The organism is Pseudovibrio sp. Ad13, from assembly GCF_001623225.1.
In the GTDB taxonomy this organism is placed as follows: Bacteria; Pseudomonadota; Alphaproteobacteria; order Rhizobiales; family Stappiaceae; genus Pseudovibrio.
The window spans coordinates 115,344-230,686 of the sequence record NZ_LMCC01000006.1 but is presented as its reverse complement, the minus strand read 5'-3'; the positions used below and the strand labels follow the sequence as shown (position 1 = coordinate 230,686).

Annotated in this window: 95 protein-coding genes, 1 pseudogene and 1 riboswitch (2 of these 97 cut by a window edge); of the genes and pseudogenes, 49 read left to right on the top strand and 47 right to left on the bottom strand. The window is 52.2% G+C overall.

The window, feature by feature from the left end; genetic code table 11:
* Positions 1–320 carry the 5' portion of a GtrA family protein gene (locus tag PsAD13_RS10330; RefSeq protein ID WP_063310210.1) on the bottom strand. It extends 130 nt beyond the left edge of the window, so the window shows 320 of its 450 coding nt (coding positions 1–320); its start codon is at positions 318–320; its stop codon lies off the left edge, out of view.
* Complete coding sequence (locus PsAD13_RS10325) at positions 320–1,798, bottom strand: UbiA family prenyltransferase (RefSeq protein WP_084404693.1); 1,479 nt, start codon at positions 1,796–1,798, stop codon at positions 320–322. The genes PsAD13_RS10330 and PsAD13_RS10325 overlap by 1 nt, the downstream gene beginning before the upstream one ends.
* A 498-nt stretch (positions 1,799–2,296) precedes the next feature.
* Between PsAD13_RS10325 and PsAD13_RS10320 the strand changes: the two genes are divergently transcribed.
* The 6 genes from PsAD13_RS10320 (at position 2,297) to PsAD13_RS10295 (ending at position 8,152) form a co-directional block, all read left to right on the top strand.
* The gene (locus PsAD13_RS10320; RefSeq protein WP_063287808.1) at positions 2,297–3,925 is read left to right on the top strand and encodes a peptide ABC transporter substrate-binding protein; all 1,629 of its coding nucleotides are present in this window, start codon (positions 2,297–2,299) and stop codon (positions 3,923–3,925) included.
* Positions 3,926–4,019: 94 nt separating this feature from the next.
* Entirely contained in the window at positions 4,020–4,943 is a 924-nt protein-coding gene (gene oppB, locus PsAD13_RS10315) for an oligopeptide ABC transporter permease OppB (RefSeq protein WP_057463860.1), read from the top strand.
* Between the two features lie 11 nt (positions 4,944–4,954).
* Positions 4,955–5,884 carry an ABC transporter permease subunit gene (locus tag PsAD13_RS10310; protein ID WP_193757828.1) on the top strand — a complete coding sequence of 310 codons (930 nt, stop codon included), beginning with the start codon at positions 4,955–4,957 and terminating at the stop codon, positions 5,882–5,884.
* An 11-nt stretch (positions 5,885–5,895) separates the two neighbouring features.
* A complete protein-coding gene (locus tag PsAD13_RS10305; protein ID WP_063293031.1) occupies positions 5,896–6,750 on the top strand; it encodes an ATP-binding cassette domain-containing protein in 855 nt (284 codons plus the stop codon).
* A 38-nt stretch (positions 6,751–6,788) separates the two neighbouring features.
* Complete coding sequence (locus PsAD13_RS10300; RefSeq protein WP_208980942.1) at positions 6,789–7,613, top strand: ATP-binding cassette domain-containing protein; 825 nt, start codon at positions 6,789–6,791, stop codon at positions 7,611–7,613.
* 131 nt (positions 7,614–7,744) lie between these two features.
* Positions 7,745–8,152, top strand: coding sequence for a GFA family protein (locus tag PsAD13_RS10295; protein ID WP_063318085.1), 408 nt, complete (start codon positions 7,745–7,747; stop codon positions 8,150–8,152).
* A 2-nt stretch (positions 8,153–8,154) separates the two neighbouring features.
* Here PsAD13_RS10295 and PsAD13_RS10290 read toward each other — a convergent pair whose 3' ends face one another.
* Complete coding sequence (locus tag PsAD13_RS10290; RefSeq protein WP_063318084.1) at positions 8,155–9,351, bottom strand: benzoate/H(+) symporter BenE family transporter; 1,197 nt, start codon at positions 9,349–9,351, stop codon at positions 8,155–8,157.
* Positions 9,352–9,641: 290 nt separating this feature from the next.
* On the opposite strand from PsAD13_RS10290, the gene PsAD13_RS10285 reads away from it, so the two are divergent.
* Positions 9,642–10,637, top strand: a complete 996-nt coding sequence (locus PsAD13_RS10285; RefSeq protein ID WP_063318083.1) for a UDP-glucuronic acid decarboxylase family protein — start codon at positions 9,642–9,644, stop codon at positions 10,635–10,637.
* 127 nt (positions 10,638–10,764) lie between these two features.
* On the opposite strand, the gene PsAD13_RS10280 is transcribed toward PsAD13_RS10285, so the two are convergent.
* From PsAD13_RS10280 to PsAD13_RS10270, 3 genes are all read right to left on the bottom strand, one after another.
* On the bottom strand, positions 10,765–11,424 hold the full coding sequence (locus PsAD13_RS10280) for an SDR family NAD(P)-dependent oxidoreductase (protein WP_057462417.1): 660 nt from the start codon (positions 11,422–11,424) through the stop codon (positions 10,765–10,767).
* A 70-nt stretch (positions 11,425–11,494) separates the two neighbouring features.
* The gene (locus PsAD13_RS10275; protein WP_063318082.1) at positions 11,495–12,424 is read right to left on the bottom strand and encodes a nuclear transport factor 2 family protein; all 930 of its coding nucleotides are present in this window, start codon (positions 12,422–12,424) and stop codon (positions 11,495–11,497) included.
* 12 nt (positions 12,425–12,436) lie between these two features.
* The gene (locus PsAD13_RS10270; RefSeq protein ID WP_063318081.1) at positions 12,437–13,360 is read right to left on the bottom strand and encodes an alpha/beta hydrolase; all 924 of its coding nucleotides are present in this window, start codon (positions 13,358–13,360) and stop codon (positions 12,437–12,439) included.
* 269 nt (positions 13,361–13,629) lie between these two features.
* Between PsAD13_RS10270 and PsAD13_RS10265 the strand changes: the two genes are divergently transcribed.
* The 7 genes and pseudogenes from PsAD13_RS10265 (at position 13,630) to PsAD13_RS10240 (ending at position 18,126) form a co-directional block, all read left to right on the top strand.
* Complete coding sequence (locus PsAD13_RS10265; RefSeq protein ID WP_063304593.1) at positions 13,630–14,256, top strand: class I SAM-dependent methyltransferase; 627 nt, start codon at positions 13,630–13,632, stop codon at positions 14,254–14,256.
* Between the two features lie 197 nt (positions 14,257–14,453).
* Positions 14,454–15,062: a TetR/AcrR family transcriptional regulator gene (locus PsAD13_RS10260; protein WP_063318080.1), complete on the top strand. Its 609-nt coding sequence runs from the start codon at positions 14,454–14,456 to the stop codon at positions 15,060–15,062.
* A 148-nt stretch (positions 15,063–15,210) separates the two neighbouring features.
* Positions 15,211–15,360, top strand: a pseudogene (locus PsAD13_RS28495) (TetR/AcrR family transcriptional regulator); the annotation flags it as partial.
* A 51-nt stretch (positions 15,361–15,411) separates the two neighbouring features.
* Complete coding sequence (locus PsAD13_RS10255) at positions 15,412–15,804, top strand: TetR family transcriptional regulator C-terminal domain-containing protein (RefSeq protein WP_244275146.1); 393 nt, start codon at positions 15,412–15,414, stop codon at positions 15,802–15,804.
* A gap of 61 nt (positions 15,805–15,865) precedes the next feature.
* Positions 15,866–16,279 (top strand): Ohr family peroxiredoxin, encoded by a 414-nt coding sequence (locus tag PsAD13_RS10250; RefSeq protein ID WP_084404692.1) that lies wholly within the window; start codon positions 15,866–15,868, stop codon positions 16,277–16,279.
* Positions 16,280–16,326: 47 nt separating this feature from the next.
* Positions 16,327–17,358, top strand: a complete 1,032-nt coding sequence (locus tag PsAD13_RS10245) for an NADP-dependent oxidoreductase (RefSeq protein WP_063318079.1) — start codon at positions 16,327–16,329, stop codon at positions 17,356–17,358.
* A gap of 90 nt (positions 17,359–17,448) precedes the next feature.
* Positions 17,449–18,126, top strand: a complete 678-nt coding sequence (locus tag PsAD13_RS10240) for a type 1 glutamine amidotransferase domain-containing protein (protein ID WP_063318078.1) — start codon at positions 17,449–17,451, stop codon at positions 18,124–18,126.
* 170 nt (positions 18,127–18,296) lie between these two features.
* On the opposite strand, the gene PsAD13_RS10235 is transcribed toward PsAD13_RS10240, so the two are convergent.
* The gene (locus PsAD13_RS10235) at positions 18,297–18,845 is read right to left on the bottom strand and encodes a TetR/AcrR family transcriptional regulator (RefSeq protein WP_208986524.1); all 549 of its coding nucleotides are present in this window, start codon (positions 18,843–18,845) and stop codon (positions 18,297–18,299) included.
* A 94-nt stretch (positions 18,846–18,939) separates the two neighbouring features.
* Here PsAD13_RS10235 and PsAD13_RS28080 point away from each other — a divergent pair, with 94 nt between their 5' ends.
* Both PsAD13_RS28080 and PsAD13_RS10230 read left to right on the top strand, forming a co-directional pair.
* Complete coding sequence (locus PsAD13_RS28080; RefSeq protein WP_208986523.1) at positions 18,940–19,197, top strand: hypothetical protein; 258 nt, start codon at positions 18,940–18,942, stop codon at positions 19,195–19,197.
* The gene (locus tag PsAD13_RS10230; RefSeq protein ID WP_208986522.1) at positions 19,134–20,258 is read left to right on the top strand and encodes a DJ-1/PfpI family protein; all 1,125 of its coding nucleotides are present in this window, start codon (positions 19,134–19,136) and stop codon (positions 20,256–20,258) included. The genes PsAD13_RS28080 and PsAD13_RS10230 overlap by 64 nt, the downstream gene beginning before the upstream one ends.
* Positions 20,259–20,398: 140 nt before the next feature.
* Here PsAD13_RS10230 and PsAD13_RS10225 read toward each other — a convergent pair whose 3' ends face one another.
* Positions 20,399–24,259 (bottom strand): autotransporter domain-containing protein, encoded by a 3,861-nt coding sequence (locus PsAD13_RS10225; RefSeq protein WP_208986521.1) that lies wholly within the window; start codon positions 24,257–24,259, stop codon positions 20,399–20,401.
* Positions 24,260–24,596: 337 nt separating this feature from the next.
* On the opposite strand from PsAD13_RS10225, the gene PsAD13_RS10220 reads away from it, so the two are divergent.
* The 3 genes from PsAD13_RS10220 to PsAD13_RS10210 all read left to right on the top strand — a co-directional run bounded on the left by PsAD13_RS10220 (position 24,597) and on the right by PsAD13_RS10210 (position 26,567).
* Positions 24,597–24,935: an MbcA/ParS/Xre antitoxin family protein gene (locus tag PsAD13_RS10220; RefSeq protein ID WP_082831182.1), complete on the top strand. Its 339-nt coding sequence runs from the start codon at positions 24,597–24,599 to the stop codon at positions 24,933–24,935.
* A complete protein-coding gene (locus tag PsAD13_RS10215) occupies positions 24,932–25,660 on the top strand; it encodes an RES family NAD+ phosphorylase (protein WP_244275142.1) in 729 nt (242 codons plus the stop codon). The genes PsAD13_RS10220 and PsAD13_RS10215 overlap by 4 nt, the downstream gene beginning before the upstream one ends.
* A 151-nt stretch (positions 25,661–25,811) precedes the next feature.
* Positions 25,812–26,567: a hypothetical protein gene (locus PsAD13_RS10210; protein ID WP_208986520.1), complete on the top strand. Its 756-nt coding sequence runs from the start codon at positions 25,812–25,814 to the stop codon at positions 26,565–26,567.
* A 139-nt stretch (positions 26,568–26,706) separates the two neighbouring features.
* Here PsAD13_RS10210 and PsAD13_RS10205 read toward each other — a convergent pair whose 3' ends face one another.
* The 3 genes from PsAD13_RS10205 to PsAD13_RS10195 form a co-directional block, all read right to left on the bottom strand.
* Positions 26,707–27,804 carry an SEL1-like repeat protein gene (locus PsAD13_RS10205; protein WP_063318075.1) on the bottom strand — a complete coding sequence of 366 codons (1,098 nt, stop codon included), beginning with the start codon at positions 27,802–27,804 and terminating at the stop codon, positions 26,707–26,709.
* 362 nt (positions 27,805–28,166) lie between these two features.
* Positions 28,167–29,540, bottom strand: coding sequence for a sodium:alanine symporter family protein (locus PsAD13_RS10200; RefSeq protein WP_063318074.1), 1,374 nt, complete (start codon positions 29,538–29,540; stop codon positions 28,167–28,169).
* Positions 29,541–29,853: 313 nt separating this feature from the next.
* The gene (locus tag PsAD13_RS10195; RefSeq protein WP_063318073.1) at positions 29,854–30,768 is read right to left on the bottom strand and encodes a LysR family transcriptional regulator; all 915 of its coding nucleotides are present in this window, start codon (positions 30,766–30,768) and stop codon (positions 29,854–29,856) included.
* 105 nt (positions 30,769–30,873) lie between these two features.
* On the opposite strand from PsAD13_RS10195, the gene PsAD13_RS10190 reads away from it, so the two are divergent.
* Positions 30,874–31,770 (top strand): AEC family transporter, encoded by an 897-nt coding sequence (locus tag PsAD13_RS10190; protein WP_063318072.1) that lies wholly within the window; start codon positions 30,874–30,876, stop codon positions 31,768–31,770.
* A gap of 84 nt (positions 31,771–31,854) precedes the next feature.
* Here PsAD13_RS10190 and PsAD13_RS10185 read toward each other — a convergent pair whose 3' ends face one another.
* Positions 31,855–34,158, bottom strand: a complete 2,304-nt coding sequence (locus PsAD13_RS10185) for a hypothetical protein (protein ID WP_063318071.1) — start codon at positions 34,156–34,158, stop codon at positions 31,855–31,857.
* Between the two features lie 369 nt (positions 34,159–34,527).
* Between PsAD13_RS10185 and mbfA the strand changes: the two genes are divergently transcribed.
* On the top strand, positions 34,528–35,478 hold the full coding sequence (gene mbfA, locus PsAD13_RS10180; RefSeq protein ID WP_244275139.1) for an iron exporter MbfA: 951 nt from the start codon (positions 34,528–34,530) through the stop codon (positions 35,476–35,478).
* Positions 35,479–35,484: 6 nt separating this feature from the next.
* On the opposite strand, the gene ugpC is transcribed toward mbfA, so the two are convergent.
* From ugpC to PsAD13_RS10160, 4 genes are all read right to left on the bottom strand, one after another.
* Positions 35,485–36,540 (bottom strand): sn-glycerol-3-phosphate ABC transporter ATP-binding protein UgpC, encoded by a 1,056-nt coding sequence (gene ugpC / locus PsAD13_RS10175; protein ID WP_063318069.1) that lies wholly within the window; start codon positions 36,538–36,540, stop codon positions 35,485–35,487.
* Positions 36,541–36,551: 11 nt separating this feature from the next.
* Positions 36,552–37,430: a carbohydrate ABC transporter permease gene (locus PsAD13_RS10170; protein WP_063293052.1), complete on the bottom strand. Its 879-nt coding sequence runs from the start codon at positions 37,428–37,430 to the stop codon at positions 36,552–36,554.
* Complete coding sequence (locus tag PsAD13_RS10165; protein ID WP_057462435.1) at positions 37,423–38,304, bottom strand: sugar ABC transporter permease; 882 nt, start codon at positions 38,302–38,304, stop codon at positions 37,423–37,425. The genes PsAD13_RS10170 and PsAD13_RS10165 overlap by 8 nt, the downstream gene beginning before the upstream one ends.
* 141 nt (positions 38,305–38,445) lie before the next feature.
* Positions 38,446–39,717, bottom strand: coding sequence for an extracellular solute-binding protein (locus PsAD13_RS10160; RefSeq protein ID WP_063318068.1), 1,272 nt, complete (start codon positions 39,715–39,717; stop codon positions 38,446–38,448).
* 280 nt (positions 39,718–39,997) lie between these two features.
* On the opposite strand from PsAD13_RS10160, the gene PsAD13_RS10155 reads away from it, so the two are divergent.
* From PsAD13_RS10155 to PsAD13_RS10135, 5 genes are read left to right on the top strand one after another with little or no spacing between them, the layout of a single operon-like run.
* Positions 39,998–40,723, top strand: coding sequence for an IclR family transcriptional regulator (locus tag PsAD13_RS10155; protein ID WP_063318067.1), 726 nt, complete (start codon positions 39,998–40,000; stop codon positions 40,721–40,723).
* Positions 40,724–40,726: 3 nt separating this feature from the next.
* Complete coding sequence (locus PsAD13_RS10150; RefSeq protein ID WP_063318066.1) at positions 40,727–41,794, top strand: Gfo/Idh/MocA family oxidoreductase; 1,068 nt, start codon at positions 40,727–40,729, stop codon at positions 41,792–41,794.
* Between the two features lie 16 nt (positions 41,795–41,810).
* Positions 41,811–43,685: a thiamine pyrophosphate-dependent enzyme gene (locus PsAD13_RS10145; protein WP_063318065.1), complete on the top strand. Its 1,875-nt coding sequence runs from the start codon at positions 41,811–41,813 to the stop codon at positions 43,683–43,685.
* Between the two features lie 2 nt (positions 43,686–43,687).
* Positions 43,688–45,136, top strand: a complete 1,449-nt coding sequence (locus PsAD13_RS10140) for an NAD-dependent succinate-semialdehyde dehydrogenase (RefSeq protein WP_063318064.1) — start codon at positions 43,688–43,690, stop codon at positions 45,134–45,136.
* Complete coding sequence (locus PsAD13_RS10135; RefSeq protein ID WP_063318063.1) at positions 45,136–46,842, top strand: dihydroxy-acid dehydratase; 1,707 nt, start codon at positions 45,136–45,138, stop codon at positions 46,840–46,842. The genes PsAD13_RS10140 and PsAD13_RS10135 overlap by 1 nt, the downstream gene beginning before the upstream one ends.
* Before the next feature lie 55 nt (positions 46,843–46,897).
* Here the strand turns inward: PsAD13_RS10135 and PsAD13_RS10130 are convergent, their stop codons facing one another.
* Positions 46,898–47,998: a TIGR03032 family protein gene (locus tag PsAD13_RS10130; RefSeq protein ID WP_063318062.1), complete on the bottom strand. Its 1,101-nt coding sequence runs from the start codon at positions 47,996–47,998 to the stop codon at positions 46,898–46,900.
* A 99-nt stretch (positions 47,999–48,097) separates the two neighbouring features.
* Positions 48,098–50,824 (bottom strand): autotransporter domain-containing protein, encoded by a 2,727-nt coding sequence (locus PsAD13_RS10125; RefSeq protein WP_208986519.1) that lies wholly within the window; start codon positions 50,822–50,824, stop codon positions 48,098–48,100.
* Between the two features lie 548 nt (positions 50,825–51,372).
* Here PsAD13_RS10125 and PsAD13_RS10120 point away from each other — a divergent pair.
* From PsAD13_RS10120 to PsAD13_RS10085, 9 genes are all read left to right on the top strand, one after another.
* On the top strand, positions 51,373–52,389 hold the full coding sequence (locus PsAD13_RS10120) for a cytochrome c peroxidase (RefSeq protein WP_063318061.1): 1,017 nt from the start codon (positions 51,373–51,375) through the stop codon (positions 52,387–52,389).
* Positions 52,390–52,400: 11 nt separating this feature from the next.
* Positions 52,401–54,080, top strand: coding sequence for a methyl-accepting chemotaxis protein (locus PsAD13_RS10115; protein WP_063318060.1), 1,680 nt, complete (start codon positions 52,401–52,403; stop codon positions 54,078–54,080).
* A 287-nt stretch (positions 54,081–54,367) separates the two neighbouring features.
* Positions 54,368–55,150, top strand: coding sequence for a hypothetical protein (locus PsAD13_RS10110; RefSeq protein ID WP_063318059.1), 783 nt, complete (start codon positions 54,368–54,370; stop codon positions 55,148–55,150).
* Positions 55,151–55,167: 17 nt separating this feature from the next.
* The gene (locus PsAD13_RS27570) at positions 55,168–55,434 is read left to right on the top strand and encodes a hypothetical protein (protein ID WP_153040870.1); all 267 of its coding nucleotides are present in this window, start codon (positions 55,168–55,170) and stop codon (positions 55,432–55,434) included.
* 172 nt (positions 55,435–55,606) lie between these two features.
* Positions 55,607–56,836: an HlyD family efflux transporter periplasmic adaptor subunit gene (locus tag PsAD13_RS10105; RefSeq protein WP_063318058.1), complete on the top strand. Its 1,230-nt coding sequence runs from the start codon at positions 55,607–55,609 to the stop codon at positions 56,834–56,836.
* Positions 56,833–58,008, top strand: a complete 1,176-nt coding sequence (locus PsAD13_RS10100) for an FtsX-like permease family protein (RefSeq protein ID WP_063318057.1) — start codon at positions 56,833–56,835, stop codon at positions 58,006–58,008. The genes PsAD13_RS10105 and PsAD13_RS10100 overlap by 4 nt, the downstream gene beginning before the upstream one ends.
* Before the next feature lie 9 nt (positions 58,009–58,017).
* Positions 58,018–58,737 (top strand): ATP-binding cassette domain-containing protein, encoded by a 720-nt coding sequence (locus PsAD13_RS10095; protein ID WP_244275137.1) that lies wholly within the window; start codon positions 58,018–58,020, stop codon positions 58,735–58,737.
* A 252-nt stretch (positions 58,738–58,989) separates the two neighbouring features.
* On the top strand, positions 58,990–59,451 hold the full coding sequence (locus PsAD13_RS10090) for a cytochrome c (RefSeq protein ID WP_063318056.1): 462 nt from the start codon (positions 58,990–58,992) through the stop codon (positions 59,449–59,451).
* 3 nt (positions 59,452–59,454) lie between these two features.
* Complete coding sequence (locus PsAD13_RS10085) at positions 59,455–60,060, top strand: cytochrome b/b6 domain-containing protein (RefSeq protein WP_063318055.1); 606 nt, start codon at positions 59,455–59,457, stop codon at positions 60,058–60,060.
* 53 nt (positions 60,061–60,113) lie between these two features.
* Here PsAD13_RS10085 and PsAD13_RS10080 read toward each other — a convergent pair whose 3' ends face one another.
* The 4 genes from PsAD13_RS10080 to PsAD13_RS10065 all read right to left on the bottom strand — a co-directional run bounded on the left by PsAD13_RS10080 (position 60,114) and on the right by PsAD13_RS10065 (position 65,828).
* The gene (locus PsAD13_RS10080; RefSeq protein ID WP_063318054.1) at positions 60,114–61,205 is read right to left on the bottom strand and encodes a DUF2235 domain-containing protein; all 1,092 of its coding nucleotides are present in this window, start codon (positions 61,203–61,205) and stop codon (positions 60,114–60,116) included.
* A gap of 192 nt (positions 61,206–61,397) precedes the next feature.
* Positions 61,398–62,468: an ABC transporter ATP-binding protein gene (locus PsAD13_RS10075; RefSeq protein ID WP_063318053.1), complete on the bottom strand. Its 1,071-nt coding sequence runs from the start codon at positions 62,466–62,468 to the stop codon at positions 61,398–61,400.
* Between the two features lie 23 nt (positions 62,469–62,491).
* The gene (locus tag PsAD13_RS10070; protein WP_063318177.1) at positions 62,492–64,699 is read right to left on the bottom strand and encodes an iron ABC transporter permease; all 2,208 of its coding nucleotides are present in this window, start codon (positions 64,697–64,699) and stop codon (positions 62,492–62,494) included.
* A gap of 106 nt (positions 64,700–64,805) precedes the next feature.
* The gene (locus PsAD13_RS10065) at positions 64,806–65,828 is read right to left on the bottom strand and encodes an ABC transporter substrate-binding protein (RefSeq protein WP_057462451.1); all 1,023 of its coding nucleotides are present in this window, start codon (positions 65,826–65,828) and stop codon (positions 64,806–64,808) included.
* Positions 65,829–66,141: 313 nt separating this feature from the next.
* Between PsAD13_RS10065 and PsAD13_RS10060 the strand changes: the two genes are divergently transcribed.
* Together PsAD13_RS10060 and PsAD13_RS10055 are read left to right on the top strand one after the other, a co-directional pair.
* Entirely contained in the window at positions 66,142–66,915 is a 774-nt protein-coding gene (locus tag PsAD13_RS10060; protein ID WP_063293068.1) for a response regulator, read from the top strand.
* Positions 66,912–69,509 carry an ATP-binding protein gene (locus PsAD13_RS10055; protein ID WP_063318052.1) on the top strand — a complete coding sequence of 866 codons (2,598 nt, stop codon included), beginning with the start codon at positions 66,912–66,914 and terminating at the stop codon, positions 69,507–69,509. Before PsAD13_RS10060 ends, PsAD13_RS10055 begins: the two co-directional genes overlap by 4 nt.
* 260 nt (positions 69,510–69,769) lie before the next feature.
* On the opposite strand, the gene PsAD13_RS10050 is transcribed toward PsAD13_RS10055, so the two are convergent.
* From PsAD13_RS10050 to PsAD13_RS10030, 5 genes are all read right to left on the bottom strand, one after another.
* On the bottom strand, positions 69,770–70,954 hold the full coding sequence (locus tag PsAD13_RS10050; RefSeq protein ID WP_063318051.1) for an NnrS family protein: 1,185 nt from the start codon (positions 70,952–70,954) through the stop codon (positions 69,770–69,772).
* Positions 70,951–71,763, bottom strand: coding sequence for an ATP-binding cassette domain-containing protein (locus tag PsAD13_RS10045; protein ID WP_063318050.1), 813 nt, complete (start codon positions 71,761–71,763; stop codon positions 70,951–70,953). Before PsAD13_RS10045 ends, PsAD13_RS10050 begins: the two co-directional genes overlap by 4 nt.
* Positions 71,753–72,523, bottom strand: a complete 771-nt coding sequence (locus PsAD13_RS10040) for an ABC transporter permease subunit (RefSeq protein ID WP_084404699.1) — start codon at positions 72,521–72,523, stop codon at positions 71,753–71,755. The genes PsAD13_RS10045 and PsAD13_RS10040 overlap by 11 nt, the downstream gene beginning before the upstream one ends.
* 90 nt (positions 72,524–72,613) lie before the next feature.
* On the bottom strand, positions 72,614–73,603 hold the full coding sequence (locus PsAD13_RS10035; protein WP_063318049.1) for an ABC transporter substrate-binding protein: 990 nt from the start codon (positions 73,601–73,603) through the stop codon (positions 72,614–72,616).
* Positions 73,604–73,873: 270 nt separating this feature from the next.
* Positions 73,874–74,779 carry a ThiF family adenylyltransferase gene (locus PsAD13_RS10030; RefSeq protein WP_063318048.1) on the bottom strand — a complete coding sequence of 302 codons (906 nt, stop codon included), beginning with the start codon at positions 74,777–74,779 and terminating at the stop codon, positions 73,874–73,876.
* 266 nt (positions 74,780–75,045) lie between these two features.
* Between PsAD13_RS10030 and PsAD13_RS10025 the strand changes: the two genes are divergently transcribed.
* Positions 75,046–76,314: a hypothetical protein gene (locus PsAD13_RS10025; RefSeq protein ID WP_063318047.1), complete on the top strand. Its 1,269-nt coding sequence runs from the start codon at positions 75,046–75,048 to the stop codon at positions 76,312–76,314.
* Between the two features lie 191 nt (positions 76,315–76,505).
* Complete coding sequence (locus PsAD13_RS10020; protein ID WP_063318046.1) at positions 76,506–76,991, top strand: DUF2478 domain-containing protein; 486 nt, start codon at positions 76,506–76,508, stop codon at positions 76,989–76,991.
* 74 nt (positions 76,992–77,065) lie between these two features.
* Here the strand turns inward: PsAD13_RS10020 and PsAD13_RS10015 are convergent, their stop codons facing one another.
* Complete coding sequence (locus PsAD13_RS10015; protein WP_057462458.1) at positions 77,066–77,851, bottom strand: FadR/GntR family transcriptional regulator; 786 nt, start codon at positions 77,849–77,851, stop codon at positions 77,066–77,068.
* 339 nt (positions 77,852–78,190) lie between these two features.
* Here PsAD13_RS10015 and PsAD13_RS10010 point away from each other — a divergent pair, with 339 nt between their 5' ends.
* From PsAD13_RS10010 to dld, 3 genes are all read left to right on the top strand, one after another.
* On the top strand, positions 78,191–79,255 hold the full coding sequence (locus PsAD13_RS10010; protein ID WP_057462476.1) for a TRAP transporter substrate-binding protein: 1,065 nt from the start codon (positions 78,191–78,193) through the stop codon (positions 79,253–79,255).
* Between the two features lie 102 nt (positions 79,256–79,357).
* Positions 79,358–81,424, top strand: a complete 2,067-nt coding sequence (locus tag PsAD13_RS10005; protein WP_063318045.1) for a TRAP transporter large permease subunit — start codon at positions 79,358–79,360, stop codon at positions 81,422–81,424.
* 9 nt (positions 81,425–81,433) lie between these two features.
* On the top strand, positions 81,434–83,119 hold the full coding sequence (dld, locus tag PsAD13_RS10000; protein WP_063318044.1) for a D-lactate dehydrogenase: 1,686 nt from the start codon (positions 81,434–81,436) through the stop codon (positions 83,117–83,119).
* Between the two features lie 27 nt (positions 83,120–83,146).
* Here dld and PsAD13_RS09995 read toward each other — a convergent pair whose 3' ends face one another.
* A complete protein-coding gene (locus tag PsAD13_RS09995) occupies positions 83,147–84,145 on the bottom strand; it encodes a LacI family DNA-binding transcriptional regulator (RefSeq protein WP_063318043.1) in 999 nt (332 codons plus the stop codon).
* Positions 84,146–84,255: 110 nt separating this feature from the next.
* On the opposite strand from PsAD13_RS09995, the gene PsAD13_RS09990 reads away from it, so the two are divergent.
* From PsAD13_RS09990 to PsAD13_RS09975, 4 genes are all read left to right on the top strand, one after another.
* Complete coding sequence (locus PsAD13_RS09990; protein ID WP_063318042.1) at positions 84,256–84,786, top strand: gluconokinase; 531 nt, start codon at positions 84,256–84,258, stop codon at positions 84,784–84,786.
* A gap of 41 nt (positions 84,787–84,827) precedes the next feature.
* Positions 84,828–85,847, top strand: a complete 1,020-nt coding sequence (locus PsAD13_RS09985) for a TRAP transporter substrate-binding protein (protein ID WP_063287756.1) — start codon at positions 84,828–84,830, stop codon at positions 85,845–85,847.
* Between the two features lie 77 nt (positions 85,848–85,924).
* The gene (locus PsAD13_RS09980; protein ID WP_063287755.1) at positions 85,925–86,464 is read left to right on the top strand and encodes a TRAP transporter small permease; all 540 of its coding nucleotides are present in this window, start codon (positions 85,925–85,927) and stop codon (positions 86,462–86,464) included.
* A complete protein-coding gene (locus PsAD13_RS09975) occupies positions 86,461–87,789 on the top strand; it encodes a TRAP transporter large permease subunit (RefSeq protein WP_057462465.1) in 1,329 nt (442 codons plus the stop codon). The genes PsAD13_RS09980 and PsAD13_RS09975 overlap by 4 nt, the downstream gene beginning before the upstream one ends.
* A 119-nt stretch (positions 87,790–87,908) precedes the next feature.
* On the opposite strand, the gene PsAD13_RS09970 is transcribed toward PsAD13_RS09975, so the two are convergent.
* The 14 genes from PsAD13_RS09970 to PsAD13_RS09905 all read right to left on the bottom strand — a co-directional run bounded on the left by PsAD13_RS09970 (position 87,909) and on the right by PsAD13_RS09905 (position 107,388).
* Positions 87,909–90,026: a hypothetical protein gene (locus tag PsAD13_RS09970; RefSeq protein ID WP_063318041.1), complete on the bottom strand. Its 2,118-nt coding sequence runs from the start codon at positions 90,024–90,026 to the stop codon at positions 87,909–87,911.
* 177 nt (positions 90,027–90,203) lie between these two features.
* The gene (locus PsAD13_RS09965) at positions 90,204–90,752 is read right to left on the bottom strand and encodes a thioredoxin family protein (RefSeq protein WP_063318040.1); all 549 of its coding nucleotides are present in this window, start codon (positions 90,750–90,752) and stop codon (positions 90,204–90,206) included.
* A gap of 108 nt (positions 90,753–90,860) precedes the next feature.
* Positions 90,861–91,262, bottom strand: coding sequence for a Cu(I)-responsive transcriptional regulator (gene cueR / locus PsAD13_RS09960; protein WP_063292212.1), 402 nt, complete (start codon positions 91,260–91,262; stop codon positions 90,861–90,863).
* A 16-nt stretch (positions 91,263–91,278) separates the two neighbouring features.
* The gene (locus PsAD13_RS09955; RefSeq protein WP_208986518.1) at positions 91,279–93,738 is read right to left on the bottom strand and encodes a heavy metal translocating P-type ATPase; all 2,460 of its coding nucleotides are present in this window, start codon (positions 93,736–93,738) and stop codon (positions 91,279–91,281) included.
* A 120-nt stretch (positions 93,739–93,858) separates the two neighbouring features.
* Positions 93,859–97,038, bottom strand: coding sequence for an efflux RND transporter permease subunit (locus PsAD13_RS09950; RefSeq protein WP_063318039.1), 3,180 nt, complete (start codon positions 97,036–97,038; stop codon positions 93,859–93,861).
* Positions 97,035–98,543 (bottom strand): efflux RND transporter periplasmic adaptor subunit, encoded by a 1,509-nt coding sequence (locus PsAD13_RS09945; RefSeq protein ID WP_063318038.1) that lies wholly within the window; start codon positions 98,541–98,543, stop codon positions 97,035–97,037. The genes PsAD13_RS09950 and PsAD13_RS09945 overlap by 4 nt, the downstream gene beginning before the upstream one ends.
* A 277-nt stretch (positions 98,544–98,820) precedes the next feature.
* Positions 98,821–99,198 (bottom strand): carboxymuconolactone decarboxylase family protein, encoded by a 378-nt coding sequence (locus tag PsAD13_RS09940; protein WP_057464612.1) that lies wholly within the window; start codon positions 99,196–99,198, stop codon positions 98,821–98,823.
* A gap of 14 nt (positions 99,199–99,212) precedes the next feature.
* The gene (locus tag PsAD13_RS09935) at positions 99,213–100,664 is read right to left on the bottom strand and encodes an NAD-dependent succinate-semialdehyde dehydrogenase (protein ID WP_063318037.1); all 1,452 of its coding nucleotides are present in this window, start codon (positions 100,662–100,664) and stop codon (positions 99,213–99,215) included.
* 108 nt (positions 100,665–100,772) lie between these two features.
* Positions 100,773–102,446 (bottom strand): BCCT family transporter, encoded by a 1,674-nt coding sequence (locus PsAD13_RS09930; RefSeq protein WP_063287751.1) that lies wholly within the window; start codon positions 102,444–102,446, stop codon positions 100,773–100,775.
* A gap of 110 nt (positions 102,447–102,556) precedes the next feature.
* On the bottom strand, positions 102,557–104,023 hold the full coding sequence (locus PsAD13_RS09925) for an aldehyde dehydrogenase (RefSeq protein WP_063318174.1): 1,467 nt from the start codon (positions 104,021–104,023) through the stop codon (positions 102,557–102,559).
* Positions 104,023–105,069: an LLM class flavin-dependent oxidoreductase gene (locus PsAD13_RS09920; RefSeq protein WP_063318036.1), complete on the bottom strand. Its 1,047-nt coding sequence runs from the start codon at positions 105,067–105,069 to the stop codon at positions 104,023–104,025. The genes PsAD13_RS09925 and PsAD13_RS09920 overlap by 1 nt, the downstream gene beginning before the upstream one ends.
* A gap of 3 nt (positions 105,070–105,072) precedes the next feature.
* The gene (locus PsAD13_RS09915; protein WP_063318035.1) at positions 105,073–105,990 is read right to left on the bottom strand and encodes a flavin reductase family protein; all 918 of its coding nucleotides are present in this window, start codon (positions 105,988–105,990) and stop codon (positions 105,073–105,075) included.
* Between the two features lie 17 nt (positions 105,991–106,007).
* Positions 106,008–106,814, bottom strand: coding sequence for an alpha/beta hydrolase (locus tag PsAD13_RS09910; protein ID WP_063318034.1), 807 nt, complete (start codon positions 106,812–106,814; stop codon positions 106,008–106,010).
* The gene (locus PsAD13_RS09905; protein WP_057464621.1) at positions 106,780–107,388 is read right to left on the bottom strand and encodes an amino acid synthesis family protein; all 609 of its coding nucleotides are present in this window, start codon (positions 107,386–107,388) and stop codon (positions 106,780–106,782) included. The genes PsAD13_RS09910 and PsAD13_RS09905 overlap by 35 nt, the downstream gene beginning before the upstream one ends.
* A gap of 156 nt (positions 107,389–107,544) precedes the next feature.
* Here PsAD13_RS09905 and PsAD13_RS09900 point away from each other — a divergent pair, with 156 nt between their 5' ends.
* On the top strand, positions 107,545–108,198 hold the full coding sequence (locus tag PsAD13_RS09900) for a GntR family transcriptional regulator (RefSeq protein ID WP_244275135.1): 654 nt from the start codon (positions 107,545–107,547) through the stop codon (positions 108,196–108,198).
* Entirely contained in the window at positions 108,198–108,488 is a 291-nt protein-coding gene (locus tag PsAD13_RS09895) for a DUF1330 domain-containing protein (RefSeq protein ID WP_063318033.1), read from the top strand. The genes PsAD13_RS09900 and PsAD13_RS09895 overlap by 1 nt, the downstream gene beginning before the upstream one ends.
* Before the next feature lie 6 nt (positions 108,489–108,494).
* Here the strand turns inward: PsAD13_RS09895 and PsAD13_RS09890 are convergent, their stop codons facing one another.
* From PsAD13_RS09890 to katG, 4 genes are all read right to left on the bottom strand, one after another.
* Complete coding sequence (locus PsAD13_RS09890; RefSeq protein WP_063318173.1) at positions 108,495–109,187, bottom strand: ATP-binding cassette domain-containing protein; 693 nt, start codon at positions 109,185–109,187, stop codon at positions 108,495–108,497.
* A complete protein-coding gene (locus tag PsAD13_RS09885; protein WP_193777038.1) occupies positions 109,174–110,721 on the bottom strand; it encodes a thiamine/thiamine pyrophosphate ABC transporter permease ThiP in 1,548 nt (515 codons plus the stop codon). The genes PsAD13_RS09890 and PsAD13_RS09885 overlap by 14 nt, the downstream gene beginning before the upstream one ends.
* A complete protein-coding gene (thiB, locus tag PsAD13_RS09880) occupies positions 110,697–111,677 on the bottom strand; it encodes a thiamine ABC transporter substrate binding subunit (protein WP_063318172.1) in 981 nt (326 codons plus the stop codon). Before thiB ends, PsAD13_RS09885 begins: the two co-directional genes overlap by 25 nt.
* A gap of 33 nt (positions 111,678–111,710) precedes the next feature.
* A riboswitch (TPP riboswitch) is annotated at positions 111,711–111,817 on the bottom strand.
* Between the two features lie 116 nt (positions 111,818–111,933).
* Entirely contained in the window at positions 111,934–114,111 is a 2,178-nt protein-coding gene (katG, locus tag PsAD13_RS09875; RefSeq protein WP_063318031.1) for a catalase/peroxidase HPI, read from the bottom strand.
* 326 nt (positions 114,112–114,437) lie between these two features.
* On the opposite strand from katG, the gene PsAD13_RS09870 reads away from it, so the two are divergent.
* Positions 114,438–115,343: the 5' portion of an L-serine ammonia-lyase, iron-sulfur-dependent, subunit alpha gene (locus PsAD13_RS09870; RefSeq protein WP_063318030.1), read on the top strand. 654 nt of this gene lie beyond the right edge of the window; the window shows 906 of its 1,560 coding nt (coding positions 1–906); the start codon lies at positions 114,438–114,440; the stop codon falls past the right edge of the window.

Below are 115,343 nucleotides of genomic sequence, written 5' to 3'. Positions count from 1 at the left end.
AAGCCAACAGACAGCCCAAGCACGATAAGAGCTGAGCAGAGATTCACTCCAAGAAAGATGAGTACCTGTCGTTTGATGCTTTCGGGTTTCTGCGCCCCTACAAACACAAAATGCTTATAGAGCGTGTATCCAACACTCATTCCAATGAAATAGGCCAGCAACACCGCCAGCCAAAACGGCATGAATACAGACAGAGCAATCCGCAGAAGCCAGTTTACAAAGGCAGCAAAGCCACCAGCAAACAGAAATCTGACAATCTGCCTGAATTCAGGACTGGTGTCATAAGAAGACTTGAGCGCGGCAAGGCGAGCAGCAACCATCAGATCAAATAGCCTCCGAACCATGCGAACACAAACAGGATGGCCAGCATACCGCCAAGCACGAGGCTCTGCTTATCCTTCAATGCGAAGACCACGGGGTCATCGTTCAGTTCCAGTCTCTGGCATTTCAGCCAGACGCGACCAAGCCAAAGAAACAGAATGGGTGGCATGCCCCACAAAAGCACAGATGCGGAATAAAAGTTGGCGTTGAACGCTTCATTGGTCAGGTAAAGCACCATAACCAGCGTTGCTGCCAATCCACTTGCCGAGCCGAGGGCAAGGAGCACCGGCAAATCTCTGTTTCGATACCCGCGCCCAGACATCTCCCCATTTGTGCCAGCCTCCACATGGCGACCAAGCTCCGTATGGCGCTTCGCCAAAGACAGCGAGAGGAACAAATACATAGAGAAGACAAAGAGCCAGGGGGAGGGCGGCACATCAACCAGCGTTACACCCACCCCAAGACGCATTGTGAACAGCACGGCCAAAACAGCGGTGTCAAGCAATGGCACGCGCTTCAGATAAAAGGAATAAGCAACCGTTGTTACCAAGTATGCGAAGAGCCCCAATACGACGAAGGGTCCTAACGTCGCCGCGATGGCAAAACTCAGAGCAAACCCCAAAGGGATAGCCAACATAGCATGGGCGATCTTCAGCTTGCCCGATGCCAACGGCCTTGCCTTCTTGCTCCAATGCTGGCGATCTGCTTCAAGATCCCAAAGGTCGTTCAACAAATAAGTGGAGCTTGCAAGAATGCCGAGAGCCACAAAGCCCAGCACCGCACTCGCCCATGCTGCAGGGTTCAAAGCCTGACCACCCAGAATAAGAGGCACAAAGAGCAGCGTGTTCTTTGCCCACTGGTGGAGGCGCAAACTCTTCAGGAGCGGACGAAAAAAACCATCAGGTCTTGCAAAGGTCTTTTCTACCTCCCCACATCGCATCGCTTTTTGAGATAAACTATCGGAAGGGTGGACGATTAAGGAGCGGACAGCGCTTTTAAAGACAGGCAGATCGGAAATACTATCACCAGCATACGCAAAACCATCCGGAAACCTTTGTTCCAGGTAGCTAGCTTTGTTGCCTGATTTCAGATTGATCTTGCCGTTGCTGGCGTGAACTTCATTAACAAAACCGAGCCGATTAGCAACTGCGATAGCCAGAACTTCATCAGCGGCAGTCGCCATATGAACGTCACGTCCTTTACCAGCTTCTGCACGAGCATAGGCAACAACATCTTCGTTCAACGGCAGATCATCGATTTTTAAATCTACGCGAATGGCCAGTTGCTGTTTTACATAAGCACGTCCGCGAAAGAGCCAATAAAAAACAACGAATAAGTTCAAAGGGTTTGATTTGAGGAACAGAATGAGTGCTTCAAAAAAGCAATCCGTTCGTATCAGCGTGTGATCAAGATCTAATATAAGCGGCAGTTGTAATTCAGGTTCCGCCGACCTCTGAAGTCTCTGAATATCTTCCATGTGCCCCACCCGAAGACTCTGCCCTGCAAAGAGTATGGGTTATGAATACCTAACTAATTACTCTCAATTTTGGTTAATAGTGTCTGCGAATGATTCAGATGTTTTTTCTTGGAAATTTTATTGAAGGCAAAACTACTTAAAAAGCTTACAAAGCCTAGGATTGTGCAAGGTTCCTAGCCAAACGATCTAGCTACATTTCCCCCAGGATATGATGCAGCGGGCATTTCTTGCGAAGAATACAATTGAATAAGAGAAAAACTACGTTAGAGTGCGTACCGGGATATGCGTATCTGCCAGCAGCGAGGGGAACTGAGCATAAAGCCACTCGTGGGGAGCTGCTAACAGGCGAAATAATTTCTATTTTGCGTTGCTCTCAGGAAAATATGCAATTTTTTGAGTTTGCCCTTCAATTGAGGTGAACTCTAGATCCTATTGAGAAATGTATCCAAGTCGGCGCTGTTGGGGAACAGGCGACCGATGTAGTGAGGAGATTCCTAGATGAAATTCAGCAAAAGCTCTCTTTTGGCGAGCGTAGTCGGCACCGCATTGCTATCTACCTCTGCATTTGCTGCGGGTGTTCATCCAGAAACAGGCGAGAAACTCGCTGACGACCAGACTTTCACATATCGTATTCTCGACGAGCACTCTTCTTTTGACCCGCAGGTCAACGAAGACGTATCCGGCTCCGAGATCTCACGTAACTTGTTTGAAGGTCTTTACAGCCAGGACAACCTTGGCAACCTGGTACCAGGTGTTGCTCTGAGCCACACTGTTTCTGACGACAACCTGACTTACACGTTCAAACTTCGCGACAATGCTAAGTGGTCCGATGGCAAGCCTGTAACTGCAGGTGATTTCGTATATGCATGGCGCCGTTTGGCGAGCCCGGAACTCGCATCTCCATACCAGTGGTATGCTGAGTTGATGTCCGTTGAGAATGCAGACGCCATCGTTAAAGGCGACATGAAGCCTGAAGAACTCGGCATCAAAGCTATTGACGATCACACTCTTGAAGTAAAGCTGACAAAGCCACTGCCTTACTTCACTGCAATGACCACACACTCCAGTACCTTCCCATCTCCTAAATGGGCGATTGAAGCACATGGCGCTGCCTGGACTAAGCCGGAAAATATCGTTTCTAACGGTGCTTATAAGCTGGTAAAGCACGTTCCGCAGGAAACTGCTATTATGGAGCGTAACACCAACTACTGGGACAACGAGAGCACAATCATCGACAAGGTTGAAACCCTTGTAATCAACGATGAAAACATCGCTCTGACCCGCTACCTTGCTGGCGAAACCGACCGCACCGAAGTTCCTGCAGGTCAGTTCCCACGTTTGAAGAAAGAGTATCCAGATCAGGCTGTGGTTTTCCCACGTCTCTGCTCTTACTACTACACCTTCAACCTGTCTGATTCCGGTCCGGAAGAGTTTAAAGATGTTCGTGTTCGCAAGGCACTGGCATACGCTCTTGACCGCCGCGTCATCACCGACGCTGTTCTTCAGGGCGGCCAGTTCCCAGCTTACACCTTCACTCCTGCTGTAACAGCTGGCTTTGAAGTTCCAAAAGTGGACTTCGCTGGCTGGTCACAACAAGAGCGTGATGCAAAAGCGAAAGAACTGCTTGAAGCTGCTGGTTTCACCAAAGACAACCCGCTTGAGTTTGACCTCGTTTACAACACTTCTGAAGGCCACAAGAAAATCGCTATTGCGATGACCCAGATGTGGAAGCAGAAGCTTGGCGTTAAAGTCAACATGAACAACATGGAATGGAAGACATTCCTGAACGAGCGTGGTAACCAGAACTTTGAGCTTGCTCGTGGTGCATGGTGTGGCGATTACAACGAAGCATCTACCTTCCTTGATCTGATGGATTCAGAATCCGGTTACAATGACGGTAAGTTTGTGAACGCTGAAGTTGATGAGCTGCTGTCAGGCGCAAAATCAACTGCAAACCCACAGCCAAACTACACTCGTATTGAAGAGATCATGTCTGCAGAAATGCCAGTCATTCCGATCTACCACTACACCAACGTTTACATGATGAACGCACAGTTGAAAAACTGGCCGATCAAAAACGCTGAGCAGAACTGGTACGCTAAAAACCTCTACAAGGTTGCGAAGTAATCCAGCAATCAAGAGCACCGGTGTCCCAGACGCCGGTGTTTTTGCATCTTTTTGTTGCTGAATCACCCGTTCTTCATACGAGACACTAATAACAATGCTCAGCTACATCCTACGAAGAGTGGCTATCGCAATTCCTACATTGCTGCTGCTCATAATAATCTCATTCTTGCTCATGCATGCGGCACCCGGTGGCCCATTCACATCCGAGCGTCCGCTCCCTCCTGCGGTTCTTGCCAACATTGAGGCCAAGTATGGCCTGAATAATCCAATATATGTTCAAATCGTCAACTATATTGGTGGAATCATTACAGAATTCGACTTCGGGCCATCCTTTAAGTACAAGGACCGAAGCGTAAATGACATCATCGCACACGGTTTTCCAGTCACACTGACCTACGGCTTCCTGTCGTTTGCAGTCGCAGTCATTGTTGGAGGCGCGCTAGGTATCGCAGCAGCGCTCAAACAGAACAGCTGGCTTGATTACTTTGCTGTTGGTGTTTCTATCGGTGCGCAGGTGCTGCCTAACTTTGTTATGGCACCAATCCTTGTTCTGGTGTTCACTTTGTGGCTGGGCTGGTTGCCTGGTGGCGGCTGGAACGACGGGCAATGGAACCACCTGATCTTGCCGGTGATCGCACTTTCTACCAGTTACATGGCATCCGTTGCGCGTTTGACGCGGTCCTCCATGCTGGAAGTGTTGCATACCAACTTTATCCGCACAGCCATGGCTAAAGGCCTGCCGTATAGAGTTATCATCTTCAAGCACGCGCTTAAGCCTGCTTTGCTGCCAGTCATGTCTTATCTCGGCCCTGCATTCGTCTCCATGATCACAGGTTCCGTTATCATTGACATGTACTTCTCGACCGGTGGTATCGGCCAGTTCTATGTGAACTCAGCACTCAACCGAGATTACGCTGTGATGATGGGTATCACGATCCTCATCGGTGGTCTCACCATTCTCTTCAATCTCATTGTCGACATCCTGTACGCATGGGTCGACCCGAAGATTAGATACTGAGGGCTGAGCACATGATGGTAGATGTTCAAAAAATGGAGCAGTTGGCAGACAATCTGGCTGCTCAAGAAGAAGTCGTAGGGCGTTCTCTGTTCGCAGATGCCCGTCGCCGCTTTTTCAAAAACAAGGCTGCAGTGGTCAGCCTGATCCTTTTGTGCGGTGTATTCCTGTTCTCAACCCTCGGTCACATGATCGCAGTTTGGTCCAACGAAGAGATCGATTGGGGTATTCTGGGTCAGATCGCAGAGCTCGGCGCACCAAACCTCGAGAACGGTCACTATTTTGGGGCCGATGAACTTGGTCGGGATCTGTTCGCTCGTGTCATTCAGGGAACTCAGATCTCGCTAATGGTCGGCATCGTCGGCGCCTTGATCGCTGTTATCGTTGGCACATTGTACGGCGCGATCGCTGGTTACTCTGGCGGTAAAGTCGACAACGTGATGATGCGTATCGTCGATATTCTGCAGTCCATTCCTTACATGTTTGTTCTGATCCTGCTGCTGGTGGTGTTCGGGCGTTCAATCTTCATGCTCTTCGTGGGTATCGGTTTGATCTCCTGGCTCGATATGTCTCGTATTGCACGTGGACAGACGCTGACGCTGAAGAACAAAGAGTTTGTTGAAGCTGCAATCGCGACTGGCGTAAAGCCGATCACGATCATCCTTCGCCACATCGTGCCGAACCTTCTGGGCGTTGTGGTCGTGTACTCAACCCTTCTGGTCCCGCAGATGATCCTGACCGAGAGCTTTATTTCGTTCCTTGGTCTGGGTGTTCAGGAGCCTAACACCAGCTGGGGTGCGTTGATTGCTGAAGGCGCTGGAACAATGCAGTATGGCACGTTGTGGCAGCTGGCATTCCCAATGTTCTTCTTCATCATCACTCTGTTCAGCTTTTTCTTTATCGGCGATGGTCTGCGCGATGCGCTTGACCCTAAAGACCGGTAGGAGGTGAAATCGTGGCACTCTTGGATATCCAAAATCTACGGATCACCTACAACACTCCGGACGGAGTGGTAGAAGCCGTAAGAAACGTAAACCTGCAAATCGACAAGGGCGAGACCCTTGCGATCGTAGGTGAATCCGGCTCTGGTAAAAGCCAGACGGCCTTCGCGACCATGGGGCTTCTGCCTCATAATGCGCAGGTTTCCGGATCGATTAAGTATCAGGGTCAGGAGATCATCGGGCTTTCTCATGAGGGAATGAACAAGCTTCGCTCCAATGAGATCGCGATGATCTTTCAGGACCCAATGACCTCCCTGAACCCGTATTTGCGCATCTCGGACCAAATGGCTGAGACGCTCATTTACAACTCGCCAGACGGCAAGCGCATGAAGAAGAAAGATGCAATTGCTGAATGTGTGCGGATGCTCGAAGCGGTGAAGATCCCGAATGCAAAAAACCGCATTCATCTTTACCCGCATGAGTTCTCCGGCGGCATGCGTCAGCGTGTGATGATTGCAATGTCTTTGCTGTGTCGTCCAAAACTGCTGATCGCAGATGAGCCGACAACCGCACTGGATGTGACCGTTCAGGCACGCATCATGGATCTGCTGGTGGAACTTCAGGAAGAGTTCCACATGGCGATTGTTCTCATCACCCATAACCTCGGCATCGTGGCAGGCTCCTGTGAGCGCACTATGGTGATGTACAAGGGTGAAGTGATGGAGCAGGGCTCTACTGTCGATATCTTCGGCAAGCCAAGTCATCCATACACGCAAGGTCTGCTGAGCGCCGTTCCACGTCTGGATCAGGACGAAGAACGTCTGGTTACGCTGGATCGCAGCTTTGAAACCCAAATGGCGGAGGGCTGATTTTGAGCACGAAAGAGCCAATCTTATCCGTTCGCGACATGCGGGTGGAATTCAAAATCAAAAAGCAAAATGCTTTGCCTTGGCATCAGCCAGACATTCTGCGGGCGGTTAAAGGTGTTTCCTTTGATCTGGCAGAAGGCGAAACCCTTGGCATCGTGGGTGAATCCGGCTGTGGTAAGTCCACTCTTGCCCGTGCGATCATTCGTATGATCCCATCTCAGGGCGGCGAAGTGTTCTGGCAGGGCCGCGACCTGATGAAGATGAACGAGAAAGACCTTCTGGCGACCCGCAAGGAAATCCAGATGATCTTTCAGGATCCTCTCGCATCACTTAACCCGCGCCTGACGGCTGGCCAGATCATCGCGGAACCGCTGAAAACGCACTATCCGAACACATCCAAGGATGAAGTGAAGAAGCAAGTGCGTGAGCTCATGGAGAAAGTTGGTCTGTCCGCACGGATGATCAACCGCTATCCGCACGAGTTCTCTGGCGGGCAGTGTCAACGTATCGGTATCGCGCGTGCGCTGATCACCAATCCTAAGCTGATCATCTGCGACGAGCCTGTTTCCGCGCTTGACGTATCTGTTCAGGCACAGGTGGTGAACTTGCTGATGGACCTGCAGAAAGAGCTCGGCCTGTCTCTGCTGTTCATTGCACACGATCTGAGCGTGGTGAAGCACATCAGTAACCGCATCATGGTTCTTGAGTTTGGTGACATCGCTGAGATTGGCGAAGCACACGACGTGATCCACAATCCGCAGAGCCCTTACACCAAAGAGCTGATCAATGCGGTGCCGATCCCTGACCCTATTGCGGAACGCAAGCGCATCGCGGAACGGCGTGCGTTGGAAGCAAAAGCCTAAAAGAATTTGTATCCTGGATACAACAGACGGCGGGGCAAATGCTCCGCCGTTTTTTTATGTTTTGCATTTAAAGACCGACGCTGCCACATTGCCGCTCCAACCAATTATATCTGCCCTTCAAGGCCATCATTATGCGCGAAACTCATAAAGGCTCCTGCCTGTGCGGGACCGTTCAATTTCAGATTCAAGCCACCTTTAAGAAGTTCTATTTCTGCCACTGCAACTATTGCCGCAAGGGAACCGGGTCCGTACACGGCTCCAATCTCTTTTCCTTTGATGCAGACTTCGCCTGTACCAGTGGAGAGGAGTCCATAAAGTCCTATAATGTGCCGTCCACCCAGCACCGCAGAAGCTTTTGCGAAGAATGCGGCTCTCCAGTGCCGACACATGACCGAGAAAACAACTTCCTCGTTGTGCCTGCCGGGTCGCTGGACACACCTGTCGATACCCAGCCGACCGCGCACATTTTCATGGCCAGCAAGGCAAATTGGGATGATCATCTGGAAGACGTCACGAAGTTTGATAAGTTCCCTAAGTAGTCCTAGGCTTTGTCTGTAACCTGTTCACTCGGCGAGCCCTTCTGCTTCCACTCCATCCAGAACTTAAGCCCCATACCGACCAGAAGCCCCCAGAATGCTGCCCCAATGCCAAAGAAGGACAGACCGGACGCAGTGATCAGGAAGGTCAAAATGGCGGGCTCACGACTTGGTGCGTCTTTCAGCATGCCCTGAACTGAGACGGTGAGTGTTCCAATCAACGCCAGTCCAGCAACGCCGCCAATCAAAATGCGCGGTGCCAGTTCAACCACACCGACAAACCCGGCAGAAAAGATGCCGAAGATGATATAAACAACTCCCGCAATCACCGCGGCCCAATACCGCTTTGCAGGGTCTTTGTGAGCATCTTCATTGGCACATATGGCAGCAGTGATGGCCGCAAGGCTGATCCCGTGCCCGCCAAACGGTGCGCTGAGCACGGAACCAGCGCCTGTCCAGCTGAAAAGCGGCCCGGGAACGGGCTGATACCCAAAGGAACGCAGGATCGAGACACCCGGAATATTCTGGGACGCCATTGTGACGATATAGATCGGTATGCCAATCCCAATCAAAGCAGAGAGTGAGAACTCTGGTATGACAAACACGGGAGCTTGCACCAGTTTCAGCGAGGTAAGGCTTGAGGTATCTGCATGGAAATAAAGCACGACAAGAAAGGCCAACAAAGCAGCAGGAACGGCCAATAACTTGTTGACCTGCCCAGCAACAAACCATGCCAGCACTACTGGCAAAGCGAGGGCAGGGATCTCGGCCACCGCTTCAAAGGGTACAAGACATAGCGGCAGGATGACGCCTGCCAGCATGGCCTGGGCCAGAGTAACCGGGATCAGGCCAACAATGCGGCCCAGGGGCTTCCAAAGCCCTGTAATGACCACAAGCACCCCAGCAAACACAAAGGCACCGACAGCGGCTGCAAATCCGCCCTCTGGAAGACCGGAGGTCGCCAACAGCGCGGCACTGGGTGTGGACCAGGCGACGGAAATGGGAACACGCTTCCATAAGCTGAAGCCAATACCGCAAATCCCCATGGCGATAGCGAGTGCCATGAGGCCAGAGGTTGCTTGTTCTGCGCTTGCACCAACCCCGCTCAATCCATGCAACACGATGGCAAATGAACTGGCGAACCCAACAAAAGCAGAAAGAATACCAGCGCTGGTAGCACTAGCTGAAAGGGAGGAAGACATTAGGGCCCTGCAACAAGCTGTTGGCGTGAACCTCTCAAATTTGGGGAACAGAGAAGCCGCGCGAGGCGTGAGGAGATCTACTGGTAATGCTAACAGCCATGGTGCTGTGAGCAAGCCTTCAACCAGTACATTTATTTGAATTTTGCTCAACAAACACGTGTAGGGCTTCATCTCATTGAAAACACTATAATTTATCAGGACCCAATTATCGGGAGAGGTTTTTCAATATTTACGTTCCAAAGCAGCCTGATAGGCTTTTCCAATCTTTGGCGGTATTGCGGATTGGCCTCATGTTCTCACTTGATGATCGGCGCAGAATTCTTGTGACAGGAGGTTCAGGCTTTCTGGGCTCCTATCTCAGTAAGACCCTTCTGGAGGCAGGGCATGAAGTGCTGTGCCTCGATAACTTCTTCACTGGCACCCGCATGAATGTGGAACATTTGCTGGATCACAAACGGTTTGAGCTGTTGCGGCACGATGTGTGTCAGCCGCTGTTTGTTGAGGTGGATGAAATCTACAATCTCGCCTGTCCGGCTTCTCCCGTTCACTATCAGTTTGACCCTGTGCAGACCACCAAGACCAGCGTGCTTGGTGCCATCAATATGCTGGGGCTGGCAAAGCGGGTTAAGGCGAAGATCCTGCAGGCCTCCACCTCTGAGATCTACGGTGATCCGAAGGTTCACCCGCAGCCGGAAGAGTATTGGGGCAACGTCAACCCTATTGGCGTACGCTCTTGTTATGATGAGGGAAAACGCTGCGCAGAGACACTGTTTTACGACTACTACCGCCAGAACAACATCAACATCAGAGTCATGCGGATTTTCAACACCTATGGCCCGCGCATGCACCCCAATGATGGGCGTGTGGTTTCCAACTTCATCATGCAAGCGCTGACGAACAAGCCGATTACTCTGTATGGCGATGGCATGCAAACGCGGTCTTTCTGTTACCGGGATGATCTGGTGGACGGGATGATCAAACTGATGAATGCACCGGATCACATTTCCATGCCGGTCAACATCGGCAACCCCAAGGAATTCACCATCAAACAACTCGCAGAGCTTGTGCTGGAGCTAACCGGGTCCAAGTCCCGGATCATCAGGGAGCCTCTACCTCAGGATGATCCGCTCCAGCGCAAACCTGACATCACCCGCGCCCGGGATTATCTGGGCTGGCGCCCAACCACAGAGCTGCGCGAGGGTCTGGTCAAAACAATCCAATACTTTGAACAGCTTATGTCCAAGCAAGGAGAGACAGAGGCAAAGAAACTTATGCCTGCGGAGTAGGGTAGCTCTTTAAAGCAGTTCGCATTTAAGTTGAAACACCTGAACTGCTTTAGTCTTTGTTTTTGCGTATCTTTATCCGAAAACCGGTTTCCACTTTTCGGAGATACGCTGTAGCAAATGCAGTTTTCTACCACCCCATCGGGTGATGGTCGCTGAAGAATCCGCCATTTGGTCCGGCTTCTGGCAGTGTGGCGAGCCATATTCCGGTTTCGGCACCTTGCTCTGGTGTCCGTGGCGCAGTTTCACCGCCCATTCGGGTTGCGACCCATCCAGGGCACATGGAGTTGATCTTCACACAAGACGGCAGTTCGCGGGAAAGCGCAAGGGTTAGGGCATTGAGCGCTGCCTTCGCCACGCCATAAGCGCCGGGGCCAGCCAACCCTTCAGTGAAAGACCCCCAGTTGGAGCTCATGTTCACAATGCGCCCGTATTGCCTATCGATCATAGCAGGAGCCGCACGTCGGATCAGGTGATACGGACCATGCACCATCACTTGCATGCTCTGCTCAAACTGTGCAGGGTTTTCCAACATCGGCTCTTCATAGAGAACGCCTGCGTTGTTCACCAGAACATCAATAATCCCAATGTCATCAAAGGCCTGTTCGATGGAGCGCAAGTCCGCGACATCCAGATGCACATGCCCGCAGTCAAGCTGCTTGGCAGCTTCCGCGCCTGCTTCCGCATTGCGCGAGCCTATAATGACGTCAAGGCCTTCTTTTTTCAGTCCTTTTGCGATGGCATACCCAATGCCCCTGTTACCACCGGTAATCAACGCACGTCTGGCCATCTGGCACCTCTGTTCAGTTCACACCAACATTCACTTACAATTAAATAAGTAATTCATTTTTATATTATCATCAAGGCTCGCCAATGAGAAAGTGATCAGGGTCTCTTCCCTCATCCAAGTCGTAGGCAAAGCGGAAGGGTTCTGGGTTAAAGTACTCGCGATAATACTGAATTTTACCATGAGGCACGTGGAACAAGCCGCCATAAATCTGGTTGTATTCCCGTCCTGTGGTCAGTATCTCGACCTCCCCCGTAAACTCCGCAAAAACCCATTCAGGCGATATCATCGGGTAGAATTTCAGGTTAGAGGTGAAATCCGCTTCTCCGGCATTTTCCGGCCACGCGCTGTAGTGCTTGATCAAGTTCGCCTTGCCTTCCACCACATCGGGAAAGCCATCAGGCGAGTAGGGCATATCTTGCACGGCCTTTTCCGACCAGACATCAGCAAGAGCCTCCATGTCCTTATTTTCCAAGGCCTTGAGGAACTTAACAACAGCAGCTTGCGCCTTGCGTCGTTTCAGGAAAGCAGGTGGATGGGCCTTGGCTCTGCTCTTGGCTGTCTCCAATATATCGCCATTGCCATTCTCACTCTTCAGCACAAAACTATGCTTGAAGATACGCCAGTGATTGCTGCGCTTATGAAGGCGGAACTGATAGAGGCCCTCGACCTCCCAAACCTTGTCACCAACATACAGCTGCCCCGCAACCGAGCACGAGGCGTTGGCGATGCCTTCTTCGATGCGGATATTGAAATCATTGAGGGAATGGCGCATCAGATCGAACCCCGGCAGCAGCTCTGCCCAGTCCATCAACTGTTGTTCCCGTGTCTTCTTATGCGCTGTGCCACCAAGCAGCGAGCTGTAATCCATCTCCACGTGGTCGCTATAAAGCAGACCAAGGCTCTCATAATCCCCCCGATCAAAACAGTTCACAACGCCTTCCAGCACCGTGGTTATGGCGGCGGTGTCTTTTGCTGTTTCAAGGTCGGATGGGTCGCTCATCAAAGATCCTGCTCAAAGCGTGGAAAGGAAGTGTTCAGCGACAGCTTCCAAAGCCCGGTCAATGGGTTGGGTCTTGTCATAAAAGTCAAACTGGCTGACATCCTCAAACCACAACGTGGTCGCTCGGTCACCCATACGCCGCGCAAACTCCTTGGCACCTTTGGGGATCGCGGCAGCCTCACTGTGCACAATCAGGGTTGGTTGATTTTGCTTGTCCGCCGTGTGCACACCATCAAACGTTAGCCACGCTTCCCACGAAGCCAGATTGAACTTGTTGTCAAACTCCGGGATCAGGCCACGGTCTTCTTCGGTGTAATACTCCACGTCAAACATCAGTGCGGTGTCATCAACTTTACTCGCGGCTACAATGTAGCGCGGCTCTTCATGGGTCAGAGCATCGCGGCCCACCTTCATCAAGTTGCTGACGCCTTCCACACCGCCGTAAACCTCTGAGATAATTTCCGAATTATGAAGCCAGGGAGCGACAAGTGCCAGTGAGTGGACGTGCCGGTTTCCACCTGTTGCAGCGCTCATGTACCCTGCTGAAGCGCAAATCCCCAATCCGCAAATCCTGTCCGGATTCACATCCGGGCATCGTCCCATGAAATCAATAGCCGCGCGGATATCATCCGTCTTGCGGACAGGGTCTTCCAGATACTTGGTTTTGCCATCATGCGCAGAAAGACCCCAGCCCCGAAAATCGAATGCCAGCGCTACAAAGCCACGCATGGCAAGCTCGGAGGCGTAAAGACCTGCCATCTGCTCTTTCACTGAAGTCCAGGCTCCGGTGACCACAACCCCGGGAAGCTTGCCGTTGGGCGGTCTTTTTTTCGGGAGGTAGAGATCTCCATGCAAGACTTCACCGTGACACTCAAATTCCACGGGCCGTACTTCAACCTTGTCCAGATTATTACCGAGCTTCTTCCTCTCAGGCATTGGCTGATCCTTGGTTCTTTGCGCAATTGTTAAAGACTAGGATCAACCAAAGACCAGAACAGGCCTTTAACAGGCAACATGGGCTTGTCCGCATCGTAAAAACGTAACTGCACGAACACTGCAAAATCGCTTAAACTCCTAGTAGACCAGAGCCGGACGCTGGGTCATTCGCACAATCCATTGATTGTAATTTAGAATTAGCTAAATTATATATTGCTTTCTTAGCCGGCTACTCCCATATAAGCCGTGTTGCAGAAACGAGGCCTGAGATGAACGAGAAAGTCGCGCACTGGAATGCGGTTTATGATGCTCGCGAAGAAGAGTATCTGACCTGGTATGAGACCCAGCCAACACTGTCTTATCAGCTCGTCACCCAGCATCTCAAACTGGGCGAAACCTTCATTGATGTGGGTGGTGGCGCTTCCAAACTGATAAGCATACTGCACGCTGCAGGTTATGGACCGCTTGCCGTTCTCGATATCTCATCTGTCGTGCTGGACGCTGGCAAAGAGCGTCTTGGTGGCGTTGCGGATGATGTAGAGTGGATCAACGCAGACATCACCACCTGGACACCAGAGAAGACCTATCAGGTCTGGCATGACCGCGCTGTTTTCCACTTCCTCACGGAGATTGAAGACCAGAAAGCCTATATAAACGCGTTGGTTAAGGCTGTTCCCGTTGGTGGCACTGCAATCATCTCCAGCTTTTCTGAGGATGGTCCTGAGAAATGTTCCGGCCTTCCTGTGCAGCGGTACTCTTCGCGCACACTTGCCGCGAAACTCCAGGCGCTTGCGCCGGGTGTCTTTGCGCTGACGGATGCACAAACGCATACTCACATTACGCCAAAGAAAAACCAGCAGAATTTCCAGACAAGCGTGTTCGAGCGCGTTGCGTAATATGTAAAAGACCGACTTGAGAACCCTGTAAGCCCCTATTAGAACGGCGGAATTCAGCAAGCGATCTATATTTATCAGAAATCATAGATGGCGATTTACCATCATCTTGGCAAAATGTTGTCCCATCATGTGTTTCTAATCAGACTGCTTGCAGAGTTGAGTATGTAGCAGGCGACGATTTGGGAAAGAGGCGAATTATGAGTGATACGAACAGGTCCCACTCCGAGTATTCAGAGGACTTCCTTGTACCTGCTTCCAAATCTTCCATTCTCGAAGCCGCTATAACCTGCTTTGAGAAGTTCGGTTACTTTGAGACCACTTACGCTGATATCGCCGCTAACGCTGGCCTGAAGGTTAAGGATGTAACGCAGGTCTTTCCTACGAAAGATCAGGTACTTGCCGAATACATCACCACCTATGAAGATGCCCTGCGCATTCAGCTGGATGACCATGACAAGGACGAGGAAACGCAGCTGCAGCAGATTTACTTCATCTGCAAAACAGCGCTGATTTTCCTGCGGACCCACAGGGTGATCACCGCGATCTGGTTTGAGTTCTATCGCCACAACGTGGCCAAGGTGGTTCTGCGCCGTTTCTTCGGGCAGATCAAAGCCCGGCTTTCCGATCTGGTCAAGGAAGGCATCGAGCAAGGGACTATCAAAGAGAAAGACGAGCACGACGTGGTGGAAGCTATAATCGCTCTCGTCGAAGGGACTTTGATCATTTCCCGTCTTGAAGAGTCGACAGACTTCGAACAGCGCTTCGACAATTCATGGTCGATCATGGAAGAGGGTCTGCGGGCATAACTCAGCCCCGGCCTTAACCGCAATCAAAAACAATCCCCGCTATTCCACTCAGGGAATTACCCGCATTGAAGTCCTTGTGAATAGACGTCATAAGGGATATTCCGAAGTGGGCTAGACGACCGGTCTATTTTTAATTAAAACATACCTTATGAAGATGAAGAAAAGCGAAGCCACAAGACTACACATCTTGGAAACCGGACGTAAGTTGATAGCAGAGCAGGGTTTTTCCAGCATGGGCCTGAGCGTACTGTTAAAAACCGCCGGCGTTCCTAAAGGCTCATTCTATCATTACTTCGAGTCCAAAGAGCACTTTGGTTGCGTACTCGTCCAACAATACCTAGATGAATATATGAGAAGCTTGGATGCTCTGCTTGCGACAGAGGCTCTGAGCATGCGTGAAAAGCTGTTCCAGTACTGGCACCTTTGGGAGAACTATCAGCACTCCGAGGATGCATCAAAGCACTGTCTGATCGTAAAGCTAAGCGCGGAAATAGCAGACATTTCTGAAGATATGAGAGAGCTGCTGGCCCAGATGACCACCAGAGTAGAGAAACGTTTAGGCGACATCATAGAAGCCGGCATCAAAGACGGTTCTATGGCACCCAAGTTAGAAGCCAGAATGGCCGCTCAGGTGCTCTACCAGATGTGGCTCGGCGCCAGCCTCATCGGAAAAGTTACACGAGATAAGAAACCACTCCAGAAAGCACTGGAGGTCACAGAAATAATGCTGCCTGCTGCATAACGCCATCAACCCGTATGAACCCTAGTCCATCAGACGCCAGTCCAAAATCTAAGGTGAAGATATGAAAGTCTTCTATGACACTGACACTACAGCAGAAAACGGACGCTCCGCCAAACCGACGTTGAGCGACGAAGCTGCTAAAATTCGAGTGACCCCTCCAGGAGTTGAAGGCCCTGGCATTACACCGGAAGAACTCTTCGCGGTGGGTTATGCCTCTTGCTTTGAGCATTCGCTAAAAATGGTTTCCGGACACAAAGAATACCCGTTGAACTCCATTGAGGTGCGTGCCGAAGGCGATGTTATCGAAAAAGCAGAGGGTGGATTTGTGCTGGATATTGACCTGCACCTGGAATTCTCCGGTTTAACCCGTGAGCAAGCCGATGACGTGATCCAGACAGCTCACACGCTTTGCCCGTACTCCAACGCCATTTGTGGCAATGTGGACCTGCGCGTTTACACCAAACTGAATTCATAAAACCAAATAATAACAAAGTATTACTGACATTAATTGAGGAACCTGAAATGCCGCAGAATACCGAAGTGAACCGCCAGATTGTGCTGGCGGAACGCCCTGTCGGGGCTCCAACATCCAAAAACTTCCGTCTTGAAGAAGCCGTTATCCCAGCACCGGGTGAAGGCGAAATGCTGCTGCGCACGATTTATCTGTCTCTGGACCCGTATATGCGCGGTCGTATGAGCGATGCCAAATCCTATGCAGATCCGGTGGAAATCGGGGACGCGATGGTCGGTGGAACTGTTTCTGTGGTGGTGAAATCCAACCTGAAGAACTTCAGCGAAGGCGACTGGGTGGTGAGCCTGGGTGGTTGGCAAGACTACTCAATTTCCAATGGCGAGATGGTTTTCAACCTTGGCAAAGAGCCAGCATTGCCATCCTGGGCACTGGGTATTATGGGTATGCCGGGCTTTACGGCCTACGCTGGCCTGTTGGAAATTGGCGAGCCGAAACCGGGTGAAACCATTGCTGTTGCAGCAGCTTCCGGCCCAGTTGGCGCAACCGTTGGCCAGATCGGCAAGATCAAAGGTTGCCGCGTTGTTGGCATCGCGGGCGGTGCGGAAAAGTGCAAGCACGCCGTTGATAACCTTGGTTTTGACGTCTGCCTTGACCGCAACTCCCCAACCTTCGCACAAGACCTGAAAGCCGCCTGTCCGGACGGAATTGACGTTTATTTTGAGAATGTTGGCGGTGCTGTGTTTGATGCGGTTTTGCCGCTTCTCAACGCAAATGCCCGTATTCCGTTGTGTGGATTGATCTCTCAATACAACGCAACGAGCCTGCCGGATGGTCCGGATCGTATGGGCCTGTTGATGGGCACTTTGCTGGTGAAGAAAATCCGCATGCAGGGCTTCATCATCTTTGACAGTTTCCCAAATCTTTACCCTAAATTCGCAGCGGATATGCAGCAGTGGATTGCAGAGGGTAAAGTGAAGTACCGCGAGCAAATGGTAGACGGTTTGGAAAATGCGCCGGAAGCTTTCATGGGCCTCCTGGAAGGTAAGAACTTCGGCAAACTCGTCGTAAAAATCGGCGACTGATCTCTAAACGAGAAGAACAAAAACAACACGAACACCAGTGCCACGGCACTGGTGGCTACTCCCCCTATGCCTGCTGAAAGGTAGATCACAATGAACGTGCTTATGGTCCTCACATCCCACGACAAGCTGGGCAACACAGGCGAAAAGACCGGCTTCTGGCTGGAAGAGTTCGCGGCCCCTTACTACGTCTTCAAAGACGCTGGCGCGACAATCACTCTGGCCTCTCCTGCTGGCGGCCAGCCTCCGCTGGACCCGAAGAGCGACCTGCCGGATTTCCAGACTGCCGCAACTGACCGCTTCAAGGCCGATGCAGCCGCAAATGATGCTTTGGCCAACACCGTAAAGCTGGACAGCGTTTCTGCCGATGCATTTGACGCTGTGTTTTACCCTGGTGGCCATGGTCCGCTGTGGGATCTGGTAGACAACACAGCCTCCATCTCTCTGATCGAGCAGCTGTATTCCGCTGGCAAACCTGTCGGCGTTGTCTGTCATGCCTCTGCCGCATTGGTCAACGCTAAGGCTGCAGATGGCTCTGCGCTGGTTAACGGTAAGAAAGTCACCGGCTTCTCCAACACAGAAGAAGACGCTGTGCAGCTGACTGACGTTGTGCCGTTGCTGGTGGAAGATGCCTTGCAGGAAAAAGGCGCGATCTATGAGAAGGGCGCTGACTGGGGCTCTTTCATTCTGGAAGATGGCAACCTGATCTCCGGTCAGAACCCGGCTTCCTCTGAAGCTGCAGCAAAAGCAATTCTGGCGCGCTTGAGCTAAGCTTCTAGCATTCCCCATTATGAGAACCGGTGCGGAGTTATGCTCTGTGCCGGTTTTTTATTGTCCGCTCCATGACGGGCATAAGTCCCGCCAGTTCAGTTTGCGTTCATTTGTGCGTTCGTTTGCGTTCTTTACGTTTTGCGTGCGTTGCAAAGTAAAATAAGCCGCTCTTACGCAACCTGCCTGGCACCCAGCAGAGCCTTGACCACCGCCTCCACCTTTTCCGAATAATCCTTTGCATTTGCAGAGGTAACAAAGACCCCTTTGGCAGCCAGCACGAGGACCATGGTCGTCTCTGCAGGAGAAGGCGAGAGCTGTCTGTTTTCGATGAATTTTTCTAAGCAGTTTTCGAAACGGTCGATGGGTGTTTCTGCTCTGGATGCGACCAGCTGTAACCCACCCTCCAATATGTCAGCACCATGAGGTGACTGGCAGACCATCGATACATGATCCCCGCCCCACCGCTCGAACGCCTCCAGAATAGCGTCCAGCGCAGCATCGGGTGGTGCATTGTCCAACACAGCGATGGCCGTGTCATTCACCTCAGACATAAACTCCAGCAATGCCCAGTCACGCACATGGTCTTTCGTCTTGAAGCGATTGTACAGCGTCTGCCGTGTGACCCCGACAGCCTCTGCCAGATCACTCATGGTTGTCTTTTGAAGACCGTAGTGGCTGAGCAGCTCGACCACGGGCTTGTAGTTGATCATCGATGCCATTTGACTCTTTTTACATTTTTTATATAACTTGTCAAAATTGAATGGCGAGAATCTTTAGTTAGGCTCGCCCCACTGAAGGAAATGGAGTGTCCCCATGAAACGCTATCGTATCGGTTATGTTGCTTTGCCTGGATTCAATGAATCCGAACTTGGTGAAATGCAGGCCGTTCTGGGTATCAATCCACTCAATCGCTCCAGCATTATTGGCGCGACCACAAAACCAGTAACTGGTCAGCATGGTCTGACCCTTGTGCCGGATCGTGTCTTTCAAGACCGCACACACTCGATGTGCTGGTCATTCCAGACATTCCGACAGCGGCACAGGATGATCCCGCCTTCCATGCATTTCTGACTGATCAGTGCTCACGGGTTGCCTATGTGGTCGCCTCAAGCGGCGGCGTTCTTGCGCTTGCCAAGGCCGATGTGTTGGAAGGCAAAGCCGCAACCGCAGGTGATCAGGGAGCAAAATTGCTGGCTGACTACGGCGTCAAACCAGTGTTTGAGCGCAGGGCAGTGGTGGATGGCAAATTTTACACCGCAGGTCATTCCACAGGCATGATCGAAGCTGCCTTCATGGTGCTGGAAAAGCTACGCGGCACCAGCTTTGCCAAGTTTGCAGAGCTGACACTGGAATACGACCCGCACCCTCAGTTCACCGCTCACACTCCAAAAAAGCCAGTGGATCTGACAGCTGGCGATGCTCCAACCATCGCTATGGCACTGCCCTCAGGATGCTATTTGCCAGACTTCCTGGGAGCAGTTGAAGTTTTGAGTGCGTTCCCCAACTCTAAGCTACATGTGGTCTCTCACGACAAAACTCCAGTGCAATGCTTGCTTGGCCCCAAGGTCGTGCCAACCACCACCTTTGCCACGTGCCCGCAGGTTGACTTCGTCATTATGGGCGCAACACAGCCAATGCTGCTGAAAGACAAGGAACTGCTGGATTTCATCCGGCGACAGGAACCTGCTGCAAAAGGCATGATTTCCGTCTGTGCAGGAACATTGGTGTATGCAGCAGCTGGCATTCTGGATGGCAAAACAGCCACCTCCAATTTCCATCACACCCCGTTGCTGGACAAACTCGGCGCTAAATCCAGCGGAACAGAGGTGGCGGTTGATGGCAAGTTTTACAGCGCGGGCCCTGCCATCGGCTCCTATGAAGTCGCCCTGAAAGCAGTCCGTGACATGTATGGAATAGATGTAGCTCACCACATTGAGAAAAACGTGCTGGAATACGCACCCAACCCCGTCTTTGGCGTCGGCTCGCCGGAAAAGGCAGGCAAGTGGTTAGCCCGTATCAGCAAATACCTCATTGCAGCAAGCTTACCCTTTTACCTGAGCGCAGGCCGCAGAGGCGCCAGATATGTCAAATCACAGGCATCAACGAGGCTTTTGAAACCAACAAGCACTTGATCGGCCTTTGCCCCTATCACTCCTCAAAGACAACGGAACACTGAGTGAGTTGGCCGAGTGTACACTCCACACTCTACGCTTCCCTTGGCCAGCAAGCATACTGGAGCACCCAAGCCGCTCCAGTATGCACTCCCGTTTAATCAGAATTTATAGGACACACGCCCGAAGAAGGCTGTATTTCGGGTGTTTTCGCCGTACTCTCCCAGCACACCAACAGAAGCCCCAAAGTTGCCTTTGGAGTATTCCAGTGAGGCAGAGGCACGCGCCAGTGTCTGGTCACTATCGCTGGTCACAGACGCCTTACCGTTTGCACCTGAACGCAACACATCCTTAAACCCGCCATCACCCAAAATCTGACGCAGGCCAGCACGCAGATTGGCTTTCAGCTCACCCTCCTGCACCTGATATGTGCCTGCCCAACCGAGGGAGGCATCAACTGAGAACTGGTGATTGTTGATAGCGTCATAGCTCACATCCGGCACACCTTGATTGTCGACGCCGAATGCGCCGCGAGAGTGCCAAAGATGGCTCAGTCCAACTTCCGGCGTGAAGGTGTTGTTGCCATACTCCCAGATGTACTTGGCCGCGACACGGGTCAGCAGGTTCTGGCTGTCATAGGTCTCGCTCGCCTGTGCTGAACCATCCTTATAGGTGTTGCTGGTGTGATAGAACGTGCTTTGCCCGGTAAGCAGCACCGCATCTTTGCGATATGCGCCCTGTACACCAAAGCCATAGGTATCGACCATTTCTTTGGCCTGATCATAGATGCCGTTGAAATCCAGTGCACTGTGACCGTAAAAGACGTTCGCTCCAACAATCAGATCCGGCGAAACGACACGGTTGTAACCTGTCACCACACCTGTGGTGCTAGCGGAGTAGCCCAGATCTCCATCCAGATTTTGCTGATAAAGATGAAGAGGGGCTGCATAAAACACACCATACTGTTCAGCAAGGTGTGGCTGGCTTACCATATCAGCAACAGCATTTTCTGCATCTGATGCCGGCTTATCGTCATATGCCAGCAGCAAACCTTCTCCGCTGGCGCTGTCTCCCTTTAACATCAGGTCTGTCAACAACCCTTCACCAATGCGCTGCGTGGCATCAATCACCCCACGTTGCTGCTGCGCGACCAGCTGCGGACTGGAGACTTCCGGCGCATATCTGAAGATCACCTCTTGATTGGTGGTCCCCCAACTGCTTTCAACAGCCTCAGCACTCCAGCCATGACCAACAACACCGCTTGCATCCAGTTGAGTAAACTGCTGAACATCCTGACCAGCAACGAGATCGGGGATCTCATAGGCCTCATCAATCTTCGTCGAGTTGGAAAAGTGCACATGCAGCGTGGCATTGTTGAACGTTACATTGTTGGGGTCATCCGCCTGGATGGTCCCGCTGAAGTTCTCATCCAAATCATCCCGGAAGAGGATGCCATAGGAGTTTACGGTCAACGCATTTGATCCGGCATGCACCTGATAAGCCTCGGACCCCGCGCCGCCAGTTGCGGTTGCTACAATCAAACCGCTGTTGTTGAGGGTCGTTGCACCGTTGAGCACAACACCATAGGCGAGGGCTTTATCCTGCGTTCCGTTGGCCGTACCAGCCGTGGCAGAAACTTCAATCAGGTTTGTATTGGTGAACTCACCTTCAACACCATAGCGTGTGGTGCCATTTACATAACCGATACCGAAGGCACGTGCTGCGCCGTTGGCTTTCGCCGCATTCGGGCTTTCTGCTTTTCCCCCAAAGGCCCGTACGAAAATCGTCCCACTGTTGGCTTCCGCATCCCCTTTGATCCCGACCGCGAGACCTTCGGCATTTGCGATTTTGTCGCCTCCCGTGGTGGCAGTTTTGCCCTCAGCTCGTGCTTCGATCCAGCCTTTGTTCTCACCGCCAAGTGAGCCATCAAGAGCTGACACGTCGGCATAGCCATAAGCGTTACCACCCACTGAACTTGCAGCTCCGCCGGTTGCCTTCGCAACAACGATACCTAAATTATCGGTGGTCACATTCGGGTCGGTATTACGAATGCCGTTGTAGACACCAATCCCTTCAGCAGACGCACTCGCATTTCCGCTGCCCGTAGCTGTCGCAGTGCCGCCATCAGTTAACGCAAAGATGCGACCTTTGTTGGTCCCACCAAGTGCACCAAAAATCCCCATAACGCGGGTCGTTGTTGAAGCATGGCTGTTTCCCTCAGCTTCAGCCGTCCCACCAATGCCTACAGCTCGAATCAAACCAGAGTTATCTTTAGTCAGCCCATTGTTGTTGCCATAAACATTTGCACCCGCTTCGGCGGAAGTAGCGCCATTGGCTGTCGCTGTCCCGCCCTGACCAAATGCAATAACATCGCCGCTGTTGCTGCCGTTTATGTAATCATTGACACCAACAGCAATGGCAATTGCATCAGCACCATCCCCCGTGGTCCCATCGCTAATCGCGGTTCCGGCAAAAGCTTCAACGCGAATTACACCAGAGTTGTCGCCTTCGAGCCTGTTTTCGAGACCAAAAGCAAACGCATTGGCGTTGGCTATGAGGCCAGAAGCGGTTCCGGCACGAGCACGAATATTAATCTCACCCGAATTATCATCATTCAGGTTGAATTTTGTACCAGAGGCTTGAGCAGATGCATCCGCATTTCCGTTTTCAGAGGTCGCCTTAGCATCCCCCCCGGCAGCATTCACGAGAATGAGACCGCTGTTCGCTTTGATATTTCCACTCACACCCACCGCCAGCGTTTTGGAGTTCGCAGCAGCACTGCCGGTCGTTTCTGACTGACCAGCACTCGAAATCACGCTTATCCGGCCCGTGTTACCAACCTGAAGATCTCCCTGGATGCCATAGGCATCAGCAGCGGTTATGGCTTCGCCATCCGCTGCGGTCGCTTTGGTGTATCTGTTATCAGCATCGACAAGAATGAAGCCACTGTTGCCTTCAACATGACCCTTCACGCCAACCGCAAGTGATTGGGAATTTGAAGTAGCACTACCGGTCGTCTCTGACCGACCAGCACGTGAGGTCACGTCAATCTGACCCGTGTTACTCCCTTGAAGATCTCCATGGATGCCATAGGCGTCAGCAGCGGCTTTGGCTGTTCCACCTGCTGAGATCGCTGTGCCATTTCTGTTATCAGCATCAACAAGGATAGTCCCGCTATTCGCTTCCGCATCCCCTTTTACGCCGATAGCAAGAGCATATGCATCAACATCTCCTGCACCTTCAGAGGTAGCCTGACCTCCTTTCGCGAGAATGCTGATCAGACCTTTGTTGGCCCCTTCAAGATCGTTGTCGATGCCAGTGATATCGGCATCAGCATCCGCGGCGCCTGAGGCGGATACAGCTATTCCAGCATGGCCCTCAACCTTGATGGTGCCGATGTTGTCTCCCTCAACATCCAGATAGGTGCCAAAGCCCTCAACGCTCGCATCTGCCTTGCCGCTTCCGTTGGCTGTGGCCGAACCTGCCTGAGCATAACTGGAAAGCGTTCCCAGGTTGTCGCCCATCAACCGGCCATCAATGGCCTTCACATTCACTTTTACACTGGCTTTGCCAGTGCCCGATGTGGTTGCACTTTGACTGGTGCCTTTGACCGAGATTGTCCCGATATTGTCTATTTCCAGCGTACCTTCAACACCATCAATGGTGATCGCTGCATTCGCACCGCTGTTCGGGTTTGTACTGCTATCCGCAAGACCACCGCTGACTTCAACAGCAATCTCACCAGAATTGTTCTGGGTAATATCGCCTTTAATGCCACGGATGGTTATTTCTGCACTCGCATCATTCCCGATAGCCTCGCCGCCGGTCACACTCACCTGCAATTGCCCGGAGTATTCTGCGATTGGGCCAGTGATCACTTGCGTGTCCAGCGCAGCATCGTTGGGCGCGGTCTGAGGTGCAGTTATATGAACCGTCTGCGCCATAAGCGGTGCTGCGATGACGATGTTTGAAACAAGCGCAAATATGGAAACACTGCTCAAACTGCGAGATTTATAAGTCACGGCCCCACCCCAACTATTTTATATTCGTATTTTTATCGATAATTATAGATACCCCTCTCACACATCAAGGCGGACGCTTGGTCATCCACGCCTATATTAGTTATTGCGTATTTTAGGATGTACTCCATTAAACTGCTACTTTAGGTTTTTTATATTTCTGATTTCGCGTATGCCCGGGTTCAGATTCTTGACATTTGACGCCAAAATCATAATATGGTGCCATATGTCATTGCGCTATTCAGCTGGTTTGATGAGAGGGAAGATGCCTAGCCTTCGTAAGATTGAACAACCTCTGGCTCCCGGTGGACCAAAGTTTACCGAGGAAGAAGTGCATGCCATGCAGCGGGCGGTGATCAACTTGTTTGAGCGCTGGCAGTTGACGGATGAGCAGGCCACTTTGCTGCTGGGAGACATTGCCAAGCGCACCTATCAACGCTGGAAGACCAGACATTATGGCCGTGTCAGTGTGGACCTTGCGGCGCGCCTGTCCAATCTGCTTGGTATTCACAAAGCGCTTCGCCTGCTGTTCAGTGATACCAACCGCGGGTATGGCTGGGTGAAACGCGCCAACACTGACTTTGACGGCAGATCTGCCCTTGAAATTATGATGGGCGGACAACTCACGGACTTAATGCGCGTGCGCAGATATCTTGATGCGCAGCGAGGCAACTGGTGACCACATTAACTTTGGTGGAGACGGACCTGAAAGCTCCTGAAACACATGTCAACTGGCCCAAATATTATCGGTTGGTCAACTCGGCCTACCCACCCATAGATTTGTTTGAAGACATTGCCGATCCCGCAGATTGGGAACTTTTGGCCGCTGCAGAGAGCCGCACCAATCCGCGCCTTGCAGAAACCATCGGCAATCTGGATCTCGTACCCGTTGAGCGGCGGGTCAATGGAACGGGGTCTTCCTATCTGATGGCACCATTCACCCATGCCTCTCCTGACCGGACTGGCCGTTTCCATGATGGGTACTTCGGCGCTTTTTATGCCGCCAAATCTTTTGAAACCGCGCTGTTCGAGACTGTGCATCATACCGGAAATTTCTATGCCGCCACGCAAGAGGCACCGGGCTGGATTGCGCAGATGCGCGAGTTGATCGGCAGTGTTGAGGCTAAACTTGCTGACGTAACAGATCCTCGTTTTGAAGTTCTCCTCCACCCGGATGATTACAGCGCTTCTCAGGTCTTCGCACGCAAGCTGCTGGAAGATGGTGGTGATGGCATTCTCTACCCAAGTGTGCGGGACGAGGGCGGGTTGTGTATTGCCGCGTTTTATCCCGATGTGGTGGAAGCTCCACTTCAGGCCCGGCATTTCAGCTATCACTGGAGCGGTCAGGCGATTGATATGATCAAGGACCTGAACTCAGGCGAAGTCTTCGAGATCGCTGATTAACAGCCAAAACCTTATAAAACAGAGTAAAATTTCCACGTAGATTCCGCAACGTCAGAAACTGCGGTTTTGCGCCTTTCATTTCCAGAAAGAACAGCGCCACGCAGGTTTGGGCCACTAGCATCGCACTATTGATTTTATAAGGACAATAATTGTGAGCTTTTTCAGCAGTAGCGGCGGAACCTACAGCTTCTCCAACTACAGCGTTGCAAAGTATATAGGCAATGCGTCGTCGTCGATCAGCACTCGTGTCAACCAGAGTGTTTTGTCACCGGATGATGAGTCGAAAGACAAGACAAAGACGCCTGACTTAAAGCCGACCCCGGATACTGCCGTTGATGCACGTGCTAAGCTGACCGATCTTTATGGCGACCTTGATACGACCTCCAGCAAGTACAAGGATGACATCGAAGCGTTTCGTAAAGACATCTTTGATGATCTGGAGTTTGACCGCGAGACCCTCCACCTGATCGCTAGCAATGAAAACGGCTATTTCTCTGATGAAGAGATAGAAGCTGCAAAGCAAGTGATGCAAGAGCAGCTTGACGAGATCCTGAAAAAAAACGCTCCCGAGGCTGGGCCGACTGCAGACAATTATCTGTCTCTTTTGAAGTATCTGGAGGAAGAAACCTCCGCAGAAGAACAGAAATCTTTTGAGTGGGCAGAAAACAAAGCCAGCGCTCAGGCCGCTTACAAACGACTATCAGGTGGCAAGGAGAGCGACCTCTTTTCAAATGATCCGGTCGTCAACTTGCTCACCAAAGCCCATGAAGACCTCTTCGACGCGCAGAAAACCAATCCAGACGCAAAACTGGAATCCATGTCCGCTTACGATTCCGCTCAGTACCAGTGGGAACGGAACAACAACAGCTACGACGCTTACACCTCACCGGATGCCTGGTGGAAGTAGCTTTCAGCAAAACCTGACACCCCTGCCGCAAACAGTGGCAGGGATCAGCCAATGTGCTGGCACTGAAGAAGCATGGGGACGTCCTTGCCCCAGAAGTCGATGAACTCTTGCAGAGGGTCAATCCTGTATGGCTTTGCCCCTAGTAACTTCCCTGCTTCTCAATGAATGCGTCTGCTCTATGTTGTGCTTGGGATAAATCTTGAGGCGAAAGTAACTTCGCTACACGATCCATAATTTGCGCAGCTTTATCATTTCCATTTTCTTTGGAAATCGAGAACCAGACATATGCGCTTGTGATGTCCTGCGGGACTCCTTCTCCATTGGCGTGTATTACACCGAGATTATATTGCGCATTGGCTTCGCCCTGTTCAGCAGCTAGACGGTAAAACTTCACAGCCTGCGCATAACTTTGCGACACACCTCTTCCATCCACGTACATGTCTCCAAGGTTCTTTTGTGCTATCGCCTCCCCCTGCTCCGCAGCTAGGCGATACCACTTTAAAGCTCGTTCATAATCCCGCGGCACACCCTTTCCCTCGGCGTACATGACTCCGAGATTAGATTGCGCCTTAGCGTAGCCTTGTTCCGCAGCAAAATGTGACCAATTTTGCGCTTTGGTATAGTCCTGCTCTACACCTTTCCCTACAAAGTACATGACCCCGAGATTGTATTGCGCAACAACCTCTCCTTGGTCTGCGGCCCTTTGGTACCACTTTAAAGCTTGCTCATAATCTTGCCGCAAACCCCTTCCAGCGTCGTACATCCCCCCGAGATTAGTTTGTGCTGTAGAATAACCCTGATCGGCAGCTCGCCGGTACCATTTTAAAGCTTGCGCATAATCCTGCCGCACGCCTCTTCCGGCATCGTACATGGCTCCGAGGTTAGATTGCGCCATGGAATAACCTTGATCAGCTGCCCGCTGGTACCATTTTAAAGCCTGCGCATAATCCTGCCGCACACCTCTTCCGTTTTCGTACCTGATTCCAAGGTTGTATTGCGACCTGACATTGCCCTGATTGGCTGCTCGTCGATACCACTTTAAAGCTCGCTCAGTATCTTGCTGCACGCTCAGTCCCTCAGCGTACATGAAACCAAGATTGTGTTGAGCCTTGGCATTGCCGTTTTGAGCGGCTTCGTGGATCGCTTGAAAACCACTGTCTTCAGAAGAAAGAAGAAAATTGAGCCCGAACAAAATGGCGAAAGCCCATAAAAGTCCTATCAAAGATCGCAACAGCATGCTGCACTCCAAATTCGAGGCCATTAATCTAAAACTGAGTTCGTTAACCCAATAGATGGAAGGTTAAAACGATACTCCACTGACCTTGCAACTGCTTAGCACAAAGCAGCAATAAGCAATGTCATTTGAGCTCACCTCATGAATCAACTAGAGATTGAAAATGACAGAGTTTGGGTCGTTACTTCTGTAGTGATTAGTTACTTATCTAAACCATGGATTGCAACCAAGGACCAATCAATTCCACTCTTCTGGCATTTGATACGGTTAGCCTGAAACCACGCTGGCAATCTCATAGATCGCGGCACATACAAAAATGGCCCGGTGATGAAACCGGGCCATTCTTTTGAAAACTGTGTTTTCTCTTATTCAGCCGGGGCTTTTTTTGCGTCCTCAGTCTCACCATCTTCGGAGAAAAACTCCTTGGTCAGCTTGAAGACAACCGGGCTGAGTAGTGCCAGTGCGATCAGGTTTGGAATAGCCATCATCGCATTCAGCGTATCAGCCAGCAGCCAGATGAAGCTCAGTTCCGCAGTTGCGCCGAAGTAAATCGCAACCACCCAGAGGATGCGGTATGGCTTGAGAGCACGAGGCCCAAAGAAGAAGCCAACGCATTTCTCGCCGTAGAAGCTCCAGCCTAAAATGGTGGTGAACGCAAACACTGAGAGCGAGATCGCAATCAGATAACCACCCACGCCTGGCAGAGATGTTTCAAATGCCAGAGAGGTGAGCGCTGCACCAGAGGAGCCAGAGGTCCACACACCGGACGCTACAATCGCAAGACCAGTGATGGTGCAAACGATGAGAGTGTCGATGAACGTACCCAACATTGCGATCAGACCCTGATTGACAGGGCTCTTGGTTTCAGCAACCGCGTGAGCGATTGGCGCAGAACCCAGACCAGCTTCGTTAGAGAAGACGCCACGGGCAACACCAAAGCGGATCGCAGCCCAAACAGCAGCACCAGCAAAGCCACCTTCAGCAGCTGTGGAAGTGAACGCCTGAGCAAACACTGTCTGCACAGCAGCACCGATGGAATCGATGTTGACGATCAGTACGACAAGGCCAGCTGCAATGTATGCAATAGCCATGAACGGAACCAGCTTACCAGCAACGTTGCCAATGCGTGTTACTCCTCCCAGAATAACGGCAGCGGTGAGTACCATCAGGATAACAGCAGTCGCTTGTGCCGGAATGCTGAAGTTCTCATTCAAAACATTCGCAACACTGTTGGCCTGCACACCGTTACCGATGCCGAACGCAGCAACGGCGCCGAACGCAGCAAAGGTTGGAGCAAGCCAGTACCACTTACGACCCAGACCGTTTTTGATGTAGTACATCGGGCCGCCAACAAAGTTGCCAGCGTTGTCACGCTCACGATATTTCACCGCGAGGACAGCTTCGGCATACTTGGTTGCCATGCCCACCAGAGCAGTCATCCACATCCAGAAGAGAGCGCCAGGCCCGCCCAGGAACACAGCCGTCGCAACGCCTGCAATGTTACCTGTTCCGATTGTAGCTGAAAGAGAAGTCATTAACGCATTAAAGGGGCTGATTTCACCGCCACCTTCGCCTTGGCGACCCTTCCAGAGCAGGCTAAAGCCCGTGCCCAACTTAAAGATGGGCATTAGTTTGAGTCCGATCTGGAGAAAAAGTCCTACCCCGAGAATAGCTATAAGCATTACAGGGCCCCAAACGATCGAGTTGATTTCGCCTAGGATATTCGTCATTATTTCCATGGTTAGCCTCCCACCATGATTTTTATTATGATTTAGTTTACATCCTCGGCATGCATATGGAATACATCTACAATAGAACTATTTCAAACTTTTCTGTTGTTTTTCAATTAGTTAATTTCAAATTACGTAGTTTACCTACGGTCATCACGAAAATTTTTGGTGAAAATTTCGCGCCTGACGGGCGTAAATTATCGTTTTCAACCGACCACCCGGTACAGTTTTGGAAAATTCATCCCCGGAATCGTAACTTATGAGCATATTCTGATTAACTAAGATAAGAGAGTTGCGGCACTGCCCCAGGGGCAGAGGAAAATTACTCCTCCCGATAGATCTCCTGCTCGGCAAATTCCCAAAATCTCGTCACCGCGCTGTTGCTGGGTGTTGTTGGCAGGCGAGTAAGGAACAGGCTACGCGGGGCAGGGGGATCAAGCGGCAAGACTTTCACGCCATCCAGATCCTCAGGCAGTGCCAGTTCTGCAATAATAGAGCAGGCAAGGCCGGAGCGAACGACCGCCAGAATGGATGTGATCTGCTGAATGGAGTGATCCACGCGTGGGTCTGTATCTGACCGGCCAAACCATTTCCGCACCAACGGCTCACTGCCCCCCTTTGTCATAATGAAGGGCTGCTTTTGAAAAGCTTCAGCGTTCATGTGCAGCGGCAAGTTCATATCATCTGCAGTGATTGCGACAAGTCGGTCACAGGCAATGGGCAGACTCTCGAACTCCTCGTCTCCATCCAGTCCCGGGACTACGGCCACATCCACCTCACCGCGTCGCAAAGCTGCGATGATCTCCTGATCCTGCGCCTCACGCAGTTCCAGCGCAATACCGGGGTAGTGGCGTGAGAAACGCTTCATGACATGAGGCAGGAGCTGAGTGGAGGCAGAAGGGCCCGAAGACCCGATGCGCACACGCCCGCCTTTGTTCTGGCGCAGGTCATTGATGCTGGCCAGCGCATTTTCTTCCGCCGCCTGTACGCTCAGGGCATATTGAGCGATCAGCTTGCCCTCATCCGTCAGCTGCACCGGTTGCGCACCACGGCGAAGCACCTTTACGCCAAGCCGCTTTTCAAGCTCTGCAATAGACTGGCTGACGGCAGACTGGCTTACCCCCAATTGATGCGCGGTTTTGGTGACGGAGCAAACCACCTGCAACAAAGGCAGAGCGCGCACGGCAAGTTCTGGCAAGCGCATTGCAAAAGAGTTGAGGCCATCAGGCTTGGTCATTAGGTATCACCACATATTATAAGCTTAGCTTATTATTTTATAGTCTCTCATTAGCCTAAGACATAGCAGCAGGAAAGACCAGCCAAACCGTCAAGGAGAGCGCACATGGGGATCGCGATGGCATTGCTGCCAAGTCTGGGCTTGCTGGCTTTGGGCGGCGTGTTTGGCAAACGTCTGGATCAGGCCACATGGCGCGGCATTGATACGCTGAACTTTCAGTTGCTGTTCCCAGCCCTGATGTTTTCCGCCGCAGCAGCTCGCCCCATCAATCTGGATGATGCAGCCATCATCGGATTGGGCACCTGGGGTATTTTAGGGGTTGGGCTGCTGTTGGGGTGGATGCTGCGCCCGTTTGGCCCGACGCGTTTTCTGGATTTTGCCGCTGGTTGGCAAACGGCCTGGCGGTTTAATACCGCAATCGGATTTGTAGCGATCAGTGCGCTGGATGCGGACAGTGCCTCGCTTATGGCTATTGCCATTGGCTTTGCGGTACCAATGGCAAACCTGATGGCGGTGACAGCTCTTTCTATGGGCAAAGGTCTTGGCCTGCGCAAGGCTGCGGAAAAGGTGGTGCTCAATCCATTCTTTCTGGCAGCCCTTAGCGGTGTTGCGGTGGGTTTGAGCGGATATCCGCTTCCCTCAGTTCTTTCGGAAGGTCTCAATCAACTGGCTCTGGCCGCCATCCCCCTTGCATTGTTGGCGATTGGAGCGACACTTGATTGGCAAGGACTGATGAAGCTGGATATCTATACGGGTGGGTTGAACTCCATAAAACTGTTGGCCTTGCCCTGCATCGCCTGGTTTATGGTGCACAGCTTTGCCATTCCCAAAGAGCAGGCCTCCGTACTGGTGCTGTTTGCAGCTTTGCCCACCGCTTCAGCTGCTCACGTTCTGGCCGCGGCCTTTGGGGCAGACTGCCGGCAACCGGCCACGCTGATCGCCCAGTCCACCTTGCTCTCATGCATCAGCCTGCCGCTTTGGATTGCCTTGCAAACCGGATAAGAAAACGGGCCCTGCGGCAAACCGCAGAGCCCAAGCCATTAGATAAGGAAGGTCATTCGTCGTCTATGAGCACATGATGCTCATTTATGCGGCTTGTTTAAAAGCCGTAGGCTTAAATTCCAGAACCCAACAGGCTTCCAGCTTGTTTCTCTTCCAAGGCAGGAAGGAGCGGATGCGGTATTTGACCTGACGAAGTTCCAGATAATCCGGCAGGTTTGCACCGGGGCCAGCAGACTTCTGAATAAGGTCTGCCCAGTCCCGTGCCAGTTTGGTTGGTTCTTCGACGATTTGCATTCCGTCGCTCTTTTCACCGGTTGGCTTGGAGATCAGCTGTTTGTAAACGGATGGGTTCAGCAGGGCCTTCAAGGCGCCGCTTAAACCATGCAGATCTTCACCAAAGGCCTGATCATCTTCGTCAGCGATGTTACCGGCATTTTCCTTGTCTTGATCAGTTGGCTCATTCAGCACAACACTGCTTGCTTCCGTCTTGCCGTGTTCAACTTCCTTGATCACGACATTGTACTGATCCTTCTTGCCACCTTCCATTGGTGTAATTTCAACCTGGAACATGGCTGACCAAGGTTGCTCCTTCGCCCATTTCAAAATCTTGCGGATGCTTGAGCTGTTGCTCATCTTGGCCATGACTTCCTTCATGGCATGGTCCTGCAAACTGCTGATCGCATCATGTGCATTCCCATAGCTTTGCAACAGGCCGTCACCCTTGGAGGTAAGGAACTCGTCCAGATGACCTCTCTTGTCCTGAATGTCGCTGCTCTTTTGTGTCTGATCTTCTCGCAGATCAGACATGTTGAGAGCAAGATCGCCCAGATCACCCGCAATGGCTCGTGGCAGATTGTTGATCAGGTTGACCTCGGCAACAGTGTCAGAGGTTGGTTTCTGTTCCACAACCCAGGCCGTCTTCACGGTGTCCGTGTTGGAGAAGAAGCCCTTCTTGATGTCGTGATAGCGGATCTGTTTCAAAGTCATGTAATCAGGCAGCTGATCACTGATGTCGCGGCCATTTTCCTGCGCACGGGCGAGGGTTTCACCCCAGTTCATTGCCAGATCACTTGGCTTCTCAACAAATGGCACATCATCATTGCTGGCCTCTCCGGTGACCTTGGTAGTCAACGCGGCCATCATTTCCGGCGAGCGCAAGCCGTTAAAGATCAGCTCAGGATTGGCCATGAGCTTTTCTTTGGACAGATTTCGCTGTGCCAGATGGGTGTTGCTGTCGATATCCAGACCGTCAGTGTCTTCATTTCCCGCAGCGCTGTCGCGCAGCTGCGCTTCAATGTTGAAGAACTCACCCTTGGTGGTGATGTCAATATCAACGAGCTTTGCCCATGGCTGGGTGGCAACCCAGTTCATGGTCTTGCGGGGGCTGTTGGTCTGGGCAAGATGGTCGTTGACCATGTTCTTGGCCATCTTCGCAAGGCCGGAGGCTGCCTTCAGGGCGCGATCGTTCTGCTCTGCCAACTCATCAACGGCAGAATCAACGGTCTGGCCAAAGCTGATGGCAGACTGAACGTCGTTTGTGGTGTTCAGCGCCATACCCAGCTGCCGGGCAACAGCCATGCGGTATTCAACAACTTCCTGTTCAATTTCTTCCAGCTTTTGTCGTTCACTGTCAGAAACCGCATTTTCTTTTGCATTGTCGATGGTGTCGCTCATAGCTTTGCCGAAGGCATGCTGGCGGTACAGCTCATTGACATCTTTGACGAGTGCATTCCCAAGCTTGACCATATTCTGGCTCATAAACACCAGCATTTCGCGGTGGGCCGGGGTCAGCTGCTTAGGATTGGAGTTGGCTGCATTCTGCAGGAATTCATTGAAGCGGGGATCATCTGCCTGACTGTCAAAAATTTCCTTGGTGACACTCCGGGACTCTTCCCTCAGTTCTTTCTTCAGATCACGAGTGAACTGCTGCTTGACCATCTCATCAGCTTTTTCCTGAGGCATGCCCAGAACATCTTTCACATGATGTTCCCATTTGGCGGCTGAAGGGTCAGCATAAGCTGTTGCGAGAGGGTCTTTTAAGAAATCCTCTTTCTTCTGCTGGAAGGTGCGCAAGCAGTCTAACCGCTCACGAAGCGTTTCGGATTCCGGCAGGCCAATTTCCTCAAAGACAGCATGAACCGGCATTGGCTTTGCGCCAGCGGGCCGTTCTGGAGGTGGGGTGTCGACGACGACATAGTCGCTCAAATCCGGGTCGGCAGTTCCATTGCGTTGGTCATGATTACCATGAACACCATTGATCTGCTCGTTTGAGGTTCTTGCTGTACGATTGGTTTGGTCCCCGTTTTCCTCGGGGAAGTTCCAATGCATGTTCTGGTAGACTGCCTTGGCCCAATCGTGCTGTTCAGCATTCAACTTATTTACAGGCATGACACGTCTCCTGCTAACTAAGTTTTGTTATTGGCTAATAAAGTTGTGCTCCTCCTATCCGTTTATTTTAAGGCATGGAATCGACTTTAGTATAATAAGTTAAAGCTGGCTAAACCGGTCTGCTCAAATGCAAGCGTTCTTTGCATTTAAGTAGGCATTGCCGATCACGTTTTCCCAAAAACATCAATCACATCTGCTGATAGCGCAATCAATGGCGCGGCACTCAATTCTCCTCATTTGCCACGCCAGCCCGTTCAAATTTGCAGCTTATTTGAGGGACTGAAACCGCCTGTTTGCAATGAAATCTGCTTAGGATCTGCGCGAAATTGCAAAATAGAAAGTTCATGGATGTTGTATCTGACGTCACGCATGCGATTTTCTGACCTAAGCGAGCAGCAGGTACTCGCTCTTGCCATCTCGTCAGAGGAAGATGACGCTCGCATCTATCGGGGGTTTGCAAAACGATTGCAGGATGATTATCCGGGAACCGCCGCTGTCTTCGCTGATATGGCCAATGAGGAAGACCAGCACCGGATTTCGCTGATCGAGCTGCACCAAAAACGCTTCGGTGACACGATCCCTTTGATCCGCCGCGAACATGTCTCCGGGTTCTATGCCCGAAGCCCGCTCTGGCTCTCCACACAGCTGACGCTCGATCAGATCCGTCATATCTCCGAGAACATGGAGACGGCCTCGCGCACATTCTACGAGAACGCTGAAAAGAAGAGCACGGATGCAGATACCCGCCGCTTACTGGGCGACTTGGCAGCGGTGGAAGCTGATCACCAGAACAAAGCCCGCACCTTGTCACAAATTCATCTGGCCTCAACAAGAGAGCAAGAGGAAGAAACCGCGCACCGCAAGCTGATCCTGACCCTGATCCAGCCGGGCCTCGCCGGGTTGATGGATGGCTCCGTCTTCACACTGGCGCCCGTGTTCGCGACAGCCTTTGCAACAGGCAACACATGGACCACGTTTCTCGTTGGCCTTGCGGCTTCCATCGGAGCGGGTATTTCCATGGGCTTTACGGAGGCTGTCTCGGATGACGGGCAGATTTCCGGACGAGGCTCGCCTGCCTTGCGCGGCGTTGCGTCCGGTGTGATGACAGCTCTTGGTGGGCTGGGCCACACCATCCCCTATCTGCTCAGTGATTTCTGGGTGGCCACGTTCATCGCGTTTTTCGTTGTGGCGGTTGAGCTCTGTGCGATTGCATGGATCCAGAGCAAATACATGGAAACGCCGCTCTTGCGGGCGACGTTTCAGGTTGTTCTCGGCGGTTCACTGGTGTTTGCCGCCGGTGTCATTATCGGCGGTGGTTAAACGCCCTTACAGGGACGCCCCACCTTCAGCAAACACATGCAGGAACTCATGGTTCACGGAAACCGGCAGCATATCCCCTTCACGCACGGTGATGGAATGGTCCACCCGCATGGTGATTGGATCGGAGGAGAAGCTGGTTTGCAGGTAGGCGAGGGACTCTGACCCAAGCTCTTCAACCAGTTCCACCTTCGCAGAGAAATCACAGGCCTCAGTATTGGTGATGCTCATGTGCTCCGGACGGATGCCAAGCGTGATCGCCCCATTCGCTTCAGCCCTTTGCGCATCGTTGATGTTGAAGCCATCCAGCTGGATAGCCCCCTGCTGCGCAGTCGCGCCGATGAAGTTCATGGACGGCGCACCAAGGAAGCCAGCAACGAACTTATTCGACGGACGCTCATAAAGATCAATCGGACGCCCGACCTGCTCAATCACACCATGATTGAACACCACAATCCGGTCCGCAAGGGTCATCGCCTCGGTCTGGTCATGGGTCACGTAGATGATCGTCGCGCCCAAGCGCTTGTGCAGGCGAGCGATTTCCAGACGCATCTGCACGCGCAGTGCGGCATCCAGATTGGACAGCGGCTCATCAAACAGGAACACCTGCGGATTGCGGATGATCGCACGGCCAATGGCCACACGCTGACGCTGCCCACCGGACAGCTGACGCGGATAACGCTCCAGCAGATGAGTGATCTGCAGGGTCTCTGCCACATTGCTCACGCGGCGAGCCACCTCATCCTTCGCCATCTTACCAAGACGCAAGCCGAAGCTGATGTTCTCGGAGACGGTCATATGCGGGAACAGCGCATAGGACTGGAACACCATTGCGATTTCGCGCTTGGATGGATGGGCACGAGTGACGTCTTTGTCGGCAATGTTGATCTGGCCGGACGTGACATCCTCCAGACCTGAGATCATGCGCAACATGGTGGACTTGCCGCACCCGGATGGTCCGACGAAGACAATGAACTCACCCTTTTCAACCTCAAGGTCCACCCCATGGATGACCTCCAGATCTCCGAATGACTTTTTGATGTTTTTCAGTGACAAACTACTCATAATGTCCCCGATTATCCTTTCACGGCACCCATGGTCATGCCTTTGATAAAGAAGCGCTGGAAGAACAGGAATACGATCAGCGTTGGCAGGCTGGCGATCAGCGACATAGCGCCCTGAATGCCCCAGGCAACGGAGTATTGGCCCTTCATGAACACGAGCCCCAGCATGATGGTGCGTTTCTCGTCAGACTGGGTGAAGATCAGCGGCCAGAGGAAATCGTTCCAGATCCAGGTGAATTGAAGCGTCGCCAGCACTGCAATGGCTGGCAGGCTGATGGGCAGTGCAATCTTGGTCAGCACTTGCCATTCATTGGCCCCTTCCAAAATCGCCGCCTCACGAAGTGGGTTTGGTACGGTGGCGAAGAAATTGCGCATCAGCAGAGTACAGATCGGAATACCCAGCGCAGTGTGCACGATGATCATCGGCCACAGCGTATCAATCAGCCCCATCAGGTTGAACAGACGGAACAGCGGGATCAGGATGACCTGCGGCGGGAAGAACATGCCGGACACCACCAGCAGAAACACCAGATCACTGCCTTTGAACGGCAGCTTGGAGAACACATAACCCGCTAGCGTGCCAAGCCCGATGGAAAACGCTGTTGCCGGCGCGGCCACGAGGAACGTGTTGAGCATGTAGCCATGCACCGCCGGATTGCTCAGCACCTCAACATAGTTGCCCCAGTACATGCTGCTGGGAATGGCCCAAAGGTCACCAAGCGCAATATCCCGCGTGGTTTTAACGGAGGACAGCAGCACGCCAAAGGTTGGCGCAAGAAACAGGATTGCCAACGTAAACAGGCAGATGAAGATGACAACAGGCCACGGATTGAACCGCTTCGGTGCAACATATTCACCGCTGGCACTGCCCAGACTAGCCGTATCAGCCATAGATTTCGTCCACCTTTTTAAGCTGTTTGAAATAGAGGCGAATGATGGTCAACGCGACGAGGAACAGCACGACAGAGATGGCGCTGCCATAGCCCATCAGGTATTTTTTGAAGCTCTCGTTGTACATGTGCATGGCCAGCGTATCGGAGCTGTTGAACGGCCCGCCGCCGGTCATGATGTACAGGATATCAAAGCCCTTCAGAGAGTTGATCACGCTCAGCGCCACAACAACCACGGTGGCCGGTGTCAGCAGTGGGAGGATGACGTGGCGGATGCGCTGCCACGTGGTCGCGCCTTCCAGCTCACACACTTCCAGCAGATCACCGGGAATAGCCGTCAGGCCTGCAAGGTAGATCACCATGGACAGACCGGTCGCCTGCCAGGACCATGCAACGATGACCGAGTAGAGCGCGCTGTCCGGTTTCGCCAGCCAGGCGTAGTTGAAGCGGTCGTTGGTGACGTACTCAATTATGGAATTCAGCAGGCCCCAGTCGGGTTGGTAGATCCACACCCAGACCTGCCCAACCACAACAGCAGACAGACAGATTGGCAGATAAAAGATGGTTTTGAAGATCGGGCCGCCGGGCACATGGCTGTCGATCAGCAGCGCCAGCGAGAGACCAAGAATTGTTGGAAGCACCACCGCAATGGCCATCCAGATAATCGTGTTTATTGCCGCAGACATGAAGAGGCGATCGGAAAACAGCTTTCCGAAATTCTCAAAGCCAACGAAGTCATAATTGTCACTGAAACCGTTCCAGTTGGTAAAGCCGTAATAAAACGAGCTTAGGAGCGGCCAGATGATGATCAGCGCGAATACGCTGAGGGGGAGCGCCAAAAGGGCAACGCGCCAGAATGTGTTGCTTTGATTCATACCCGTCTCAGAAGAAGCCTGCCTCGCAGTGGTGCATATCTATCTCCCCCAAACCTGCATGGCTTGGCGGGAAATACGTGAAGCTATAGAGGCAAGCCGACCGCAAACATGTTGCGACCGGCTCTGTTTTAAGTGTGATGATTATTCGGCAAACGCGCTTGCAGCGCTGGCCTGTGTTTCATCCAGAATGGCATCCACTTTGGATGGATCATCCATGAAGCGTGCGAACATGGACAGACCAACTTCCGCCACTGGCGGAGGCGTGGACAGGTCATAGTTGAACGCGAAGGTCTGCGCAGCGTCGATGGTGTCGAGCGCTTTGAGCATCACGGCGTTGTAGTTGGACTTGGCAACGTTCACGTTGGCAGAAAGAGCGCCCTGAATGTTAGCCCACTTGGCCTGTGCTTCCGGATCTGACACCAGATACTCAAGCAGCTGCTCAGCCCCTTCAGGGTTCTTCGCATTTGCAGAGATCACCAGACCATCCACCGGACCAACAACCGCGTTTGGAACACCAACTGTCACTTCCGGGAATGGGTAGAAGTCATAGTCTTCACCCGGTTTCAAGCCGATGGAGTTCCAGTATCCGGTGATCCATGTGCCCATCAGGGTCATGGCCGCATCACCGCGGGCAACCTTGTCAGAAGCATCAGTCCAACTGTCTGCGTTTGCATTTTCAACAAAGTAGCCTTTGTCGACCATGCTCTTCCAAAGACCCATCGCCTTTTTCACTTCAGGATCGGCATAAGAGGCTGTGCCGTTCATCAGTTTTGCGCGGTAGTCAGGGCCCGCTGTGCGAAGGATCAGATAGTCAAACCAGAACTGAGCAGGCCAGCGGTTCTTGGAACCAAGCGCGATAGGGGTCACGCCGTTTGCCTTCAGCTTTTCACAGGCTGCGAGGAACTCTTCCCAGGTCTTGGGAGCTTCCGTGATGCCAGCCTTTTCCATAACAGCTTTGTTAAAGAACAGACCGGAGTAGTGGTAACCGAATGGCACCAGATAACGCTCGCCGTCATACTTGGTTGCACCGTCCGCAACCGATTTGGCGACAACGTTGTCCAGACCAGCCTTGTCCCATATGCCGTCGATTGGACGCAGATCACCCACGTCAATGACGAACTGTGTCCGTGCACCGGCCCAGTAAGAGAACACGTCCGGCAGTGCGTTGCCCGCTGCGCGCACTAAAATACCGGTCTTGAAGTCTTCATGACCGATTGGGCTGTCTTTAACAGTGATACCGGACTTGGCTTTAAAGCCCTCCAGAATGTCCTTCAGGCCTTTCTGGCCCAGCTCACCGGTAAAGTAGTGAGAAATGGTGACTTCGTCCGCTGCAAATGATGGAACCATGGATGCTGTCGCCATGACGGGCGCAAGCACCGCAGCAAGCAAAAGTTGCCTTCTGCGCTTATTCATATTTCAATCCCCTCCCAAGAGTTTGCATATGTTTTACAAATTCATTTCATCAATAAGTTGCCTTATGCGCAACAAAACTGAATATAAGCCCCATTTCGCCGTGAGTTTCGGTAAATGTCAAGCCTATTTTGTACAAAAATACGTATGCCGCCTCTTGCACTCCTGTAAAACCTGTGTCAATTCTGAGTCCAGATGCTGGAAATTTGTTGCCCTATGTTTAACTTCGTGTAATTAGTTGTCCATATTTCAACTTTTTCCAGTGTGTGAATGGAGATTGACGTTGCGCCTTTTACAATCGCTATCCCGTGGACTTCAGACGCTCGACTATCTTGCCCAGCAGGCCAAGCCGCTGCGGCTTACGGATATCGCGAGTTACCTCGGTGTCGACAAGTCCAATGCGACGCATATTCTGCGTACTTTGGTTGCATGCGGTTACGCGACGCAAGGGACTGACAGGCGTTACGCGGCAAGCGAGAAAATGACAGGTTCTCAAGGGTCTGGGCCAACGGCTGAGGCAATTGTAGCAGTTCGCCAGCAGTGGCAGCCTATCCTGAAGCAGCTCACCCGCGAGACGGGAGAATGCTCACACATGGCTGTGCTGGCCAGTTCTCAGGTCTGGTATGTGGATAAAATCGATTCTGAGCTTCCGCTCAAGGTTGATCATCCCATCGGGTCGCTAGGGCCGTTGCACTGCACCGCTCTTGGCAAGGCCTTTCTGGCGTTTGGTGATGCACAGGCAGAGCAGGAGCTGAAGCAATTCACCCCTGTGACCCTGACGGAACACACCGCCCTTGCAGCAGAAATCTCCAAAAGCAGAGATCGTGGCTACGCGATTGACGACGAAGAATTTACCTCCGGCATCCGCTGCGTAGCGGGACCGGTTTTTGATGAGCATGGGGTGATGATCGCCGCGATCGGCGTTTCAGGACCGACAGTTCGAATTGATGACAAGCGCTTTGAGGAGCTTGGCGCGCTTGTTCAGAAAATGTGTTTTATGAGGGAGTAAAGGATGGGGAACCAGCCGGTTCGCGTTGCCATTCTGGGCACAGGTCGTATTTCGGATTTGCATGCCATTGAGTATAAGCAGAACCCGAAAGGCAAGATTGTTGCCTTGTGCGATCAAAACGTAAAGCAGGCCCAGTCTCAGGCAGAGGCATGGGGCGTTGATGACCCGATCATCAGCGATGATTACAGAGAGATTCTGGCCCGCCCAGATATCGATCTGGTAGAAATCCTGCTGCCACACCATTTGCATTTGCAAGCCGCACTGGATGCCATCGCAGCTGGCAAGATGGTCTCGCTTCAAAAGCCCATGTGTATGAACATGGACGAGGCTGACATCCTTGTTGAAGCCGCAGAAAGTTATGACCGCCCTTTCAAAATCTTCGAAAACTTCATCTTCCATCCCCCAGTGCTGAAAGCCAAAGAGCTGGTGGATGCAGGCGCGATTGGAGACCCGATTTCCATCCGCATCATATCCAATCCGGGCAAGAGTAAAACCGCTTGGAAGGTGCCTGCCGCTGCCAACGCATGGCGGCAGATGAAGGACATGGCAGGCGGCGGCCCGCTGGTGTTTGACGACGGGCACCACAAATTCGCGCTCGCCTGGCACTTTATGGGCATGCCGTCTGACGTGCACGCCTTTATCGGCCAGACCGAAGTGTTCAAGGGCATTTATCTGGATGCCCCGTCCATGGTGTCCTTCCGTTTCCCCGGCAACAAGATCGGCAATCTGGAGGTGGTTTACTCTCCAGAGCTGGAAATCGCGACCAAGCACTACGCGCAGGATGACCGGGTTGAGATCACCGGAACGCAAGGCGTCCTCTGGATCAACTGCGGCCACGGCTCCATTGGCAACCCCGCGCCACTGATTCACTACCGCGAAGGCAAAGTCACCGAGTACCGCGATATCTATGCGGGCTGGGAGCAAAGCTTCGTCAACTCCACACGCCACTACCTTGATGCAATTACAGAAGGTGGTGACCCGATCCTGACAGCACGGCAGGGCCGTGATGTTCTCAAGTTTGCGCTGGCGGCAGAAGACTCTGCACGTACTGGCCAGACGATCAGCTTCTAAGCGGCGAGGTACAGAGATGTCTTTATCTGTTCCAGGCAGCATGCAAGAGCGCGCCAACTGGCTTCAAGCCCAGGGCGGACTTGAAGCTGCCATCGCTGCAGGCCATTTCGCTGAGCAAGTAACCATGACGCTGTCTGAAGCGCTGGTTCTGGGCCTGATGCGTCAGGGCGTCACCAAGTATCTGGCAATCTTCGGCCACGGTTCTACCGAACTGGGCGAAGTGCTGCGCGTTTATGAAGATGCTGGCCTTGTGCGTACATGGCAGTTCCGCAATGAGGTGGAAATGGCCCATGCAGGCACGGCCCTGCGCTGGGTGTATGGTGAGGTTTGTGCGGTCGTGACCTCCATTGGTCCCGGTGCGTTGCAAGCTATGGCAGGCTCTTTAGCTGCCGCCTCCAACGGCATTGGCCTCTATCACATCTATGGTGATGAGACGACCTATGGCGAAGGCTACAACATGCAGCAGGTGCCAAAGCCGCAGCAGGGCCTGTTCCAGCAGATCACCTCGGCCATGTCTCAGGCCTACACACTGCACACGCCAGAAGCGCTGCGCAATGCTCTGCGCATGGGTGCCAGCTGCGTCTATCATCCGTTCAAGGCAGCCCCGTTCTACCTGAACCTACCACTCAACACCCAACCACAAAAACTGGATATCCGGCTGGACAGTCTGCCGACCGTTCCAACCTACGAGCCAACCATTCCAGCCGTAGACCACAACTTGCTGGAAGCGGTGGAGCTTCTAAAGTCCACGAGCAAGATCGCCATCAAAGCGGGCGGCGGCTCCCGTCCGTTCGCTGAGGGACTTCGCGCCCTTGCCGAAGCCTCTGGTGCAGTGGTGGTGGAATCTCCGGGCTCTCTGGGCATCCTGCCGGATGCACATCCGCAGAACATGCATGTGGGTGGCTCGAAAGGGTCCATCAGCGGCAATCACGCCATGCAGGGCGCGGAACTTCTGGTCGCCATCGGCTCGCGCGCTGTGTGCCAGAGTGACTGCTCCGGTATGGGGTGGCCAAAGGCGAAACACGTCATCAACATCAACGCCGATCCAATGGATGTGCAGCACTACGCCCAAACCACGGCATTAAACGGAGACATCGGCGAGGTGGTGAAGCTGCTGCTTGCTGAGCTCGCAAAAGGTGGTGTCGCCAACAAAGCTGACTGGCTGAAAGACTGTGCTGCAAAGAAAAGCGAATGGACTGCCTTCAAGGCAGGTCGCTATGCAGCAGGGCGGGTGAGTGACCCCATGTGGGGGCAAGAGGTCCTCACCCAGCCGCAAGCCATCAAAGCCGCTTCTGATTTTTGCAAAAAACACAGCGCCCTCAAGCTTTTTGATGCGGGCGACGTGCAGGCCAATGGCTTTCAGGTGGTGGAAGATGACCGTGTCGGCGAAACCATCACCGAAACCGGAGCCTCTTATATGGGCTTTGCAGTCTCCGCACTCATCGCAGGTGGCGTGGCGGACAATGGGAAATACTCTGTCGCGTTTACCGGTGACGGCTCCTTCATGATGAACCCACAAGTGCTGATCGACGGTGTGGAGCATGGTGTTCACGGCACGGTTTTAATCTTCGACAACCGCCGCATGGCTGCCATTAGCCACCTTCAACTTGCTCAGTACGGCAAGGATTACCGCACCAATGATGGTGTGGCTGTCGATTACATCGCCATGGCGAATGCGGTGGATGGCGTGCTTGCGCTTTCTGGCGGAAGCAGCGCGGAAGACCTGAATGAAGCACTGGAAAAAGCCAGAGCGCACAAAGGTCTCAGCGTGGTGCATGTGCCGGTTTATTACGGAGAAGATCCGGCGGGTGGCATGGGCGCTTATGGCAATTGGAACGTTGGCAACTGGTGCGATGACGTTCAGGACAAATATTTGGAAATGAGCATTTAATCATGACAGATGCGAAGCTTCTTATCGGCGGAGAGTGGGCGCCAGCCAGCAACGGCGAAACCCGCGATGTACATAGCCCGGTCACCAGCAAAGTGATCGGCACCATTGCCGCTGCAAGTGCAGACGACATTGCCAGCGCTTTGAAACTGGCAAAGGACACCTTCCCGAAATGGGCTGCGGTTCCGGCATGGGAGCGCGCCAAGGTGCTGCGCAAGGCCGCTGATCTGATCCGCGAACGGACGCAGGACATTGCCCATGTAATGTCCCTTGAAACCGGCAAACCACTGGCAGAGGCCATTGGTGAGACCGGAGCAGCAGCAGACCAGTTTGAATGGCAGGCAGAAGAAGCCAAGCGCATCTATGGTCAAACCATTCCGGGTCGCAATGCTGATGAACGCCTGACTGTAAATTACCAGCCAGTCGGTCCATCTCTGGCACTGTCCGCCTGGAACTTCCCAGCCTTGCTGCCCGCTCGCAAAATTGCGGCAGCATTGGCAGCTGGGTGTTCTGTCATTGCCCGTCCTGCTTCTGAAGCAGCCGGCCCATGCTTTGCCATTGGGCAGGCCCTGATGGATGCTGGCCTGATGCCGGGGGCTCTGGCTATCTTAACAGGCGACAGCCGCACGCTGGCTCCAGCGCTGATCAATGCACCTGAAATCCGCAAGGTGTCGCTGACTGGCTCTGTGCCCGTGGGCAAAGACGTGATGCGGCAGTGCGCGGATGGCATGAAAAAAGTCACCATGGAGTTGGGCGGTCATGCCCCTGTGGTCATCCATAAGGACTTTGACCCGATTGCAGCGGCCCGGAAACTGGCAGCCACTAAGTTCCGCAATTGCGGTCAGGTTTGCATATCTCCAAGCCGCTTTTACGTGCACTCTTCCATCGCGCAGGAATTCGCAGAAGAATTCGCCCGCTACGCCAAATCTCTGGTGGTTGGCGATGGATTGGAAGACGGTGTCAACACCGGTCCACTCATCCGCCAACGCGCCGTAGACCATGCATTGCGGCTGACAGAGAATGCCATCGCAAAAGGTGCGGACTTGCTGGCAGGTGGTAAGCAGCCGGAAAACCTGCCTGATGGCAGCTTTCTTGAGCCGACGGTTCTGATGAACGTGCCAGACGATGCCGCGATCATGATTGAGGAGCCTTTCGCTCCGGTCGCCCCCATCTCCACCTTTGATGATGTGGAAGATGTGATTGAACGGGCCAACAACACGCCGTTTGGTCTGGCAGCCTATGTGTTCTCCTACGACAGCGCATTGGCACTCAAAACCGCGGAGCGACTGGAAGCTGGCATGGTCGGCATCAACGAAACCCTGCTGGCAACCGCAGAAGCGCCGTTTGGCGGCAACAAGGAAAGTGGCTTTGGTCGTGAGGGTGGTTCGCTCGGCATCATGGATTACCTCGTTCCGAAATACACCCGCCACCTGTTAATCTCCCGAGAAATCTGATGAGCAAAAAAGTACAGGGGCTGGAAAACGGCCTGACAAACTATGGCGACAAGGGCTTTGCCCGCTATTTGCGCCGTTCCTTCGCCAAGTCCATGGGCTACACGGATGCAAGTCTGGACAAGCCAATCGTTGGCATCTGTTACACCGAGAGCGGGTTCAACAACTGCCATAGACATTTTCCCGAGATGCTGGAAGCGATCAAACGCGGTGTACTCGCCTCTGGTGCACTGCCGGTGCCGTTCCCGATCATGTCTCTGGGTGAGGTGTTCCTGAGCCCAACCTCCATGGTCTATCGCAACCTGATGGCCATGGCAGTGGAAGAGATGATCACTGCACAGCCAATGGACTCCGTTGTGTTGATGGGGGGCTGTGACAAAACCGTTCCGGCACTGCTGATGGGGGCAGCTTCCGCTGGCAAACCGGCCACCATGGTTGTGGCTGGCCCGATGATGACAGGTCGCCACAAAGGCGAGCGCCTTGGTGCTTGCACCGACTGCCGCCGCTTCTGGGCGCAATACCGCGCAGGCACCGTGGATGAGCCTGAGATCAACCAGATTGAGGGCCGATTGGCGACCACCGCAGGCACCTGCGCGGTGATGGGCACCGCCAGCTCCATGGCCGTCATTGCCGAAACTCTTGGCATGATCCTGCCGGGTTCAGCTGGCATCCCGGCAGTGCACGCCGACCGTCTGCGTAATTCAGAGGAGACTGGTGTTGTCGCCGCCAAAATGGCACTTTCTGAGAACGTTCTGACACCAGACAAAATCATGACCCGTGAAGCGGTCGAGAACGCTCTGCGCGTATTACTCGCCGTTTCCGGCTCGACCAACGCGATCATCCATCTGACGGCAGTTGCCGGACGTCTTGGCATCGACATTTCACTGGACCGCATGAACCAGCTTTCTGATGAGACACCCGTGGTGGTGGACCTGAAGCCGGTTGGTCAGGGATATATGGAAGATTTCCATTCCGCTGGCGGTCTGGATGGTGTTCTGGACGCGATCAAATACAAAGTGCATCGCAGCCCGATCAACATTGAAGGCGTAAGCCTAGGGGATCGTCTGGATACACCAAAGGCTGATCCATTTGACCACAACGTGATCCGCACTGCTGACAATCCGGTTGACCCGCAAGGAGGCCTGATCGCACTGAGTGGCTCACTGGCACCAGAAGGCGCAATCCTGAAACGCGCTGCCGCAACGCCTGAACTGCTGGAGCATGAGGGCAGGGCGGTTGTGTTTACGTCTCTGGAAGACCTCGCCAATCGCATCGATGACCCTGATCTGGACATCAACGCCGATGACGTCATGATACTGCAAAACGCAGGCCCGCGCAGTCCATCTGGCATGCCAGAAGCAGGCTATCTGCCAATCCCGAAAAAGCTGGCTCGTGCTGGCGTGAAGGATATGGTGCGCATTTCGGATGCCCGCATGAGCGGCACAGCCTTCGGCACCATCGTGCTGCATGTAACGCCGGAAGCTGATCTGGGCGGGTCGCTGGCACTGGTGCAAAACGGCGATCGCATTCGCCTCTCTGCCAAGGCCAAAAGCATCGACCTGCTGGTTTCAGAGGAAGAATTAGATCATCGCCGTGCGGCTTTCATCTCACCAAACCCGGAACCAGCCCGCGGCTATAAGCAGCTTTACCACAACACGGTTTTGCCAGCGACCAAGGGATGCGATTTCGACTTTCTGCAGAAGGTCTGAGAGTATTTATAAACGCGAGTGGGCAGGGTTTCTCTGCTCACTCTTCAGCAATACCTCACGCAATTTCCGCTTGTTTTGAAGCGCTGGCGATTGTGCGCAGATTACTCATTTCTGAGGAGGTTGGAGACGCACCAGACGGCAGGCGAACTCCCGGCAAAGTGCACACATCTAACATCTCTTTCACCACACCTCTGAACCGGATCCACTCCACCACATCCCCTGTGGCAAGGTTGATGACCTGCACTCCGCACCATGGGTCTGCGTCGCGTTTCCTCAACTCCTCATCCAACGGCAGGCCTTTGAATGAACCGTCACGCGGCAGGGAGAGGCCAACGATGGCGTGATTGTTGTGAAACGCCAGTCCGCGTGCGAACCCCGGCAGAAAACAGCGCGGCTGAAACGCGCCACTGGCAAGATCAATAGTGCCAAGATAGCCCGTGCCTGAGTTAACCACCCACAGCTCACCCTTATGCCAACGCGGTGAATGCGGCATGGAGAGTTTTTCGGTAATGACCTCATTGCTGGCGATATCGATCAGACAGCCGCCTTCCTCCCGACGATCCCGCCACCCGTTGATCACGTCCGCCCTACTGACCATGGTCACATAAGCTGGTTTGCCATCCCTAAGCGCAATACCATTCAGATGACATCGATCCTCAGCAGCGTGTTTGGAGATGAAATCAGGGGTCCACCAAGGGGCAAATGAGTGGATGGGATGTAAGGTTGAGAGACAGGAGTACATGGTGTTTGCAAAGACGATACTGCCATCGTCCAGGGTCACGATGTCATGAATGTCCAGATCCCCCGTCGTGTGCGCAACACGAGGCACATAATACTTATCCGCATCTCCCACACGCTGGTCTTGTTCCAGAATATTCTCAAACCGGATCACCTGATTGGCTGTACCGAGGATCAACCGTTGCGGTTCTGCCCAAAGGCCCATGGCGCGGCCCGTGCCGATGGTATGAAAATGAATACCGCCACTGGGTTTGACACCAACCAGAAACAACTGCCCTGTTTGATAGGAGGAAATGGCAAGCGAGACCTGATTGGTGCTGAGCCAGATTGCCATGCCACGAGAGCACGAGATATCGTTAGGCTCCAACCGCGCCACTGGCTCTGCATTTTGCGCAGGGTTATTTGCTGAACCAGCCATCTCATCCCCTTTTAGATTACACTTGCAACAATCTGGGACTATAGGCCCATCCCGCAGGAGGGGCCTCAGCGAGTTATGAGGGCTCGATATCTATGAGGCTTAGAATTTGATCGTAAAATCTAACTCGATGACATGAATGGTCGCGTTGTCACCAAACTGGCCATTGTATTCTGCATTTACAAAAAGGTTGTCAGCCACGCGGGCATCAAGGCCAACTTCCAGCTCAAATGCATCCTGCGAGATTGGTGCCCCATCCACGCCAAAGGCAGTGCTGCCCGCAAAGGCAAGCAAGGCCGAAGGATCAACATCTCCATAGGCGTGTCGCCAGCTGAGGGCTGCATTGACGTTGAACAAGTCATAGACGTTATAAGCACCCCGCACACCCAGATTGGTGAAGGTGCTATCAAAACTGCCACCTTGTTTCGTCAAGGCTGCTGTTCCGCCATTCTCCGCAAAGCCATCTGTGTGTACGTCGATATAGGAAACACCAAGGAAAGGCTCAAACGCGAACGCCTCCATAACAGGAAACTCATAGTTGGCTTCGGCATAAAACTGCCAACCACGGCCTTTATAGCTGCTGTGCTCACGCTCGTTGATGGTCGAGAAGTCCACCGTTCGCGACCCTTCAAGGAAGTGCCAGTTGTAAATACCCGCCAGAACAAAGCCGATGTCTTTGGCCACCGTCTCTCCATAGATGCCGATGGACCATGTTGTCGCGGAGCCGCTCGAGGAGCGAGCATCCTGTTTTACATTTGTGCGGCCATAACCACCCAGAACACCCGCAAGCGTTTCCTCGGCAAATTCCCGGTCATACCCAAAGAGCAAACCGCCCAGACTGTTATCCAATGACGCGGTATCACTGGTTCCAAACGTGTTGGACCATGCCCCGTAACCAATGCCCCAGAAGTCGTTTCGGCGATCTTTTTCCGGCTCTGTGGGATCTTCCGGAGCAAGCGCTGCTGTCACGGAACCAAGTGAGGCGTCTGCATTGCGGATACGGTTGTTGATCAAGGCCATCCGGCGATAATTGTTCTCAACCAATGCTCCCTGAATGGAGGCATAGATTTCACCGGAAAGATCATCATAAGCCGCCCGCGCTTCAGCTCCATTGGAAAGAGCAAGCACTGCTTGAGGCAAGGGCGCAGAAAGTGGCAAGCTGTCCAAGCCAACACACGCTGCCGAGCGTTGGTTCTCCGTCTCTGCCAAACCGCAGAAGTTGCTGGCAAGTTCTGCCGCGCTGAGTGTGACCGTGGTTCCGCCATAGTTCAACGTCCAGTCAATGAACAAGGTATCTTCCACACTGTCAAACGTTCCAGTGATACCGCCAGCTGCATCAACAATGGTAAAGGTACCAACAGGGGCAAACGTTGCTCCGCTGGTTCGCACTACACCGCCATTCAACGTGCCATCACCGGAAACATCCAATGTATCGCTTGCAGTCATTCCCGCATTGAACGTGACGATATACGTCCCATTGGCATCATTTTGGAAGTCACCTGTGATATCTGTTTCCTGAACAACATCATCTCCCCCTGGGGAGAGAATACCGGCGTTGGTGAGTAAATTACCTGCACCCAGAATGACCTCATCCCCTGAGTTAAATCTTGCTCCACTCAGGTTGTTGAACGCGTTGGTGCCCGCATCTAAGTCGATGCCATTGGTTGACGTGAGCGTGCCAGAGTTGTTGATCGTGTCATCCCCAGTCCCGCCTTTAATGTCGTCAACAACGCCTGAAATTGCGTTGGTACCAGTCAGGGTAAACGTCGTGTCACCGACTGTCTGAATGTTAATGCCAAACGATTGTGCATTGATGGTGCTATCTGTCAGATTGACCTGAAAACTATTCGCTGGATTATTTCCGTCGGCAACCAATATCCCATCCGAGTTTGTACCATTAGCATTGATCGTTCCGCTGTGTGTTACAGAGGCGGTGTTCTCGGAGTACACCATGATACCATGCGCTGCGTTACCACCCGTAGTAATGGTACCATTTTGGTCGATCGTAACCGCTCCCACACCACGAGCGCGGGCAAAGATGCCATCTGCATTGGCTCCAGCCGTCGTCAATGCTCCCACGTGCGTAATGTTAACATCACCTGTTCCATCAGATCGTGCAAACAAGGCTGTACTTGATCCGTCCGTTGTGTCGACATTACCGGTTTGCGTGATGGTTATGGCACCTGTACTGCCACCTTGCGTGGTCGCATAGATCCCTTGAGCATAGTAATTGCCAGTATTGGTGATATCACCGGTATGGGTGATCGTGATCTCTTCAGACAAAACGACTTCAATGCCTCGGCTGTAATAGCCATCCGTTGTAATATCACCGGTATGTGTGATTGTTACTACATCAGCGTTCCTCACATCAACACCAGAGGCGTATTGGCTTATTGTCTGAATACCACCATTGTGCGTGATGGAGACATCACCAGCCACAGGCTCTACCTCAATCGCGTTCCGGCCATCTGTCGAGATGATAAAATCACCTGTATCACTGTTGATCGTGATATCACCGTTGGATTCAAACAGAATACCTGGAAGAAAAAAGGAGGGTGTGATGTTTGTCGTTACGTTTTCGATGATCAGATTAGTGTAAGTTCCGCCCGCTCCCCCATCGATATCAACCCCAACAGACAGATCACCTGAACAGATCACCGTCGATCCATTGATAGAGCACTGGGGTTGAGGCGACACAGATTGCGCGCGCGCTGGCATGATTGCCAAACTCGGCAGCACAATGATGGCCGTAGATAGAAGAAGAGATTGATAGAGACCGCCGGTGTTCAACATCCGTGCAGGTCTGAAAGATGTGACGACGCCGCTCATTTAAAACCTCAAGCTACAAAACTAAGGCACTTAAATTTCTCGAGATACGCCGAGTACTGATCTCTCTTCTGACAATGTGCAGGTTTGTCAGGTAGATATACGTTAACGGAAAGGGCTGATATGCAACTGGTTTTCCAGCAACGCAGACCGTTCGATTCCATCAACAAAGAGATAGGGTCAAACCTTAACGGGGCACTCTCTTGTCACAAGCTTTGAAAATTGAGGGCACTGGTTCAACTGGGCTCAACTGACGAGGCGCAAAAGAGATTCTTAGTGGAGTCAAGCTGTAGAACTTACTGCCATGCGTATGCGCTGCGCATATTTATGGAGGTTCGATGAACTCACAGAGCCAGCACAATACATAATTTGTAGGCAGCCCATATTTCTTAACCTTCTGTATATGCGTGGGTTTTCATCGTAACAGTGGAAAGTCATCTGATCTCACATCACATATCAGTGATGGTGCCTAATCAAAACAATCGATAAGGCATTCGTTAACTCCTCTTCAGCTAGGGGATCTCCCTTATATTTGCTTAGGGGAGAGCATCATGCCATTTCTAGGAAGAGTTGTAGGCCATGTGTCTGCTGCCATTGTATTGGGGCTGACCTCATTTCCCCTGAGTGCTGCAGACATCAACTCACTCAAAGAGCAATATCGCAGACCGCTGGAGATCCCGTTTCCGGAGAGCGCTCCGTATTCTCCGCAGATGGCGACACTTGGCAAGATGCTGTTCTTCGATCCTCGCTTGTCTGGCAATAAAAACATCAACTGCGTCAGTTGCCATAACCCATCTTTTGGCTATGAAGTACCTGTTCCGACCGCCGTTGGGTCTGCCAACACCTTGCTTGGGCGTCAGGCTCCAACAATCCTCAACGCCGCGTGGGTTGCTCCAATGTTTTGGGATGGCCGCGCCGAGACGTTGGAAGAGCAGGCCGCCGGGCCAATCACCAATCCGGAAGAGATGGATGGCAAATTCGAAGCCATCGTCGAAATCCTGGATGAGATTCCCGGTTACAACAAATGGTTTGGCCTTGTCTTCCCGCAGGATGGCATCACACGCGACACTGTGCTGACCGCAATCGCCACGTATGAGCGCACGGTTGTTTCTGGCTGGTCCCCATTTGACCGCTGGGTTGAGGGAGACGAAGGCGCGATCTCAACCTCTGCGAAACGTGGGTTTGAGCTGTTTAACGGCAAAGGCAATTGCGCGCCTTGCCATACAGGCTGGAACTTCACCGACAACAAGTTTCATGACATTGGCACACCGACCGAAGACATTGGCCGCGGGCTTTATGAGGAAGACAATCCCAAAGCCCAGTTTGCTTTCAAAACTCCGGGCCTGCGCAACCTGACCTACCGTGCGCCATTCACTCACAATGGCAGCATTCCTGATCTGGAAACCATGATCGCGCATTACAATGCTGGCGGCATTGAGCGTCCATCCCGTTCCGAGCATGTCCGCCCGCTTGAGCTGTCTGAACGGGAAGTTCAGGACCTCAAGGCATTCCTTGTTTCGCTCACCGCCGAGCGGACTGAAACACCAATGCCAACGCTGCCAAACTAAGGGCCGGATCCATGACTATTCGCAGTAAAATCTTCATTCCGATCCTGAGCCTCATCATCGTCGCAATGGCGCTGATGGCATTCCTCGTCTGGCAGGCAGCCGAAGGCCGTGAAAACCTTGGCCGTGTAACGCTGAAAGCGCTGGAAGCACAGCGCCTTTCCTTCACCATTGTCAACGACTTTGAGCACGCCAAAGAGGTGGTTGATACAGCACTCGCCATGACCACGTTCATTGAGCCCGAAGAGTTTCGCCGTGAGTTCAAAGACATCAACGCGTCTCTGGGCATGGATATTGAGGAGACCCTAGAGGTTGCGCTCAATGACGAAATGCGGCAGGCCGTTCTCTCAGCACAGACTAGCTTTAAAAACTGGAGTAAAGATGCGGCTATCCTGCTGGGTATTACACCATCCCGCATGATCCCAACCAAAGAGAAGATCGAGCGCCACAATCAGGCTCTTCGGGCTTCCATCAACGCGATTGTATCATCCACCGTTACCGCCAGTCAGTCAGCACTTGCACAGGCCAATGCGGATGCACGGCGGCTGAACATCATTTCTCTCAGCCTTGCATTGATCGCAGGTCTTGGCGGACTTGGTTTTGCTCTCTGGCTGGCTAACAGCCTCAGCAAACCAATCGTTTCGCTCACTTCTAAAATGGATGAGCTTGCCTCTGGTGCTGTTGATGTGAACCTCAATCTGGCTGCCCGCAAAGACGAAATCGGCAAGATGCAGGATGCGGTCATGGTGTTTCGCGAAAATGCCATCGCCCGCCGCGAGTTGGAAGAACGTGCAAAGATCGAACGCTCCCGCGAACAATCTCGCCAACAGCAAAAAGAAGAGGTTGTGGAACAGTTCCGCGTGGTATTGGAACGCAATGTATCCATGCTCTCCAACCAGTCCATGGAAATGCGCAGCTCTTCTGAGCGCCTGTTCGATGTTGCCAATCAGGCAACCCAGCAGGCCAACAGCGCGGGGGAAGCCTCTGCCAGCGCATCGCAAAACGTAGAGACCGTTGCAGCGGCAGCAGAGGAGCTTTCTGTTTCCATCCAGAAGATTTCTAGCCAATCCACACGCGCCAATACGCTGGTGACGTCGACCTCTGAAATTGCGCAGACCACGGACAACGAAGTCATTGCACTTGCAAAGTCCGCTGAGCAGATTGGAACTGTCCTCAACCTCATTCGTGATATTGCCGAGCAAACCAACTTGCTGGCCCTCAACGCAACAATTGAAGCTGCGCGGGCAGGGGATGCAGGCAAAGGCTTTGCAGTGGTGGCCACAGAGGTGAAAACTCTGGCAAGCCAGACAGCCCATGCCACCGAGGAGATCTCAGCGCAGATCAACGACATTCAGAGTTCAACCCGCAGCACCGTAGAAGCTATTGGCTCCATCACGGCAGCGGTAAAAGAGATCAGCGAGCTGACATCCTCCATCTCTGACGCCGTTGAACAACAGCAAATGGCAACCGCAGAAATTGCAGAGGCTGTTCAGGCTGCCTCAGACGGAACAGCTCTTGCCGCCAGCAACGTTGTCTCCGTCAGCGGCGCTATCAACGAGACAACCACAGAAGCGGGAGCTGCCAACCAGTCCTCAGCCCTGCTGGAACAAGTCACCAACGACCTCTCCGCCGAAGTAGACACCTTCCTCACCCGCATCGCAGAAGAGGACACTCTGCAGGCAGCGAGAGCTTAAGTGAAACGAATAAAACCTGAGCTGCGGTAACAGGCAGTTCAGGTGAAATCGTACTCTTCTCAGAGAAAGCAAAGACAGAAAAATCAACACGAAGTTTCGATTATTGAGTGCTACCGAGATATCTGACTGGCTACAATCTTATATTGACTGCGCAATTAGATGCCGCAAATACTGCCTAGAGTAGCTTGAACTAAAGAAAGCTACTTTGTGAAATCTCTCCCCAACTATCTTTCAACGAGATTTTCTTGATCTTGTGTTGGGCAGTCTTTGAAGGAAGCTGGACCAAAATGATGAAGTTGCTAAGGAAACTTTTTTCATCAAAGAACAAGAACATCCAGCAAACACCCTCAGATTTGAACATAGGTGATTTAGAAGAGGTTCCCTCCAGTTTATCTGGTGAGAGAGTCGAAAAAGCTATACCTGGAACCGCCAAACTTCCACATATAATAGATCTGATCCCACCACCAATTACTCTGCCTCAGGAGTTAAGCGGTCAACCTCTCGAAGACCAAAATGTCGAACCAAACTGGAATATCGACATTATCTCTCGCTTCAAGGCCCGCGAAGTTTTTCTCTGTAAAGCTCTACGAAGTGCTCTCGAAGAAATCCCTCCCAGCTTAGAGCTGACACCGGAGTTTTATGTCGTGACACCGAAGGGCATAACAACATACTTAAGTTCTTCAGATGCACCAACTGAGGGGCAAGAGTTGATTGCCAGCTGGTCCCCACATGAGTTCTCCGAGACAAGCCCTGAGATCGTTCTAAAAGCGCAAGAGGCACTGAGCTCATTTCTTACATCGTTACCCTTTGGCTTTTCGTCCTCAAGTCTCAGCAAAGATTATATCCTTGAAAAATTCGAACGCGTTGAGACGATCAACAATCTGGCACCAGATTGTGTAAGCATTACCGCCTACCTTGATGCAAACCAGACTTTTGATGGCAAAGAGGTATGGAACCTATTGCACACAATGGGGTTCAAATGGGGAGATATGGATTGCTTCCAGTGGGAAGACCCGACAGGACAAACTGACTATCTAATCTGGATCTCGAACCGAATGACGGTAAGATAGGATATGTCCTACCGGAGTTGGTCGCATCAGGTGAGCAAAACTTTATTGAAGTAACCTTTAGCATCACGCCTCCTCTGACCCCATCAGCTGTACATGTTTTTGATCAACTGATGCGAGCGGTCACAATGTTCCAAGAGAAAACGGGCTGTAACTTATCTGCACAAATTGATGATGAGTTCGCTGATAGCCCTGACGAACTAAGAGAAGCAGTCGTTGAACTTTGCGCGGAACTGGAAGAATTGAACTTGAAGACGGGATGCGACGAAATTAGCACCGTTCGATAAATTCGCTTTCGTTGGGATAATCAGATAGCTCCGGTGTTACTCGAGCATCACCAAACACACCCAAAACTCAAATTCCACCTGTGTTACAAATCCGTACAATTTTTGGGTTGCGTGATTTTCATATTAGAATATTAGAAAGTAATAATTAACAAGTCACAGCAGAGGTGGTCCTGTGACCCATCACAATGCGCCAAACGAAGATTTGCCTTTGGAAGACACGGGCATTTCGTCTATTTCGGGTAATGCTCGCAAGGGTTTGCCATTCAAGCGGATTATTCTGCTTGTCCCTGTCTTCATTGCTATCATGTTCACCGGTGGTGTCATGGGCATGTACTTCCAACCCGCTGGCCTACGCCTGTTTTATGAGATGACAGGGCTGGAGCCAGGTGGCGGAAGCAATCAGAAAATTGCCGTTCCAATCAACACGACAGTGACCAAAGAAGACATTAAAGCGCTGGAAGCTGGCGCTGTGGTGGCACTTGGTAAGCTGATCCCGCGGGACGGCGTTTCTACCATAGCCTTGCCATTCGGAGCAGGGGATGCCCGCATTGCGGAGTTGCCAATCTCAGTCGGTGATTGGGTTGAGACAGGCACTGTGCTCGCCTTGTTGGACAATCGCCCTTCACTGGAAGCCAGTGTTGAAGCGGCTAAGGCGGAAATAGCGGTTTCTGAAGCTTCCCTCCGGCAGGTGCAGCTCTCTATCACAGCCAGCCAGGTGGAGAACGAAGCTGATCTCAACCGCTCCAAAACCAACGCGGATCTGGCACAGGCGGAACTGGAGCGCACCAATTCTCTGTTTGCCCGCAAGGTTGTTACACAAGCGCAATTGGACCGCGCAGAAGCTGAGGCTGAAAGCGCTTTACTGGATGTAACTCGCAAGGTGGCAACCTTGCAGCGCTACAGTGGTTCAGCCGATCTCTCTCAGGCGGATGTAGAACTCGCCAAACGCAAGTTACAATCTGCTGCAATCGCTTTGCGCACCGCTGAAGTAAACCTCGAAAAATCTGTTGTCCGTGCACCGTTTGATGGCACCGTGCTGGATCTGTTGGTGCAACCCGGTGAGCGCCCGTCTTCTGCTGGCCTCATTGAGTTTGGCAACACCCGCGAAATGACTGCGGAAATGGAGATTTACCAGAACCAGATTGGCCGTCTGAACATTGGCGATGCCGTTATATTACGCGCAGAAGCTTTGACGCAGGAACTGCGCGGAACGCTGACAGAGATCGGGCTGATCGTCGGACGACAAAACATCATTAGCGTAGACCCCGCCGCAAACACGGATGCCCGTGTGGTGACAGTTGTTGTGACGTTGGACGAGACATCATCTGAACTGGCGGCGAACCTCACCAACCTGGAGATCCTCGGATACTTTCAGCCAGTAAACGATGGGGCAGCGAAGTGACCCGTTTTCTCACATGGATGCTGGGCCGATTGCCTATTGGTTGGTTGCAGCTGACGCACAACAAAGGCCGCATTGCCGCCGCACTGGCTGGGGTGGCTTTTGCCAACGTGTTGGTGTTCGTGCAGCTCGGCATGATGGGGGCTCTGACTGGCTCCACTTTGCAGCCCTATGAGCTGTTTGAGGCGGACATTCTGATTTCCGCGTCTGATGCCAAGTCCCTCACCGAAGGCGGCAATGTTGCCCGTGTGCACATGCTGCAGGCGCTGACCCTGCCAGAGGTTGCAGCAGCCGCTCCTGTTTACATCGCCAAGGTGGATTGGCGGGTGCAGAAAGACCAGATTGCTGGTTTGCAACTGGTTGGGCTACCCATCGAAGCCATTGATTTCATGGCTCCGGTCTTACGCCCTCAGTTTTTGCAGTTGGCTTTGCCCGATACTGCACTGGTAGACCGCAAAACACGTGGTGGAACAGAGGAGTTCTTCAACTCACTTTCACCTGAAACACCCGCTGTGTTTGAAATGAACAACCGTCAGATCAAGCTGATCGGCACCTTGCAGATTGGAGCTGGCTTTAGTGCGGATGGCAATCTGGTGATGTCTGACCAGAGCGTCCTCCGTCTCTCGCCCTCCCGCAGTTCCGGTGCGCCAGACCACATCTTGCTGAAGGTACAAGAAGGCACCTCTGTTGAGCGGGTGGTAGAATTGCTGAAGCAGGTATTGCCGACAGATACCCTGAAAATTCGCAGCTTTGCCAAAGCAGCATCAGATGAACAAGCCTACCAAACCTCAGAAAAGCCAGTGGGTATCATCTTCGGGTTTGGCACCATCATCGGCGTGCTGGTGGGCATCGTCATCGTGTATCAGGTTCTTAGCACGGATGTGGCCGATCACCTGAAGGAGTATGCAACCTTCAAGGCGATGGGGTTCAGTGAAGGGTTCTTCCTCAGCATCATCTTTGAGGAAGCCATGGTCTTGGCCGTGCTCGGTTTCTTCCCCGGTGTGTTCGCTGCCATGGGCATTTACAAAATGCTGGCGTTGAAATCCGGGTTGCCGGTGGGGCTTACTCTTGGGCGAGCGCTTATTGTCTTCCTCGGCACGTTAGCCGCCTGTGCGCTTTCTGGAACTATTGCAACGCGTCGATTGGCACATGCTGATCCAGCGGATCTGTTTTAGGGGGCGCAGATGATGACATACACACCACATGCCCCAATTAGCATCTCCGGTCTCAACCATTGGTTTGGTGAAGGAGAAGCTCGTAAGCAGGCCATATTCGACGTTAACTTCGAGATCGAAAAAGGCAGCCTGACCGTGCTGATGGGTCCGTCCGGGTCTGGCAAAACCACGCTGCTGACGCTCATGGGGTGTCTGCGCGATGTACAAAAAGGTCAGCTTGCCTTACTGGGGCATGAACTGCACAGTGCAGACGAAACGATGAAGATCATGCTGCGGCGACGCCTTGGCTTTATCTTTCAGGCGCATAACCTGCACGAAAGCCTGACAGCGACCCAAAACGTGCTGATGGGGTTGCAAGTTCACCAAAACGGCGTGAAGGCAACAGTCGATGCAGCGCAGCAGGAGAAAGCTGCACGACATATGCTCGGCATTCTGGGGCTGGAAGATCGCAGTGACTATCTGCCTGCCCATCTTTCCGGCGGGCAGAAGCAGCGCGTTGCCATTGCACGAGCACTCGTCTCCTCACCAGATGTCATCTTCGCAGATGAACCGACGGCAGCTCTGGACAAGGACACCGGGCTGACGGTGGTCGAGTTGCTCAAAGAGCTGGGCGAAAAACGCGGCATCACCACGGTGATGGTGACGCATGACAACCGCATCCTGCAACTGGCTAACCGTATTCTGACGATGGATGAGGGACATTTGATTGAGGAAGCCGTGCCTGCATAATCTATGCAAACGCTCGTTACACCTTGCGACAAACTATTACAACATTCCCGTTGAAGCAATATTTCACTCGACTATTCTAATCCAAAGAAAGATAAAATCCGTCTTGTACGGGTAAATACATAAATAAACTAGTCAGAGACAAGAAATAGATACTGCAAGCCTACACAGCGCCAGATAATTTATTTCGGATAGAGCAATCAAAACAAAAACACCCCATCAAATACTAGGCAATTAACAAACACGGAGAAATCCATGCGTAAACTATTGATCACTGCGCTGGTCGCTATGACTGCAACTTCAGCTTTTGCAGCAGACACAACCAAAGACGATGTCGTAGAAGCCCGCCGCGCTTACTTCACCCTACTCGGACATGATATGGGCGCTCTGGCAGGCATGGCAAAAGGCGAAGTTGAGTACAGTGCTGAGAAAGCAAAAACTGCTGCAAGCAACATGATGACGGTCGCCAGCTACAATGCAGCGGGCCTTTACGCTCAAGGCACATCCAACGCCGACCTACCAGGTAAAACCCGCGCCCTTCCAGTGATCTGGGAAGACATGGCAAGTTATCAGGCCAAGGGAAAAGACTTTTATCAGGCACTCGTTGCACTCAACGAAGTAGCCGGAGAAGGTCGTCCTGCATTGGGCGAAGCACTGGGTAAACTTGGCGGCACTTGCAAAGGTTGCCACAAAGAATTCCGCGCAAAGGACTTTTAACCAATGACTGTTGCGAGCACTGACCATTATGTAGAAACGCACAAGAAAACAGGCACCTGTGTCTGGGACTTGCCGCTGCGCCTGTTCCATTGGCTTTTCGCCGGCTGTGTTGCCGCCGCGTGGGGTTTGGGCAAGTTCGGGCCAGACGTTATGACGCTGCATTTCTGGTTTGGTTATGCAGTGCTCGCCCTCATTGCGTTTCGACTGCTCTGGGGCTTCATCGGCTCTGAGACATCCCGTTTCTCAAGCTTCACCTCTAGCCCCAAAGCACTGCTGTCTTACATCGCCAAACTGCCAAAACGGCAGGCAAGCAACTGGAAGGGACATAACCCGCTTGGCGGCCTGTTTGTCTTCCTTCTGCTCAGCGTTATCGGAGCGCAGGCGGCGCTGGGTCTGTTTGTAGATCCGGAAGACTACATCAATGTGGGGCCGCTAGCTTCATGGGTGGGCATCGACAGCGCCCGCACAGCATTGGCGTGGCACGGCATTCTGGCCCGTGCGACGCTTATTCTGGTGGTTTTGCACGTGGCAGCGATCTTCTTTTACCGTTTGTGGAAGCGGGAAGATCTGGTCACACCGATGATCACAGGTCATCGGAAAACCAAGTGACCTTCACAAGAAATCTAGTCGGGGCAGGAACATCTGCTCCGACATTTCTTTTTCTAAGATGTTTCGGGTTGCCGCTCTTGCGCCGTGCGTTTGATCGGCGGTTCCTCAATCGGGTTTTTGTCTATCATCCAGGGTTTGTAGCTGATTTCAGGGTTGTTCGCCCGCTTAAGCACACTCGGATGAACGTGCGGTTGCCCGCGTTCTCGTGCGTTCAAGTCCAGCTGCGGCCACATTCTCTGCTTCACTTTGTAGATATACTCGAAGATGCCCTCACGCGGATTGTGAATCATTCCCGTTTCATCAGGGTTCATCTTGGCAAGCAACGCTTTGCGACTGCCCTCATGAATGCGCAAGCCATTTCGCTCTGCATGCTCTAGCATCCACTTGAAACTGATGTCCGACAAACGCGCATCCTCATACCCACCGCCCACATCGGTATGCACACCCGCAAACCACGTCTGCTGCATGATCTGGTTGGCAACAGTGGACTCGTTCCATAAGACTGGATGGAACACTTCGCGCTCATCATCAATGGACAGCGCATGGTAGGCGTTCTTTACGCCTGCAGGCAATGTCAGGTCATGGAACTCATGTTTAAAGCCGGGAAGTTTATTAACGGCTGCTGAAAGAGGTTTCCATGGCAGGCCAAGCGCCGCGACCGTATCCCACACACCAATGAACTCAACGTCCGCCCACATATTGTGGTGCTTCTCGCGAAACCCCAGCGCTTTGGCTTTCCTCTCATGAGTGTCGCTGATCTGGTAAATCTTGTAGGCTTTCGCGATCAGTTCTGGTCGTGACTTTGGCAGGATACCGAACATCTCGATGAAGCCCGCAAGGCTGCGCACGGTGGTGGCTCCACGGCTGAAGCCGAACAGATAGATTTTATCCTTGGCCTGATAGTTCTCAAAGATGAACTGATAGCATTCCATCAGATTTTTGCTGATGCCAAGCCCGGTGACATTACCAAGAAAACGCGTGAAACGAGAGCGATGCGCTTTAGTCCCAAGGCCGCGATCATAAAACAGCACCTGCCGCTTGGTTCTGTTCTCGCAGATCCTGAAGAGCTTATAGACGTTCGTGTCCGGGCCTTCGCCGCCCTCCTGACCGGTTCCGTCTGAAAACACCACTATGTTCTTCGCCATGGCCTACCTCCCAAAACTGCAGGACCACCTAAACTTAGTCAGCAAATGCAGGTAAGTACAGCTTATGCAGGTATCTACACCTCATGCACCCCACACATTCTCATGAGCCAGACACAAAGAAACCCGGAGAGGGGGATCTCCGGGTTTCTGTTTTAGAAGAGAGGGCGCGGATGGAGGTGGCCGTCCTAACCCTTATGCTTCTGGCAAAAAGGCCAGCCCCTCTTCTTTGAGATGGATGAAGGCTTCTGCGCCTGTTGGAAGAACTGTTGCACTCAGGTTGTGGTCAATGGCGAACAGCTTGCCCATTCCAGTGTCAAGGGAGTACTGGATCTGGTTGCCGAGATACGCTGCGTAAGCAACGCCTGCAGCAATGCCATTGGTACCATCTTGTGTGACGGTGATGCCTTCTGGCCGGATCGCGAGTTTGCCGTGACTGCAGGCCGGGCCACTATACGGCAAAACAATGGATGCCCCACCAACCTTCACAGAGACGGTGCCTTCGCCAAAGCGAGCAATTTCACAGTCCACCACGTTTGCATCCCCAATAAAGTCTGCGATAAACGCAGAGTTTGGCTGGTTGTAGAGCTCACGCGGTGTGCCGGACTGTGCAATCTCCGCTTTGTTCATCACGATGATCCGATCTGAAACAGCCATCGCTTCTTCCTGATCATGTGTCACATAGACGGCAGTCAGGCCAAGCTTCTGCTGAATTTCACGGATTTCTTCACGTACGTGACGACGTAGCTTAGCATCAAGGTTTGAGAGCGGCTCATCAAGCAGCAGAACTTCAGGCTCCAGCACAACAGCACGAGCGACGGCCACGCGCTGCTGCTGACCACCAGAAAGTTCACTTGGCAGACGTTCGCCGTACCCAGCCAAGCCAACCATTGCCAAGCCTTCTTCCGCTTTGGCTTTGGCTTCCTTCGCAGGCACCTTGTTGACACGCAGACCGTAGGACACGTTGTCGACCACACTCATATGCGGGAACAGCGCGTAGGACTGGAACACCATGGAGACATTCCGGTAGGTCGCGGTCAGGTGCGTGACGTCCTTACCGCCGATGTAAATGGTGCCTTCAGTTGCGGCTTCCAGCCCGGCGATGAGACGCAGGGTGGTGGTTTTGCCGCAACCACTTGGGCCGAGCAGAGTGACAAGTTCACCCTGCTGGATTTCCAGATTGAGAGGCTTCAGTGCGGTGACAGAACCGTATTTTTTGACGACATCCCGGAACTGTACAGAGCCTGCTTTTTGCATAATAGACATGATTTACTCCAGAAACTCTAGGACTAAGCTGAAGCCAGCTCTTTGTTCTTGTTTGAGGTTTGCAGACGGTTCTGACGGCGCAACTTGCGCTGCCCGATGACGACCTGCAGCAGCAGGATCGCTACGAGCATGGTGATGATCAGCACAGAAGAGTACGCAATCGCAATACCGTACTCGCCATGTTCAACACGGCCCACAATGAACGAGGTCGCCATGTTGTGACGTGCACTCACCAGGAAGATCACCGCACTCACAGAAGTGATAGCGCGAACAAAGCTGTAAGCCAGAGCTGCTAGAATGGCAGGCCCTATCAGAGGCAGGATCACCTTACGAACAGTGGTGAAGCTGTTGGCACCAAGGGTGATGGAAGCTTCATCAAGGCTCTTATCCAGCTGAGACATAGCCGCGATACCACCACGCACACCCACAGGCATGTTGCGGAACACGAACACGATGATCAGGATGATGCTTGTGCCAGTCAGCTCGATTGGTGGTGTGTTGAAGGCCATGATGTAAGCCACACCAATCACAGTGCCCGGAATGGCAAAGCTGAGCATTGTGCTGAATTCAAACAGGTTCTTGCCAGCAAACTTCTGACGCACCAGCAGGTAGGCAGTGAGCAGACCAACGACAGCGGTGAGGGGAGCCGCGATGGTGGAGATGGTCAGCGTAGTAAAGTAACTGTCCCACGCCACACCCGTCCAACGAATACCATTGTTGAAGCTGACGGAGAACGCGCGGATGTAGTGATCCAGCGTGAAGGTGTTGTCATAACCCCAAAGCTTCACGAAGCTGCCGAACACGATCATGGAATAGACAACAGCTGTGAACGCAGCCCATGGCAGTGCAAAGCCGTAGCATGTCCACTTTAGCGCAGAGTTAAGTGGCGAATGCTGGCCGGAGTCAGCTTTACCGGTGACGGTTGCGTAGGATTTTTTGCCAAGCCACAGGCGTTGCGCCACGAAGGCAGATAGGGTGAGGGTGAGCAGAACCACAGCCAGGACAGCGGCTCTGGATGGATCGGCCACAGCCCCAACAATGGCGAAGTAGATCTCGGTAGACAGGACATTAAAGTTACCGCCCAACACAAGTGGGTTGCCGAAATCGGCGATACTCTCAATGAAGCCAAGCAGGAAGGCATTTGCCAAACCCGGACGCATCAAAGGCCATGTGACGTTCTTGAAGGTCTGCCACTGGGATGCGTTGAGGGTTTGAGAGGCTTCTTCCATTGAAGGGCTAACGCCCTCAACCACACCGATGAGCACGAGGAAGGCAATCGGCGTAAAAGAAAGCAGCTGCGCGAGATAAATGCCGGAGAAACCGTAGAGCCAACGGCTTTTCGAGATATCAAAAACATCATGCAGCACATCTGTCACTACACCCGCGCGACCAAACATAAGGATCAGCGCCAGACCAATCACAAAGGGAGGAGTAATGATTGGAATAATGGTGAGAATGCGCAGCAGCTTTTTCGCAGGAAACGCGGTTTTGGTCGCGACCAACGCAAAGGCAAGGCCGAGGAGGGTTGTACCAGCACCGGTAAGCACTGCGAGGAAAACGGAGTTCCAGGCCGGGCCACAAGTTCTGCCGCCGGCAAGGCAGGCAAGGCTCCAGATATCGCTGGAAAAGAACCGCCCGAAGAAAGCAGTTATGTCGATGCTGCCATCTGACACTTGAAAAGCGCGGATGAGGATTTGGGAAACCGGATAGAAAACAAAGGTAATCACCAAAGCAATGATGAGGCCGATGCTGCCAACGATGAACGCATCACCGCGGCCCTGACCAAGACCAGAAATGCTTGTGGTGAGGATGAACAGGAGAGCACCGGCGGTGATCATCGCCCCGGAGCCAAAGCCAACCTGACCTGCAGCTGCCGAACCGAAGTTAAGCGTATCAATGAACAGTTCTGGTCCAACTCTGCCAATTGCAAAGCCCTGCGCAAACAACAGAGCAAGGCCTGTCATAGACAGAATAACAAGGGCCTTTGCCCGGGTGCGTTCGTCTTTCAGCAAAGCAAACGACAGGCCGATGCCAACGAATGCCAATGCTAATGGAACAAACCACCAGCGGCCAAAAAGCAGAGCTTGGAAGAGGGCAGGTGCGGCGTCTTCGCTAAGGAATTCGCTGAACAACCAGCTAAAAGACCAAAAGCCGCTTTCTACTGAGTACCAGGGAAATATGCAAAATCCCACTATTCCGGCGGCGAGCCAGAGCGCAATTGTCTTTCGCATGATGTTGATCCGAGAGTTTTGTATTGGCGCAAGCGCGAATACGATGCAACGCATGTAGGGTGAAGGGCGGACAGAGAATAAGTCCGCCCTTCAACGCTCGATTTACTTAGTGAGAAGCGTTTTTAACTTCTTCGTTCCAGCGCTTCAGCAGGCGCTCACGAGTGGAACGTTCACCATATGTCGCAAAGTCGTAGTCGATCAGCTTGATGCTTGCCAGATCTGGAGACTCAGGAGCAACGGATGCTTTGGAGTTGGAAGGAACTTGGAAGGACTTCACTTCAATAGAGCGGGATTGAACGTCTGGACGCAGAGCGTATTCTACAAACTGCTTCGCCAGCTCAGGGTGCTTTGCACCTTTGATCACGCTCACAGCGCCAACTTCGTAACCAGTACCTTCACAAGGCGCTACGATCTTCAGCGGGAAGCCGGAACCTGCTAGTTTCACCATATCATGCATAAAGCCGATAGAGATGGTGGTTTCACCGCGAGCAGCAGCTTTACTTGGTGCGGAACCGGATTTTGTGTACTGGTTCACGTTCTTACCGATTTCGGTCAGCAGACGATAGGCCTCATCTTCACCAAACAGCTGAACGAATGTTGCCAGCTCAGTGTAAGCAGTGCCGGAGCTGTTCGGGTTCGCAACCTGAATTTCGCCGGTGTAAGCAGGGTTTGTGAGATCTTTCCAGCAAGCTGGAGCTGGCAGGCCGCGCTCTTCCAGAACTTCAGCGTTATACGCAATGCCGAGTGCGCCAGCGTAGATGCCAACAGTGCCGCCATTTGAGATCTTGTGCATGTTGGATGCCCAGCCCAACAGGTCGCTGGTGTCAACACCCGGATCCTGTGTCAGGCCTTCAAATGCTGCGATCAGGTGTGGATCGCCTGTACCGCCCCACCATACGTCAATCTTAGGGTTGCTTGCTTCTGCACGCACCTGAGCGAGTGTTTCGCCAGTGCTTTTGCGAACCATCAGAACTTCATTGCCGGTTTCATCCTCAAAACCGCGTGCCATCAGCTCACACCAGTCCTGCTCAGCACCACAGACCATGTTGAGTTCTTCAGCAGAAGCTGTAGCTGGAAGTGCAGCAAGGAGGCCAACAGCAGCAAGACCACCTAAAAGAGCGTTTTTCATTATCTTCTCCCAAGTCTAAACGCATGTAGGTGTAACAACTTACAAGTACACCCACATATTCCCGTAACTTGATTTGAAAATTACATGAAACATCACAGGAGTGCTTATGCTTTACCGTTAAGTATGTTCTTATTTAGCAGATATATATTTTAAATGTTACATTTATTACAGAATTGAGTTACATATGAAATATTAGAATTATTGATGGGAAGGCACTTTCACGTGCATTGTCGCCGCAATCTGAAGAAAATCAAAAACGACCTCCAAGTATGCGTCTGGGAGCATGGTACGGGTTGCGAGGAAGGTTACATAAATGACCGAGAGTTGGGATAGGTCACCCTCAAAGGTAGCTGTCGTTGATGACGACCCGGCTATTCGCGAGGTCTTGCAGGAACTGCTGCATGAATATGGATTCCAGGCACTGCCGTGTCACGGAAGCAAAGAACTCATCGCGCTCAAAGAGCTGGAAAGCCTTGATCTGGCAATCATCGATCTGAAGCTGGATGGTGAAAGCGGCATGATGCTCGCACAGCGCCTACGCACGTCCTATGACTTCCCGATTATCCTGCTCACGGGCACGGGAGATGAGGTAGACAAGATCGTTGGACTGGAAACCGGTGCTGATGACTTTTTGATGAAGCCGTTCAATCCGCGAGAACTGATCGCCCGCATTCGTGCGGTTCTGCGTCGTTACAAGCGCAACGTTCCTGCAGAACCGGAGTCCACAGTCGCGCTCGCTGCACCTCAAGCTCTCAGCGCTGGGATCATTCCTCTCGGTGAACTCTCTTTCATCTGCGATGAGCGGCGGTTACTGGACAAGAACCTACGGGAAATTAGCCTGACAAACTCTGAGTTACGCCTTCTGGAGTTTCTCATAGAGAACCCGAACCGCCCGATTGATCGCGTAGAACTACTGGAGTATCTAGGGGGCGATCTTTCCCGCTATATGGACCGCACCGTCGATGTTTTGATCCTGCGTTTGCGCCGGAAGATTGAGGCCAATCCATCCAAGCCGGTCTTTTTGCAGACCCGTCGCGGTAAAGGCTATGTCTTTGCGCTGGATGAGACCGCAGTAGACCTGTCATGACCTTTCTGCCCCAACGCGTGAAAGCTCTGCTTTCCATCAAAACACGTTTGCTGGCAGCCATCACGCTGCTGACTTTTGCAACTTTGTTTGCAGGGTCGATCGCGTGGTACTGGCTGGACCAAGCCAACGTGAAGCTCGTTGGGCATTATCAAAAGACTATTGAAGCAATCGCAAGCTCTCTCCAACTGGCAAACAAATCCGCCGGTCTAGTGAGTTCAGCTCCCTTCATCCTCAACCTTTCTTCGGTCTATCAGATCGAAAATGAAGGCTCTCGTTTACTGGTTGAGCTGAGCAATGCAGAACAGCAATATCGAGACAACTTTCCGCTAGCACGGCAACAAGGAAGTCTCGGACGGTTTTTGCCGCAAGTGCAACAAAACCTTTCGCTCATGCGCTCGCAGGTGGCCGTGCTCGTCAACGCAGCCCAGCAAATCAGCGAGTCTGAGGATCAGGTTCGTACCCTGCTTGTTGACCTCTCCAAGATGGAGCGCCTTGCAGTCAAGAACTCCTCCACGTTTTACCAGAATGCAGAGGAACGTGAGGCCTGGCAAGGAATTGGGCAGGCTGCCAACCTATTGATTTCCGCCGCACATGTAACTGATTTCCTCAGTCTGGGCGAGCTGCGTCGCCGCTATCATCTGCAAATGGCTGAGTTGGAGGGCATAACTGCCCTTGAGGTTCAGGAAGCCGTTGCAGCACTGAAGACAATAGCAGAGGACAACGCAGGCCTTTATGCCATTCGTCATCTGGCGATGGCGGGACAACTGGAAGCCCGCAACGCGCTTTTCAAAATCAAATCCAGCGCGCAGGTGATCAACCAGCTGGTTGCTGAGTTTGTTCGTCTGTCAGGTGAAGAAATCTCCAAGCAACGGCAAGAAACATCCTCTTACATCTCCAGTGCACAGCTCGTTGTGCTGCTCACTGGCATCGCAAGTATTCTTCTGGCTTTGATGTCAGCGCATTACATTGCTGGTTACGTGACCAAGAACATCAATCGCATCTCTCACGCCATGTCCAGCCTGGCCAAAGGAGATCACACCACCGTGCTCCCACGACCTGCGCGGCAGGATGACGAGATCACGCGACTGTTGCATTCCTTCCGCATTTTTCGCGCCAATTCCATTCGGTTGCGCCGTATTTATGGCCAGTTGCAACGCAAGACAGAGCTGTTCGAGACCACCTTTAACTGCATCGCTGAAGGGCTGGTTCTGACCAACGATGCCCATGATATGACGGCCTGGAACCCACGGTTGGCAGCAACGCTTCGCATCAATGAAGCAGAGATTGAAAAGGCCAGAGACATCCGCGTGTTGATCCAGAACTCCGGGTTCAGATGGAAGGATGAGAACGTCCGTCCACATGGCACACGCTTCCGCTTTGCAGAACTGATTGATGATGACGGCATCCTGATCGAAGTGCGCAAAAGTCCCTTACCAGAAGGCGGTGCAGTCTGGTCATTCTCTGACGCAACGGACCGTCGCTTTGTTCAGGAACAGGCACAACAAAAACAAAAGCTCGAAAGCCTTGGCCAACTAACCGGTGAAGTGGCCCATGACTTCAACAACATCTTGACCAGTATCTCTGGCAGCGTCGGAATTATTGAGCGCAAAAGCTCCAAACTCATTGATCTGAAAGGCAACATCCAACGCATTCATAGCGCAGTAGAAATGGCCACAAATCTGACCCAGCGCCTGCTTGCCTTTGCCCGCAAACAGCACCTTGAGCCAGAAGTCGTTGAAATCAATTATCTCATTGAAAGTGTGGCCGAGATCATTTCATTGAGCATCGATGAGCGGATCATCCTGACGACAGATTTACCAGAGGAAGCAACCTATGTGCGCATCGACCCTGGCCAGCTGGAAAGCGCACTGCTGAACCTTTGCATCAACAGCTCCCACGCCATTTCAGGTGCGGGTACGATTTCTGTTCGGGTTGTGGCCAACGGGTTCGAGAGTGTTTCCATAAATGTGACTGATGACGGATGCGGCATGGATCAGGGAACGCTGGAACGCGTTTACGAACCTTTCTTCACCACCCGCCGCACGTCTGCAGGGTCTGGACTTGGGTTGAGCATGGTGTTTGGTTTTATCAAGCAATCCGGTGGGGAAATGGGCATCACCAGCGAGAAGGAGGGGGGGACAACAGTGACCCTCGTCATACCGCAGGCACCGCTGGAAGATCTGGCACCCAACACCGCGATTACGTTTGACCAGCCTCGCCGCATTCTGGTGGTTGAGGATGATCTACAAACCCTGTTGCGCGCCAAAACCATGCTGAAAGAGATGGGGCTTATTTGTATCGAAGCCAACAGCTACGGCTCCGCTAAAGTGCTCATTGAGAACGGAACCAAGTTCGACATTCTCTTCACAGATGTTCAGCTTGAAGATGGCAAAATCGGCTGGGATCTGGCCGAAGCCAGCATCAAAGCCTGCGCAGACCAAAAAGTGGTCGTCACCTCAGGTCGCTTCCCCAAAGCACTGGAACCACAAACACAAAATCTAGAGCGGATCACACGACTGGCCAAACCTTACAGCAAGGAACAACTGGCCGAAGCTTTGCTCAGCCAGATACAGCAGTTTGAGGCTGCCGGCTAAGACACTTCTTCAGTGTCTGTCTTCCGCCCAGAGCGTATCAATAAACTGGTGTTGATCACAGCCCGCATGACAGGCTTGCGAGAGAGCATAACACCGCGCATCGTGGCAAAATTCTCTGTCTTTCATACTGCAGCCCTTGCCAGCTGATACTGCGTCGTCGCACTCAGGCGCAAAGGCATTTGAAACAAGACCTTCAGAAAGATCGGTTTTCTTCGGTTCAAACAATCTCGATAAAGAAAGCATAGTCAGTTGCCTTTATTCTACGAAGTTTTCGCGGAGACCACGGGCACGAAGTGGATCAGATATAGGGTGAAAGCGAGTGCAAACAGGAGCCAGGCCAGTGGCATTACATCAAGATCAGGGAAGAGCAGTGGACCGAGAGAACGGGCCAGACAAGCGCTTATGAGAGAAAGGATCGCGGCGCCCAGCAACTTTGGAAGTTTCAAAGAGTAGCCCGCATGTCGCAGACCCGCGATGGTCAAAACCATGAAGGTTGCCAGAGACAAGCCGCCGATGAAGATCATGTGCTGACCGGAAACATAAGAACCTGCAGAAAGCAGCCCGAGCAACCCACCGGCCTCCAATGCAAAGCCAATTCCAAAGAACCAATAGACCAGATAGAGCGCTTTCGCGAAGGTGGTTCGCAAAGAGCCTGCCACATGCCAGTCCTGCAAGATGTTGAGCACCGCACAGGCAGAGGCCAACGCCAGCCATCCTTGCAAAGCATCAGAAACACCCAACACCTTGGCAAGGGTAAACGCAGAGATGCAAAACAACGCCGCACGCCTCATTGGTGGACGCGGAACAAACACAGCGCCATCCTCTCGCGTGGACAAAGCATCATTCACAATCACCATGGAAACCGGAGCAAGAGCCGTGAGGACCATCAGGACGAACGCACCTTCCGCAATCGCAAGTCCCTGATTGAGAACGCCAATCTCCAAGTATTCCCAAAAACACACAAGCTGGGCTGTGCAAAGCATAAGCACCGGCCACATGAGATGGTGCATCTTGGCACGCCATAGTCGGGGCAAGATAACAATCAGTAGCGCTGCGGGAAAGAAAGCCTGAACCACGAACACGACAATCGGCGAAAGCACACCAAGCATCCAGAACGCGATACGTCCTGCCAGCCAAAGTGCCCCCAAACCCACCAATTGTGCGCCCGCAATCTTCGGTGTGTTTGACCAGGAGGGCACAGCAGTCGTCAAAAAACCCGCCATTGCGCCCGTGAAGAAGCCAAAGAACATCTCATATTGATGAAAGAGAAGAGGGTCTGCATCCAGCGGCACCGGCAGCACATCGGCAAGCACAAGCCCCCACACAACGATGGAGAACACGGCATAGAGTGCTGACAGCGGAAAGAAGACCCGGAACCCTTCAGAGAACAAAGGAGCGTCAAAGAACGAAGCCTGTAGCCGAGATGTATGTGCAAGTTCCGTCATACCAGCTGCTCCCAGTTGTTCATGTTAAACAGCTGCGCAATCCGGTCATCCGCCAGCAAACTTGCCTCAAGTTCCAAAAGGTTTCGACGCGTACGCTCGGAGCGGGTCAGTGGCACCTCGTACTCCTTGGCAAAATGCCCCGGATCTGGCGCCATAATCAAAACACGGTCACTCAATGCCAATGCTTCGGTCACATCATGAGTGACCATCAGGACAGAGCACTGTTTTTCATCAACTTCATGCAGCACAAGCCGGTAAAGATCGCGGCGACGGCCAATATCAAGAGCGCTGAAAGGTTCGTCTAAAAACAACAGGTCAGGCTCTACCGCCAGTGCACGGGCCAACGCGCCGCGCTGGCGCATGCCACCGGAGAGCTCTGAGGGATACTTGATCAGATCATCCTCAGTGAAACCCATGGCATAAGCAACGGTCCGCGCTTTTTTCATACGCTGGAACTTAGAGAGTTTTTGTCCCTGAAGACCAAAGCTGATGTTGTTCAAAAGGCTCTTCCATGGCAGCAACCGGTGTTCCTGAAACAGGATCGCCGTTCGATCCGCAGTGCTTGAGATTTTCCCGGTGCTTGCCTCAATCAATCCCGCTGCGATGCGCAGAAAGGTCGACTTCCCGCAACCGGATGGACCGATGATGCTGACAACTTCTCCTTTTTTCAGCTCCAGCGCACTCGGTGCCAGTGTTTGCTGCAAAGGATGGTAGCGGTGGTCTTCCACTGAGACAGATAAAACGGATGGCTTTGTCTCTGCTGAGCCTCTTGGCACAACGGAGAGCAGGGGAGCTGCATCATTCAGCATGCTTCCAACCCTCCACATAGTCTTTGACAGGGTTGAGCAACATACCTTCGATGACCAGCAGCAGACCAACAACCACAACGATCCACGCCATGGTGGACGCGGTATCGATGTTGACGCGTGCTTCAGCAAGGCCAGCACCAATGCCACGCGTGCTGGAGAGTAATTCTGCCATCACCACCACTTTCCAGCTCAACCCCAACGCTGTTGCCCATGCCGGAAAGAGGTAGGAGACGATCTGCGGTGCCTGCACCTGCCAGAACCGCTGAACCAGCGGCACATGAAAACTCTGCGCCATCTCATCCAGCTCCTTCTCCCGCATCCGCACGCCTTGCAAAGCGCCTGCGAAAATGAGCGGGATCGTTGAGATGAACACTGTAAAGATCGGCGTGCCGTCATCGCCGCCAAACCACAGCAGCGCAAGCACGATCCATGCAATCGGCGGCACCCCAAGGGCCACGGTAATAAACGGCTTACAGAGTAGTGACAGTGTGTTGGACCAACCGGCTATCAGGCCAAAGAAAATACCAAACGCGCTGGCAAGCAGAAAGCCAGCAAAGGCCCGCTTGGCAGTGATCAGAATGTATTCGAGCCCGGATGGCAAAGCGACAAGATCCACCAACCGGTTCAATGCTTCCAATGGCGCAGGCAACACCAGAGACCCGAATGTCTCAAAACCGACTTGCCATAGCGCGAAAATGAGAAATACTCCCGCCAGAGTGCCCCAACCACTCCAAAGTTTACTCATTAACGTCGATAGCATGTGACGGATCATCAGGTATGTTCTCGTTGTTTGTTGGGCTCAGCAGACCAGGTGACTGTAACCTTTACGCGACCTGCCAAACCTGCTTCGCTACAGATAGAAGTCTGCGTTCGGTAGTTTTCCGCCAATGATGGATGGGTTCTTTTCCGCCAGAATGGAGTAGAACTGCTCCAACTCGGACTGAATGTCTTTGGCACGCTCTGCTGTCAGATGCGTATGCGGAATGGACTTGGCGATCACGGGTGCTGGCAATGTGATGCTTTCAGATGCAACAGCCGCCGCTTCCTTGGGGTTTGCCTTCACCCACTCAGTGCCGGTGACACAGGCTTTGTGGAAGCCTTCAATCAGCTCTGGCTGCGCATTGAGCAAGTCTTCATGCACCATCATGCCTGCCATCGGGAAGCGACCTTCACCGCCCGTCACAGACGTCCATTCACTGGCCAAATCTATAGAACGATGGATCAACTTACCCATCTTTTTGCCTTTGACCATACCCGCTGTCGCAGCCGGCTCTGGCAGAACGCAATGCTTGATGCGACCTGAGAGCAGAAGCTGTAATGCTTCAAACGGGGTGCTGACATAGTGCAAGGAGTAGTCTTTGCCCTCAGTCAGCCCGTTTTGTTGCATGACGCGACCAAACACTAGGTCCGGCATATCATTCCGGAAGAACATGCCGATCTTCTCACCGGCCAGATCCGCAGGGGACTTCACAGAACCATCATAGCTGAGCACATAAAGCATGCCCCAGGTCATGATGTTCAGCATTTTCACGGGCAGGCCTTTGTTGGCAAGGTTCGCGGCAACATAAGACGGGGTGCCCGCCAATTTCCAATCACCGGAAACGAAACCAGCACGTAAGACATCAGGTGATTTGTAAACGGAGAAATCTACTTTCTCTGTAAAGTCAGAGAGCAAGCCTTTGTTGGCAATGTAAGACAACACAACAGATGGCCCCACTGGCGGACCATACAGGGCCAGCGCCGGATTTGCCGCTTGTGCTACAAATGGCAGCGTACTACCCAGAGATGCTGCAGCAGTAAACCCTGCAGTGTGCGAAAGAAAAGAACGACGTGTGATCATTTTTGAGTTTCCATCGAAACGGGATAGAAAGCGAACAGCTCGCAAATGCGAATGAATTGCAATTACTGTAGATCACGATCACTCCTTCGCTTATTTGACAAAAGTCAATAACCTGAAGATTAAACTCATATTAAAGCAATTTAAGATGTGAGACCCCGCTTAAAGGCCCTAAGATGCGTGGGAGCGTTGTGCGACTTGCCCGAAATCGCACAATCTCTCTTTGTAGGGGAAAGCCTCCCACGCACCTATGTTCCTGCAATTATGCAGAAACTAGGTAAACTGTTGCATGGTCTTTTTGAGTCTTAGCCTTTGGAAGAAGTTGCCATTTCCGGAAGGGAGGCGCTTGGTCACGAACTTACCCTCATAGGCGTCAAAGTGATGATACCACGGCGCTGGCTTCAATGGCCCGCGACCTAGCAGCAGCTTAATGGCTTGCGCTCCAACCACCCCCGCAGCCAACTGGCAGCCCGCAGCAGTGGATGGGCCACGCTCCTCCTTCAGGTTCAGCTGAGAGGTGTCCACCAGTGAATGGCGATGCAATGCGCTCGGTGCTAAACCCAACAAAAACTTGAAGTACTGATGTAACTCGTCTTCCCCTTCAAACTGGAAATAGTCTTCAAAGCTCATGCCATCCGGAGTAAAACACAGATAAGCAGTGCCCATACCAAGCGGAGCAGCCGTAACCGCTGGAATCCCAAGGTCACGGCACTTTGCAAAAACCTTTCTGCGCATACCCAGCACAAAGAAGTCGAAGCCATCGACAAACATATCAACGCCTTCCAAAAAGGCATCTATGTTCTCATCGGTTACACCATCGGGAAAGGCCCGCAGATCCACCTCTGGATTAATATTACGCACCTGTTCAGCCATCACTGAAACCTTAGGCTCTTGCAGGGTGCTGACAGTGGCCCCAATCTGGCGATTAAAATTGACGATGTCGAAGTGATCGAAATCAGCCACGCTGAACGCACCGATTCCCAATCGAGCCAATGTGACAGCATGAATGCCGCCTACACCGCCCATACCAGCGATCGCAACACGCTTACCACGCAGAGTTTGCTGCTCTTCCGGTGTCACCCAACCTATGTTACGGGAAAAAGCAGCGTCATATGAAAAGCCTGCACATGTGCCTGATGTAGACCCTTGTGCTTGAGATGCAGCTAAAACAGTCAACATCTTCCTCCACTAATAAAATTTCCAATCAGTGCGAATAATAAAACCGCACGCACATAAATATTTATCGATTGCAAACAAACTTATTACACAACCTAAACAAGTTTATCTTTTATAAATTAAGTATATGTCAATATTATTTATAATATTAACGTTAATAATATTTTCGCTCTATTCAAATCAATAAAGTTACCTCAAATTTATAACTTTAAGTAATATCGATTTTTATTCTCACTTGCACAACATTGTTCAAGTAAAGGTTATTGAGCATGAGCAATACAATTAAATCAGAAACAGCCCACGAAGCCCAAAAAGCACGTCGTTTTTCCATCCACAGAAGAAGGGTGAAGCTGCAAAACACACCGCCCGAGAATGTTATTTTCAAGCTCGCGGACACACCTGATGAACTCTCTCAGGTTTGCAGATTACTCTACGAATCCTACACTCAAGTCGGCTATATGAAGGAGGACGGGAGTGGCTATCGATTCACCCCTTTTTATGTCCTTCCATCCTGTTACACACTCATTGCAAAGCAGGGTGAAACCGTAATTGGCACCACCACCATCATCATAAAGTCTCTTGAAGAGCTGCCCGTGGAGCAAATTTATTCACTCAAACACATTCAACGCTGGAACCGTCGGATCGCCGAAGCGTCCTCATTAACTATTCATCCTGATCATCGCTCGCAGGATGGCGCGCTCATCCACGCTCTATTGAAGTACATGTTTCAAGTTGCCCGTGAAGACCTGGGCGTCCACGATCTTGTGATGGCCTCCACTCCAAAACACATGATTTTCTATGAGGCCCTCCTGCTCTTTCGCAGATTGAGTGAGGAGGTGATCGATGCATTTGATTATGTAAACGGCACAACCGCGACGGGGGCATATCTCAATTTCACCGAAATGCATCTAGATTATGCGGCGATGTACAAAGACGCTCCGGACGAGCGAAACGTGTTCAAATATTACATGGAATACGAGTTCAGCAGCTTTCAACACCTTAGCAAAGTCACCTCCGCTTACAACGGCAATCGTTGGCACCCAGAACACCTTGACCACTTTTTGCACGGACCAATTGAAGGCGCTAACTCGCTCACACGAGAAGATCTTGAACTGCTCCGCCGTCACTATCCCTCCCGTGACTACGACCAGGTTTTCGCTCGTCATAGCCTTTCAAACGCGGCAGTTCTCATTGATACGAACACAACAGGTGTCATCCAATCTAGTACCGGTAATAAGACACCCATCATCGTCCGTCGTATAGAGGAGGATAGGATTCACCTGACTGCGGAGCGGCCATATGAACTACTTGAAGGGAAAGAACTTCAGCTTCTCCATCACAAGCAACAGGTAGAGCCAATTCGGGTTCAGTCCATCACGCTCACGGGAGGTTTAGATGCCACAGCACGATATGACCCAACATCGTCACCTAGCATTATGGCTTTGCTGACAAACAAACAAAGAATTTCGCCTCCAGAAGAAGAGACAACCTCAAAAGCACAAAGCTATCAAGGGGATGAGCTTGCTCATGTAGGGTAGGCTCAAAGATACCCAAACTGCACGAAATCAAGTTAACCTCTCTTGCGGTAAATGCGCAAAAACACATTCCTCATAATAATTGTGCGCATTCGCCGCAGGGGTAACCTTGCGTAGATCAAACCAGTATTATTACAGTTTGATATGAGAGTTTTCACATAGCTGAAAAAACAGAAGCGCAAGGAAGACCCCAGATGAGAATTGCTTACACCCTACCAAAAGGGAAACTGGTGCTGACAGAGCTTTCCGAGAAACTTCGGCAAAACGGCATACGGACTTGCGGTATTGTGCAGGCAGATACGGTCAACGAAGATCGCCATCGCTGCGATATGGACGTTCTGGTCCTGCCAGACGGGCCACAAATCTCCATCACCCAATCCCTTGGCAAGGAGTCTTCCGGCTGCCGACTGGACACATCAGCCCTCGCGCAAGCTGCAGGCGAAGTTACTCATCGGATCAACGAGCCGTTTGACGTGTTCATCCTCAACAAGTTTGGTGAGCAAGAGGCCAATGGCAGCGGATTTCGGGATTTGATCGTGAAGGCGCTAGAGAGCGGAGCATCCGTTCTCGTTGGCACCAACCATATCAATATCGACGCCTTTAAAGAATTCTCCGGCGGTATGGCCGAATTTGTTGAGCCAAACGTTGCTGATCTCACAGCCTGGGTTGAAAATCGCTAGGCACTGATAACATGGATCATTCGCTACGGCGTATGCGAATGATCCTCTCTATTCCCAATACGTAAGAGTGGTAATTATTCTTCACCTCTTTGCAGCGCAAAGAGTTTTGAGGAAATAAGCTCACGGCGCTGTTGATCTTGTCCGAGGCGGAAAGACGTCTCCACGAAATCAATGTGCCGGTGCGCGGCCTCTTCAGCCTTTGCGCCATTTCGCGTGAAGATAGCCCTGCCGATCTCCTCGTGCTGCTCTAACAACTGCTCCCCAGTCCCATCAATAGAGCGCAAGAATTCACGATTATAGAAGACACCCTTCTGCGTCAGCTCATAGATGGAAGACATCATATGAATAAGCATGGCATTGTGACCAGCATCCACAATCGCCAAATGGAACGCGATATCATTCTTCTTTGAAGCAATATCGTCGCCATTGGCCTGCGCTTCCCGCAGGTTTACGAGAATAGCCTCAAGTCGCTCAAGATCCAGTTTGGTTGCTCGCTCAGCAGCCAGACGAGCTGCAAAACCCTCCTGAACACGTCGATATTCAAGGTAGTCATAAAAAGCCGTCTGATTGCGGCTGATCAGATTGATCAAGGCAGGGCTCATAGCTGCACTGATAAGAGGCGCTATGAACGATCCTTCACCGTGACGGATAGCAATGAGGTTGGAATCCTCCAGCCGCTTCAGTGCTTCACGAACCTTCGGACGAGAGACACCCATACGCTCAGAAATATCTCTTTCAGAGGGCAGCTTCGTCCCCTCTTTCAGCACGCCGGCCAAAATGAGTCCCTCAATTTGCTCAGTTACAGAATCCACCACTGTATCGTGGTCGATAGGCTCAAAAAGATAATCTACAGACACCATTTTACACTTCCTGCCGGTCACAATTCCAATATTGGTCGATTTTATTTTCCAATTCAAGGGGAAGAGCGCCGAGAGCCACAATATTGATATATCAAAGCATGTATTACGCACTAATACGTTGTTTTACAGCGAATTTTCTATCCCTTAGGTATGCAAATCCAATAATCCTACGCATCCACACCATTAGTATTTACCCGCGTGTCAAGCCCGAAAAACGGCTAAAACTGCAAAATATATTTCTTGATTTATTTCAGAGGTCAATATTATTTACCATCAGTCAGCTGCTTGGGAGGACAGCGCAAAAGCGCGTTTAGCAGCCGAATGCCATTTGGAGGAAACATGAAAAAATCTGTCTTAAGCCTTGCTCTCGCCGCCTCTGTAGCTGCATCTGTGCTCGCAGCTCCTATCGCAAACGCAGCCGACAAGCTGCTGCTGAAGACACCAATTGCCTTCTCAACCTCTCTGCCAGGTTTGGGAAGCCCAATTCCTCGTGTCGCTGACCAGCTGAAGCTGATGTCTGGCGGCACCATCAAAATGAAGGTGTATGAGCCGGGCAAGCTGGTTCCACCATTTGAAATCCTCGACGCTGTTTCTTCAGGCAAAATCAATTCCGGCTACACAACGGCGGGCTATTGGGCTGGTAAAATTCCTGCAGCTCCACTGTTCTCTGCTGTTCCTTTTGGCCCGGAAGCTGGTGAATATGCGGCTTGGCTTTACTACGGTAACGGCCTGTCCCTGTACCAGGAAATGTACGATCAGGCTGGCTACAACGTAAAAGTTATGCCATGTGCGATCATCGCTCCAGAGACATCCGGCTGGTTCGCTAAGGAGATCAATTCTCCTGAAGACCTGAAGGGTCTGAAAATGCGCTTCTTCGGACTTGGCGGTAAAGTTATGCAGAAGCTTGGCGTTGCAACTTCTCTGCTGCCAGGCGGTGAAATCTTCCCGGCGCTTGAGAAAGGTGCGATTGACGCGACCGAATTCTCCATGCCTGCCATTGACGCACGCCTTGGCTTCCACAAATTGGTAAAGTATAATTACTTCCCAGGTTGGCATCAGCAGGCGACCGTCTTCGAACTGCTGATCAACAAAGACGTTTGGAACAAAGCAAGCGACACTCACAAAGCGATCATTGAGAACGCATGTAAGGCATCTGTTACCGACAGTTTTGCTGAAGGTGAAGCGATCCAGCACGAAGCTCTGCTCGACAACGTCAACAACAACGGCGTTCAGATCAAGCAGTGGTCTCCTGAAATGCTCGACGTGTTCCGTTCAACATGGAACGACGTTGCTCAGGAAGAAGCCGCAAACGATGCATTCTTCGCAAAGGTTCTGACTGACCTCAACCAGTTCCGCGATAACTACAAAATCTGGAAAGAAAACGCGTTCCTGCCGCGTAAGTAATAAAAACTTGGGAGCGGCTTTTCCTTGCCGCTCCCATTTCTACTATTGGCCTCAGCCTTCCAGACCAGATAGTTGCGGCGTTGACCTGCAAGAGTGAATGCTATGATAAAAAATCCTCAGGACACTTCAGATCCAATTGAGCTCTTTGAAGAAATTCTCGAGCACGAAGACACTGACAAACAACCCATAGCCGTTGCACTGGATCACTTTGTAAAAGGCGTTGGCCACATTGTAATGTGGGCCAACCTGCTGCTGATCCTTGCAATCGTCACTCAGGTAACAATGCGTTATCTGTTTAACTACAACTTCCCTAAGCTTGATGAACTTCAGTGGCACATCTACGGTCTGGTGACCATGGTGGGCATTTCCTACGCGCTGGTCACAGACAGCCACGTAAGGGTGGATCTGCTGCACATGCAGCTGAGCCCTCGAACACAGCGCTTCATCGAAATCATCGGCATTTCTGCGCTTTTGTTTCCTTTCATCTACCTCATGGTGGATCAGGGCTATGACTATTTCTACGACAGTTTCCGTGTGAGCGAACGCTCCTCCAGCCCAACTGGCCTGCCTGCGCGTTGGGCACTCAAAGCGGTGATCCCACTAAGCTTTGTTCTGCTGGGAGTTGCAGCACTCGCCCGTCTTATTCACGACGTTCACGCAATCTGGGTCAACAGTGAGAGCGAGCGGAAAGGGAAGGGCATCCGCCTGATCCTCCTCGCATTCCTTGGCTTTGCTATTGTTGCGTATGGCTTGTCTTTCCTCGTTGAGACCACCGAAGAGAAACTCGTCATTGCAATGTTTCTGAGCTTCATCGCGCTGCTTTTTTCCGGTTACCCAGTTGCCTGGGTTCTGGCAGGTGTCGGCATTGCGTATTGCGGTCTGGCTTATCTGTTCGACAACGACCATATGGCCTGGACTGGCCTTGAGAGCACTTTCACCGGTCTCGACTATCTGACACTGGGCGCTACCGTGAACCGTGTTTATGCGACCATGTCCAACGCTGTTCTTGTCGCTCTGCCTATGTTCATCTTCATGGGACTGATGCTGGACGAAAGCGGTGTGGCTGAGCGTTTGATGACCTCCATGCAGAAGCTGTTCGGCACAGTGCGCGGTGGTCTTGCCATCACAGTAACGCTCATCGGCATAATCCTTGCAGCTTCCACCGGCATCATTGGCGCCTCTGTTGTGCTGCTTGGTGTGCTGTCTCTCCCATCCATGATGCAACAAAAATACTCCAAGTCCCTTGCGGCTGGCGTGGTGTCTGCCTCTGGTACATTGGGCATCCTCATTCCGCCTTCCATCATGCTGGTGATCATGGCAGACCAGATGGCTCTGTCTGTTGGTGACCTGTTCATGGCAGCCGTCTTCCCGGGCATCATCATTGGGATGTTGTATCTGGTGTATATCTTCGTTGTTGCTCTGGTTAAACGCGATGCAGCACCAGTACCGGAAGGCGCGAAGGCACCAGACTGGCACGCGATTAAGGATGTTTTGATCGCGGCACTGCCAACCCTGTTGCTGATCCTCGCCGTGCTGGGCTCTATCTTCGCAGGCCTGACCACGCCAACAGAAGCTTCCGGCATCGGTGCACTCGGCGCAACTCTGCTGGCGCTCGGCTACCGCAAGCTGACATTCCGCAAGCTGGTCAACGTGCTGAAGTCCACCTTCAACACCACCGCTTACATCTTTGCCATCTTCCTCGGCGCAACCATCTTCTCCTACGTCCTGCGTGAGATGGGCGGTGATGCGCTGATTGAAGAAATGGTGGCTTCCACCGGCTTTGGTGCCAACGGAACAGTTCTGTTCATCCTGTTCATCGTGTTCTTGCTTGGCTTCGTGCTGGACTGGATTGAGATCACACTGATCGTGCTGCCTCTGATGCGTCCGATCATCAATGGCCTTGGCCTCGATATTGGTGGCTATGGGGTGATTGATGAGCCTGCACTGATCTGGTTTGTGATCCTTGTGGCTGTGACCCTGCAAACCTCGTTCCTGACACCGCCCGTTGGCTTCGCCTTGTTCTACCTGAAGGGCGTGTGTCCGCCCGAGATCAAACTGACAGACATCTACCGCGGTATCATTCCGTTCGTGCTGCTGCAGTTGCTGGGCCTGATGCTGGTGTACTTCCTGCCTCCATTGGCCACATGGCTGCCATCCGTCGCCTATTAGGATGCCGAGATGAACAACGCAGACCTGATCAAGCAATTTGAGAGTATCGTTGGCACTCGCCATGTTCTCAGCGACCCAAAAAAGACAGAGCGGTTCCGTAAAGGGTTCCGCTCTGGAGAAGGGGAGGCGATTGCAGTTGTGCGTCCCGGTACACTGTTGGAGCAATGGAAGGTGCTGGAAGCCTGTGTTGCGGCAGACAAGATCGTCATCATGCAAGCCGCGAATACCGGACTGACTGAGGGCTCAACGCCAAAGGGGACGTATGAGCGCGATGTGGTGCTCATCAACACCAACCGGATGACACAGATTCAGGCTCTGGACGACGGTAAGCAAATCATCAGTTTTCCCGGCTCTACTTTGTTTGATCTGGAGAAAATGCTGGCTCCACTGGGCCGCCAGCCACATTCAGTGATCGGCTCGTCCTGCATTGGTGCCTCCATCATTGGCGGTGTATGCAATAATTCTGGCGGATCGCTCATTGAGCGCGGCCCGTCTTACACCGAGCTTTCTTTATTCGCTCAGCTCAATGCGGATGGCGAACTGGTTCTCGTCAACCATCTTGGTATTGAACTTGGCAACTCAGCTGAGGAGATTCTGAGCAATCTGGAAAGTGGCAATTACGTTCCAGCGGATGTGAAGGGCACCAACCAGAAGGCATCAGACAGCGAATACCACAGCCGTGTTCGCGATGTGGATGCTGCCACACCAGCGCGTTTTAATGCGGATAAACGCCGTCTTTATGAGGCCAGCGGCTGCGCAGGTAAGCTTGGCGTATTTGCTGTTCGTCTGGATACGTTCCCCAAAGCGGGTGCTGAAAAGACTTTTTACATCGGCACCAATGATCCGGCAGAACTGACTGAACTGCGCCGCCATATCCTGTCACACTTTGAGAGCCTTCCGGTTTCAGCGGAGTACATGCACCGCGAAGCCTATGACATCTCAGAGAAGTACGGCAAAGACACCGTCGTCATGATCAACCACCTCGGTACAGATCGACTGCCAACTTTCTTTGCTCTGAAGGGGGCGGTGGATGCGTATCTGAACAAGATCAGCTTCCTCCCAAAGAACCTGACGGACCGCTTCATGCAAGTGCTTGCGAAGGTTTGGCCGGATGTTCTGCCAAAACGCATGTCTCAGTATCGCAGAGATTATGAACACCATCTCATCCTTAAGATGAGCGACGAGGGCATTGATGAGGCGGGCGCCTTCCTGAAGGATTTCTTTGCATCTCGCTCAGGTGACTTTTTCGCCTGTGATGCGAAGGAGGGCAAGATGGCTGCGCTTCACCGCTTTGCTGCGGCAGGTGCTGCAATCCGTTACAAAGCAGTGCACGAAGATGCTGCGGAAGACATCCTCGCGCTGGACATCGCATTGCGCCGGGATGATCGCAGCTGGTTTGAGCAATTACCCGCACATATCGAAGAAAAGCTGATCCACCGGCTCTATTACGGCCACTTCATGTGCCATGTGCTGCATCAGGATTACATCGTGAAAAAGGGCGTGGATGTAGCTGCCCTCAAGCAAGAGATGCTTGAGATTTTAGACACACGCGGCGCGGAATATCCGGCGGAACACAATGTCGGACACATCTATAAAGCGAAACCGGATCTGGTCGAGTTCTATAAGTCCATAGACCCGACAAACAGCTTCAATCCGGGTCTTGGCAAAACATCTCGCTGCAAACACTACCACTGATTTAAAAGCCAGAGTAACCACTCTGGCTTACGTTCTTTTCGTGCTCTCGCGTGCAGAGATTGTGTAGCTCAAATCAACAATCTGAGTTGAAGGTGCACCATCCTCGCCAATCACCATCGCGCCAGCAAGACGACCGATCTCTCGCAGCGGAGTGGTCACCGAGGTGATGCTTGGGACGGTTTCTGATGAGATGCCCAGATCATTAAAACCGCAAATGCCAAGCTCTTCAGGAACGTTGATGCCACGTCGCTGACATTCAAACAGCACACCCACAGACAAGTCATCGTTGTTGCAAAAAACTGCGTCGCACTCGGGAAACTGCAAGGTGAGCTTATCCAGCAGGGTTGCGCCCAACCGCACGTTGGAAGGCTCGTTTGTCACCGCAATGCACTGCTCACGTAACTCGCCATTGCCTTTGATTGCTTTTTTGAAGCCAGCCAGACGTTTCAGAGAGCGCGGGTCCATTTGTGCACCAATGAAGCCAATATTTTTGTAACCCGAATCGATCAGATGTTGCGTCGCCGTTTCTGCGGCCTGATCATGTGAGAAACCAACAATCATATCGATGGGTTTCGGGCTGATGTCCATAATCTGCACAACAGGAACGCCTGCATTCTCAAGCATTTGCCTGGTTTCGTCAGTTTGCTCAAGACCAGAAATAATCACGCCGGAGGGAGTAGGGTTCAGGAATGATCGCAGGATGCGTTCTTCTTCCTGCGAGTCATAATTGGTGTAACCGATCTGCATATTAAAGCGCGATCCGTGCAACGCATCGCTGATTCCGCCAAGCACATCAGTGAACACGTTGTTGGAGATGGAAGGGACCATAACCACGATGGAGCTGGACTTATTTGACGCAAGAGTAGAAGCAGACTGGTTTGGCACATAGCCAAGTTTTTTCACAGCAATTTCAACTTTCGCACGCAATGCCTCAGACACCTTTTCCGGTGAGCGAAGTGCGCGGGAAACTGTGATTGCGCTAACGCCAGCTTCTCGTCCAACATCTACAAGCGTTGGTTTTGGCATCAAAAAATTCTCCCTATTCCTGAGCGCCTTTGTAGATATTTCAGATACCTCTTGCAAAATGATTGCGCAATCATTTATGATCAAATTCTCTTAGGAGGAAAATTAGGGCCGTGGAAGACTATAAAAAATCAGTATTTGTCGTCATGGGTGTTTGTGGCGTCGGCAAAACTTCAGTGGCACGCGCTTTGGCTACGTGTTTACCGGCGACCTATGTCGAGGCCGATGATTTTCATCCTGAAGGCAATATTGAAGCAATGGGTCGGGGGCATCCGCTAACGGATGATATGCGCCGACCTTGGCTGAATGATCTTTCGCAAGCGATCGTTGACTTAAACAAACAAGAAGCAACACCTGCTGTTGTTGTTGCGTGTTCCGCCCTTAAGCGGTCTTACCGTGACATCATCCGCACTTATTTGCCTCATGCCTGTTTTATCTTCCTTTCAGGATCAAAAGATATCATTCGCGAAAGAATGCTCAATCGGCAGGATCATTTCATGCCACTTGAGCTGCTGGACAGCCAGTTAGAAATTTTGCAGCCTCCGTCTTTGGACGAGCTGCACATCGACGTCGACGTGAGTGGCGCTAAAACTGACATCATCAATCAAATTTTGCGTCAGATCATGCCGGAAACTGTGGCCTAAGGCCGCCAATATCGAATACTCTTCAGGGAGGTACTGTGAGTATGAAGTTTTTGAAATTTGCAGCTGCAGCAGTCATTGCAGCATCCACCGCCACAACGGCACTTGCAGCAGATTATTCTCTGCGTTTCCAGTCTTCTGACCCGGCTGGTAACCCAAACTTTGAACTTCAGCAGGCTTGGGCAGCACGTGTTGGCGTTCTTACCAACGACCGCGTTAATGTTGAAATGCTGCCAGTTGGCACAATCGTTCAGCACACTGAAACTCAGGACGCTGTTGCAGCAGGCATCATTGACGGTCACATCACTGACACCTCTTACTTCACCGGTAAAGATGCAGCCTTCGGTCTGATCGCAAACCCGGTTGGTGCATACGGTTCTCCATCCGAAATGCTCAACTTCATGGAGTATGGCGGCGGCAAGCAGCTGATGAACGAACTGCTGAACCCATATGGTCTTCAGTTCATTGGTGCGACCACTCCTGGTCTTGAAGCATTCATCTCCAAGGTTCCTCTGGACGGCGTTGATGACCTGAAGGGTCTGAAAATGCGCGCACCAGAAGGTCTGGTACAGAACGTATTCGCTGCTGCAGGCGCAGCACCTGTGAACCTGCCAGGTTCTGAAGTATTCACCGCGCTGGATAAAGGCGTGATCGACGCAGCTGACTACACTGTGTTCTCAACCAACCATCAGCAGGGCATGCATGCTGTAGCAGGTCATCCGGTGTACCCAGGCTTCCACTCCATGCCATTGGTTGAAGTTTCCATGAACAAAGAAACATGGGACAGCATGCCAGCCGACATTCAGGCTATCATGGAAATGTCTGTTCGTGACTTCGCACGTGACATGACTGCTCAGCTGTCTATGCGTGATGCTGTTGCAGTAGCAGAAGCTATTGCAGATCCAAACATCACCGTTCACAACTGGTCTGCAGAAGAACGCGCTAAGTTCCGTGCAATTGCACGTTCTCAGTGGGAGAAAGTTGCTGAGAAGTCTGATAACGCAAAACGCGTTTACGCGGTACTGTCCGCTTACCTGAAAGAGCAAGGTCTGCTTGCTCAGTAAGCTGATTTAAATCGCGTGAAACATACCGAACCGTCAAGTTCCCCGACGGTTCGGTACCTAGCGGGGAGGCAGGGTGAATGTCAGATCACGAAGAAAAAGACGCTGGCCAAAGAGCCATACCTGAAGCGGGGCTGTTCGGGCGCATAATAGCAAAACTCAGCGCACTCTTTTCACTTGCAATCGTATCGTCTGCGGCAATTCTGATTTTTGAAGTCGCTATGCGGTATCTGTTTAATTCACCAACCATTTGGGCCCACGAAACCGTCATCTTCCTGACGGCGACAACATTCCTTTTTGGTGGTCTTTACTGTGCATCGACGAACAAACACATCCGTGTGGTTCTGATTTACGATGCACTCTCTCCCGAGCTTCGGCGTGTCTTCAACGTTGCTATCTCCATTGCCTGTGCACTCGCCAGCGCCTTGTTCTCCTGGGCAGGCTGGCTCGTTGTAAAACGCGCAATCTGGACACCCGCCGGTGATTTCCGTCTGGAGACCTCCGGCTCTGCATGGAACCCGCCAACACCAGGTCTGCTAAAGCTGTTCCTGCTTGGTATCCTTATTCTCATGTGCCTGCAATTTGCAATTCTGGCCGTCAACTACGCTAAGAAAAAATGACCGATTTACTCGTCCTGATCCCGGATTTTAAAGCTCTGGGCATCGAGCTGGCTACGGTTCTGATGTTCGGCTCATTGCTTCTGCTGCTGCTGACGGGCATGCCTCTTGCTTTCGTCACACTGCTTGTTGCTCTCATTTTCGCACTGGGCTGGTTCGGCCCGGGCGCCGTGCCGCTGATCGTCAGCCGCATCTTCAGCTTCGTGAACTCCTTCGTTTTCGTCTCCGTTCCCATGTTCGTGCTCATGGCTGCGATCCTGGATCGATCGGGCATAGCCAAGGACCTGTTTGACGCCATGCGCCTCGTTGGCGGGCGTCTGCGTGGTGGTATCGCCATTCAGACGCTTCTCGTGGCTGTTGTTCTGGCCGCCATGTCCGGCATCATTGGCGGTGAAGTTGTTCTGCTTGGCGTCATCGCACTACCGCAGATGCTGCGCCTCGGCTACGACCGTAAACTCGCCATTGGCGTGTGCTGTGCAGGTGGTGCACTGGGTACAATGATCCCGCCATCCATCGTGCTGATCATCTATGGTCTGACAGCGAGTGTCTCTATCGGCGATCTGTTCACGGCAGCGTTCTTCCCAGGCCTCATGCTTGCAGGCATGTACGCCGCCTATATTCTGATCCGCGCCTATTCCAACCCTGAAGTCGCGCCAATTCCAGAAGCTGGCGAGATCCCAATCGCGGAAAAAATGCGCCTCCTGAAAGGCTTGTTTCTCCCGATCCTCGTTGTGGTGTTCGTTCTCGGCTCCATTTATGGCGGTATCGCGAGTGTGACCGAGGCTTCTGCCATTGGTGTGCTCGGCGTAACCATCTCAACCATCATCCGCCGCGAATTTTCAGTCAAGCTCATCATGGGGGCAGCTAAGCAGACCTTATCAACTGTTGGTATGATCGTTTGGATTGGAGTAGGGGCCTCTGCACTGGTCGGCGTGTTCAACTTGATGGGTGGTATCCGCTTTGTTCAGGCACTGATCACAGGTATCTCCGACGATCCAACCGTCGTGATCCTGTTCATGATGCTCATCCTGTTCGTGCTTGGCATGTTCCTGGATTGGGTTGGCATCGCACTGCTTACCATGCCGATCTTCGTGCCAATCGTCTCACAGCTTGGTTACGATCCAATCTGGTTCGGCGTTGTCTTTGCCATGAACATGCAGGTCAGCTTCCTGTCACCACCGTTCGGACCCGCGGCCTTCTACCTGAAGAGTGTGGCGCCACCCGATATAAGTCTGGGCGAGATTTTCAGAGCATTACTGCCATTCATCATGATCCAGATCGTAGCCGTCGCCCTGCTGATCATCTTCCCCGGCATCGCAGTCAGCTAACAAAAACAATAATCACGCTGAAGAAAGAGCCTGCGACCACCGCAGGCTCTTTTGTTGTTTAAGCCTATCTGCTTCTGGCAGTCACCCACTGCAGCACAATCTTTATTTGCAGTATTATGCTAGATCACCCACTCTCGTTCTAAACGAAGCAACGTATCGACAGTGCCCAGTTTCTGAGAATAGTCCTCTCTCAAAGCGCCCAAGCGATCTGTCGGGTAGGGACCCGGGCCAAGCAAAGAGAGCACAGATTTCAAGTCTTCAGACAAACGTTCCAGCTCAGGCTGCAGATGTTCAACTTTCTCCCAAGCCTTTTGCGCATTTTCTGAATTAACTTTGGCATGCAATTCAGCTTCATGACCCCAGCTGCTTACAACTCGCGGGTGCGTCGCCTCAAAAGTTTGCAAGGCATCTTCTGCCACAGGTAACCAAGAGAGATCCTGCTCGCTATGAGCTTGCTGATACGCTTCTATTTTTGCCTGGCTTTCTTTTAGCTGAGAAATAGCATCTCGCACTTCAATCTGTTTACCAGTCAAATAATAAAGGCTCACCAACACATCGTCTGGCGGCATTGTAGACTGCTTGCCAGCAGGAATAGTTAAGTCTAAAACGGCGGAAAGGCGGGTCTCCAGCAGCTCCAGCTCATGCAAATTCTTTAGTTTGGGCTCTGTCATCAACTGAGGATCAAGCTGCTCAAACTCAGAAACTTCATGCGATAGAATCCTCGAAACCTCATAGGCTTCAGACTTTCGCGCATTTGTATTGTGATGAGCAGAGAACTGAGAGAGTGTTTGATATGTCTTAGAAACCAGTTCACGTAGCCTCCCAAGGACAGAACTGTCTGCATCGCCCTGTTTTTCAGCTCTGATGACCGTTTTACATTGCTTACCCAGCTCGATAATCGCAAACGCAGCATCGCCTTGCGATTCATTTTTTGCACGCTGCACCAAGACGTTACGCACATCACCAAAAGAGTTTCGAATGTCTTTTTCGGTCACTTGTCGCTCAGAACGCACACCCTGACCATCATATTTCGGATTTGAAACCACATCTTTCAATACAGATCGGGCTTCACCTTCCTCAATCAGACTATCCTGGATGAAAGAAAGAGAACCTGCTTCAGCGGCATCAGGTCGCTGATTGATGGTGTTCTGTAGTCCGTCCATAAAGCGGGAATAATCTGTTTCAACCGCCGCGAGCCCCGGGATCTTAACTGCGTTTCCTTCAACATCCCTGCTAATTTTCGTTGAATGCCATAATCCAGCATTTGGCATGTGGTTCTGATCACGAAGGCCTTGTTCAACACCAGAAAGCAAGGTCGCACCAACTGAAAACACATCGCTCTTTTCAGAAGTTTGGGGATGTCTCGGGTGTACCTCAGGGGCTTTATAGTCTTCGGTAAACCCTTTAGCTGTCTCTCCAGCTTTGGAGTGTAAACCAAGGTCAATTATTACAGGCTCACCAGTTTCTGCGCTCACAACATAATTGTCTGGTTTGATGTCATTGTGAACTAAACCAGCCTTACTGATATGACCGGTAACATCCAACAGTTTCTGCCCGATGTATTGAACACTGCCCCAATATTGCGCGCTGGAGATATCCCCTGCCTTCCACGCTTGATTCAATTTGCGCATGGTGACACTGCCACGATCGCCAACAACTTCATCCATCACCAAGGCTTCTTTGACCAAACTACCGTAGGGTACCGAGGCCATCCCATAAGCTTTCCCTAGGTTTGGGTGCTCGCCTGCATTTTCATAGATTGTCTTATAAGCACTCAGTTCAGCCTTCAGGTGCCCGGCGGCGACAGTTCTCTCAATTTTGCCGACAAGATTGTGACCATCTGCTGTCGTATAAGTTGAGATATGGCTCTCACCCTCTGCAAACTTCTCAGTAATATTTGGCTTCAATGTCGAAAGATCTGGCGCATCTCCCACTACAGGTTCCCCAACCCAGTCATATGATTTAGGGAGAGGCTCTGAGACTGTTTTTAACGCAGCAGTGCCATTCAGTAAGGGCGATTTCAGCGTCTCTCGCGGCAGCTCCTTTCGAAGCTGCTCAAGCTGCTGCTCCCGGTTTCCCTTGAAACTCAGAAACTGCTCTTGCGTTTCAACACCAAGGGAGGAGCCTTTATCAGATGTATAGAGCTTAACCGACTCATTTTGCGCGGCGGTTTCAGCCTCAACAAGTGTATGAAGGATCGGAGAAATCGGCTGAGATACAATACTGGTGCTGGGCAATGGCCTGTCTTTCAAAAAATGGACACACCACTTGCATAAATCAGGGAGACGACCTCCGCTGTATCAATCGATACATGCAACCCACACTAACGAACACTTCAATAATAGCCACACATCTTAAAACGCAGATGTTCCATGCAACCAAACACCCAGTTTCGCAGAACCAACCTTATGGAACTAATTTGACCACTTGATCGAACATCCCATGCTTGGGATCTGTTTTTCAGGTCCTCGACCTGTTTCAGCAATTAACTGCATAGCGTCCAAAAGCTCAGTTTTGCGTCCGGTCGGGTCGTTAAATCCTGCATCATCTAAGCGGCCACGATATTGTAGCTCACTTTTGCTGTTGAGACCAAAGAAGTCTGGCGTGCAAACTGCACCATATCTCTTTCCTACTGTTTGGTTTTCATCAACCAGATAAGGAAATTCAAAGTCATACAATTGCGAAAAGTCTTTCATCTTACGCGGAGCATCTGCGGGAACAGAGTGATAGTCATTGGACATCACTGCTAAAACCCCAAAGCCTTCAGAGATGAGCAAGCTGGTATCTGCCGCCAACCGATCTCCAATCGCCTGCACATAAGGACAATGGTTGCAAACAAACGCAAGCAGGAGCCCCTTTTCACCAATACATTCCGACATGGTGAAACTATTTCCATGAGGGTCCTTAAGCGCAAAATCCGGCGCCTTCCAACCAAAGTCACAAACAGGAGTATTCAGAAGCACAATGCCACCCTTTAACTAGTTGATCTATCAAGAGGTTGTCATAAGAAAGGCTGAGCTGTCCATAAGAATTGGATGAAAATGTCCAGGCCTGTGGTCACGATTTCCTGATCACCGCGGCTCCCCCTTCCCGTTACTCAAATTATCCAGGATTGGGCAGTCGGGGCGGTGATCGCCGGCGCAGGCGGTTATGAGGTGGGTGAGTGTGTCGCGCATGGCGATGAGGTCGGCGATTTTGGCTTCGATCTCTTTGACGTGTTGTTGCGCGATCTTTTTGACGTCAGAACTGCCGCGCTCTTTGTCTTCATAGAGTGCCAGCAAGGCCCGGCACTCTTCGATGTTGAACCCGAGTGAACGAGCGCGGCCGATGAATGTCAGCTTGTGCAGCTCTGTTTCTTCAAAGATCCGGTACCCATTTTCATTCCGTTTGGGATGAAGAAAGCCGATATCCTCGTAATAACGGATGGTCTTGGTCGGGATGCCGGAGCGTTCTGCTACTTCACCAATATTCATCGTCGTTCCATCCCTTTTAGTGGGCTGTTGTCGCTTTGATCCAGCGTAACCGCAAAGCGTTGGTTAAGACAAACACGCTTGAAAGTGCCATAGCACCAGCTGCCAGAACAGGAGACAGAAGCGGGCCACCGAATGGATATAACACGCCAGCAGCAACCGGGATCAGCAGTGTATTGTAACTGAATGCCCAGAACAGGTTCTGGCGGATGTTACGCATGGTTTGCTGGCTGATGTGGAACGCATTGACCACACCGTTCAGGTCTCCTGCCATCAGAACGACATCCGCAGCTTCAATTGCCACATCAGTGCCAGTTCCAATGGCAATACCAACGTCTGCTGCTGCCAAAGCAGGCGCATCATTGATGCCATCGCCTACGAAGGCCAGTTTACCGGAAGCGTTCTTACGCAAGTCTTCCAGCGCACGGACTTTGCCGTCAGGCAGAACTTCAGCAACCACGCTGTCGATACCAAGTTCGGCTGCAATGGCATTGGCCGTCTTCTGGTTATCACCTGTGATCATCACAACTTTCAAACCAAGCCCATGAAGGGACTTGATCGCATCTGGAGTTGTCTTCTTGATTGGGTCAGCAACTGCAATTACCGCTGCAATTTTTCCATCAATAGCGACGTAAAGCGGGGTTTTTCCTCTAGTTGCAAGTACGGTTGCATCAACAGAAAGCTGTTCCAGTGCAATACCTTCACGGTCCATCAACCGATCTGCACCAACCAGAACATCGTGCCCCTGCACAACTGCGCTGACGCCAAATCCGGTCAGAGAGTTAAAGCTCTCTGGTTTTGGAAGTGCAATGCCACGCTCTTCGACGGCCTGCACAATCGCCTTTGCAATGGGGTGTTCGGAGCTTTGCTCAACTGCTGCGACCAATCGCAGAACATCTTCCTCCTCAAAACCTTCATGCAGGATAATATCTGTCAGTTCCGGATGTCCGGCAGTGAGCGTGCCGGTCTTGTCCAAGGCAACCACCTTGGTTTCCTGAAGCATCTGCAACGCATCGCCTTTGCGGAACAGGACGCCAAGTTCGGCTGCGCGACCTGTACCAACCATAATGGAGGTTGGCGTTGCAAGCCCCATGGCACATGGGCAAGCGATGATAAGCACAGCAACACCCGCGACCAAAGCAAGACTAAGCGCGGGATCGGGACCAAACAGGAACCACACAGCAACGGTGAGGATCGCAATAGTAATCACGGCTGGCACAAACCACGACGTGATTTTGTCGACCAATCCCTGAATTGGCAGCTTGGCACCCTGAGCCTGTTCCACCATCTGAATGATCTGGGAGAGAACGGTATCATTGCCAACTTTGCTTGCACGCACGCTTAAGGCACCTGTGCCGTTGATTGTTGCGCCGACAACATCGTCACCAGAGGCCTTTTCAACCGGAATTGGCTCACCTGTAATCATGCTCTCATCCACGAAGGAAGAACCTGAGACAACGGCACCATCCACGGCGATCTTCTCACCTGGGCGCACCTGAATGACATCACCCACAATGATCTCTTCAATCGGGACTTCTGTCGCCACGCCATCGCGCTCAACACGCGCGGTTTTAGCCTGCATGCCAACGAGTTTCTGGATCGCCTCGCCAGTTCTGCCTTTGGCGCGTGCCTCCAGAAAGCGGCCTAGCAAGATGAGGACGACAATTACAGCTGCGGCCTCGTAATAGACGTTTACGGTTCCCGCCGGGAGCAACTGCGGCGTAAAAGTTGAAACGAGAGAGAATACATAAGCGGCGGAGGTCCCAAGCGCGACCAAAGAGTTCATATCCGGCGCACCTTTTAAGAGCGACGGGAAGCCCTTGGTGTAGAAATGTCGGCCAGGTCCAAAGAGCACAACAGTCGTCAGGACGAACTGCAGGTAATAACTGTTTTGCAAACCAAGAGAATTCTCAACAAGCATATGGACGCCGGGAATGAAGTGACTTCCCATTTCGATAAGAAAAACTGGAAGTGCCAGCACGGCAGCGAGCAACACCTTGCTCTTGAGCAGACGGATTTCATCTGTTTTGCGGTGAGCCGCTTCCGCAGGCTCGGTCTTGTCCAATGTAGCAGGATACCCTGCTGAGGTGACCAGTTCAGCAATCGCGGAGGGTGTTATCGCCCCCACTGCGTAATGCACTGTCGCACTTTCTGTTGCCAGATTAACATTGGCTTCCAGAACACTATTTCCGGCTCGCAAAGCCTTTTCAGCTCGTCCCACACAAGACGCGCAGTTCAGGTTCCCAACACCAAAGGTGATGCTTTCTGTGAGCGCTGGATAGCCAGCTTTCTGAAGCGCATCGGCCACATCTTGCGGCGTGAGGGTCTCATCGTAATTGACCTGTACGCTTTCTGTTGCAAGATTGACAGAGGCGTTCGCCACACCCGAAATACTCTTGAGTGCTTTCTCGACACGACCGACGCAAGACGCACAATTCATGCCTTCGACTTGCATTTTCAGTGTTGAACTGTGGGACATAATTTCACCATTTCATTGTCTATTGAAGGCACCCTAAGGGTTCCAGCGACTGGAAGGTCAAGACTAAAATCATCAGGAAAATGAAAAGACTTTGGCCATCAGGTAAATGACAGCGAAACATCACTTAGTCTTTGTTTTCTCCAGACTTTCACTGGCTTCTTCTGCGGTGATTTTATTCAAGGCAGATAGTCGGGCTCTCTTCCAAAGCACATAAATTGCCGGAATAACGAAGAGTGTCAGCAGTGTTGCGGTGATCATGCCGCCAACCATTGGGGCTGCAATCCGTTTCATGATCTCTGAGCCTGTTGCACTGCCCAGCATGATCGGTATCAACCCGGCAAAGATGGTTGCCACGGTCATCACTTTTGGCCGCAATCGTAACAGGGCACCCTCGACAACGGCATCAAGGATATCTTTTGCGGTGAGGACCTTGTGTTCTTTCCTGGCAAACGCCACGCGCTTGTCCCAGGAAAGGTTCAGGTACAACAACATCACGATGGCTGTTTCGACAGCCACGCCTGCCAGGGCAATGAAGCCGACCAGTACGGCAACCGACAAGTCAAACCCCAGAGCGTAAACAAACCAAACACCGCCTGTCAGCGCGACTGGCAGAGACGTCAGAATGATTGCCACTTCACCCACGCGGTTGAATGCAAGGAAAAGCATCAGGGTAATGATCAACAATGTTACTGGCGCAACCAACTGTAAGCGTTCCTGAACACGCTCGATATACTCATACTGTCCTGACCATGTGATCGAGTAGCCAGCAGGGATTTTAACTTCGGAAGCGACCAGTTCTTGTGCTTCGTTGACATAACCGCCAAGGTCTCGTCCCTCGATATCAATGAAAACAAAACCTGTTGGTCGCGCATTCTCTGAGCGGATCATACCGGGGCCGTCAACAATGTTGATATCAGAGACAGCTCCAAGCGGAATATGCGCACCTGATGGTGTCACAACAGGGAGTTTCTCAAGTTGATCCGGGCTACTTCTCCAATCCTGAGGATAGCGCAGATTGATGGGGTATCGCTCCAAACCCTCAACGCTTTCAGCAATATCCATTCCACCAATCGCGGTTTGCACCACATCCTGAACATCCTTGATATTCAGCATGTAGCGAGCGGCTGCATTCCGATCGATGTCGATTTCAATGAAGCGCGCACCTCTTGGTCGCTCTGCGTAAGAGGACAGCGTCCCGTCAACGCCTTTCACGAGGCCTTCAATCTTCACTGCAATGTCTTGAATGACCTGTAAGTCCGGCCCCGACACTTTGACGCCGACAGGTGTTTTCATACCAGTTGCAAGCATATCAATGCGGTTCTTGATCGGTTGGATCCAGACGTTTGTAAGGCCCGGAACCTGAACTGACTTGTCCAGCTCCTGACGGATCTTTTCAAGTGTCATCCCTTCACGCCACTGATCTTGCGGTTTGAGCTGAATGGTGGTCTCAAACATGGTCAGTGGAGCTGGATCTGTTGCTGTTTCAGCGCGTCCAAGTTTGCCGTGAATGGTCTTTACCTCAGGCACCTGCATGATCATACGGTCCGTCTGCTGAAGCACCTCACGCGCCTTACCTATAGAAACACCGGTGTACAGCGACGGCATGTAAAGAAAGTCACCTTCCTTCAACTCCGGCATGAACTCAGACCCAATCCGGTTCAGCGGCACAAGAATGGACGCAACCAGAACCAGCGCAAAAATGATCGTTGTTTTGGGCCAGGCAATAACGCCTGCAAGCGCGGGCCGGTACAAAGCGATGCACAATCGATTGACCGGGTTTTTGGCCTCAGGATGAATGCGTCCTCGCACGAAATATCCCATCAGCACTGGCACAAGCGTGATGCTGAGAATAGACGCAGCCGCCATGGCATAGGTTTTGGTGAACGCAAGCGGCTTGAACAGACGACCTTCCTGCGCTTCCAGCACAAACACCGGCAGAAAGCTGATGGTGATAATCGCCAGTGAATAGAACAGAGCTGGTCCAACCTCGGAACAGCATTCGGCGACAATCTTCCAGCGGTTCTTATCGGGGTTTGGTTCCTTCTCAAGCCGTCGATGCATGGCCTCAATCATCACAATGGCCGCATCAACCATCGCTCCAATAGCGATAGCGATCCCGCCAAGGGACATGATGTTCGCATTCACCCCTTGTAGACGCATCACCAGTAGTGCCGTCAAAATGCCAAGAGGAAGCGAAATCAAAATGACCAGCGAAGACCTGAGATGTAGAAGAAACACTGCACACACCAAAACCACGACCAGAAACTCCTCAGAGAGTTTGGTGGTCAGGTTATCAATTGCTCGCTCAATCACCCCAGCCCGGTCATAGGTGGTCACAATCTCCACGCCTTCAGGCAGGTTCGATTTCAGCTCCTCCAGCTTGGCATGCACACCTTCTAGTGTTCTCAGCGGGTTTTCGCCCCAGCGCATAATGACGACGGCCCCAACAGAGTCGCCTTCGCCGTTCAGGTCAGCCACACCACGGCGCATTTGCGGACCAAGGCGGATATCTGCCACATCGCTCAGGGTGAGAGCTGCACCACGCTCATTCACCTTGATCGGGATTTGCTCAAGATCCTCAATAGATTGGATGTATCCGGTTGCACGGACCATGTACTCCGCTTCTGCCATCTCAATCACACTGCCGCTGGTCTCACGGTTCGCGTTCTGGATCGTGCTCATGAGAGCAGGCAATGTCACGCCATAGGCCCGCAGTTTGTTCGGGTCGACGACCACCTGATACTGCTTAACCATACCGCCGATGGTTGCCACTTCCGATACGCCGCTGACAGTTTGAAGTTCGTACTTCAGCCACCAGTCCTGTAAAGAGCGCAACTGCGCCAGATCATGTTGGCCGCTTCGGTCAATCAAAGCGTACTGAAAAATCCAGCCAACCCCTGTCGCATCTGGCCCCAGTTCTGGCGTAACGCCTTCAGGCAGTTTGGCTCCAACCTGCGCTAGGTATTCCAGCACCCGGCTTCTGGCCCAATAAAGGTCCGTACCGTCCTTAAAAACCACATAGACGTAGGAATCGCCATAAAACGAGAAACCCCGCACGTCGATCACGTCTGGCACTGACAGCATGGCTGTGGCAATCGGATAGGTTACCTGATCCTCAATGACCTGAGGGGCCTGTCCGTCATATGGGGTTTTGATAATGACCTGCACATCAGACAGATCCGGAATTGCATCAACCGGTGTTTCTTTCAGCGCCCATATGCCACCAAGTGTCAGCATCACAGCGGCCATGAGCACGATCACGCGGTTCCTGATGGATGCACGTATGATGGAGCCAATCATTTTTCATCGGCCCCCACCGTGTCAGCAGGTGCTGTTTTTGAAGATTGATCTTTGACATCTCGCAGATCGACAAGGCTGAAGCGCTTGTCAGACCCCTTTGAGATAGCAAACTCAATAGGCCTATCATATTGGAATGCGTGGTTCTTCAGGTTTACACGGACCGCAAACGTCGTTTCCATCGCAGGCCACTGCAACTCCTCAATGGCATCATGTCGAATGGTGACGGAGTTTGTCTCAGCATCGAAATTGGTCACTGTGCCATTAACCCAGATGGGACCGTCTTGCGCAGAAGACATGCGGGCCATGCCCGCCGAGAGTGAACTCTCACTATCAATCAGAAACTGAGCGGAGGTTACGACTTCTTCCCCTGCTTCAAGCCCTTGTAAGATCTCGGTCCTGCTTCCTCCTCCAAAACGCCCCGTCAGGCCCGGCGTCACCATGCGTGGCTGAAACGTGCCCTCCTCAGTTTGCAGGATAACCCGATCAGATGAACCTGTGCGGATCAGCGCGCTGGCTGGAATTGTCAATGCACGTCGCGTTTCAGATGGGATGATGGTTACGCGTCCAAACATGTTTGGACGTAGAACACCCTCTGAGTTATCAAAATGCAGACGGACCGGCAGTGTGCGCGTCACCGCATCCAGTTCCGGGTAGATATAGTCGATGCGGCCCTCAAGCACTTGCCCGGGCAGATGCTCAAAGCTCGTAAGCACATCGCTGTTTTTGCTCAGGCGGGCAATGTCCTGCTCAAATACATCCACCATCAACCACACAGAAGACATATCAGACAAGGTAAGTGCTATGGAATCCGGCTGTAGATACATGCCATCCGCCGCTTCCAACGTGGTCACCACGCCGGATTGAGGAGCATACACCTTGAAGACCCTGGCCGGAGTATTCGCCCGAGCCATCTCATCAATCTGGGTGTCATCAATACCGTAATTCTGAAGTTGGATTCGGATGTTCTGCTCGGTTTGCCTATCATTCCGGCGGACGGCCCGGATCAGATCAGCACTCGCAACTGTCACCTCTGGCGCATAGACAGTGAAAAGCAAATCTCCCTTCTCAACGGGATCACCAATTGCACGGATGTTGAGCTTCTTGATCCACCCCTCCGTACGTAAGTGAACCTGGCTAGAACGATGCTCGTCATAGCCAACAAACCCAACACTTTCGATTTTCTCTGAGATAGGCTCAACGCTGGCGGTGGCCGTGCGTACACCGATGCTGTTAATCACATTTGGAGACAACACAACAGAACTCCCAGATTGCTCAGCATCTTGCCCGGCATAAACAGGAACAAGATCCATCCCCATGGGAGATTTTCCAGGTGCATCACGCCGGAAACTCGGGTCCATTGGTGCAACCCAGTAAAGAACTTCACTTTCAGCACTGCCTGATCCAGCAGAAGTCCAGTCCATCGAACTTCCAACAAAGATCCCTAGCCCAGCAGAAACACTCGCCACAATCGCAAGCCCAGCCACAACCGCGTATCCACGACGCATCGGTCCTGTCCTGATTTACCAAACACTATTCAGACCTGAAGGTGCTTTGCTACCGCCGGGATACTCACCATCCCAACCAAATCCCTCCAAGCCCAATAAAACAGCACCACTTTTCCTTATTCCTTCTGGCACTGCCCAACTTAGTATCCAACATTCTAATCCTTCCAGTGACTGGAAGGTCAAGTCTAATACTGAAGCCCAGTGCTTGCCGTAATCAAAAAAGCCCTGCCGATATCATCAGCAGGGCTCCAAAAAAGACTTCTTAGTAACAGAGGCTCTACAATTCACCCGCCTCTTCCAGTACCTTTCTTGCGCTGCGGAAGCATTCTACTCCGGCGGGGACGCCGGCGTAGATGGCGACGATGTGGCAGGCGGCGCGGATTTGTTCTTTGGTGACGCCGTTGCGCAGTGCGCCTTTGCAGTGCAATTCCCATTCGTGCATTTTGCCGAGTGCGCCGATCATGGCCAGATTCATCAGGCTGCGGGTTGGTGCATCGATAGCGTCATCTCCCCAGCCGAAACCCCAGCACCATTCGGTCATGGCTTCCTGAAACGGACGATTGAAGTCGTCCGCCTTTGCCAGGTTGGTCTCGACGTACTCAGCGCCAAGGGTGGATTTACGCTGTTTCAGGCCTATTTCAAACCGGTCAGACATTCTTGTTTTCTCTCTTAAACGCTGATGCAGATGTATTTCATCTCAACATAATCTTCGATGCCGTACTTGGAGCCTTCGCGGCCAAGTCCGGATTGTTTGATGCCTCCAAATGGTGCAACTTCAGTGGAGATCAGACCGGTGTTGACGCCTACCATGCCGTACTCCAACTCTTCCGCCACTTTGTAGACCGTGGAGAGATCATTGCTGTAGAAGTAAGAGGCTAGGCCGAACTCGGTATCGTTCGCTGCTGCAATGGCTTCGTCAACTTCCTTGAAGCGGAACAGTGGAGCAAGCGGACCGAACGTTTCTTCTCTTGCCACGTCCATCTCACCGGTCACATTGGCAAGAACGGTTGGCTCAAAAAAGGTGCCGCCTTTGTCGCTGCGCTCACCACCGCACACAATTCTCGCGCCGTTCTCAAGTGCATTCTTGATGTGGGATTCCACCTTTTGAACGGCAGCTTCTGTGATGAGCGGTCCGATGGTCACACCGGATTGGAAGCCATCACCAACACTCAGGTTACGAACAGCATCCGCAAGTTTTTTGGCGAAGGCGTCGTAAACACCATCCTGTACATAGATACGGTTGGAGCAAACGCAGGTTTGGCCGGCATTGCGGAACTTGGAAATCAGTGCACCTTCAACGGCCTTGTCCAGATCTGCATCATTGAACACGATAAACGGTGCATTCCCGCCCAGTTCCAGAGAGAGCTTCTTAATCTGGTCAGCACTTTGGCGCATGAGAATGCGGCCAACATTTGTGGAGCCAGTGAAGCTGATCTTCTGAACAATGTCGTTGGTGCACAGCTCTTCACCGACTGCAACGGCATCCGTTGATGGAAGGATGCTCAGCACGCCTTTCGGAATGCCAGCTTGTTCTGCCAGCAATGCCAAAGCAAGCGCGGAAAGAGGTGTCTCAGCAGCAGGTTTTACGATCATCGCACAGCCAGCAGCCAGTGCAGGCGCAGCTTTGCGGGTGATCATTGCATTTGGAAAGTTCCATGGTGTGATCGCTCCAACAACCCCGACTGGCTGCTTAATCACCATGATGCGTTTGTCTTCCTGATGGCCCGGAATAGTGTCGCCGTAAATACGCTTTGCTTCTTCCGAAAACCATTCAATGAAGCTGGCACCGTAAAGGATCTCACCTTTTGCTTCTGCAACCGGTTTCCCCATTTCTGCGGTCAGTATGGTTGCAAGATCATCTGCATTTTCAACCAGCAGGTCGAACCAGCGCCTTAGAACCTGCGCGCGGTCCTTGCCTGTGCGCTTGCCCCATGCTTTTTGCGCAGTCTTCGCGGTGGTGATCGCATCGACCACATCAGAGCGCGAGCAATCGGCAACATTGGCAATCAGTTCACCTGTAGAGGGGTTGTTGACTGCAAAGGTTTTCTGGCGCGAAACAAAGCTACCATCGATATATGCACCGGATTGCAACAGGCTTGGGTTGTTCAGCTTCAGGTCCATGGCGACACCCTTTGTCTTTCATTGTTGTCACATCGGCATAGTCATCACGCCGGAAAAGAATGGGGACCAGATGTGGCCCCCATTCCGTTCATTTTCCGTTAAATCGGATTACGCCCGCAGTTCGCGATCCAGAGCCGTTCCGTCAGGAGCGACTTCCTCATGAGGGTCTCTCACTGCACTTGAATCTTGCATGAGCGATTTCACAATTCCCCATGACATGAGAACCACAAGAGCACTGATCGGCAAGGCAGCTGCAATGGCAGCAGTTTGCAATGCGGATAATCCACCAGCAAGCAAGAGCGCCGCAGCAACAACACCCTGAGCAACACCCCAAATCACACGGTGCTGTTTAGGTGGGTGTGCATTCCCCATAGACAGGATTGTTGTGATCACCAAAGTGCCGGAGTCGGATGACGTGATAAACCATGTCGCCAGCAAGAAGGTGGTGAGTGCAGCAATCAGCCAGCTGATAGTCCCATTAGAGGTCATCTGCTCAATGGTGCCATAGAGCGCGCCACCAAGGTTCCAGCTGTTGACGGTATCAATCAGACCTGCGGTACCAACACCGCCCGGTGCATTCATTTCGATGAACAGTGCATTGCCGCCGAAAATGGTAATCCAGAGGAAAGCCATCACAGTTGGTACCAGCATGGCGCCGAACATGAACTCACGAATGGTACGACCACGGCTGATGCGTGCGATGAACATGCCCACGAATGGTGCCCAGGACAGCCACCAGCCCCAATAGAACATGGTCCAGCCGCCCTGCCATTTCACATCGCCCGGTTCACTTGCGGTCCAGAAGCCCATGGACAGGAAGTTGGACATGTAATCGCCAACGGATGTGAGGAAGAAGCTTGCGAGCCATTGAGATGGACCTGCCACAACAAAGAACAGGATCAGCAACAGTGTTAGAGCGATGTTCCACTCGGAAAGAATACGAATACCCTTGCCAATGCCAGAGACCGCAGACAGTGTCGCCACAATGGAAATACCGATAACCAAAGCGATCTGAGTAAGCGTGCCCGGATCAACGCCGAACAGCACGTTCAGGCCCTGTGCCATCTGGTTTACGCCAAGCCCCATGGATGTCGCGATGCCGAACACGGTGCCAAATACGGCAAGCAGATCAACCGCATGACCTGCCGGACCGTAGATGCGCTCGCCGAGGATCGGGTAAAGAGCACTACGGAACGTCAGTGGCAGCTTTTTGCGGAATGAGAAGTACGCAAGGCAAAGTCCGGTGATGGTGTAAATCGCCCAGCCATGCAGACCCCAGTGGAAGTTGGTCACGCGAACCGCATCAACGGCACGGTCCATGTTCATCTCATTGTGGCCAGCCATATCCGCAAACGGGTTGTTTGGATAACCCCAGCCCGCGGAATTGTCGAAGTAGAACAACGGCTCAGCAACACCAAAGAACATGATGCCGATGGATACACTTGCGGAAAACAGCATTGCAAACCATGCAAAGTTGCTGAATTCCGGACGTGCATCATCATCGCCCAGACGGATGGAGCCAAACCGGCTGACCATCAAGCCAATGCAAATGAAGAAGATGATCATGACTGAGGAGATGTAGTACCAGCTCAGCGCTGTTTCGACCCAGCTGCGTACCGCCCCGTACAGCTCACCGGCATAATCAACATTCAAAATCGTGAACACAACAAATGCCGCAACCATAGCCTTGGCTGCGATAGACATTCCGTTGTGCAGGCCCTTAAAGAGCCCCGTTTCGGCAACATTCAGATCTTTCTGAATGTGCTCTTTTTCGATAGCCATAGTTCCCTCCCAGGCTAAATTAATCGGACATTGTGTCCGTGCCGGGTTTCACCGCCGGCTTATCTCCAGCCCCTTCTGAACAGGAGCTACGGATGGGGTTCTCCCTGTTCTCAGCGCATAACGAATGGATCCGGGATCGGATCATCAGAGGTGCGCAACCAAACTGTTTTGACTGTTGTGTAGTCCAAAGCTGCCTGCAGTCCGCCTTCGCGGCCATGGCCGGAAAGTCCCTGTCCACCAAACGGAGCAACAGGGGAAACTGCGCGGTAGGTGTTCACCCACACGATGCCGGAGCGAATGCCCTTTATCATGCGGTGTGCCCGCGTCAGGCTTTGTGTGAAGATGCCGGAAGCCAGGCCAAATTTTGTGTCGTTCGCCATCTGCAGGGCTTCAGCCTCTGTCTCAAAGGTAAGAACAGAAAGGACTGGGCCAAACAGCTCGGTTGTCACACAAGGAGCATTTGGCACATCGGAGCAATCCAGAATGGTTGGCGGGAAGTAGAAACCATCACGGTCGCAATCCACGCCGCCTGTCAGGACCGTGGCACCAGCCTCAACAGAAGATTTGATAACTGCATTGATGTGGTCGCGCTGGCGCTGGCTGCACAACGGGCCGACCTCTGTTGCCATATCCTTCGGATGCCCGATGACGACGGCTTCAGCTTTGGCCTTCAAACGGGTAAGAAACTCATCCTTGATGCTCTTTGCGATGATCAGACGAGAACCTGCAACACAGCTTTGGCCTGTTGCTGCAAAAATGCCGGATATCTGCGCATTTACGGCGCTGTCGATATCTGCATCTTCAAACACGATAAATGGAGACTTACCGCCCAGCTCAAGCGACGTACTGGCAAGGTTTTCCGCGGAATTGCGCACGATGTGCTTTGCCGTTTCCGGTCCACCAGTAAAGGCAACGTGAGCCACTGATGGATGCGATGTCAGCACCTGTCCACATTCAGCACCAAATCCGGTGATGATGTTGACCACACCTTTCGGGAAGCCAGCTTCTTCAATCAGCTTGGCAAACTCCAACAGCGGTGACGGTCCTTCTTCAGACGCTTTCACAATCAAAGTACAGCCGGCAGCCAATGCAGGGCCGATCTTAACGGCAGACAGGAACAGCTGATTGTTCCATGGAACAATGGCAGCCACCACGCCAACTGGCTCGCGGCGCAACCATACTTCCATGTCCTGCTTGTCGATTGGAAGATGCGCCCCTTCAATCTTATCTGCCAAGCCAGCATAATACCGATAGTAATCCGCCACATACGCCACCTGGGCAGATGTTTCGCGGATGATTTTCCCGGTGTCCTGCGTTTCCAACTGTGCCAGCTTTGGCGCATTCGCCTCAACCAGATCTGCCAGTTTGTAAAGCAACTTGCCACGCTGTGTGGCGGTCAGATTGCTCCAGGCAGGATCAAAGAAAGCCCGCTCAGCTGCAGCAACAGCACGGTTTACATCCTCAGTCCGCGCCTCGGGCATTTCTGCCCAAGGTTGACCCGTTGCCGGGTCCAGACTTTGAAATTGTGCTGAGCCATCTTCAAATCGACCATCGATATAGTGCTGGAAGCGTTTCATCATGCATCCTTTTGGAAAGCAGGCATCACTTCGTTGATGAAGCGTTCAAGAGACGATTTCTTGCGCTCAAACGTCATGCCGCTATCAATCCAGAATGAGTATTCATCGTAACCAAGGTCTTCGTAGTGCTTCAGGCGCTCGATGACTTTTTCAGACGTACCGATCACATTGTTGGTGCGCATCTGCTCTGCGCTGTAGAATGGATGGTTCGCAATATCTTCGTCGCTGAGTGGCTCAATAAGACCCTGATTGATTGGGCGTTCATTTTTGAACCATGCACCAAAGTAGTTGTAGAAACGGTTGATCTCTTCAGCGCCTTGCTGAACATCCGCTTCATCACCACCAACATAGGTGTGGCGCAGCAACATAATTTTCGGGCGTGGAACGGACGGGCTTTTCTCACAAGCATCGTTGAAGCGCTCCATGAGGCTTTCAACTTCATCATCCCCGTTCCAGAGCGGCGTTACCTGAACATTACAGCCGTTCGCCACCGCAAAATCATGGGAGTTTGGATCACGTGCAGCAACCCAGACAGGCGGGTGCGGATCCTGCATTGGTTGTGGTGCAGACGTCGTTTTCGGGAACTGCCAATACTCACCTTTGTGAGCATAATCACCATCCCAAAGCTTCTTGACGGCAGGCACCAGCTCACGCATGCGCTGGCCCGCTTCCCACGCGTCAAGACCCGGGATCATGCGCTCATATTCAAAACTGTAGGCACCACGAGCAATACCCAGCTCAAGACGGCCATCCATAATGATATCCGCCATAGCTGCTTCGCCAGCCAGCTTGATTGGATGCCAGAAAGGCGCAATGACGGTTCCTGTTCCAAGACGTACATTTTCGGTCCGCCGTGCCAGATCTACAAGGTTGATGAAAGGGTTCGGCGCAATGGTGAAGTTCATGCCATGGTGTTCACCAGTCCAGATCGCATGCATGCCACCTTTGTCTGCAATCTCACAGAGCTGCAGAAACTCATCATAGAGTTTTTGCTGGCTTTCATCAGCGGAAATGCGCTCAAGATGGATGAAAAGTGAAAATTTCATGGCTTACTCTCCCAGTGCGATTTTGCGCACTTCGCCGTTTTCATGATTTCCAAAATAGATGCCGAAATTGCCCTTCTGCGTCTCCTTCGCAAACCGGCCCAGCATTTTCTGTGTGGCAGCATCCTGCACGCGCGCCAGCACATCATCTGTCAGCGCGAAGAAGTTTCCAGACTGGCTGGCCCCTTCACCGGCTGAGCAATGGAAAGCCAGATGCTGGGCATTCGCCTCTTCATCTTCATAGACGGAGTAAATGAAGCCGACAGAAGACGGGACACCGACCTCTTCCAGTAATGCTGTAAGTTCTTTGGTTGGTGTGCCTTTGCTGACATTGCGCGTTGGCAACCGCAGTTGGCCTGCATCATCTTCAAAAAACAGCACTTTTTTGTCTCGTTCCAGGAGAGCGCTCACAACGGTTTCGCTATCTACCTGAATGGAACTGACTTCTTGAGTGGCAGTAAAATATGCACCGCGCGCGTAACCCAGACCGTTGGCAACACCGGTCTCAAAAGCCTTTACTTCACCGATCAGAATTGCATGGTCACCCGCGTCCACCACATTGTGCATTGAGCAATCAAACCATGCAGCTACATCAGAAAGGACCGGAGCGCCATTCGGGCCGACTTTCCAGTCAACCGTCGCAAAACGGTCTTCGACACGGCTTGCAAAGGTGTTGGACACATCCTTTTGGGTTTCTGCCAGAATATTAACGGCGAAACCGGATGCCTCAGTCAACGCATCATAATTGCTGGAGCTTTTCGCAAGACATACCAGCAACAATGGTGGGTCGAGAGAAACGCTTGAAAAGGAATTTGCTGTAAAGCCGAGCGGCTCACCATCCTGCCCATGGGCTGTCACAACCGTAACACCGGTAAGGAATGTACCAAATGCATTCCTCAATGTACGTGGGTCCATCGCTGTCATCGGGTAGATCTCCCTTTCTATCCGTTTGTTCTTATTGGCTGTTTTAACCAGCTTGCCATTGCGGCGTTGACTTGTTCCGGTGCTGTCAGATTGACCATATGACGATGGCCTTCAATGATGCAGACCATGCCGTCCTGCGCTGCCTTGGCCATATCCACCGCCATTTCCTTGGTGGAGTTCGGATCACCATCACCCGTCAGCAAAAGCGCCGGGCATCTGATCTCCTCCCATTTGTCAGCATAGGTCGCGTCCCCATGTGCAAATGCGTTGTAAGTGACCGCATAGCCAACCGGATCAACCTCCCGGAGCCAGTTGCCGACTTTTTCTTTCGCCTGCTGATCCGCAATGCTCTCACTAAACCAACGGCTTAAAGGTCCGTCGATGTTGATGTGACCCTCTGCAATTTCCTTTGCCCGCGCCTCCACAGCACTGCGAGCCTCTGGAGATCTGCGGTAAACACCGTTCAACAAAGCAACGCGTTTTACGCGTTCCGGGTACGTTGCTGCGTAACCACCGCTGATCAGTGCGCCCATGGAGTGACCGGCAAGATTCACCTGATCAAACCCAAGTGCTGAGATCGCTGCATGCAGCCACGCCACATAGTCTTCCAGCTGAGAGCCTTGAGGAAGCGCAGTGCTTCCTCCATGCCCCGGCATGTTTACCGCGATAACACGATGCGTTTTCGCAAAGTGCTCGATTTGCGGCTCCCAGGAAGCATCCTGCATGCCAACCCCGTGGACCAGCACAAGCGGCTCACCTTCGCCAACCTCACGGTAGCAAACAGTGCCCTTAGGATGTGACAGCTGCAGGGTTGTCAACGTCATGTCCCAGCTCCTTAAGGTCCTGATAGCGATCACCAATCCGGTGGTGCGGGCGTCCTGAGAGTGAAGCTCCCAGTGCGATGACGATTTCATCTGGGCCCGGAGCATCGGGAATAGCAAGCTGAATGGTGAGATAGTGTGAACGGCGACCACCATCATTCTTGTCCATCAGCGGAATCATGATCGGAGCGTTTGCACCAGCGCGGGTGTTGCAGAACGCCAGATAGGTTTTGGCGCCAACAGCTTCACGGTAAAAATTACCAAATTGCAGTGTGTGAATGAGCGCAGAGGCATGCTCAACTTCACCGTTCACACCAACAACAGCTGCTTTACCGTAACCCTCAACCGCTTCACCAGAACCTGCAAAGTTGATGATCATATCCGTCAGCAAACTGCCAACATCTGGCGCAACATCATGGATGCCCGGACGCAGATCTTCAACAAAGCCCTGCCCAGCCCATGGGTTCTTGATCACAGCAACGGCCGCAATCATCCGCAATGGGGTCTCTGCTTTTTTGCCACCTTCAATCAGCGTGTCTTCCACGTGAAGAAGTGTCTTGCGTATCTCTGCTGGCATTGGTCTTCCGTTCATTCCACTGTCAAATTCAATGGTGATAAGATGGTATACCATAATACCGAATGTCAATACCTTCTTGCGAATGAAGTCAACGCAAGCTAGATTGCTGCCATGATCTCTACTGCAAATAATCCTTTGAAAATTGAGCGTCCCACCATGACGCTTCGCGATATGGCTCTTGAGAAAATGAGAGCCGCTATCATTGCCGGGCACTTCCAGTCAGGAGACCGTTTGGTCGAGCGGCCACTCTGCGACCAACTTGGCGTAAGCCGTTCAGTTGTAAGGGAAACAATCAGGTATCTTGAAGCAGAAGGCCTTGTTGAAATTCTGCCAAACAAAGGCCCGATCGTTGCCAAACTGGATTGGGAAAACGCGCAGCAGATCTACGAAATCCGCATGCTTTTGGAGACCAGTGCCGCACAAAAATGCGCTGAACTGGCCAAAGATGGGGATAAGAAAAAACTTGGTAAAGCGCTCGCTCAGCTCAAATTGGCCTACAGCAGCGGCGAAACAAACGACCTGTTTGAAGCAACAACATTATTCTATCAGTGCATTTTTGATATCAGCGGCCAGAACGTTGCATGGGAAGTGGTACAGCGACTCAATGGTCGTATCAGCCGTCTGCGCGCAATGACTTTGGGTACTCGTGACCGCCATGATGCAGGTTACAAGCGGATCGAAAAAATCTACTCCGCAATCGAAACGAACGACCCCCAGGCAGCTGCAGCTGCCATTCAGTTACATCTGACGGAAGCTGCAAATATTGCCAAAACCCTTCTGACTGCAGAGCTAAGCAAAAGCGAAAAATAATGCCTAAAGCCTACTGGATTGCCCACGTCACAGTCACGGACGCTGACGCCTACACAAACTACACCCAGGCCGCTCCAGCCGCCTTCCAAAAATACGGCGCCCGCTTCCTGGCCCGCGGCGGAAAAACCGAACACCTGGAAGGCACAACACATCCCCGTAACGTCGTCATCGAATTCGACACCATGCAACAAGCCCTGGCCTGCTACCACTCCCCAGAATACCAAGAAGCCAAAACCCACCGCAAAACCGCAGCTCTGGCGGATATCATGATCGTTGAGGGAATGGCGTAAGCTCCCCTACCCCAAATACTCCCGCAATGCTTGCGGTGGGTTGTTGAGCAGTTGTTGGGTTTCAGCAGGTGGGTGCGCTGATCCGTCGGCGACGAGGATTGCTTTGTTCGTGATGCGACGGGCATCTTGTGGGTCATGACTGACCATGAGAAGCGTCGTGCCTGTTTCTGCAACGAGGTCTGCGACCAGGTCCAGCATCTCGGCTTTAAGCGCTGGACCAAGGGCAGCGAAGGGTTCATCGAGTAACAGCAGATCACGGTGCTGAACCAATACACGGGCAAGCGCGACACGGCTTTGTTGACCACCAGACAGTTCAGCTGGTTTGCGTGCTCCCATCCCCGCCAGACCGACCCGCACAAGGGCCGCGTCAACTTGTTCTTGCTCAGGTTTTGAGAGCTTTCCGTCAGGCCGCAAACCGAGGGCTGCGTTTTGGGCCGCAGTTAAGTGCGGAAACAGATTGCCATCTTGAAACAGCATGGCGATTGGGCGTTTTCCCGGAGCCTGCTTGGTGAGCTCTTGTTTCTTCCAAAAAATGCGTCCTTGCGATAATTCACGGAACCCGGCAATAGCCTCAAGCAAGGTTGATTTTCCTGCGCCAGATGGGCCAATGACGGCAACGCTGCTGCCAGCTTCAACGTGCAAGTTGGCCTGCAATTGGAAACGGCCATTTGCAATGAGACAAGAGCTAAGCTTCAGCATGCCAGCGACCTCCCCGGTCTAAAATCCAGAACAGTGCCATTGAAAGCACAAGCAGTAAAAGAGCTCCGCCGGCTGCTGCCTGCATTTTGTATGCCCCCATCAAGCGGTAAATCTGTAAAGGCAGCGTTGCAATTTCCGGATCTGCAAACAGGGCAATCACGCCAAGGTCTCCCATGGAAAGTGCCGCTGCAAGCCCCGCAGCAAACCCGATCTGTGGCCGCATACGTGGAATGAGGACACGTGAGAAGAACACCCAGCCTTCCATATTTAGAGACAAGGCCAACCGTCCATGACGTGAAACCGTATCTCGCGCAGCAGGGACAAGAATGCGAAGGGCAAACGGCAATGCCATCGCCGCATTGACGAGTGCTGTCACAGGAAGAGCAAGGTCTGACGGGTTTGCCCATGGACGTATAATGATAAACAAACCCGTTCCAATCACCAGCGGGGATGCCGCTAATCCCAAAATTCCAGCAAGTTCAACCACACTATGCCGGCGAACGGCGATTGCGGCTGCCATAGGCAACGCGAGCAGCAACAAGATCACTGTGCTGGCTAAGGCGACAGCAACAGAAACGAGTGCCGCCTTCAACACAATAAACGGCACCAGAAACAGACCGCTAAACCCTGACAGAACAACGGCACTGAGCGGCAAAAGCAAAAACAGCGTTGCAAGTGAAATCCAGAGGATGTCTGCGACAGGTGCACCACCATCCCAGCGCTGGATCGCTCGGTCCAGTCCTGCGCCAAACCCTTCACCACGTGAAAGCTTCAGTGCTGCGAAAGCTGCAGCAGCAGTGAGCATGAGTTGCAATGCAGAAAGCAGCGCGGCGCGGCCAAGATCAAAATCGTAAGTAAAAGCCTGATAGATCGCCAGCTCAATAGTTGTCGCCCGCGGCCCGCCACCAAGTGTCAGAGCAACAGCAAAGCTTGTCAGGCAGATCGCAAAGATCACAGCCAGTGCACCGGGTAGAATGCGCGCGAGCATGGGGAGTTCTATCAGCCGAAACAGGGCTTTTCCATCACACCCAAGCTGCGCCGCAAGGCGAAAGCGCTCTGAGGGAACCTCTTGCCACCCCTGCAAGATCAATCGGGTTGCCAGCGGAAGGTTGAAGAAAACATGAGCCAGCACAACACCGTGGAGGCCATAAATGCGAATGGGTGAAGCACCGAAATAGACAAGCACATCAGATATCCAGCCCGCACGGCCAAACACCTGCAGTAACCCAAGAATGGCGACAATAACTGGAAGAATGAAGGGCGCACCAAGCAGGGCAATAAGCAAACTGCGGCCCGGAAACCGCCGTCGCGCCAGGGCGCGCGCAACCGGCACAGCCAGCGCAACACTGATCACAGCAGAAAGCACGGCCTGCGTGAGCGTAAACTTGAGAGCGGCCCAATCGGAAGAGGAAAAGCCGTGACCCGCTTCGGCTCGCAGAGCAACCGCGGCCAACGTGCCAAGTATGAGTGCCGCGACAAGCAATGCCGCGGCAACACCGGGAAGCGAACTTACTGGCTGAGCGCTTCTAGCCATTCCGGCAGAGCCTCACTTCTTGCAGTAGCAGCTTCGTCAGGCTTAAAGAACAAAGCTTTTTCAGGCACCTGCAGTGTGTCAAAGCCAGCAGGCAAACCACCTTCAGGTGTCACAGCAGGATACATCCAGTTGGTCGTTGGAATGATTGTCTGGAAAGCATCTGAAACCATGAAGTTCAGGAACTTGTCTGCCAACTCTGGCTGATCAGTCCCGGCAAGCTTTGCCGCTACTTCAACCTGCATGTAATGGCCTTCTTCAAACGCGGCAGTGGTCTTGCTGTTATCTTCCTCGGCAATCAGGTGGTAAGCCGGAGACGTGGTGTAACTGAGCACCATCTCCGCTTCCCCATCAAGGAAAAGACCGTAGGCTTCAGACCAACCTTTTGTAACCGTCACGATGTTATCGGAAAGATCCGCCCACACATCAGCAGCTTCGTCTCCGTAAGCCGCTTTCACCCAAAGCAGCAGCCCGAGGCCGGGCGTAGAGGAGCGTGGATCCTGAATAAGGATCTTGGCATCACTCTTTGCAAGCTCGCGGAAGTTGGTTGGTACGGTTTCGCCAGCCTTGTGTACGAAGGCAAAGTAGCCCCAATCGTACGGCACAAAGGTTTCGTCAGCCCACTCCACTGGCAGTGTGTATTGGGCTTCAACAGTGTGTGGTGCAAACAGGCCAGTTTTCTTGGCAGTCTCTACCAGATTGGTGTCCAGACCCAGCACCACATCGGCATCTGAGTTTTTACCTTCAAGACGAATGCGGGAAAGCAGTGCTGCGCCATCTTCGACGCCAACAAGTTTCAGGTCACACTCGCATACAGCCTCAAACGCTTCTTCCACTTTTGGGCCTGGGCCCCAGTCAGAAACGAAGCTGTCGTATGTGTAAACTGTCAGTTGAGGCTTCTCAGCAGCCATCGCTGATGTTGCAGTGAGTAATCCCGCAGCAATTAACAGATGTTTCAAGTCATCCTCCATTGCGGCGAGAGGGCAAGGATGGATGAAACCGGTACCCTTCCCTCCGCCGGTTCTAGCCGGTTCAGGTTCAACGGGTTCGCCACTAAAGCATCTCAGCACGACAAATACGCGCACCCCGAGGTCAAGCGGTTCTTAACCGGAAAAACACAGAAGCGCAACTGGATATAGCCAGCGTCTGGAGAGCACCTGTAGGGAGTTGCAATAAAAAGCCCGGGCAGTTTCCTGCCCAGGCTCGTCGCATTTATTAGGCTGTCAGGTCGAAGCGGTCGGCGTTCATGACCTTGGTCCATGTTGCCACGAAATCGCGGACGAACTTTTCGTGGTTGTCATCCTGAGCATACACTTCAGCATAAGCGCGCAGGATTGAGTTGGAGCCAAACACAAGGTCTGCACTGGTTGCAGTCCACTTAGGCTTGCCAGATTTGCGGTCACGGATTTCATAGGTGCCATCTTTGAGTGGATGCCAGCTGTTGTCCATATCGGTCAGGTTGACGAAGAAGTCCGTTGTCAGCTGACCTTCGCGGTCCGTGAAGACACCGTGCTTTGATCCGCCATAATTGGCACCAAGAACGCGCAGGCCACCAACAAGTGCAGTCATTTCCCAGCCAGTGAGGCGGAGGAGCTGAGCACGATCCAGCATCATCTCTTCCGGGCTAACAGCGTACTCTTGCTTCTGCCAATTACGGAAGCCATCAGAAATAGGCTCCAAAACAGAGAAGGATGTCGCGTCTGTCATCGCATCTGTTGCATCACCGCGACCAGAAGCGAATGGAACTTCCACGTTGAAACCAGCTGCCTTGATGGCATTTTCCACACCAACATTTCCTGCCAGCACGATCACATCTGCGACTGAGGCTCCTGCCTGCGCTGCGATTGGTTCAAGCACAGCCAGAACTTTGGCAAGCCGGTCTGGCTCATTGCCAACCCAATCCTTTTGAGGAGCGAGGCGGATACGAGCACCGTTGGCACCACCGCGCATATCAGAACCGCGATAGGTACGTGCGCTGTCCCAAGCGGTTTTGATCAGGTCTTCATTGCTCAAACCACTTGCCGCAATTTTTGCTTTCACCGCAGTAACATCATAGTTGGTGTTGCCTGCTGGAACAGGATCCTGCCAGATAAGGTCTTCTTTCGGCACATCCGGGCCAAGATAATTGGCTCTCGGTCCCATGTCGCGGTGTGTCAGCTTGAACCATGCACGCGCAAACGTATCTCTGAAGTACTCAGGATCTGCGATGAATTTCTGACAGTACTCGTTGTAGATCGGGTCAACCTTCATCGCCATGTCCGCATCCGTCATGATCGGATTGTGACGAACAGACGGATCCGTTGGGTCAACAGGCTTGTCTTCTTCCTTGATGGAAACAGGTTCCCATTGCCATGCGCCGGCAGGAGATTTTACCTGCTCCCATTCATGGCCGAACAGCATATCAAAGAAACCCATATCGAATGTGGTTGGGTGTGTGGTCCACGCACCTTCGATACCAGAAGTAAAGGCATTCGTTGCCTTGCCATCCTGTCCGGGGTTAGACCAGCCAAAGCCCTGCTCTTCAAGACCAGCGGCTTCCGGTGCGACGCCGATGTTATCGACGGCACCGCGTCCATGGGTTTTACCAACGGTGTGACCACCACAAGTCAGCGCAGCAGTTTCCTCGTCATTCATTGCCATACGAGCAAAGGTTTCGCGGATCTGATCAGCTGTTTTTTGCGGACCGGGAACGCCATTCACGCCTTCGGGGTTCACGTAGATCAAGCCCATGTGGGTTGCTGCAAGCGGGTTTTCGAGCGTTGAAGGGTCATCCAGATCGTCATAGCGCTCTTCACTGCGCGCAAGCCATTCTTTCTCAGATCCCCAATAGGTGTCGATCTCCGGACCCCAGATATCCTCACGGCCAAACCCGAAACCAAAGGTTTTCAGACCCATGGAGTCATAGGCGATAGTGCCTGCGAGAATAATCAGATCAGCCCAGGAGAGAGCGTTGCCGTACTTTTTCTTGATAGGCCAAAGCAAACGGCGCGCTTTATCAAGGCTTGCGTTATCAGGCCAGGAGTTAAGCGGAGCAAAGCGAATGTTGCCGGAACCGCCGCCACCGCGACCATCTGCAAGACGATAAGAGCCAGCTGTGTGCCACGAAAGGCGGATCATCAGGCCACCATAATGACCCCAATCCGCTGGCCACCAGTCCTGACTGTCGGTCATGAGCGCATGAACGTCTGCCTTCACCGCTTCAAAATCGAGTGATTTAACAGCATCATGATAGTTGAAGCCTGGGTCCATCGGGTTGGTACGCGCACCATGTTGATGGAGGATGTCGAGATTCAAAGCATCAGGCCACCATCGGGTAACCGGCTTATCCATCGATGTGTTCGCGCCATGTACCACCGGACAAACACCGGCTGTCTTGACATCGTTACCGTGCATTGCTGTCTCCACTATCTAATTTGGCTCTTGCTGGTTTTGACGTAGCGTTTACCTTAAGCGGTGAGACGAAACGATGCATCCAGCAAATTCTAGACTGAATATAGATCGCTAAACGCATTAAGTGAAATTGCATCTTCTACTCATATCAATAAGTTTTTCTTATCGTATAAATTTGAAGGTAAACGAAGGCGCTTAGATTGCTCCTCTGAGCTCTCCTCATCACACACAAAGATGCTTTTCGCGAGGTAAGGAAAGCATCAGTTCTGCCCTTCAATGCAGCAACAATCCGTGTAAAATATCACATTGATTTTCGCGGAGAAATTTGCATGAGCACTATCAGCCTTCTCAATTCCATAATTGGTCCGGTGATGAGAGGACCCTCGAGCTCTCACTCTGCAGCGCCATACTTCATAGGGAAGACTGTCCGTCAACTTTCCCTTTGTGATGGCGATAAAATTGTGAATGTTGAAATTGCGTTCGATCCAGAGGGCTCATTTGCCCAAGTTTATACCAACCAAGGCAGTGACGAAGGCTTTGCTGCAGGCTTGATGGGAGAAGAGGTCACCTCACCTAAGTATCGACAAGCTCTATCTGATCTGATGAACGGCAAGCCATTTACGCTAGAGATCAACATTAGAAATTTAGACACCAACGATCATCCAAACCGAGTGGAAATTGCAGTCACGGTTGAAGACAGCGAAGGCGCACTTCGGGAAGATCACTTCAAAGGCCTTTCAATAGGCGGCGGGATGTTCAAGCTCGATAGCTTTAACTCTTTCGCAATTGATGCGACTGGGAGCGATTTTATACTTCTGCTGGAATGTGGAGACAATTCATCTCTTCAGCAGCTTCCCTCAAATGCAAAGGTACAAGCTCGTGTCTGTGCAGGTTCAAAGAATAGCTACCAACTTATTGAGATCAAATCCAGTTCGCCACTATCACCTCAACAACCAGAGTTGAAAGACATGATAGAACAGAGCTGGAAGGTCAGGTCCTGCACACCTGTCCAATTCTCTGTCCACGACGAGGCCCCTCTTTTTGCCAGCCCAAAGGCTTTGGTCCAACAAACCAGCAGAGGACACGGTCTTGCAGATCTTGCTTTGTCCCTGGAAGCCAAACGGTTAGGCTTGACTGAACCCCAAACACGAAAAGCCTTTGCAGACCGCTATGATGTGATGATGGACGCAGTTAAGGCAGGCCTAGCGCTTACCAATCAATCATCCACTATGAAG

Bases quoted from the DNA above. Each gene is read 5' to 3' on its own strand.
- PsAD13_RS10325 (WP_084404693.1), bottom strand. From the start codon at position 1,798: ATGGAAGATATTCAGAGACTTCAGAGGTCGGCGGAACCTGAATTACAA.
- PsAD13_RS10320 (WP_063287808.1), top strand. From the start codon at position 2,297: ATGAAATTCAGCAAAAGCTCTCTTTTGGCGAGCGTAGTCGGCACCGCA.
- oppB (WP_057463860.1), top strand. From the start codon at position 4,020: ATGCTCAGCTACATCCTACGAAGAGTGGCTATCGCAATTCCTACATTG.
- PsAD13_RS10310 (WP_193757828.1), top strand. From the start codon at position 4,955: ATGATGGTAGATGTTCAAAAAATGGAGCAGTTGGCAGACAATCTGGCT.
- PsAD13_RS10300 (WP_208980942.1), top strand. From the start codon at position 6,789: ATGCGGGTGGAATTCAAAATCAAAAAGCAAAATGCTTTGCCTTGGCAT.
- PsAD13_RS10295 (WP_063318085.1), top strand. From the start codon at position 7,745: ATGCGCGAAACTCATAAAGGCTCCTGCCTGTGCGGGACCGTTCAATTT.
- PsAD13_RS10290 (WP_063318084.1), bottom strand. From the start codon at position 9,351: ATGTCTTCCTCCCTTTCAGCTAGTGCTACCAGCGCTGGTATTCTTTCT.
- PsAD13_RS10285 (WP_063318083.1), top strand. From the start codon at position 9,642: ATGTTCTCACTTGATGATCGGCGCAGAATTCTTGTGACAGGAGGTTCA.
- PsAD13_RS10280 (WP_057462417.1), bottom strand. From the start codon at position 11,424: ATGGCCAGACGTGCGTTGATTACCGGTGGTAACAGGGGCATTGGGTAT.
- PsAD13_RS10275 (WP_063318082.1), bottom strand. From the start codon at position 12,424: ATGAGCGACCCATCCGACCTTGAAACAGCAAAAGACACCGCCGCCATA.
- PsAD13_RS10270 (WP_063318081.1), bottom strand. From the start codon at position 13,360: ATGCCTGAGAGGAAGAAGCTCGGTAATAATCTGGACAAGGTTGAAGTA.
- PsAD13_RS10265 (WP_063304593.1), top strand. From the start codon at position 13,630: ATGAACGAGAAAGTCGCGCACTGGAATGCGGTTTATGATGCTCGCGAA.
- PsAD13_RS10260 (WP_063318080.1), top strand. From the start codon at position 14,454: ATGAGTGATACGAACAGGTCCCACTCCGAGTATTCAGAGGACTTCCTT.
- PsAD13_RS10255 (WP_244275146.1), top strand. From the start codon at position 15,412: ATGAGAAGCTTGGATGCTCTGCTTGCGACAGAGGCTCTGAGCATGCGT.
- PsAD13_RS10250 (WP_084404692.1), top strand. From the start codon at position 15,866: ATGAAAGTCTTCTATGACACTGACACTACAGCAGAAAACGGACGCTCC.
- PsAD13_RS10245 (WP_063318079.1), top strand. From the start codon at position 16,327: ATGCCGCAGAATACCGAAGTGAACCGCCAGATTGTGCTGGCGGAACGC.
- PsAD13_RS10240 (WP_063318078.1), top strand. From the start codon at position 17,449: ATGAACGTGCTTATGGTCCTCACATCCCACGACAAGCTGGGCAACACA.
- PsAD13_RS10235 (WP_208986524.1), bottom strand. From the start codon at position 18,845: ATGGCATCGATGATCAACTACAAGCCCGTGGTCGAGCTGCTCAGCCAC.
- PsAD13_RS28080 (WP_208986523.1), top strand. From the start codon at position 18,940: ATGAAACGCTATCGTATCGGTTATGTTGCTTTGCCTGGATTCAATGAA.
- PsAD13_RS10220 (WP_082831182.1), top strand. From the start codon at position 24,597: ATGCAGCGGGCGGTGATCAACTTGTTTGAGCGCTGGCAGTTGACGGAT.
- PsAD13_RS10205 (WP_063318075.1), bottom strand. From the start codon at position 27,804: ATGCTGTTGCGATCTTTGATAGGACTTTTATGGGCTTTCGCCATTTTG.
- PsAD13_RS10200 (WP_063318074.1), bottom strand. From the start codon at position 29,540: ATGGAAATAATGACGAATATCCTAGGCGAAATCAACTCGATCGTTTGG.
- PsAD13_RS10195 (WP_063318073.1), bottom strand. From the start codon at position 30,768: ATGACCAAGCCTGATGGCCTCAACTCTTTTGCAATGCGCTTGCCAGAA.
- PsAD13_RS10190 (WP_063318072.1), top strand. From the start codon at position 30,874: ATGGGGATCGCGATGGCATTGCTGCCAAGTCTGGGCTTGCTGGCTTTG.
- PsAD13_RS10185 (WP_063318071.1), bottom strand. From the start codon at position 34,158: ATGCCTGTAAATAAGTTGAATGCTGAACAGCACGATTGGGCCAAGGCA.
- mbfA (WP_244275139.1), top strand. From the start codon at position 34,528: ATGCGATTTTCTGACCTAAGCGAGCAGCAGGTACTCGCTCTTGCCATC.
- ugpC (WP_063318069.1), bottom strand. From the start codon at position 36,540: ATGAGTAGTTTGTCACTGAAAAACATCAAAAAGTCATTCGGAGATCTG.
- PsAD13_RS10170 (WP_063293052.1), bottom strand. From the start codon at position 37,430: ATGGCTGATACGGCTAGTCTGGGCAGTGCCAGCGGTGAATATGTTGCA.
- PsAD13_RS10165 (WP_057462435.1), bottom strand. From the start codon at position 38,304: ATGAATCAAAGCAACACATTCTGGCGCGTTGCCCTTTTGGCGCTCCCC.
- PsAD13_RS10160 (WP_063318068.1), bottom strand. From the start codon at position 39,717: ATGAATAAGCGCAGAAGGCAACTTTTGCTTGCTGCGGTGCTTGCGCCC.
- PsAD13_RS10150 (WP_063318066.1), top strand. From the start codon at position 40,727: ATGGGGAACCAGCCGGTTCGCGTTGCCATTCTGGGCACAGGTCGTATT.
- PsAD13_RS10145 (WP_063318065.1), top strand. From the start codon at position 41,811: ATGTCTTTATCTGTTCCAGGCAGCATGCAAGAGCGCGCCAACTGGCTT.
- PsAD13_RS10140 (WP_063318064.1), top strand. From the start codon at position 43,688: ATGACAGATGCGAAGCTTCTTATCGGCGGAGAGTGGGCGCCAGCCAGC.
- PsAD13_RS10135 (WP_063318063.1), top strand. From the start codon at position 45,136: ATGAGCAAAAAAGTACAGGGGCTGGAAAACGGCCTGACAAACTATGGC.
- PsAD13_RS10130 (WP_063318062.1), bottom strand. From the start codon at position 47,998: ATGGCTGGTTCAGCAAATAACCCTGCGCAAAATGCAGAGCCAGTGGCG.
- PsAD13_RS10125 (WP_208986519.1), bottom strand. From the start codon at position 50,824: ATGAGCGGCGTCGTCACATCTTTCAGACCTGCACGGATGTTGAACACC.
- PsAD13_RS10120 (WP_063318061.1), top strand. From the start codon at position 51,373: ATGCCATTTCTAGGAAGAGTTGTAGGCCATGTGTCTGCTGCCATTGTA.
- PsAD13_RS10115 (WP_063318060.1), top strand. From the start codon at position 52,401: ATGACTATTCGCAGTAAAATCTTCATTCCGATCCTGAGCCTCATCATC.
- PsAD13_RS10110 (WP_063318059.1), top strand. From the start codon at position 54,368: ATGATGAAGTTGCTAAGGAAACTTTTTTCATCAAAGAACAAGAACATC.
- PsAD13_RS10095 (WP_244275137.1), top strand. From the start codon at position 58,018: ATGATGACATACACACCACATGCCCCAATTAGCATCTCCGGTCTCAAC.
- PsAD13_RS10090 (WP_063318056.1), top strand. From the start codon at position 58,990: ATGCGTAAACTATTGATCACTGCGCTGGTCGCTATGACTGCAACTTCA.
- PsAD13_RS10085 (WP_063318055.1), top strand. From the start codon at position 59,455: ATGACTGTTGCGAGCACTGACCATTATGTAGAAACGCACAAGAAAACA.
- PsAD13_RS10080 (WP_063318054.1), bottom strand. From the start codon at position 61,205: ATGGCGAAGAACATAGTGGTGTTTTCAGACGGAACCGGTCAGGAGGGC.
- PsAD13_RS10075 (WP_063318053.1), bottom strand. From the start codon at position 62,468: ATGTCTATTATGCAAAAAGCAGGCTCTGTACAGTTCCGGGATGTCGTC.
- PsAD13_RS10070 (WP_063318177.1), bottom strand. From the start codon at position 64,699: ATGCGAAAGACAATTGCGCTCTGGCTCGCCGCCGGAATAGTGGGATTT.
- PsAD13_RS10065 (WP_057462451.1), bottom strand. From the start codon at position 65,828: ATGAAAAACGCTCTTTTAGGTGGTCTTGCTGCTGTTGGCCTCCTTGCT.
- PsAD13_RS10060 (WP_063293068.1), top strand. From the start codon at position 66,142: ATGACCGAGAGTTGGGATAGGTCACCCTCAAAGGTAGCTGTCGTTGAT.
- PsAD13_RS10055 (WP_063318052.1), top strand. From the start codon at position 66,912: ATGACCTTTCTGCCCCAACGCGTGAAAGCTCTGCTTTCCATCAAAACA.
- PsAD13_RS10050 (WP_063318051.1), bottom strand. From the start codon at position 70,954: ATGACGGAACTTGCACATACATCTCGGCTACAGGCTTCGTTCTTTGAC.
- PsAD13_RS10045 (WP_063318050.1), bottom strand. From the start codon at position 71,763: ATGCTGAATGATGCAGCTCCCCTGCTCTCCGTTGTGCCAAGAGGCTCA.
- PsAD13_RS10040 (WP_084404699.1), bottom strand. From the start codon at position 72,523: ATGCTATCGACGTTAATGAGTAAACTTTGGAGTGGTTGGGGCACTCTG.
- PsAD13_RS10035 (WP_063318049.1), bottom strand. From the start codon at position 73,603: ATGATCACACGTCGTTCTTTTCTTTCGCACACTGCAGGGTTTACTGCT.
- PsAD13_RS10030 (WP_063318048.1), bottom strand. From the start codon at position 74,779: ATGTTGACTGTTTTAGCTGCATCTCAAGCACAAGGGTCTACATCAGGC.
- PsAD13_RS10025 (WP_063318047.1), top strand. From the start codon at position 75,046: ATGAGCAATACAATTAAATCAGAAACAGCCCACGAAGCCCAAAAAGCA.
- PsAD13_RS10020 (WP_063318046.1), top strand. From the start codon at position 76,506: ATGAGAATTGCTTACACCCTACCAAAAGGGAAACTGGTGCTGACAGAG.
- PsAD13_RS10015 (WP_057462458.1), bottom strand. From the start codon at position 77,851: ATGGTGTCTGTAGATTATCTTTTTGAGCCTATCGACCACGATACAGTG.
- PsAD13_RS10010 (WP_057462476.1), top strand. From the start codon at position 78,191: ATGAAAAAATCTGTCTTAAGCCTTGCTCTCGCCGCCTCTGTAGCTGCA.
- PsAD13_RS10005 (WP_063318045.1), top strand. From the start codon at position 79,358: ATGATAAAAAATCCTCAGGACACTTCAGATCCAATTGAGCTCTTTGAA.
- dld (WP_063318044.1), top strand. From the start codon at position 81,434: ATGAACAACGCAGACCTGATCAAGCAATTTGAGAGTATCGTTGGCACT.
- PsAD13_RS09995 (WP_063318043.1), bottom strand. From the start codon at position 84,145: ATGCCAAAACCAACGCTTGTAGATGTTGGACGAGAAGCTGGCGTTAGC.
- PsAD13_RS09985 (WP_063287756.1), top strand. From the start codon at position 84,828: ATGAAGTTTTTGAAATTTGCAGCTGCAGCAGTCATTGCAGCATCCACC.
- PsAD13_RS09980 (WP_063287755.1), top strand. From the start codon at position 85,925: ATGTCAGATCACGAAGAAAAAGACGCTGGCCAAAGAGCCATACCTGAA.
- PsAD13_RS09975 (WP_057462465.1), top strand. From the start codon at position 86,461: ATGACCGATTTACTCGTCCTGATCCCGGATTTTAAAGCTCTGGGCATC.
- cueR (WP_063292212.1), bottom strand. From the start codon at position 91,262: ATGAATATTGGTGAAGTAGCAGAACGCTCCGGCATCCCGACCAAGACC.
- PsAD13_RS09955 (WP_208986518.1), bottom strand. From the start codon at position 93,738: ATGTCCCACAGTTCAACACTGAAAATGCAAGTCGAAGGCATGAATTGT.
- PsAD13_RS09950 (WP_063318039.1), bottom strand. From the start codon at position 97,038: ATGATTGGCTCCATCATACGTGCATCCATCAGGAACCGCGTGATCGTG.
- PsAD13_RS09945 (WP_063318038.1), bottom strand. From the start codon at position 98,543: ATGCGTCGTGGATACGCGGTTGTGGCTGGGCTTGCGATTGTGGCGAGT.
- PsAD13_RS09940 (WP_057464612.1), bottom strand. From the start codon at position 99,198: ATGTCTGACCGGTTTGAAATAGGCCTGAAACAGCGTAAATCCACCCTT.
- PsAD13_RS09935 (WP_063318037.1), bottom strand. From the start codon at position 100,664: ATGGACCTGAAGCTGAACAACCCAAGCCTGTTGCAATCCGGTGCATAT.
- PsAD13_RS09930 (WP_063287751.1), bottom strand. From the start codon at position 102,446: ATGGCTATCGAAAAAGAGCACATTCAGAAAGATCTGAATGTTGCCGAA.
- PsAD13_RS09925 (WP_063318174.1), bottom strand. From the start codon at position 104,023: ATGAAACGCTTCCAGCACTATATCGATGGTCGATTTGAAGATGGCTCA.
- PsAD13_RS09920 (WP_063318036.1), bottom strand. From the start codon at position 105,069: ATGAAATTTTCACTTTTCATCCATCTTGAGCGCATTTCCGCTGATGAA.
- PsAD13_RS09915 (WP_063318035.1), bottom strand. From the start codon at position 105,990: ATGACAGCGATGGACCCACGTACATTGAGGAATGCATTTGGTACATTC.
- PsAD13_RS09910 (WP_063318034.1), bottom strand. From the start codon at position 106,814: ATGACGTTGACAACCCTGCAGCTGTCACATCCTAAGGGCACTGTTTGC.
- PsAD13_RS09905 (WP_057464621.1), bottom strand. From the start codon at position 107,388: ATGCCAGCAGAGATACGCAAGACACTTCTTCACGTGGAAGACACGCTG.
- PsAD13_RS09900 (WP_244275135.1), top strand. From the start codon at position 107,545: ATGACGCTTCGCGATATGGCTCTTGAGAAAATGAGAGCCGCTATCATT.
- PsAD13_RS09895 (WP_063318033.1), top strand. From the start codon at position 108,198: ATGCCTAAAGCCTACTGGATTGCCCACGTCACAGTCACGGACGCTGAC.
- PsAD13_RS09890 (WP_063318173.1), bottom strand. From the start codon at position 109,187: ATGCTGAAGCTTAGCTCTTGTCTCATTGCAAATGGCCGTTTCCAATTG.
- PsAD13_RS09885 (WP_193777038.1), bottom strand. From the start codon at position 110,721: ATGGCTAGAAGCGCTCAGCCAGTAAGTTCGCTTCCCGGTGTTGCCGCG.
- katG (WP_063318031.1), bottom strand. From the start codon at position 114,111: ATGCACGGTAACGATGTCAAGACAGCCGGTGTTTGTCCGGTGGTACAT.